Source organism: Clostridiales bacterium, from assembly GCA_014799665.1.
Lineage (GTDB): Bacteria > Bacillota > Clostridia > Christensenellales > Pumilibacteraceae > Anaerocaecibacter.
On record JAAVHP010000002.1, the window covers coordinates 57,672 to 168,378 of the forward strand.

Sequence of the window (110,707 nt, forward strand, 5' to 3'; positions counted from 1 at the left end):
GTTATAACGATATCTTCTTCGCCCACAGCCTTAAACGTTACAGTTACTTCGCCTTTATTACAACCCGTTAAAGCCAACGACAAAGCCACCACAACGAATAATGCTATGATTATAAACAATATCTTTAATTTGCTTTTTATTGCCATTTATAACCCCTACTTACCACATGAATTTTATTTACTGACATATTTAGCATATCCGGGAGCAAAACCCAAACTAATTATACTGCCACCGTTTATTTCGCCGTTTAAAAGCGCCGCAACCGTACCGGCAATAATTTGAGCTGTCAATTGCTTATAATTCTCGTATTCTTCTTTATATTCTTCATCTAATTCATTAGCTTCGCCGTCGCCGCTATCGGTGCCACCATAGGCAAATGCCCGTATGCCAATACCGCTCGTATCATCATGGTACCCGACGGCGTAAGAGCAATCTAATATACGTTCTGCGATTGCGGTTGAATAGGTGACTATTTCGTCAATATCGGGTAATCCCTTTTCCTCTCGCATCTTAAATACTGCTTCCGCTTGGTCGTAAACTTTATTTAAATCGGTAACAGGGATACATTCTACATTGGCAAAAATACCGAATGTTGCTAATCCGTCGATTACTCCCTGTTTATATAAATCCCCGTTCTCATTTAAATAATAATAGACATAAATAACCGACTCCTCGTTTATATCGGGATTTTGAAAAATCCACTCAGCATGATTAAAGCCCAAATCATAATAATCCCCCTGCATTATATAGGTTATACCATCGGGATAGTCGGGATTGGGTTCACCTAATACGACTATAATGATACCTTCGTTATATGCTTGATCCAGAACAATCTGCAACGAGCCGTCGTTTGCTACGGGAGCGATAATCAATGCATCTACTTGAAGAACTATAAAATTATAAATAATTTCAATTTGCATAGCAACATCGTTATAACAATTAGATTCGAGCAATTCATAATCGAAATCAAATAAACTTATCGCGGAATTCATATATTCTTTGTATGGGCTTTCGTCCGGTACGGAAACGCCGATTCTATAACCTTCTCCCGAGGTTGGTTCTCCGTCGGCAGAAGCGGTCGGCGCGGGTTTTGCGGCAAAGCCCATGAAGGTGATTAGGCACAAAAGCACTGCGGCGAGTATTGCCGCGAGGTAGCCGGTGCGTTTTTTCGTCGTGTTGTTTTGCATAAGAACTCCTTTTCGGTAGAAAAAAAGCGCCGCGATAAACCATCGCGACGCCTTCGTCTACTGCCAATATATGATATTAGTGGGAATTATACCACATAAAATAACGCTTGTCAAGCACCTTTCAAAGATTTTTTTACCTTATTTACGCAAGGTTGTCTTTCGTTCTCGGGAACTCGATAACGTCGCGGATATTCGCCATGCCCGTTACGTACATGAGCATACGCTCCAAGCCGAGCCCGAACCCGCTGTGCGGCACCGTGCCGAACTTCCGGAGATCGAGGTAGTTAGCGTAGTCGCTGAGCTTCATACCACGGTCCTGTATTTCTTTAAGAAGCTTGTCGTAGTCGGCTTCACGCTCGGAGCAGCCTATTATCTCGCCCACGCCGGGAACGAGAAGGTCGGTTGCGGCGACGGTCTGTCCGTCGGGGTTTTGCTTCATGTAGAAAGACTTGATCTTTCTCGGGTAGTTGACCACGAACACGGGTTTCTTGAAATACTCGTCGGTGAGATACCGTTCGTGCTCGGTCTGCAAGTCGAGCCCCCACTCCACCGGGTACACGAACTGCTTGCCCGACTTCTTCAAGATCTCTATCGCGTCGGCGTAGTCCACCCTGCCGAACTCGCTGTCGACTACGTGCTGCAATTTGGCGATAAGCCCTTTCTCGAACCGCTCGTCGAAGAATTTAAGCTCGCTCTCGCAATTCTTCAATAAGTGCGCGATAATGCTTTTTATCATGTCGGTCGCAATGCCGATAATGTCGTCAATGTCCGCGAACGCGACCTCGGGCTCAACCTGCCAAAACTCTGCGGCGTGGCGCGGCGTGTTGCTGTTCTCGGCGCGGAAGGTCGGGCCGAACGTATATATCTTGCCGAGCGCGGTCGCCATGACCTCGCCTTCGAGCTGACCCGAAACGGTAAGCCCCGCACTGCGCCCGAAGAAGTCGTTCTTGTAATACTCGTCCTCGGTCTTGTATTTTTTATCGAAGCCGATCGAAGTGACCTTGAACACCTCGCCCGCGCCCTCGCAGTCGCTACCGGTGATTATGGGCGAATGAACGTAGTAATATCCGTTCTCGTGGAAGAATTTATGAATGGCGTACGACAGCTCGCTTCTTACGCGGAACACGGCGTTGAACGTGTTCGTGCGAACGCGTAGGTGCGGGATCGTGCGCAAAAACTCCATTGTGTGGCGTTTCTTTTGGAGCGGGTACGTGCCGTCGCTACCGCCAAGCAAGGTCGCTTTTTTCGCGCGGATCTCCACGCTCTCGTCTTTCATGCCGCGCTCGACGCTTCCCGTAACGGACAGCGCCGCGCCGAGACCGAGCATGGGTGCAAGCGCCTCGTCGTTAAAATCGGCTTTATCGAAAACGATTTGAATATGTTCGAGCGAGCTTCCGTCGTTGAGCTCGACGAACGCCACGTTCTTGCTGTCGCGCGAGGTGCGCACCCAGCCGCAAACCGTTACAGTCTTTCCGATCAGTCCGCTACTCTCGCGAACCTTTTTAATATCGATGTGTTCCATAACCCACCCGTTGTTTTTATTGAAAATATTATACAGCGAGTACGCGACAGTTGTCAAGTAATACTTACTTTCTTTTGAATAAAAGAAAGTAAGCAAAGAAAAGTTACGTTGGGTTGCATTAATTATAACCTTTTCTTCTAAACACCACTACCGCTACTACCGACAACGCGGCGGTATAACCCAAAACTACGAGCGCGGGCAGCCACACGTTTGCATAGTCGCCGGCGAGAGTATAGCGTATAAGGTCGTACGCGTGCGCAAAAGGCAGAACGTGACAAAACACGTTAAACCCGCCGCCTATCATATCGAGGTCGAACCACATACCGCTGAGTAACGCCGCGACCTGAACGACTACCGAGCACAGCGGCGGCGCGTTCTTTGCCGAGAGCAGACTTCCCATTATCATGCCGATAGCTACGAACAACAGCGCAACAACGAGCGAAAACAAAAACGCGGGGAGAATATTCACGCTCGCCGTCAAGCCGAAGCACAAGGCGACGATATAAGTCACAACCGTTTGCACGACGGATATCGGCAGCACGCCGAGCGCATAGCCCGCAATGAAATCGAGTTTTTTCATTGGCGACGACATAAGCCGCGCGAGGAAGCTTTGCGACCTGTCGCCCGAAACGATAAGCGCGGTGAACAGGCTCAAAAACGACGCGCCGAAAATAACTACCCCGCCCGTAAACCTATCCACGCCGAACATGGGCACGTGCTCCGCCGCGCCGCCTATGCTCTTTACTATCGCTTGCATTATTACGAATATAATTAGCGGCAACGCAAGCCCGAACGCCCAGCTTATCGGCGAGCGCATGATTTCCTTGATATTTCTTTTACCGAATACGACCGCTCTATTCATTTGCACACTCCCCCGACAGCTTTAAAAACGCGTCCTCGAATTTTTCTTCGCCTGCCCGCTCGGTAAGCTCTGCGGCAGTGCCGACCGCCGCGATCTCGCCGTGCGACATTATAGCTATGCGGTCGCACAACGCTTCCGCTTCTTCGAGGTAGTGCGTGGTAAGCACGATAGCCGTCGTCTTTTTTATTTCGCCGATATACTTCCACAGCTCTCTGCGCGCAACGACGTCCAGCCCGAGCGTCGGCTCGTCCAAGAACACGAGCCTGGGGTTTGTGATGAGCGCCATGCCGATAGACAGCCTGCGCATAAGCCCGCCCGACAGCTTGCCCGCGCGGTCGTTCGCACGCTCGCCGAGTTTGAGCCTTTCTATCATGGCGTTTGCGGCGGTTGCCGCGTCCTGCTTATTCATGCCATAAAGCTCGGAGACGAGCAAAAGATTTTCGCGCACGGACAGCATAGGCGCTACCGCCGTTTCCTGCGGACTGACGTTGATGAGCGATTTCGCTTGCTCGCTTTGCTTGACGATATCCATATCGAACACTGTAACGGTTCCGCCGTCGGGCGGAATAAGCCCCGAACATATTTTTATTGTGGTCGACTTGCCCGCGCCGTTCATGCCGAGAAGCCCTACCGTTTCGTTCTCGCCCACTTCGAGCGAAACGCCTTTCACCGCCTCGACCGTCCGCTTCCGTACGCGAAAGCTTTTATATAGGTTTTCTATTTTCAATGCATACATTTTCTCTTACCCCTTAATCTTATAAAACCCCGTCATGCCCTGCGTTATCTCTTTTACCCAGTCTTTTATTTCGTCGGCGGTCACGCTCGTCTTATTATCGGCGCACATACTCGCAAGCCCGTGAACAGCCATCCAAATACACAGATGCAAGCGATACACCTTTTCTCTATCGAGCCCCGTAATGCCCGCGAGCCGCTCGATGATATCGGTGCCCAAAAGCTTATGCGCCATGTCGTCGAGCCCGTTATACTCGTAATGATTGCCGCGGAACAGAAAGTCAAACAGCTTGCTCTTTTCCGCCGCGAACTTGACGTACCCCACCGCCTGATCAAGCGCCTCGCCCTTTACGTACTCGCCGTAAATTTGGTACCCGCGCTCTATCGCCGCCTTTTTAAGCCCGTCCATATCGCCGAACTCGCGGTAGATCGGCTGGGTGGAAATTCCAAGCTCTGCGGCAAGCGCACGCGCCGACAATTCGTCCTTCCCCTCGCGCTCGATAAGCGCAAGCGCGCCGTCTATCATCGTTTGCCTATTGGTTACTATCTCTCTTGCCATAAACCGCCCTCAATAAAATAACAGTTGTTATTTTATATTATAAGCGATGTTAAGAAAAAAGTCAAGCATTTTTTCAAAACGAATAAAACCCGAATAGCTACGCATACTAACGGCACTATGAATAATTCAGTCATTGTTAAGAACGAAAGAAAGATGTCGAGCATGGCGCTGTTTTGGGTGTGCGTGCTCACAACCGTAGGAATCGGGCTTGCGATCTCGTACAGCTCGGGCATATTCGGCGGCGTTCAGAATGCTGCCGGACTGCCGTTCCGAATCCCGCGCTGGCTCGTTATTGCCGCACCGCCCGTTTTGTTCTTGCATCTCGGGATCGCTCTATACGCCGCGCTTAACGCGAACATCTATTCCGAAAACCTCAAAATGGTGCGCGGCTGGATGTGGGCGTTCTGGATAACGACCTTCATTGCCACGGCGATCACGCCCTTCTTTATCTTCTACGGTATGCCCGTTGCGGCGTATATCATGTCGGCGATAACGACGGGTCTTGCGCTCGGCACAACGCTGCTCGTCTACCGTCAGAGCATCGGCGGCGGCGTGGTCATGACGATATTCTTTATCGTCGTCGCGCTCATAATGGTCTACCTTGGCTACTGGGCGTTTGCGTAAACCTTAACTTAATAAAAATACGCACAAAAAAATTCACCGAGCATATCGGTGAATTTTTGTTACTTCTTTTGAAAAAGAAGTAACCAAGAAAACTTTGATTTCGAGTTTCGCTTATGTGCTTAGTTTATTTGTTCACCCGAATATTTTTATTACGTTATAATTTGCTCAACGCCACTTTCGCCTATTTTTTCGCCGCACTTGACTACCGTTTCGCAGTCGTTTTGGGTGTTGACGAAAAACTCGTCGTCGACGATCGCCGCGTCTTTTTTAAGCAGCACTATCACAGTCGAACCGCCGAACTCGAACATACCCTTTTCGTCACCGCGTTCAAACCGTCCGCTCTTTACCTTATTTACAATGCGACCGACCATCATTGCGCCCACCTCGACCATTACGGCTTTGCCGAAATTATCGGTATCGAGCACGGTGTATTCGCGGCAGTTCTCGGTGAATACTCGGCGGTTTTCGAGCGCGATCGGCTGTACGGTGTGCAGCCTGCCTTTTATAAAGGTATTGCTATGCGCGTTGCCGCCGTCGAAAAAGAAATACCTATGATAGTCGGTAACGCACAGCCTGAACACGAGTGCCGTGCCGCCCGCAAACTCTTGCGCGAGCTCGGCGTTTTTCAACAGGCTTTCCACCGTGTAATCGAAGCCCTTTACGTTAAAGGTCAGCCCGTCCGTTATTTTATACGCGGACAGCTTACCGTCGCACGGCGAAATGAGCGAGCTTGGCTCACGATCGAACGGACGTAGTTCGGGCTTTATCCTGCGCGTAAAAAACGCGTTAAAGCTTTTATAGTCCTCATCGAGATATTGCGACATATCTATGCCGTTCTTCTCGATATACTTCTTGATCTTTCGGCGCGACAGCCGCCCGTCGAGATACCGCCCCGCGAGCTTGCTTATCCACCTGCGGTTCATAATACGAAGTATAAGCCCGCCGAACCGCGTCGTATACAAGAACGAGAGCGACTTGGGCGGGATCGGTTTTTGTACGACCTCGCGCATTAGACAACAAACCGAATAAGGTTTTCCGCCGTTTCTGCGGGGTGCTTGGTGAGCGGTGTGAACAGCTCCACGCCGCAAACGTAGTAGCGGATAAGCGCGAGCGAAACTACGAGCACGGTAATTATCGCCACGGTGATAGCAAGCCCCTTAGCGCGCGCCTTGAACATTTTAAACCTAATAACGAACAGCAGTCCGCAAATGACGTAGCAAGACATTATGAGAACGCTTCTGATAATCAAAGCCTGTTCGAAGGTCACGCCGCAAGCGCCTTTATCGAACATGGTAGCGACGAGATAGAACACGGGAAGCGCTAACGCCACGTTGGTAACGGGCAAGCCGGTATAGCTTGTCCTGCGCTCGGACGACGGATCGTTCAAGCGGTTGACTTCGTCGACGTCGAAGTATGCAAGGCGTATGAGCGCGCACAGTACGAAGAACACGTAAACTATACAGTAGTACCAGCGCGTCATGCCCATGGCAACGCCCACCATTATGGGCGCAATGCCGAACGAAACCATATCGCTAAGGCTGTCGATATTCATGCCGAATAAGCGGTCGTCGTGCGTGCGGTTTTTGCGCGTGCCGGCTACCATGCCGTCAAACGCGTCGCACAGTCCCGAAAGCAATATGAAAAACACCACGAGGTCGTCCCTACGCGGACCGCCGTAAGCTGCGGCAAAGCAAATACCGCAAACGCTGAACGCAACAGACAAGTATGTAAGTATTACGCCGTAATGCCAATACCCTACTATATGTTTACTTGTGCTTTTTAACTTCATTTAATCCGAACCTCATAGCTGTCATTAGTTTGAGCAACGAGCTATAATGCTTATTCCGAAAGCGCACGCCAAATAGCATATTCTGCGCACACTTTTAAACTATTATACATTATTACTTCTTTAAATGCAAGCTAAAACTTAAATTTAAAGATTAAAATACGATTATAAACGTCCCGTTTGTTTTTATATGGGAAGTTTTATTTTCGAAAAATCTTTGACATTTTGTAAATTAGTGATATAATATAAGCATAACTCAAAAGGAAGTGTAAAATGCATCCCGATCCGTTATTTACTATATTCGGGCGCGGCGTATACGCATACGGACTGCTTATCGCGGTCGGCTTGATAGCCGCACTCGGCTTAATGTATTTCTTTTGGCGCAAAACGAGGAAGTTCAACGAAACGAGCGCGGACGCGCTGATATATTCGATAGTCATCGCGTTCTTCGTTGGGCTCTTGACGGGCGCGCTGTTCCAAGCGTTCTACAACTATATCGAGAACCCGAGCGCGGGCTTTAAGTTCGGCAGTGGCATAACCTTTATAGGCGGACTTATCGGCGGCGTGCTCAGCTTCGTGGGAATATGGAATTTGTACGTTTTCGTTATTCGCCCGCGCACCAAGATCAAGTTCTTAAAGAAAGAGATGAACGCGGGGGTGTCCGATGCCCTGCCCTTTATCCCGATCGGTATAACATTGGCGCACGCGTTCGGTAGGCTCGGCTGTTTATTCGCGGGCTGCTGCTACGGCAACCCCACCGACGCCTGGTACGGTCTGCCCTGCGCAGCGGGACATTCGGGCAACTACGTGCCCATCCAGCTTTTCGAAATGCTGTTCCTGCTTGTCCTGTCCGGCGTAATGGCGCTATTGGTGCTTAAATTCAAATTCAACTATAATTTCTCGGTGTACGCAATAGCCTACGCGATCTGGCGGTTTATCATAGAATACTTCCGCAGCGACGACCGCGGCAAGTTTATCGGCTCGCTCACTCCCTCGCAGTTCTGGTGCATAATAATGGTGCTGTGCGGCATAGGCTATATCTTCCTTCAAAAGTATTTCCTATCGCGGTTCATGAAACACCCCGAACGGCAAGCGGTGGCGGCTACGAACGGCAGCGGCGAAAACAACGGCGAACCTACCGACGGGCAAGCCGAGCAAGCGCCCGCTAAAACCGAGCAGCCCGCGCCGCCCGAAGACCTGACCTTCGTCGACGACTAAGCAAAAAATAAAACCGTTTACTCTCATTCAAGGTAAACGGTTTTTTATTGCTTTTTTATTCGGTGTCGCCCGTATCGGTCGCTTCGCTTTCATCGGTCGGCGGCTCGTCCACTTCATTGGGTTCGTCGGGTGGCGGAGCGTTTGCTTCGTCTGGCGCGACGGTTTCGATAGGTTCGGTATCGGTAGCGAGCTCGGGGGCGTTTTCGTCGGTGGCGAGTGGTTCTTCGGGTTTTTCGGTTTGGTCGGGCGAGGCTTTGCCTTCGCTTATTCCCTGCTTGACCGCTTCGGCGAGGTCGAAGTCGACGGCGGTCTTGTCCGTATCCTCGACGACTTTTGACTTACGCCCGCCTGCCAAGTGATAGATCAGCGTGTACACGCCGCACACGATCATGCACGCATAGTACGAGATAGCGCGCGACACCATCATAGCCGAAAGTATAAAGGTCATGTCGATACTGCACACGCCGAACACGTTGGGGTACAGATATTCGTACGCGCCCGTACCACCGGGAAGCGGAATGGAATTGTAGCCGATCAGCACGTACGCCTGCATACAGAACATATCCAAAAACCCGAGCGTGGGGTCGGCGGCATAGCACACGAAGCACGGTATTAGCGTTTGCGACGCGCGCTGCAAGGTGTTGAGCGTGAGCGCGACGAAGAACAGTATGGGGTGTTCTTTGAGCACGCCGCGGCACGAACGGTATTTTGTAACCACGTTTTCGACCTTGGCAAACCACTTATCCGGCTTTTTGATGATTTTTATTTTAGTGAGAACGCGCACGCCCCAATTACCCAAGCCCAAAATAATGCGCGAGCGGAACAGACACAAAAGCAGGAACGCGAGCAACAAAAACTGAATGACGAACCCGAGAATTATAAGAAGCTTGGCGAACCAATTGCCTATCAACGGGAAGAACGACGGGCGTGCAATGAGCGCGAACAGTCCGATAACAATGGTTGCGCAGGTATACGACACGAGGTTGAACAGAACGGTGAACCCCGCCGTGCCGCCGCTCATGCCGTCGCGCACCATGTAGAACGCTGACGCGGGCTGCCCGCCGCTTGCCGACGGCGTGATTGCCGAGTAGTAAAGGTCGCTCGTGGAATAAGCTATCGACGAGCGAAACTTGCTCTTATGTCCGAACTTGCGCGCTATTATATGCAAACCTATCGCTTCGAATATGATATAGCCGAGCATGCACGCGAACGCAGCGAGGATATACCAAGGATTGCACGACGCAAGGAAACGCCCGATATCGTGGATATTGATATCTTGGCTTAAAAACACTACGAGAAGCGTCACCGCTATCAGCACGACGACGACCGTAATATTTATTATTTGTTTTTTTGCGCGCTTGGATATTTTTGCCATAATGCTATATGCTCTACACGGATTTTGGGCGTGTTACTATGATATCATACCCCCTTTTTTTAGTCAAGCGTAAACTTTACATTTAATAAATGTCTAATGATAATCTAATGTTCGACAAGGTTTAGGGGTTATTTAATTAAAAATTAAAAAGGTGGCTACGCCACCCTTGCGGCACAACCACCTTTTAATTTCTAATTACTAATTCCTAATTGTTAATTAGTCTTTGCCGTACCCCGCGCTCTTGGCGAGCTCGTAGTATTTTTTGGCGAGCTCGGGATCGGGCTTGGTGCCGATACCTTGTTCGTAGCATGCGGCAAGGTCGGAATACGCTATGGGGAACTGCTGTTCGGCGGCGCGCTTGAACAACGAGAACGCGCGTTCGCTGTCCGCTTTGATGCCGTTGCCGTCGCGAAGGCATTTTGCGAGGTTATACTGACCGGGCGCGCTTTCCGCATCGGCGGCGATCGTGTACAGCTTGACGGCGTGTTCCATGTTCTTCTCTACGCCCTTACCGGTTTCGAAGCAGAAACCGAGGTTGGCGACGGCTACGGGGTTGCCGAGCTTGCCCGCTTCCTCGAACCAATGCACCGCCTGCGCGTAGTCCTGTTTAACACCTCTACCGTTGAGGTAGCACATACCCACGTTGTTCTGCGCGATTGCGTAACCGCCCTGCGCGGCGCGGTAGTAGTAAAGGTACGCACGCTCGGCGTCCTGCTCTACGCCCCTGCCGAAGTTATAGCAATCGCCTACGTTGTTCTGCGCCGCGGGGAATTCGGCTTCCGCCGCTTGCGAGAAGCACTCGAACGCTTTTTGGATATTCTGCTCCACGCCGAGCCCGCGCTGATAGCAGAACCCGAGGTCGTTGAGCCCGCCGGGATGACCTTTCTCGGCGGCTGCCTTGAAAATCTCTACCGCTTTGTCGTAGTCGCGCTCGACGACCGAACCGTCGAAGTAGAAATGACCGAGAGTGAACTGCGCGTCGACATTGCCCATGTCTGCTGCCTGCTTGATGAGCTCGTACGCTTTCTGCTCGTTGTGCTTAACGCCCATGCCGCGGATATAGCACACGCCGAGCGAGAATATAGCGGGCGCGTAGCCGAGCTTAGCGCTCTGCGCATAGTTGGACGCAGCCTTTTCGAAGCTGACGGGTACGCCGTCGCCCGTGAAAAACTTTTCGCCTTGGTCGAAATATTTTTTTGCCAGAAAATCGGTAGGCGAAAGATTATTGGTCTTGTCGTTTGCCATAGTCGTCCTCTTAACCTAAACTTATACTAATTTATTCTATCATAAAATATTCAATTGCGCAAGCAATTACCCCTACTTCTTTTCAAAGATGTCCCTACTTCTTTGAAAAGAAGTAGGCAAGAAACTTTTGGTGTCGGGTGTTTACTTTGATATTTCGTTGTGCGTTTCACCCGAAAAACGTCCATTCGTTATTAATTGCTCAACGCCACTTTGACAAAATGCACACAAATAAACTCTTAGTGTAGGGTGTTTACTTTGATATTTCGTTGTGCGTTTCACCCGAGTAACTTTATAACATTATTAATTGCTCGTCGCCATTATTTTATTTCTAACACAAAAGGACGCGTCGCCGCGTCCTTTGTTGTTTTTGAATATCGGATATTACACCTGGGGATCCGGCGCCATACCGCCGCCCATATTTCCTATCACCTCGTACATCATTTGAACGTACTCGATAATGCCGTCCTGATCGGTGGGAAGGTTGATGATACTAACGAGAATCATCCCCTGTTCCTCGCCTATGCCGATGACGATCGACGAGCCGACTTCCGCCTTCTCGTCCTCGAACGCCGCCTTCATAAACGAAGCCTTAACGGTAACGGTATTCTTCTCGCTGTTTACTATCACGTCGCCCGCCGCAACGGTGAGCTCTTTAATAGGCATACCGTCAAAGCCTACAAGATAAGCGGTTATAGGCGTAGCGGGAAGCGTTTCCAAGTTGTTCTCGATATAAACCACCGCGTCCTTTTCAAGATCGTAAACTATTGCGGTTGCATCGTCGTACGCGCCCTTGCCGAGCGTAATATCAAAGTCGCTCGCAGTATCGGTATAGTTGGCGAAGGTCGCCGTGACCTTGTAGCCGTAGCCGTTATTGGCGAATACGTCGGGGGTGTTTTTGTCGACCTTGCTCTCGTCCAAGCTGTGAGAGAAGATAGCATTGAGTTCGATCTTTTGGATATTGTTATCTTCGTCGAACGTGATCGAGTAATCGAATTTAAGCTCGTTTACCAAAATCTCGTTCTTGACCATGTAATCGACGTAAGCGTTTTGGCTTGCGATCATGTCTACGATCATGTTCGCCTTGAATGTGCCGAGCGTGGCCTTAACAAGCGCTACTTTCTCGCTCAACGCGGGTTGAAGCTTCTCAACGTCGATCACTTTTTGACCGAGCGCGTTGGGCGTTTCGGCATACCACTTAGCGTCGATTTCGTCAAAGAACGCGGCTTGTACAAGCCCCATTATGATCTGCTCCATACCGCCGCCCTCGGCAGAGCCGATTTCTTCGCCGTCGCCCTCGGTTTCGCCGTCGAGCGTCATAGTGCCGCCGAGCGAAGCGAGCGCTTCGTCTACGTAGTCGCAAACGCCTGCGGCGATCTCGCCGACGGTGCGGCTTTTAAGACTTTCGAGCTCATCCTTGGTGTATCCGAGATTTTCGAACACCTCGTTTAAATCGTAGTTGTACGTTTCGTTGATGAAGTCGATAAGCGTCTTGGCCGACATCTCGTTGGATACCGTTACGTAGCCGACGAACTTCTCGGCGACGCCGTCGAAATCGGTACCCATAAAGCTGTCGAGATACTTATCGATAAGATCGAGCAACGTGCCGGTCTTGTACGTATCGTAAACGGGCTGAATAAATTTATTGGCGTACGAAGCAAGATCGAGAGTATCGGTCGCCGTCTTGGTATCTTCGTTGTAATCACCTGCGAACTTGAACCCGTTGTCGCCCGCGAAATTCGCCTTGATAACGGCAAGCGCGTAGTCGAACGTGTTAGCGGGAATGGCTTGCATAAGTCCGTAGCCGTCGTTCGTTTCCGCATACGCATAGCCCGTCTTGATATCAAGTATATAGGTTTGCGTTTTCGCTTCGACCGCTTGTGCGTCGCTCGTAACTATGCCGTTCGACGGGGTGATTTCCTTATCCGCTTCGAACTTGGGTAAAGTGACCTTTATCTTATCGCCGCGCTTTTCGACCGAAAGCTCCATCGATTCGTGCGCCTGTTCGTCCGTTCTTACGGTGGCGTCGATCTTGATCTCGCCCGTGTAGCCGTTGACGGTGTAAAGGTTATTGAACGCATTGGTTATATTCTTGGTGACTTCTTCGGCCTTGTCCTCACCGCCGATACCGTTGTCACCCTCGCCTCCGTCATCGTTGTCGTTATTACAAGCGACGAACGAGAAGCACATGAAAAGCGCCATAAGCACCGACATGAGCATGAGTAGAAATTTCTTCATTGATATTCTCCTTTTATGTATTTTATAAGCTTTTTAGAGCATATATAGTATACGCAATTTCTCTTGTTTTGGCAATAGATTTAATCGAATTTTAATGATAATTTAATTATTACGTAAAGCTTTACAGGGCGTTCAAGGGTGCGCAAGCCGCGCGGATCGCACTCTATCAGCCATTCTCATTAAAGTAACGCGGGAGCGGCGAAATCGTGCCCGAAGTGTTCTCGATAGTAAAGCTGTCGAAATCGACCTCGTCGACGAACTCGGTTTTGACGAACTTAGCTATATTGAAATGCACGAAATTATAGATATGACTTTTGAGAAGTAACGGCGTGGGAATATCGAGCGCGTGAGTAATGTCGCATATATAATTGAATAAATGCTCCTCGTCGAACGGCTCGCCCAGCTCGTACATATAGCTGCGCGTAATCTTGTCGCCGACGACCGTCTTAGCCCATATCCTTGGGAATACCCGTGCTTTAAGTTCCTTTTGCTTCATGTATACATTCTAACATATTCGCTTTAACTTTTCAACAAAAAACCGACCTTAAAGTCGGTTTTTCTCTGTCATGGTTTTTAATTTCTCTTTTAAAAGCAAATACCCTTGTTCGGGGTCGTCGGTTTCGATAACCGTCTTTTCCATCGGGCAAATATCGGTACCCGCGCGGTTGATTATCTTTTCGGTCAAAACCTCGTACTCGCAGTCGATACCGAAAAGCTCCAAAATCCGTTTGCCGTGCTCCGACAGCGTTTTTGCGAAAACGTTTTTAATTCCGCACTTAACGAAGAGTAACGCCGCCGCCTTGCCGACCACCGTATCGGCAACCGAATACCCCGACAAATCTTTGCCCTCCGCGATGAAATTCATCATGGGCGCAATGCCGCGACTGTCGCTGAACAGGCACTCGCCGTCCTTGCAAAGGCAAATCGTATGCCCGGGAAGATTATTCTTTGCGATTTGTAAATCAGTCATTTTTGTTTCTATCCAATAAAAGTTTCAAACCCATTACGGCAAACGGAACGATTACAGCTTGCAACACCATACCCAAAAGTCCGGTCTGAATCTGCGCCCAGATAGCGGCGGGCGTAAACGGCGTTACCGATTGGAATATGAGTACGAGCAGCATAAACGTCGTTCTGCCCGCGACCTGCGCCAAGAGCACTGCGGGGAAAGCAAGCCAACCGTTTGCGGCGATCTTTTTGGTAAACAAGCCCGATACCGCGGCGAATACCGCAAGCTCGACTATCATGAACGGAAGCCTAGCCGCCGCCGGCATAGGATCGCCGAACGCAAGCGTTATCAAAAAGCTGACTACGGGCGAAGCTACGCCTATTCCTAAGCCCCAAGCCCAGCCGAGAATACAGCCGCCGAGAAGCACGGGCAAATACATAGGCAGCCATTGCACGCCGCCCGCCTGACCCATTGCAAGATGCACAAGCTGCGGCAAAAGCACGGCAAGCGCGACTATCCCGACGGATATAAGACCTTTGACCGTTATCCTTAATTTAAAGGACAGGTTTTTCCTTACCAATACGTTATCTATCATAGTTATACTCCTTTGCCGAAATACTCGGCGATAGTTTTCATTTTACTTTGCTGTTGCACCTTGAACGGACAGCGCTTGTCGCAGTGCCCGCACTTTAAGCAAGCGTCCGCTTTTATTGCGAGCTTGTCGTAATGATTTGCCGCCATCTTGTCGCCCGCGAGCGAAAGGTCGTAATACTTATTGACGATACCTATATCTATCCCCGCGGGGCAGGGCTGACAATGGTTACAGTATACGCAGTTGCCGACTGCCGACTCGGGCGTGAACTCGCCTATTACCGAATAGTCGCACTCCTCTTTGCTTGCCGTATCGTATTCCAAAAGCTCGTCCAGATCTTTAAGGCTTCTCACGCCGGGCACGACGGTGAGTACGGCGGGACGGTCCAGACAGTACTGAATACATTGGTTTTTGGTAAGCGCCTTTTTAAACGGCGAAGTGTTAGCGGCTAAAAGCTGACCGCCGTGAAAGGGCTTCATGACCGAAATTCCCACGCCTTCCTTTTCGCACCGCTTAAACAGCTCGGCGCGCTCCTTGGCAGTGCCTATGCCGTAATCGTCGTTAAACTCCAAATCGTAAGCGGGGTTTATCGAGAACATCATCATGTCGGCGATCCCCATGTCAAGCAGCTTATGCGCCACGCTCGGCGTGTGCGAAGAAAACCCGATATGCCTGACTATTCCCTTTTCCATCAAGCCCTTGACGTAGTCGAGAATACCGTTACCTATAATATCCTCTAAATCGCTGTCCTCGTCCACGCAATGCAAAAACCCGAAATCGACGTAATCGGTGCCGAGCGCTTTCATCTCCCACTCGAACGTGTCCTTTATTAGCTTCAAATCACGCGACCAGCCGTACTCGCCGTTTTCTTTATACACCGCGCCGAAGTGGAGCTGAAACAGCACCTCGCTCCGCCGCCCTTTTATCGCCCTGCCGAACGGCTCGTATACGCTCTTTCCGCCCGCGCAAAGATCGAAAAAGTTTATGCCGTTTTTTATCGCTTTGTCAATTACGGCTTCTATTTCCTTGGGTGGGCAGTTTTGTATTCCGCCCATGCCTAAACCAAGCGCGCTTATTTCCTCGTCGCCGTGCGGAAGTATTCTGTAATCCATTACTTCTCGAATTCCTTAGCGACAGATTTGAGTAGCTCGCGAATAGGCAAATGCTGCGGGCAGGCTTTTTCGCACTTGCCGCACGCAATGCACGCCGAAGCCTTGCCGCCCGTTTTGGTATGTACCTCGTTGTAATAGTAATCGGCGTTCCAGTCGCGGTACGTGTTTTTGGTATTCAGGCACGCGAACAGGTCGGGAATGGATATCTTTTGCGGACAGCCGTCCATGCAGTAGCGGCAAGCGGTACAGGCTATAAGGTTCATGCCCTTAAACACCGCGCACACGTTTTTAACGGCTTGCATTTCCTTTTCGTCGAGCGGCTTATAGTCCTTCATGAACGAAATATTATCGTTCATTTGTTTCAGATCGCTCATGCCCGAAAGCGTCATGAACACGCCCTCGCAGCCCGCCGCAAAGCGTATCGCATAGCTTGCCGTGCTCGCGCTGCCGAGCGAAGCGAAATGCTTTTTCGCGGCGTCGGGCAGGTTGACGAGATTGCCGCCCTTAACGGGCTCCATTACGATAACGGGCTTGCCGTGTTTGTTGCAAACCTCCAAGCACTTGCACGACTGCACGGCGGGGTCGTCGTAGTCGACGTAGTTAAGCTGTATCTGCACGACCTCTACCTGCGGGTACTCGGTAAGAATCATGTCGAGCACGTCCGCCGTGTCGTGGAAGGAAATGCCGAAGTGCTTTATCTTGCCTTCCGCTTTAAATTCGAGCGCCTGTTCGTACGCGCGGCACTTTTTGAAATGTGAAAAAATTTCCTTGCTCTGCGCGTGCATAAGGTAGAAATCGAAATACTCAACACCGCAGATTTTAAGCTGACTCTCGAAGAACGGACAAACTTCCGCTTCCTTATTGAAATAAGGCTGCGTCAGCTTGTTCGTGAGGATATATTTATCGCGCGGGTAACGTGCCACAAGGCAATCCCTTATCGCGGTTTCGCTCTTGCCCGAAAGATACCCGTGCGCGGTGTCGAAGTAGTTAAATCCGTTTTCGATAAACGTATCGATCATCTTATTGAACTCGGCGTAGTCCACGTCGTCGCCCTTCATGGGCAAACGCATACACCCGAACCCGAAATTTTTCTTTACTTCTTTAAACATATTAATCCTCCAATCTATTGTATTCTTCGTCGGGAACGGGCTCGCACCACTCGGTACTGCCGTTCTCGGCGGGAACTTCTATTGCAAGATGCTGGAAAACGCTGTCCTTTGCCGCGCCGTGCCAATGCTTGACGTTGGCGGGGATATTGACTATATCGCCCGCCTTTAACGCGCGCGGCGCTTTGCCTTCCTCGCAGTACCAGCCCTTGCCCGCGGTGACGAGCAATATTTGCCCGCCGCCCTTATCCGCGTGATGGATATGCCAATTATTACGGCAGCGCGGCTCGAAAGTAACGTTGCCTATCACGACCTGCTCGGTGGACAGCATATTCAAATAGCTCTGCCCGATAAAGTATTTCGCGTACGCGTCGTTCTTTTCCCCGATCGGGAATGCGCTTAGCTTTTCTTTGTTCATAAATAGCTCCAATTACGATTTGGTTTATTATACCATACCCATAAAAATATTTCAAGCAAAAGAAAAAGACTTGACAAAAGCGCGCTTCCCGTAGGGATTATAAAAAAGCGAAGGGTTTTAAAATTCTTCGCTTTTTATAATTGCGTGATAAATGGAAATTTATATAATTCAGAACTAAAATCAAAAAATAGGAAAAACGCCGAAATATAACAATATTCCTATTACAGTCAAATGCAACGGATAATATATGTAAAAAGCCCATTTTAAAACTTTGTTAATCGCAGGATTTTTTCCGCGTTGACCGTTATAGAGCAATAATATCGGTATAGAAAGACAGACGGCAAGTTGTAAAATGCCGTAAATCATATCAATGGCAAAAAAGTATACTATGCCGTATATGAAAACCCAAAACATCATCCACAGCATTTGTTTTGTGAATTTACCTCTGTTTGCCCAAAACGACAAAATTATCATCGGTGCAATACAACTCCAATCTGCGGGGAAAGATACTGCAAGAATAAGAATATTAAGCAAAATTTTTACAGGGAATTTTAATTTGGAATCGTGAACGCGAATTAAAACCAATCCCCAAGCGAAAGCCCATAAAACGCCTGTTTGATTGAAAGGCGAACCGTGAGCAAACGGAACAAACGACAGCGGGTCAATATAGTTGAATGAACAGAACACATATGGAAAATGTGATATCACAGCAAATAAAAACATTCGCCCGATATACTTTTTCAGATTTTTAGTATAATGATAGCCTTCCGCAATGAAATAACACATTATCGGACAAGTCAAACGCCCCAAAATATGCATAACCAAAGCAACAGGATTAGTGGAAAATCCTTGCCAAATAGCCCAAGCCAAATGGTCTGCTGTCATTGCGATTATAGCTATGATTTTTAATATATTTGAATTTAGTTTTTTATATTTGGCATTTATTTCAACTTCTGTTTCCATATTGTTCCGCCGCTAAACTACTGTTTATCATTACGCTATTATACAACAAACAATTTATAAAGTAAAATAATTAGGCGCACCTGTCTTGTCTGCAAGGTATAGTGCGCTATACTCATATTCTGTTTTGTGGTAAAATTCCCTATGGGAACGACGGAAATCGTCAAATCCTTTTGTTGTTTAATAAATTATTCTAATTCGATCGTTGCGGGGGGTTTGCTCGTTATATCGTAAGCTACGCGGTTTACGTGCTTGACCTCGTTCACGATACGGTCGGAGATGTTTTGGAGTACCTCGAACGGGATGCGCGCCCAGTCGGCGGTCATGCCGTCCACGCTCGTCACCGCGCGGATGATAACGGTGTAGTCGTAGGTGCGCTCGTCGCCCATAACGCCGACCGTGCGGATATTGGTGAGCGCCGCAAAATACTGCCAGATCTCGCGGTCGAGCTTGGCTTTGGCGATCTCGTCGCGCAGGATATAATCGGCTTCGCGCAGGATCGCGAGCTTTTCTTCGGTGATATCGCCGATAACGCGTATCGCAAGACCCGGACCGGGGAATGGCTGGCGCATGACGATTTCTTCGGGCAAGCCCAGCTCGAAACCGAGCCGCCGCACCTCGTCCTTAAACAACAGCCGAAGCGGTTCGACGAGTTCCTTAAAATCGACCACGTCGGGAAGCCCGCCTACGTTGTGGTGGCTCTTGATCTTTGCCGAGTGGTTGAGTCCGCTCTCGATAACGTCGGGATAGATCGTGCCCTGAACGAGATAGTCGACCGTGCCGACCTTCTTCGCTTCGTCCTCGAACACGCGGATGAACTCCTCGCCGATGATCTTGCGCTTGCGTTCGGGCTCGGTCACGCCCGCGAGCTTGGTCATGAACCGCTCGCTCGCGTCGACGGCTATAAGGTTCATTCTTTGCTCGTCGCGGAACACGCGAACGACTTCTTCCGCCTCGCCTTTCCTGAGCAGACCGTGGTCGACGAAGATACAGACGAGGTTGGGGCACGCCCTATGTATGAGCGTTGCCGCGACCGCCGAGTCGACGCCGCCCGACAGCGCGCACAGCACTTTTTTGTCGCCTATCTTTGCTTTGAGCTCGGCGACCGTGCGCTCGACGTAGCCGGACATGGTCCACTCGCCCGTCGCGCCGCAAACGCCGTACAGGAAGTTTTTGAGCATTTTGAAGCCTTCGTCGGTGTGCATGACTTCGGGGTGGAACTGAACGCCGTACAGCTTGCGCTTCTCGTCCTCCATGGCGGCGACGGGACAGGTCTCGGTCGTTGCCGAAGTGGTGAAGCCCGTAGGGAGTTTTTCCACGTACACGGTATGGCTCATCCAGCAATTGGACTTGGCTTTAACGCCCGCGAACAGCTTGGACTTTTTGGTCTTGATTTCGAGCGTGCGCCTGCCGTACTCGCGAGGACCGTTCCCGACCGCACCGTCGAGAGTGCCCGCTATGAGCTGACAGCCGTAGCAGATGCCGAGAATGGGAATGCCCATTGACAGCACGTCCGCGTCGATATGCGGCGCGTCCGCATCATTGAAGTACGCAGGGCCGCCCGTGAATACCAAGCCGATAGGATTGGTTTCGGCGATCTTTTCTTTGATTTTTTGATACGAGATCAGCTCGCAGTATACGTTCGCTTCGCGCACTCTGCGCGCTATCAATTGGTTGTACTGCCCGCCGAAATCGACGACTAAAACCGTTTGCTGTGCCATACTTTTTACTCCTTTTGTTTTCTTCCTTCTTGTGAACAAGAAGGAAGCGAAGAAAACTTTATGTTTGGTGATTTTGTGTGATTATCAATTATCCTTATTATCAGCCTTCCCAAAATGGTGAAGGTGGCAGCCGCCACGGCGGCTGCCGTCGGGCATTCTTAATCACGAGCGAAGCGAGTCCGCAATTACGCATTACGAATTACGCATTACGCATTATTCATTTGCGTGCTTGCCCAGCCCTAACATTTTCGCCCGCTCTCTCATACGCACGGTCGGGTCGAGAATACGCTTTCTTATGCGCAACGACTTGGGCGTGACCTCCAAAATCTCGTCGTCCGCCAAGAACTCGATACAGTCTTCGAGCGTCATGCGCATGGGCGTGATAAGTCTTAACGCCTCATCACTGCTACTGCTTCTGGTATTAGTCAAGTGCTTGCGCTTGCAAACGTTGACGACTATATCGTCGCCTCTGGGGTTGAGCCCTACGACCATGCCCGCATACACCGGCACGCCCGCGCCGATAAACAACGTTCCGCGCTCCTGCGCGTTGAAAAGTCCGTAGACTATCGAATCGCCGTCCTCGTGCGCGATGAGCGAGCCGAAGTCGCGGCGGGTAATCTCGCCCTTGTACGGCTCGTAACCGTCGAACACGCTCGACATAATGCCCTCGCCCTTGGTGTCGGTGAGTAGCTCGCTCTGATAGCCGAACAGTCCGCGCGCGGGGACCTTGAAGTTCATTTTTATGCGACTGCCGTGCGGCGTCATGTCGATAAGCTCGCCCTTGCGCGTGCCCATTTTGTTCATGACCGTGCCGACGCACGCTTCGGGCACGTCGATAAACACGCGATCGATAGGCTCGCACTTAACGCCGTCTATCATTTTAATAAGCACCTTGGGCATACTGACCGCAAACTCGTAGCCCGCGCGGCGCATGGTTTCTATAAGTATGGACAAGTGCATTTCGCCCCTGCCGCAAACGACGAAGCTGTCGGCGGTCGAGCCGTCGCTGACTCTTAAAGACAAGTCCTTGACCGCTTCCTTGTAAAGCCTGTCGCGCAAATGCCTGCTTGTAACGTACTTACCTTCCTTGCCCGCGAGCGGCGAATCGTTGACCATGAAAGTCATTTCCACGCTTGGCTCGGCTATCTTTACAAACTCGATGGGCGTGGTGTCGCTCTCGGCGCACAGCGTGTCGCCTATCATTACGCCCTCGATACCAGAAATGCAAACTATATCGCCGACGGTCGCGCTCTCGACGGGAACGCGTTTAAGCCCCTCGTACGTGAAGATGCTGACGACCTTGCTCTTGACCGCCTTATCCGCTTCGTGATAGTTGGTGAGAACCACCTGATTGCCGACGGCGACCGAGCCGCTCCCAATCTTGCCTACGGCGAGCTTACCGACGTAATCGTTGTGCTCGGCGGACGACACGAGCATTTTGAACGGCGTGTCGACCTCGCCCGACGGCGCGGAGATATGCTCGATAATCGTTTGGAACAACGGCTGCATATTCCTGCCGCGCTCGGTAATGGTCTTGGACGCAACGCCCTCGCGCGCCGAAGCGAACACGAACGGGCTGTTAAGCTGTTCCTCGCTCGCGTCGAGGTCGAGGAAAAGTTCGAGTATCTCGTCGACGACCTCTTTAAGCCGCGCGTCGGGTCTGTCCGTCTTGTTGACGACGACTATTATCTTCAAGCCGAGCGCGAGTGCGCGTTCGAGAACGAACCGCGTTTGCGGCATGGGACCTTCGAACGCGTCGACGACGAGAAGTGCGCCGTCAACCATTTTAAGAACGCGCTCGACCTCGCCGCCGAAGTCCGCGTGCCCTGGGGTGTCGACAATGTTTATCTTGAACCCGTCATACATACACGACGCGTTTTTGGAAAGTATGGTAATGCCGCGCTCGCGTTCGAGTGCGTTACTGTCCATTACGCGGTCGGCGACCGTTTGATTGTCACGGAAAACGTTGCCCTGCTTTAAAAGCTCGTTGACGAGCGAGGTCTTGCCGTGATCGACGTGCGCTATTATCGCAACGTTGCGAATTTTCTCTTTATCCATAAAGTTTATGCGACCTGATTAAAAATTTACTTATGAATAAAGTTTATTACATTTCGCCGAAAATGTCAAATGATTGCACGGTAGCGTGATAATTCGCAACACGCAAACAAAAAGCGACTGCACTCGTTCTGTGCAATCGCTTGTTTTTTCGATTATATTATTTTAACTTACTCTGCGAGTACGTACTCGAAAACATCGTATTCACCGAACGACATAGTGAGCGTGCCGTTCGATACGACGATAGAGTACGCGCCAGCGCTCTGCAACATTTCGTACTGCGGACCTACCGTCTCCTCAACGGTCATATATCCCTTACCGTCGACGGTGCAGTAATACTCGCCCGACTGCCGAATAACGCCGCCCTCGTTCGTGACCGTAATGCTGTACGTGCCGTCGGCGGCGAACGAAGCAGTTGCGCCATTGTATCCGTTCCTGACGGCAACGGCAAGCGACTGATCAAACGCGTTGCTTCTGAAAGTGGAAAACACGTAGTTCTTACCCGCAAGCTGTCCCAAGCTGTCAGCCGGTCCGTCGCCACGCAGGATATACACAGGTTGGAATCCCATAGAGGGCGTCGACTGTATGAGTTTGTCGCCATCTACGGTGTAATCCATAGAGCTGCCGTTGGAACTCTCCGAAACGTCGTTTTCCTCGACGGTAATGGTAATAGTGTCGTCGCTTTTACTGTACGAGCCTTTCATATAGTTATCGCCGAACTTATAATAAAAGGTATTGTTATTGTAGAGCGTTATGGTAGAGCCGAGATTGCCTCGCATAGCCATATCGTGATTGTAATAAGAGCTTCCTTCGCCAATCAAATCATAGAACGTATAAACATTCAACACTTCGGGCGCAATCGGGTCTTCGCCGGTGCCCGGTTTTTCGTTCGGGTCGTATTTGTCATTCACGCTGACGTTGCAGGTCGCTTCCATTTTCATATATTCGGCGTGGATAACGGTATTCCCGCTTGCGACAGGCGTCACCAAACCGGTTTTGTCTACGGTTGCGACCTCGGGGTTATCCGACCACCAATTTATATCGGCATCCAATAACGTCTCCAAGGTATCGGTTTCTACCGTCAATCGCACCGGAGAATAGTCGTATCCGTTCGAACCGAAATACAGTTGATCGTAACTGCAATGAATGGACGTGACTTCGTTCTTTCCGTCCCCGCCGTCATCGCCGCCGTTTCCGCAGCAGATAAGACCGAGGGCACAGCAAAGCACACAAACGACAAGCGTTAAAGTGAGTAAAAGCTTCTTCTTCATTATTTCTCCTTTTGGGCTTATAGTCAACGTGTATTTTTACTATAATGCCTTCATATTTGAAGTATGCACAGCATATTTCTCTAATAGATTATATTATACTAGACATTTTATCTAGTGTCAAGACATTTTATCTAGTTTCTTGTAAAATTTTTTCATGGATAATATTTTTTGTAAAAACCTAAAAGACACGCGAAAATCATCCGGACTTACTCAAAAACAAGTCGCGGACAAGCTCAACGTAGTAGAGAGTTGCTATGCAAATTGGGAACAAGGTCGAACCGAGCCTAATATTTGTATGCTTCGCAAGTTGGGTGAAATATTTGAAATCAATATTGACGAACTTATCAATTAATCACGTTTAACAAAAAATCGGCTGTACCCTATCGCATGGCACAGCCGATTTTTTATTTTTGTTTTTTGACAGTTATTTTCTCGCTCTTGATCTTTATTTTCTTTTTGGGTGCGTCGAAAAGGCGGACTGCGACGGCGGTCATATCGTCACGGGGCACGCCGCCCGAAAGCTCCAACGCGCGGTTAATGAGCGCGTTCACCGCCGTTTCGGGATTGAACGCAGACAGCCCGTTTATGAACTCGGGCAGCTCGTCGCCCTCGAAGCAATCGCTCACGCCGTCGGTAACGAGTATCAGCATTTGCCCGGGGTACAGGCGTTTGGTCGTGACGACGGGGCGCATTTCGTCGAGCACGCCGATAGGCAGTGCGCTCCCCTCTATCCTAAGCACGGTGTCAGCCGTTTTGATATAGCACGGCGGCGCGCCTATCTTTATTATATCGACCGACGCGTTGTCGAGGTCAAACACGGCTACGTCGGACGCCGAATAGTTCTCGGTAGTAGGTAGCTTCAAAAACCTGTTCACGCCCGTCAGCACCGACTGACTGTCAAACCCCGCGCGGTAGAAGCATTCTATAAGCTCGACGGCGGCGCTGCTGCTCTCGCTCGCGCGAACGCCGCTGCCCATGCCGTCGCACAGCGCGGTCAAAAACCTGTCGCCTATTCTTTCAAACGTATAGCTGTCGCCCGAGATCCCGTCCTTGCCCAAGCCCGCCCGCGCGTACACCGCTTCGTAGCTCGGCTTGCGTTTGAGCATTGCAACGCTCCACCCCGCCGCCTGTGTTTTTTCGAGCGCGCTCACCTCGTAGTTACGCTTCATGCAAACGCTTACCGCCTTGCGTATGCTCTCGCGCGCCGCCGACTGCGTTCTGACGACAGCCGTCACGCCGCCCGTGCTCGAACAGAACACCTCGGCGCACTCCACGCCGTTGTTGTTGAGCTCGTTCACGATACGCCGCTCGGTCGTGCCGTCGAACCCGACGGGCTGGGCTTGGCTCTTGCCCAGTTCTTCGAGCACGTCCTTTATGGCTTTCAGCCGCTCGGTGACGATCACCTTGGCTTTGTCCTCGCTCTCTCTTTCGCGCGCACGCGCCCGCGCCGCGTCGGTTATGCTCGCGGACGCGCTTATAACGTCGGGGCACATGGCGCACGAACTCGTAAAGAACTCGGGAAGGTCGGATATTATCGCCTTGCCGCGGTGTGCGCGCTCGGCGAGCAGGGCGAACGCTTGGTCCGCCGTCACCCTGTCGCACGCGCTACGCGCGGGACAGTACGGGCAAACCTTATCGGCGAGCGTCATGCCGATAGCCACGTAGTCGGGCGTGGCGTCGCCCACCGCGTTCATGAGCCGCGCCGTTTCGTCGAACACCGAAGCGACGGCGAGCATACGGTTGCCCGCGTCCGCCTTGGAGCGGTTTATGTAGTGCCTAACGGCGAGCCGCGCCGACCCGTCGAAATCGAAATAGCTCCGCACCTTTTGAACGGCGAGCCGCGGCAGTATGCAGAATAGAAACCCGCCCGCCGCGAGCATGAGGCAGTTCCAACCCATAGCGACGGGATCGACGCCGAGAAGAACGGCGGTCGCCGCATACACGCCGATCGCGGTGATCGAGGTTACGATGCGCGGCAGACTGCCGAACGCCACGATCGCGAGCAACAGCGGAAGCATGGACAGCCCGAGCGTCGGCGAGAACGCGAGTCCGAGCCCCACCGCCACCCCGCTACCGCAAACGAGCGCGGGCAGGCTTCCGCTCACGCCGAGCATTAGCAGTAGGAAGAACGCGGGCGCGAGCCCGATCAAAAACTGCGAAACGAAAGCGCGAGCAAAGCACAGCCCCGCCACGATAGAAATAACGAACATTGCCGCGGCTTCGGTCACGCCGCATTTGCGCCCGAATTTGAGCTTGACCACGACGGCGGCGCGGAACGCGAAATACAAGAACAACAGCCCGACGACCCCCGATAACGCCGCGTCGGCTGTCGGCATGAACAGTCCGCTAAGCACCGCGTCGAGCACTACGGCAAACGCCGAGAACAAATATTTAGATACGGGCTTACCGAAGCGCGGAATTTTGAGCGCCAAGAACCACCGCACCGCCATTACGAAAATGACCGCGCCCGCAGTGTACAGCCGCCACACCTCGAACGTGAATAAAAACGCGCACAGCAAATACAGCGGCGCGACAAGCCCAATGAATACCTCGCACGACAGCGCGCAAAACGCCGCCGCGCCGAACGGGATCAAACCGTAAAGCTTTCCGCCGCAGCACACGACGAGCACGACCGCCGCCGATAACCATACGAGCGGGCTTATTTTTGTTTTGCTTTTGCTCATACGGTTTTTGTATACCATATTTTATATGGTTTTTTTTGTACGATATTGAAGGAATATAGGGATAATTAGGAATTGTGAATTATGAATGACTGACCGCTTCGCGGTGATAAAGAATTTAGCGCACGTTCGTTTATGTTTACAACCTTGCGGCAGTTCGCCTAGATACCTCGACTTCGCTCGGTATGATGGTAGGTTGAATTTGCTTTTCGAAAATATCGTTACAACAAGTAAAGCTACAATTCCATCATCCCGACCGTAGCGGAGGGATCTAGCGGAACCCGCGCATAGTGGTTAAGCCGTACCACCAACCAATTCCTAATTTCTAATTACTAATTCCTAATTAGAATTGTATCTTCCCTTTTATCTCCGCCGCCTTGTCCTCGCCGAGCAAGAGCCTAACAAGTTCGAGCCCGAGCTCGATAGAACAGCCAAGACCGCGCGCAGTCGTGATATTCCCGTCGGTGACTACGCGCGCGCCCGTAACGACCGTCGCGTCGAGCATATTGTCTTCCATACCGGGGAAGCAAATCGCTTTTTTACCTTTAAGAAACCCGTTCGCGCCGAGAACGAGCGACGGCGCGGCACACACCGCCGCAATGCGCTTGTTCGCTTTATCCTGAATTTTAAGCGCGTCTATAAGCTTGCCGCACGCCGCGAGGTTTTTCGTTCCAGGCATACCGCCCGGCACAAAAATAACGTCGGCGTCTAAAAAATCGACGTCGTCTATCTCTACGTCCGCGGTCACCGTCACGCCGTGCGAGCTGACTACCGTTTTACCGCCAACGCCGACGAGCACGGTATCTATCCCCGCGCGCCGAAGAATATCCACAACGGCAAGGCACTCGACCTCCTCCGTTCCGTTCGTTATCATTGCAAAGACTTTCATAATAACCTTATTCCCTAATTATCTTTAACACCTGATATAGATAATCCACGTATAGCCACCGACGGGGTTTTAACGCCGTAATACGTGAGCGTGCTGTCGTTAGCGACCGCCATAAGGTTCTTAAAATCGGTGACAATATTTCCGGCAACCGTCATAAGCGACACGGGCACAGCCTTTTTTCCGTTCTTGATAATGAACCCGTTCGCCTGCAACGAGTAGTTGCCCGACCGCCCGTCGATACCCGTCGACACGCCGCCGAGATCGGTTATATACACGCCGTCGCCCACAGCCTTGAACAGTCCGTCAAGGTCGAGCGTACCCGCGTGCACGGTGACGAACCCCACCGCAGGGCGAACGTTGCCGCCCACAAGCCTGCCGTTACCCGTCGACTTAACGCCCGCGCGCTTAGCTGTCGCGAGGTCGTAAACGTACCCCGTCGGCACGCCCTTATCCACAAGCACGCGGTTTTGCTGCGGCACGCCCTCGGCGTCGAAGGGTGAACAGAACACGTCGGATCCTATCGGCGTTTGCGACAGCGAGAAGTTCTCGGCGAACGCTTTGGTTCCTATCTTACCCTCTAACAGCGACACGTGCTGTTCAACGTTGAATGCCGAAAACCCGTCGCACATGGTTTTGAGCAAGACCGCCGCACACTCGGGCGTGTAGACCACGGTATACTTGCCCGTTTCGATAGAGCCGCCGCCGAGCGCTTCCACGGCGTTAGCTACGAGCGTAGCGGCGAACTTATTTTCATCGAACCCGTCGAGTGAAGAAAGTATTGCGTAGTGCGAACCGCTCTGCACTTCGTTCACGTTCGCTGCCTTCGCGCTCGCGTAAATCATCGCGTAGTTTTGCGAGCGTTCGAGCCGCAGTCCGCGACTGTTATACAGCTTTTCGGTTTCGCACTCGTATTCGATCTCTACGCTCACGTTCTCTACGTGCTTATCGCTGTCGAGCGCTTTTTGCGCAATGCGTTTCGCAAGCGAAATATACTCGCCCGCTTCGACCTTAGCGAGTTTATCATTATAGGTGTTTACCTGTTCATATTCGTACGCCCCGCCCTTGACGAAGAACTCCTCATCGAGCGGATTGCCGTAAGCGGCGGCGTCTTTGAGCGCTGCTATCGCAGTATCTATAACCTCGTCGTCGACGCGGTCGGAAGTGAAAACCCCGCTCTTTCCGCCGACTGTTCCGCGCACTTTAAGCACGCAGTCGTCGGCTACCGTAAAGCTCTCGCGCTCGGTATTGAATGTGGACAGCGACAGCTTGCTCGTCGTCGATATCCGCGCTTCGAAAATATCTATCCCCGCTTTTTCCGCGGCTTTGAAAAGTTTATCTATATTCAACATAATATTCACCCGTAATTCCTAATTAACGCTTTCGCCCTTGCCGCCGACGGTCATCTCCGACACGCGCAACGTCGGCTGACCGACCGCCGCGGGCACCGAGCCCGAAGCCGCGCCGCACATACCCGCCGCGAGCTCTTCGTCGCTTCCCACCATGTCGATACGCGGCAGGACTGCATAGCCGTAGCCGACCAGGCACGCCGCTTTTACGAGGTGATCGAGCTTGCCGTCCTTAATGACGTAGGTCTTGGACGAAGTGAAGTTGAACTTGTCGGTGACGGGGTTGACCGAGCCGCCGCCGAACGACTCGCAGTACAGCCCGAACTTAGTCGCCTTAATAATATCCTCGGGCGAGCTCTCGCCCGCCGCAATATAAGTATTGGTCATGCGCGTAGTCGGCATATACTTGTACGACTCGCGGCGGCACGCGCCCGTCGATTTCATGCCCAGCCTCCGCCCGTCGAAGGTGTCGACCATGTACGATTTGAGCACGCCTTTCTCGATAAGAACGTTACGCGTGGACGGCTCGCCCTCGTCGTCGAAGTTCTCGCTGCCCCAGCCGTTCGCGATCGTGCCGTCGTCGATAGCGGTGACGAGCGGGCTGGCAACCATCGTGCCGAGCTTGCCCGCGAACGGCGACGAACCGTGCGAGATCGCCGTGCCCTCTAACGGGTGTCCGCACGCCTCGTGGAAAAGCACACCGCCGAACTTGTTGCCTATGACGACGGGCATATTCCCCGACGGGCATTCGGGCGCTTTAAGAAGCGCGACCGCGTCGGCGGCGGCCTGCTTGCACCCCGCGATATAATCGATCTCGTCGTAGAACTCCGCGCCCTTGCTGAGCCCGGGCGTGAACGAACCGCTCTCAAACGCGCCGTTCTCGCTCGCGACGGCGTGCGCGCGAACGCGACTGCGCACCCTGCGGTCGGTAACGACGCGGCAATGCTCTTTCGTCACCGAGTAGATAGAAACGTTCTCGTCGTCCTCCGCCATAACGCACTGCGCGTTGACGATGAGCGGCGAGGTCGCGTAGATAACCGCTTCGCCCGCTTTAAGATAGTCTATCTTTTGTTGGGTAGTGAGCGAAGAGTGCTCCTTTTTCGGCGCGTGACGGTCGGGGTTTTTCACGCGCTTGAACTCGCCCACGGAAAGCACGCGCTCGCCGTCGAACGACGCCGAAAGCTTTTTTGCAAGCTCGATAAGCGACTGCTCGGTTAGGTCGGAGGTGTAGCCGTAAACCTGGCTCACTCCGCGCATCAGCCTCAGCCCCGCACCGTAGATGAGCCGCGACGACACGTTGTCCACGCGCTTATAGTTGAGCTCGACAACGTTCGTCGTCTTGTCCTGAACGTACAGTTCGGCAAAGTCCGCGCCCGTGCCGAGCGCGATATCCAAAACTTTCTTGACCGTTTGGTTTGTCATGATATCCCTCGATAAATGGGAATTGATTTTATACATTATACACGATTTGCCGAAAAAACGCAAAGCTTTTCGACGCTTGATTTGATCGGTATAATATGATATACTTGTCGCATGGAAAAACTTTGTGTAATATTCTGCGCGGGCGAGCTGTTTGCGCCGCGAAAAAAGTTCGGCAAGGACGATCTTATAATCGCCGCCGACGGCGGGTACAATGCCGTAGCTTCGCTCGGTATCGAACCTAACGTAATAATCGGCGATTTCGATTCGAGCGAACAGCCCGTAAACACCGCCGCGCACGTGGTCAAGCTCAACCGCGACAAGGACGATACCGATATGCTCGCAGCCGTCAAGCTCGGCTTACGCCGCGGCTGCCGAAAATTCGTTATCTACGGCGGCACGGGCGGACGGCTCGACCACACCGCGGCGAACTTCGCAACGCTTGCCTATCTCAACGCCTACGACGCGCAGGGCTTTCTCGTCGACCGCGACAGCGTATCGACGGTGATAACCGACGGCAAGTTCGCCCTGCCCAAGACGGCGCGCGGCACGGTGTCCGTTTTCGCCTACGGCGGCGCGGCAAGCGGCGTGTGCCTTAAAAACCTCAGCTACGAGCTCGACAACGCCGAGCTCGATCCCGCGTACCCGCTCGGCGTGTCCAACGCCACGACCGATAAGCCCGCCGTCGTTTCAGTCAAGCACGGCTCGCTTCTTATCTTCTTCCCGAGATAGTTTTATCGATCCCGTATTATTTCCCCGTTACCTGCGCACAATATTTAAAGCAGATATGGAGGAAACAATGAACACAACGGATCTCACAAAAGAACAACAGCAAAAGAACGAGCGCGAAGTGGAATTCTTAAAGCAGCTGCATCAGGCGGCGCAGATGGGCATGGACACGCTCGAACACGTAAACGACAATATCGGTCAGGGCGAGCTTCACGACGCCGTGCAAAAGGATATTTTCGATTACTCAGACGTATGTATGCAAATCACGCGCAAGCTCGACGAAAAGGGCGAAGAACCGAAATCGGTCAGTAAGATCACACGCAAGATGGCGGAAATCATGATCGACGTCAAGATAAACGAAGAAACGCCCGACCGCGAAATCGCCAAGATGATCATCGACGGCACGACCAAGGGCGTGACCGAATGCACTTCCAAGATAGCCGAGTTTTCGGATATTTCGGACGACATCAAAAACCTCGGTTACAAGTTCCTTTACGTCCAGCAAAAGAACATCGACGAAATGCGCAGATTCCTGCACTAAAATAAATCCAAATGAAAAGCCCGTGCCTTGATCGGTACGGGCTTTTTTATTTATTGTTTTCTCGCGTCCTTCATTTGTTTTTCGTCTTTTACGACAAGCCCCGAAAGCTTGGGGAACACCACGTCGAACCCTTTGACCGCTCGCCTTAGCGCGGCGGGCACGACGAATTTTTCTTTATTGCTATTCACGTCGAAGTACTTAATGCGCACGCCGCCGATAGTGCCGAAAAGCGGCGCGCCGTCCTTGAATACGATCTTGCTTTTATAGGTCTTGCCGTTGCGCTCGATCGTGCCGACGAAAGTCTCGGTATCGACCTTGCCTATGCGCATATCCACGTCCATGTCGACGAAAAAGTCGTAACGGTATTGCGAGTAGCTCATTTCGGGGAGCATGACAGCTTCGCCGCGGTCGACCTCGATATTATGCTCGCCGTCTGAAAAGCCAGAACGCGTTTTGGACAGGACCTGAAAGCAGTACCGCTTGCCGTTCGCCTTGCAGGTGTACTGCAAAAAGCTCGTCGGCATGTACGCGCGCGACGCGAGGTTTGCCACGAGCACGACCACTACGAGCACCACGCCGACTATCGCGCAAACGGTGGACGTCGTGCCTTCCATGACCATGGACACTATAAGCAGCGCCACCGCGCCGAACCCGAAAAAGAAGTTGAACGCGATTTGCCACCACGACGTGGTATACACGTCGTTCCTGACGCTCGTGATCTGTTCCGCGCGCTCGACAAGCGTATTATGAAACCGCTCTCTTGTGCTTATCTCAGCGGTTTGTTTTTCGTCGTTCTCTTGATCCATTGAGTTATACTTAACTTAGAGTTTTATTTATGCCACTAACAAAAAACTTAAAGTTTTCTTGGCTACTTCTTTTTCAAAATAAAATTGCAAAAATTTTTATGTTTTATAATTAGAAGTATCAAGCAGTAACATCCGGTTAACAAAAACTTAAAGTTTTCTTGGTTACTTCTTTTTCAAAAGAAGTAACTACTTACCTTTCGCGCCGTCGGGATAGTTGCCCGTAAAGCACGCGTCGCAGTATCTGCCGCCGAGCCCCACGCGCTCGAACGCTTCCATGGGCAGGTACCCAAGACTGTCCGCGTCGATGGACTTGCGAATTTCCTCTATCGACATACGCACTGCGGCAAGCGCCTTGCGCTCGGGAATATCGCTGCCGTACGGGCAGGAATAAACAAACGGCGGCGACGCAATGCGCATATGTACTTCCTTAGCGCCCGCCTGCTTTACCAGGCGGATAAGATTGGCGCAGGTCGTGCCGCGAACTATCGAGTCGTCGACAAGCACCACGCGCTTGCCCTCGATCGCGCCACGCAGCGCGTTGAGCTTAATGGAAACGGCTTCGCGCCGAATCTCGTCCGTGCCTTTAATAAACGTTCTGCCGACGTACGAGTTTTTCATAAGCCCGTCCACGTACTGCAAGCCGCTCTCGTACGAATAGCCGAGCGCGAAATGCAGTCCCGAGCTCGGCACGCCGATAACTATATCTGCGTCGGCGGGCGCGGCTTTGCACAATTCTCTGCCTATATCGATACGCGCTTGATACACGCTCTTGCCGTCGATGAACGAGTCGGGGCGCGCAAAGTACACGAACTCGAATATGCACTGCGCGGGCTTGACCTTGCCTACGCAGTCCTCGTAGCGCGTAACGCCGTCGTCGTCGATTTTGATAAGCTCGCCGGGCTTGACGTAGCTAACGGTCTCCGCACGGATAACGTCGAACGCCGCAGTCTCGGATGCGAAGAAATACGCGTTGCCGCGCTTGCCGAGCGACAGCGGTTTGAACCCGTACGGGTCGCGCACCGCTATCAGCTTTTTGGGCGACATGACGACCATGGAGAACGCGCCTTTAAGCCGCTTAACAACGTCGAGCACCGCCGCCTCCGCGCTGTGCGTTTTGGTACGCGCAACGGCTATCATGTTCATGACCATTTCCGCATGGCTGGACGATTGGAATATCGCGCCGCGGTGTTCGAGCTCGCTACGAAGCTCGTCGTAATTGGTGATTGTGCCGTTCATGGCGATAGTCATAGAGCCCTTGCAGTAGCGCGAAACAATAGGCTGAACGCCGTCGTTCTCCTCGCCCGTATAGCCGTACAGCACGTGCCCTACGCCGATCTTGCCTTTAAGCGTGGGCAGGTTGTCCTTGGTAAATACCTCGTTGACAAGCCCCTTACCCTTTACCGTGTGAAGGTTGACATAGCTGTTCGTGACGATACCGCAGCTCTCCTGCCCGCGGTGCTGCAGAGTATACAGCCCGTGATAAATGTCAAGCGCAACGTCGTTCCCGTCAAAGTCGTACGCGCCCATTACGCCGCATTCTTCGTGTAACATATATCGATTACCTCTTATGTGACTTCATGTATATTTTAACATATACGCCGTAATTTTGCAACAAAGTAAAAGGAGTATACAAAAGTTTGTATACTCCTTATTTTTCTTTATTTAATTAGTGCTTTCTTTAACCTATTAAGTCCGTCTATTACCATAGAACGCGGGCAGGCTACGTTCATGCGCAAAAAGCCTTTGCCGTTGCCGCCGTACTGCGCGCCGCCCGAAAGGTACAGCCCCGTATCGCGGCGTATACTTTCCGCGAGCGTGTCCGCGTTATCTATCGCGTTGCAATCAAGCCAAAGCAGGTATGTCGCCTCTGACGGTACGACTTTTATTTGCGGGATATTCGCCGAGATAAACTCGCGCACCGTTTTCTTGTTTTCGTAGATATACTCGCGCAGCTCGTCCAGCCACTCCCCGCCCTCGTTGAACGCGGCGACGGTCGCGCACACGGCGAACGTATTGGGCTCGGCGACCTCGTCGGTGTTGAGCGCGCGGTTGATCTTATTGAACAATGCGCGGTTGCTCGCGAACACCGCCGCGCTTTGAAGTCCCGCGAGGTTGAACGCCTTGCTCGCCGATATGCACGTAACGCTTATATCGGCACACTCGGGCGACGCGGAAGCGAACGGAACATACCCCTTGCCGGGATCGGTAAGGTCGCAATGAATTTCGTCCGACAGAACGGTCACGCCGTGCTTTTTGCAAAGACTGCCAATCGCCGCGAGCGTTTTCTTATCCCAGATCTTGCCTACGGGATTGTGCGGATTGCACACTATCATGAGCGTGGTTTCGGGCTCGGCGAGCTTGCTTTCCAAATCGTCGAAATCGATCGAGTAGCTCTCGCCGTCATACTTTAACGGCGCTTCGAGAATGCGCCTGCCGTTATTGACTATCGAATTGAAAAAGATATTGTATACGGGCGTTTGCACGACTACGTTCTCGTGCGGAGTAGTCAGCTTGCGCACCGCCGACGATATGGCGGCTACAACGCCCGTGCAGAATATAAGCCTATCCCGCGGTATCTCGTAGCCGTGCCGTCTTTCCCACCAGCCGACAATACTGTCCGTCCACTCGTCGGGCACTACGTTATACCCGTACACGCCGTGCGCGGCTCTTTTACACACCGCGTCGATAACGGCGGGTGCAGTGCGGAAGTCCATATCCGCCACCCACATGGGAAGCTCGTTACCTTCTATATCCCATTTAAGCGCGTTAGTGCCGCGCCGATCGACTAACTCGTCAAAGTTATATTTCATGCTTTTTCCCGAACAACTATTTTGGTTTTTTTAGGGTCGACTTTATCTTCTTCGAGTATGAGCTCGCCTATCCCGTCGGCGACGATAACGCCGCTTATCGGGTTCTTAACGCTGTCGACCGTGCCGACTATATCGGCGTCGATATTCTTACAGTATTCGAACGAAAGCGTAGTATTACCGAGCTTACAGTTGACAAGCTTCAATCCCTCTATGTAGCAAAAGCCTTGCAGGCTCTCTATCTCGCAATTGATAAGGGTAATATTCTTGCTGTTCCAACCGAAGTATTCCCCGACTATCGTCGAGTTTATAACGGTAACGTTCTCGCAATTCCAAAACGCGTCCTTGGTTTTGAGCGACGAATTGCGTATCACTATATCCCGCGCGCCGTCGAACCCGTAGTCGCCGTCAAGGTCGAGGTTATCGACTGTCACGCGCGAACAGTTCATGCCGAAGTAATTGCCGCTTACCTTAACGTTATTGAGCTCGACGTCCTCGCAAGCCCACAGCGTTTCCTGCGCGTTGGGCAGTTCTATATTTTCGAGAATAATATCCTTACACCTGCGGAAGTTCTTGGGTGCGAGAACTTTGGTATTTCTAATAACGATATTCTCGGTATACCACACGCCCGCGCGCGCCGTGTCCTGCCACAAACAGTCCTCAGCCTCCACGTCCTTCGAATACCACAGCGGATACTTCCAGCCGAACGTGCAATCAGTAAGCTTGATATTCTCACTCTCTTTGAGCGGCGACTCGCCGTCGTCGAACAAGCACTCGCAAAAGTCGAGATCCCGACCCCGAAATACCGCTCTTTCTCCCGTATAATGTATACCCGTAATTTTTTTCATTTTCGTATTTCCCTCGTTAGGTTGAACTAAATATACCCGTTTATTATACCATATTCAAAAATAAAATCAATAGTTACGACCCGATTTTATCGGCAAAAACTCTACATGCAAAAAAACGCGCCGAGTTCGGCGCGTTTTTTGAGTGGCGATATTAGATAGATTTATTCGGCGGACGAAGCCGAGATTTGCAAGCTTGTTTGAGGAACAAGCACCGCAATCTCGAACGCGGGGAATTCGCCGAACAGCTCCTCAACATAGGCATAGCTATTAAACAAATCGTCAAGAGCTTTCTTTACATTACTGTAATCGGTTTGGAGTAGCAAGTTTTGATCCTGTATAGCCTTATCCGCGGTCAAACCCTGTCCGTCTGCATAATGCTGCGAATAAGTGCTAAGCGCGACCCTAAGGTTGTACATGCAAGTAAATATGCACGTCGAGTTCTCTTGAACAAAACCGTTATATACCTCTGCCATACTCTGGGTAATCTCGACGTCTCGGTCGTCGACGATCTCAGCCGCGCGCTTGTTATATTCTTTGATAGCCTCTATAACCTTGTCAAAACCTACGTCGGCATAGGTTTTGATCTCTACGGCGTCGTTCTCGTTAAACGTGCGTTTATTAAACTCGTCAACGTCCCAAGGCGTGGTTGAATAATTGAGGTTGCTCACGTTTACGAACAGCCAAAGTCGTTTAAGCTCGAGCTCGACTTCTTCCGCGGGCGGTTCCTCGGGCTGTTGCTGATAGACAAGACTTACGATGCGCCCGTACATATTCGAGCTGGGCAGGAACATACTGTTTCTGAGCCCGTAAGCAGCGTCGTTGACGAACCCGCAAAGGACCTTATTGGGATGTTCGTATTCGTCCTCTATCTTTTGGAAAGCGGGTATGAATGTAAGTCCGCACATACACGAGAAAACAAAAGTAATGGCAAGCGCCCAAAGTCCGCCGCTGACCACACCGACCAAGAAGCCGCACAGCCGCGAAGCAACGCTTTTCTTTTTGCCGATATACGACGAAACGATCGTTGTGACGATAATAAGGAGCAAGCGCGCAACTATGAAAATGCACACGCCGATCATTGCCGAGAACATAAGAAACGCTGTATAGATAGCGAAGCCTTCCGCCTGGCTGACTTGGATATTGATACCGCTGAGCCGCTCTATAATGGGGGCGTAGAACTTAATGCCGAGGTAGGTTGCTTCCTCACCTTCCCAAACGGGCCACTGCACTGCGCCCGTTTCGCTGTCGTGCATCAAGGCGTAGATCATCTTGGCGAGCGAGAACTGTTCGCCGTTCACACCGTCGCCGACAACGAAGTTTTTCACGCCGTCGATGCCCATGAACGCTTCTGCGACCACGTTAGCCAGAAAGAACGCGAGGATGAACGCGATCAGGAACGCGCCGAGCGACAGCGCCGACTTCTTGACCCCTCTGAGCACGCCGATCACTCCGCAAAGGACGACCAGCGCTATTATTGCTATATCAACGTAAGACATATATACCCTCCGTCAGAGATAGATTATCTTTTCGAATATTGACAGGTCGGCGCGGTTTTATACCGCCTTTCCCGTCCGTTTGCGTCCCGCACGTACGTATAGCGCGGCAGCGTTTTGGCAACAATCCGATTACTATGAATTCCGACCGAAACACGCGCCCGAGCGATCGGGTCAAAGTTGACGAGCCGCAGGACTTTGAGTTCGACTGCGCGCTCATGAGCCTTGGCAAACTGCCCGTAGTGCTCTGCATCGGCTCCGACCGAGTGACCGGCGACTGCCTGGGTCCGCTCGTCGGACAGATACTCGTGGAGCGCGGCGCAAACGCGTTCGTGTACGGCACTCTGCGCCGGCCCGTTACCGCGCTCAATCTTAAAGACGCTGTCGAGCATATCCATAGAGCGCACGGCGAGCGGAAGGTGCTCGCAGTCGATTCGTCGGTCGGTAAAGCCTCCGACGTCGGCAAGATACGCATTGCGTTCGGCGCTATCGCACCGGGCAGCGCCGACGGCAAGGTCTTACCCAAAGTAGGCGACGTATCCATAACCGCTACCGTCACCGATCCCAACAAGACCCCGCTCGCAGCGGTGCGGTTGGGTATCGTATACGAGCTCGCAAACGATATCGCCGAGCGCATTATCCGCGGCTTGCAGTGAGTACTGGCAATAGTGGTTATATACATTTTACAACAGTTTTGTAATAAAGTCATTAATATAAGATTAAAATTTGATTAGAAATTAAGGGCACGACGGTAGTTTGATCTTGTAAATCGACCTAAAACCGAGTGTATTCCCTGTGCCCAAAACCCTATTTTCCTCAATTCACTTGACACTTCCGTTTTAGATTTGATACAATACATATATAATAATGAAACGAATGATTTTAGTAACGTCGCCGCCGGCGTGCGGCAAGACGCACATATCCAAACAGCTCGCTCGCAATCTCAAACACGTGGTCTATCTCGACAAGGACACGCTCATTCCGCTGTCCAAGCAGATTTTTCGTGTCGCAAAAAAGCCGTACGACCGTAGCAGCGACTTCTTTGAGGAGCAGATCCGCGACTACGAGTACGAGGTAATTCTCAATCTCGGCTTCGAAGCGCTCAGGTACGACGACACGGTGCTCATCAACGCGCCGTTCACGCGCGAGATACGCGACGAGCGGTACATGGCGGAACTCCGCAAAAAGCTAGCCGGTTACGACGCGCGGCTTACCGTTATTTGGGTAGTCACGACGCCCGAGGTCTGCCGCGAGCGAATGGTCCGCCGCAACTCCGATCGCGACGTGTACAAGATAAAGCACTGGGACGAGTATATCAAAACGGTCGACTTCTCTATACCCGCACATCTCGACGACCCGGATATCAAGGACGATCTTCTGTTGTTTTATAACTCGTCGGAAGCGGAATACTATAAATCAATGCACGACGTCATCGCCGCGCTCGAAGCGGACGAAACCAATTAATCGCCTAAACCAACCTTAATTCCAAATACGGAATTTCCACAAAGGAATTTTACTAATGATAATATCGATCACGGGAATAACGGGAAACATGGGGCAAGCTACGCTCGACGCGCTGCACAACGCGCCGCACGTAGATAAGATCAAGCTTTTGAGCCACAGCCCAAAGCGCACAAAAAAGCTACTCAAAAAACATAAAAAGCTACTTAACAAGATAGAGATCGTAGAAGGCGGCGTAAACGACGAAGCCGCGGTCATGAAGCTCATAGCCGAAGCCGATCTCGTAATCAATATGGCGGCAGTCATTCCCCCGCGCTCGGACAAGAACCCGAAAGCGGCTATCGCGTGCAACGAGCACGGCGTGAACGTCCTCGTCGATTGCATACAAAAAGCCACGCCGCAGCCCGCGCTCGTCCATATCTCGACGGTAGCGTTATACGGCAACCGCTCGGGCGGGCACCCGTTCGGCAGGGTCGGCGATCCACTTATGCCCGCCCCACTCGACGTATACTCGGCAACCAAGCTTCGCGGCGAGTTCACGGTACTCGAAAGCGATATACAAAAATGGGCGGTGCTGCGCCAAACGGCAATGCTCCACCCGCAAATGCTGACCGATAACATTCACGACGGACTCATGTTCCACACGACGTTCGACGCGCCCCTCGAATGGGCTACGGCGCACGACAGCGGCGTGCTCATCGCCAATATCGCGGAGGGCTTCGCATGCGGCACTATCCCCGAAAGCTTCTGGCTCAAATGCTACAACATTTCGGGCGGCAAGGTCAACCGCAGCTACGGCATAGACACGTTCGACGACGGGTTCGCGGTTATCGGCGGCAACTCGAAAAAGTTTTTCAAGCCGGGCTACAACGCCGCGCGCAATTTCCACGGCGTTTGGTATCTCGACGGCGACGAGCTCAACGACCTTTTTCACTTCCAGTCGCAAACGACTACCGATTATTGGCGCAAGGTGTTCAACGCTCATCCGTACTTTAAGCTCGGCAAGCTCGCACCGAACGGGCTCATTAAAAAATTCCTATTCGGTAAGCTTCTTCGCGACGACAACGCGCCATCGTACTGGGCGAAGCACGGCGACGAGGCGCGCATAATCGCTGCGTTCGGCAGTCGAGAAAAATACGACGCGCTCCAAAAAGCCACTTGGAAAGACTTCCCCGTTCCCGACCGCAAGAAGATCGCGGAAATGACCGATAACGAAACGCCTCTTTTCTACGGCTTCGACTTTTTCAAGCCGAACGCCGAGCTCACCCAAGCCGATCTCGAAAGCGTGGCGAAGGCGCACGGCGGCGAGCTTCTATCCGCGTTCAACGGCGATATGTACCAAAAGCTCGAATGGCGCACTCAGGACGGCGAAAGCTTTTCGGCGCGCCCGTACACGGTTCTTCGCGCGGGGCATTGGTATAATCCGCTGTACAAGGAGTTCGTTTGGGATTTCGATAGGCTCGCCAAAAAGGACGAGATCTACGCGTCACTGTGGTACGACACGCACGAAAAGGACGAGGATATACGATACTCGCTCGACGAAAACTTCTGCGCGTACGCAACTCGCATAAATGAGTAATACATGAACAAAATCCTTATCTATTATTTCTCGGGAACAGGCAATACGAAAAAGATCGCCGACGAGTATAAGTCGGCGTTAGAGGCGCGCGAGTGTGATGTCACTTTGCGCGCGTTGTCGTATTGCGAAAAGCCCGAAACGACCGACGCGAACGAGTTCGACCGCATCGGCATAGGCTACCCTATCCACGGGTTTAACGCGCCCAAGATAATACTCGATTTGTGCAAGGCACTCCCTAAGCGCGACCGGAAGAAACCGTTCAAGCCCGTTTTCATTTTCAAGACCTCGGGCGAACCGGTGCGCATGAGCGACGTTTCCTCGCTCAAAACGATAAAGCTACTTAACCGCCGCGGCTACGCGGTTATCAACGAATACCAGTACGTTATGCCGTACAACATCATATTTCGGCACACGGACGAACAGGCGTACAAAATGTGGCAAACCGCTCAGCCGCTCGTCCGCGCGGACGTCAACGAAATACTGCGCGAAACCCCGCACTTACCAAAAAAGATGTTTATGGGCGGGTTTTTGGCTTGGATAATACGCGCCGAGCATTGGGGCGCGAAGATCATAGGGCGCGGGTTCAAAGCGAACAAGAACTGCGTAAACTGCGGACTGTGCGTTAAGAACTGCCCCGCCGCAAATATAAAAATCAAAAAGAATGGCAAGCTCAAATTCGGCGGACAGTGCATGATATGTATGCGGTGCGTGTTCAAGTGCCCGAAGGACGGAATTAACGCGGGACTTCTCAAAGGCTGGAAGGTCAACGGCGACTACTCGTTCGAACGGCCCGCCGAGCCCTCGCCGCCGTCCAAGCACGATAATTACTGCAAAAAGGCTTACGACAAATATTACGCCGACGCGCAAGCGCGGATAGAAAAATATAACGAAGAAAATCAAGCATGAAAAAACAACCGTTAAAAAGTCTGAACGCTCAATTGGAAAAGGTCGCCGTCGCGGGGCTCGAAATAGAAAGCGCGACGCGCGGCGACTACGGGTATAATATTTTGACGGGCACGCTCGACGGCGGCATTAAAGTCACGATCAAAGCTTCGTACCAAGCCGACGACGACCCTAACGCCGTGGGCAATCTAACGCGCGAGCTGGAAAGCAACGTAAGTATAGTGCGGCACGTCGCGCACAATCTCATGCCGAAGGGCTGTGCTCTTACCGAATACGACGAGGGACTAAACACGTTATTGCTCTATCTCGGCTTGACCGTCGACGGCCACCCTACCCGAATGTTCGTTCGAAATTACACCGAGAAGCCGCGACTTATTTTCTTCTCCGTCGAGCGGTTAATGACGGAAGTTGAAAAATCGGTCAAGAATCACGCCGCGCAATTGCGGACAATAATCGATACGAAAGGCTTCGAGTTTATTAAATACGAGCTTTTGGACATGGACGGCGTCGTCATTACGGGCAAAGCGTTCGGCGTTAAAAACGCGTTCACTGTCAAGGACTTCGAAAACGAGAATATAGCTAAGCGCATGAAGCGCGAGCTGAAAGCGTTTAAAAAATTATCGCGTAGCGGCAAAGGCGCGCCCCAAAAAACGATCGACCTGCGCGAGTACGCCGAGCTTGCCGACGCCTACGCCAAATCGGACAAAGCGGACAGCCTGTACATGAATGCGTACCACAAGTATTTGGACAGCGTGCGCAAGGCGAACTGCGAAAGTTGCGGCAACTACAACGGCGATAAGGATAGACATTCTTACGGGTTCGGCGGCGCTATCGACATAGACGGACGGTTTTCGACTTGCGGTAAAAACTGCGCTCACCTCGACAGAGTCAGAAAGGACATGGTCAATATGTCCAAAAAACACGACGCCCGCGACGAGTTCGACCATGCCGTATTCGTTCCCGCAGTTATCAAATTTTTCGAGCAGGTAGATCCGCGCTTTATACATTGGCTTACGGGCGAAATAGTTTCGTGGCGCGACATCTTCCCGGACGCGCAAACGGTTATCGCTAACAACGATATTGTACTTCTGCACGTTTTATTGAGCAGCGGCTTTTCGGGCGAGTATATTTGGGAAAACGACGTCATCACTCTCAGTGGCGACAGCACCACAGAAGACCGTAAAAAGGTGCTCGCGCTCGGGCAGGACGTCGAGCATAATATAAGCAATACATATCTCCCCATTCGTGACGACAATATAGCCGTAAACGAACAGGGCAAGATCGCATTTAACACTTCTAAAAAGTCGGAGTATAAAGAGTACGAGATCAATAGGTACAACATCACCGTCGCCGAGGTCAAACGCAATATCTACCGCCTGAGCCACAACTACGCGCTTTTCACCAAGCCGCAGGATAGATACAAGGTAAACGCCATGCTCGCCGTTTACCACGCGTTTTCGGGCGATATGCAAACGGCGGCACAGTATAAGTCAAAAGCCGAACTCGATAAACGCAAAATCACTCCCGACCCGAAACTGGAAACCTTACTAAAAGCAATATAACTGATAATAAAGCCCCCGCGTTCGATACAAACGCAGGGGCTTTTGATTTTAATATTTTACGCGTCGCAGTCGGGGCAATCTTGGTTGCCCGTGCCGACGCACGACCGGCACGTTACCTTGCCCAGCGTACACGACACGCAATACGCTTCGCCGTTAAAGCAATGATAGCACTTTTCCGTGCCGAGTCCGGAACAAAATATACACGAGTTCCAACCCAGTCCATAGCAATACGTGCATGTTTTTTCTACATATCCATCCCAATAATCGTACTCATATGTCCAGCCGAGTCCGTCGCAATATGTACACGTTCTTCTACCCGTGCCCGAACAGTAGGTACACCGCGCCATACCGGTCGCATTGCAGTACGAGCAAATCACTTTGTTGTCGCCGCCGCAAACGGTACAGTCGACCTTGCCCTCGCCGAGGCAATCTTCGCAGTTAATTTCGCCGTAATCCCTACACGTTTTGCACTCGTACGTTCTGCACGCGGTAAATACGCCGAGTGTTATAAGCAGTGCGCACACTATTGCAAATAAAGATAAAAGTCGTTTCATGATTTTCCCCTTTGTACCAAACAAAACCGAAATTCAGTTCAATTCGATTACATCTATATAATTATTCATGCTGGTGAATTTTTGATAATATAAATACCGTACACAAACGCTCAAATCGAGCTCCGCGTTTATTTTATTGACAGCGTCCGCCAGGCCCTCCGCCGCGCGTCCGTCAAAACCATTTACGTTATAGTACGCAAGCGTAATATGCGGCGTTAACGGATACGGGAGCTTCTTCACCCCGTCGAAAACCGAGTACAATTTCATAAGCCTTTCGTAATTCGACTCGCCCTCCGGATACAGTCCGAGAACAAGGCTTGTATTCACCATATTGAATATGTACTTGCTTTTAAAGCGTATTCCATTACCCGCAAGCTTTCGTATTTCGTCCTTTATCTCGACTACTTTAAGCTCGTTACGGAAAGTTTCTTCCGCCACGGACGAAAGCGTAGGGGCGTTACTCAAATCGTGCAAGGTCGCGTGAAAGGTATGCGGAACGAGCCGCTCGCAAAAGCACGGCGGCACGGCGGCATACAATTGATCAACATATTCGGCTAACTTTTCCTTAACGACGCCCGGCAAATCGAAAACGACCGTATCGCCGTAAAAATTCCTAAAAGTATTATCTTCCGCCACTTTGAGCGCGACGGACGGACTGCATTCGAAGCGTTCGCCGCCGAATACGATCTCTTTCTTCTCGAACGTATTTATCCTGTCTAAAAACTCGCGGTAGGTTTCCATAATGGATATTACTTCTTTCCGTCCAGCTTGGAATAATCTATGCGGTTTGACTGCCGCCAATCCTTTTGCGGCTTCTTCGCGCGGAATCGGCTCTGTACGTACAGCGGCACGAATTCAAGTAGGAAGAACGGCATTACGAGCAAGGTTAGGAATTTCTCCCAGCCCGAGAGCGCCGTCAATGCGTCGAGGTAGCTGAGCATGAGAATCAGCCCGTAAACGAACAAAACCAAATATAAAAGCACCGACGGCAGCCCCACAAGGTATATAAGCGCGTTGTGCCAAAGCTGCTCGCTATCCAGCAATGCGTAGAACACGGCAAGCCCTACTCCCGTAAGCACGGTCAGTACCGTTATCATAAGGAATAGGAACACGGGGAATTTGTAATGCAAAAAATCGAATTTGAGCGCCGCGCTGCCCTTCTCGTTTTTGATCTTGGCTTTTACGTCTTTCATGTAACGCTTGTCGCACTGCGAGTAGCCGGTGACCCACCTGAGTCGGCGTTCGTAGCTGTCCCTGTGCTTGACGACTTCTTCCGTGTAAATAATAGCATACGGATAATACAAGGAAGTAAAGTCGCGGAGCAAGCTGTCCATTTTAAGCTCGTAGTCCTCTGTAAGACTGCGGTACGGCCAGCCGTCGAGCTGTTCGATCACCTCGCGCCTGAGCATGAGACCTTGTCCGCAGTAGTTGAGCGGAATTTTTTTCCGCGCGCGGTACATATTCCCTACCTCGTCGAGAACGGGATAAACAAGCGCCGCACAATTGCAAGTCAAGCTGCGGCACTTCTTGCCGTGGAGATAGTTCTTTATGTACTTGCGCGTGACAAAAATCTGCCTGTCGTATTCGAGCGCGTTGTTAAGCTCGGTTACGTAGTTCGGCGTAAGCACCGCGTCCGCGTCGATGATCACGAACGCATCGTAGCTTTTCATCTGCTCGGGCGAAAGACTCTTGAAATACCCGTCGAGCGCGTCGCCCTTGCACTTTTGCTCGGGAACGACAAAATAGTTGGCGTTGATTTTTTTGGCCATCTCGATCGTGGGATCGTTCTCGTCTTTTACTATAACGTTAATATCGAAATAATCTTTGTCGTAGTCCTGAGTTAAAATCGAATCAAACAAATCGACTATGGCTTTACTTTCGTTCCGCGCCGGAATGACAAGCGAAATCTTACGCTTAGCAGTCGCGACCTTTCGCGACGGACGTTTAAGCGTTCCGCAAATCTGTGCATATTTAGGTATATATAGCAATGCGGCTATCAACACGATAACGCCGTATGCAATCAAAACCGAATATACAACCAAAACTTTGTCCTCCGAACAACGTACGAGCGTACTCTTACGAATATATCTTACATTAAGAATGTTAAGCAATAATTAGCCGAATATTAGAATTGGATTAGAATTCAAATACTCTACGGCTAATTATAGCAATAAAGAATAGCAATGTCAAGCAACCCTACGCCGTAAACCGAATTTAGACAAAAACCATAGTAAATTAAAAACAAAAAAGCACGCCGTAGCGTGCCTTTGCGTAATAGATTAAAAATTAAGCTTAGCCCTCGTAGCGATCGAGATTGGCGCGGATCGCTTCGATAAGGCGTTTCTCCGCCGCGATCTTCGTGTCCTTTGCGACCTTGGTGCAAACGGACGTGCTGTAAAGCTTGGAAAGATCGTCAACGAGATTTTTAAGATGCGTGGTGTCGAGGATATTCACCGAGCCGCAGATCTCTTCCGCGTTTTGCGTAGTCGTTACCGGTGCGGGCGCGGGCGCGGGCGTAGGGGTGGAAGTAGACGTGGTCGTAGTGGTAGACGTGGTCGTTGTAGGGGTGATCTTTTCCATGGAAATATCTCCTATATTATATTTATTTTTCCGCCAACATGAAAACATTGCGATAATATATAATATGCCGTCACCGCCGTAAAATGTTAAACAATTTGTAAAACTCTTTGAAAAAACCTGACGCGGCCCAATCCGCCTATCGCTTGACAAAAAATTATTTTAAATTTATAATTTAATCATGAGTAAACAAGAAAAAGATTGCCCTTGGATATTCCTTGCGATCTCGCTCGCGCTCTTTCTTGGTTTTATCGGGTTCTTCGTTTGGCATACCGTGAGAATGCGCAGCTACGAGCTCAATTATTTAAGAATGCAAGGGACTATCGTAGATATCAAGGTAGAGCACTCGTCGGGCGGCAGTGGATGGAGTGCTAAAACTTCGTACTATTATATCATTTCTTACGAGGTCGACGGCGAGGAGTATACGTTCACGGATAGATCGGGACACGAATATTACAGCGCGTACTCCAACGTAGGAAAAACTACCGAAATCTACATAAATCCGCAAGACCCGACCGACGTCGAAAAGGTTAGCTCCGCCCCCTTCGTTTCGATCATTTGCGCTTGCTTCTACGCCTTCTTTTCCGTTACGTTTGCGGCGGGCATGAATATACTGGTGGGCAATTACGGCACGACTTTCTTAAAGCGGCTCCTGTTTGTGTGGGGCGCGGAAATTCTACTCGGCATAATAGTCTTGCTTTTGTTTTGGATAGGACTTCCAAACAGCGGATTCGGCGAGGTGTTTACGCGCATAAACGGCGCAATCGGCGTAACCGTTATATCCGGTTTAGTGCTGCTCATCGCACTGATCGACGGCATAGTTACGCATCACCTACACTCCAAATACGGTGACAGAAAATACCGTTTTTGATTTAAAAAATCTCCGACAAGAAGATAAATCCTTATCGGAGATTTTTGTTTACGGTATAACAGTAGCAATCAAAAACGGATTTTTAATAATCGCAAAAGCTATCGTTCCGTCTGTTCGGTCATAATGATCCAACGAAATCCGAATTTATCTACAAGACTGCAAGTACAAGAACTATATGTTGTACTATGAATGGGATATATTATTTCGCTGCCGTCTTTCAAAGCTTCAAAGGCTTTTATAACGTCGTTCTTTGTCTCCATTGTAACGGTAAGCGAAAGCGCACGACTCGGTTTAAGATCGATATCCATAACATCAGCCATCATAATTCTTTGATCGCCGATATAAAGCTCCGCGTGATAAACATAATCACTTTGCTCTTTCGTCAATTTCTTATTATAGTCTTCCGGTCGAGCGTCGCTATAACGGAGTAAACATTCCACCTTGACGTCGAATGCTTGTTCATATAAGCGAATGGCTTGTTCGCATTTTCCGTTGAAGTGGAAGTTAGGCGTAATTTTAATCATTATAACTATCTCCTTTGCGGGTGTTCCCTTTTATAGATTATATCATTGCTTAAAGAATTTGTATTGTAAAAATGCGACAAACGATCAATCCGAAACTCCGTTCAGTTTTTGAATGATCAAATCTTTTATAGGCCCGGTAATGCCCCGCTCGATCTTGGTCAAAGCGAGTCTGTCCGCAGGGAAACGGTCGCCCGAAAAGTCCTCGTCGTCGACCGCGACGAAAACGCCGATCTCGGGATGACTTTCGACAAAGGTCATTATCTCATCGCCACGGTGCTCCAACAGCGGCGTGCCGCCGATAAAGTCCGCGCTCGTTATACCGAACGGTTTAAGCTGCCGCAGAATGTTCAAGCAGTCTTTCTTTTGCAACCGCCAAGAACTCGACAGCGCAAGCTTGCAGCCGGTAGAGTCCATTATTTCTTTAAGACGGCGGCAGCACTGCTCGTCGAAAACGTAGTCGTCGATATTATCGTCCCAATTGATCACGCCGTATTCATGCAAACACAAAACGCCGTCTATATCCAAAAATAAAACTTTAAGTGATTTATACATACTCATACCGACTTTAAACTTTTTTCGTCAATCGTCAAGCAAACGTAACGAAAACTAACATTATTTATTCGACCGTGAAACTTGTCCATTCGATATGGTTATATTCCATAACGTCGCTCGAACGCGTCATGCCGATTTTTTCATAGAATCCAATTGCGCCGTCATTCGCACAAGTATACATAGCAATATTTTTCTCACCGCCTGCTAACTCGTGCATAGTCTTCACCAACGCTTTGCCGATACCCTGTCCTGCGCACTCTCTAACAACACCTAAATCGGTAATAAACAGCCAGTACGAAAAATCCGTAAGCCCTAAGCAAACCCCGACTATCCCGTTACAATTGTTTCTTGCAACCAAGCTAAGGGAAGCCTTGCTCAACAACAATTGTATTCGTTCGAGAAATCTCTCTTTTGGATATTGTGAACCCAAATCGGTCTTTTTCAAAAAATCGATATATTCATTCGTCGTCAACCGTTCTTGTTTAATTGTGTACTCCATATATATGACCTCGTATATTCTTTATAAATGATTATAACGTAAAAAGAACGGAAACAATAAACCTATTTCAGCGCTATGGCGAATGGTTGGTAAAACAAGATTTATCGATTGCTTTTATAATCGATATTTACCAAGCGTGCTTGCTTACACAAGTCTTTTGTTTGAATTTTATATTGTTTTCCGTCTTTCAACGTATAAGTTCCGCATTGCCTAAATTCGAAATTAACGTTTTTTCTAATGCATTGTTCTCGAATATCCAATGCCCAATCGTAATTAAATACTCTTGCGTTTATATCCGACTCTCCGCCCACTACGACTAACTCGATACCGTCAAGATATTTTTCGATATCTATTCTTTCCAGTAACGGCTGCGCCGTTATGCACTTATGCTTTATCGGCAAGTCTTTAAATATAGATAATTTATGATCGGCATTTTTTTGATTTTCGATAGTACAGCATACTACCACGTTATCGTATCCCTCGCCCCAGTCGTTAGGAATACATATCATAAATCTGTCTATTCTTTTGGTCAGAAACAAAAACGTGCAGTCCTGTCTTTCCTTGATCATCTTCCAGCACTCGCCTCTCCACTCGTCCGCTTCTTCGATAAGAAAATCGGTAGAAAAGCATAAATACACGAGTCCCGATTTTAATTTAAAACTGCCGTTTTTTAATTTCTCTATCGGCTTTTCAAAGTCCTTCGTCTTTATAATTTCATTTGTATTAATATTTTTTTTTGCATCGCCTTTATGAATATAGCAATGCAAACAACCGTCACTGCATTTCTTACATCCTCTCCACGGATTCCACACGCCCATATTACATCACTCCTAAAATCTTTTTCTCTTTACGTATCAATATTTATCGGCGTATTCATGAATACAAAGTATATCGTTTGCATCGAGATCGAGCAAATCACACAATTTGGCAAGCGTATCAAGCGCGGGTAGCTTTTCGCCCTTCAAATAATGAGATACCGCTTGTTGGCATACACCGATTTTTTGAGCTATCGCGCTTTGCGTCATGCCGCTGTTTTTAATAGCCGCAGATACCTTATTTTTGATCTTTTCGATAGTAACCATTCAAACCGCCCTAAAAACGTTTTTAACTATTTTACTACGATCGGTAGTAAAATGCTTGACTTACTACCCATGGTAGTATATACTATTTCTACTGCCAATAGTAGTGACGCTATTGCCCGAACAATCTAAAACGGAGATTACCCGAAAATGAAAAGAATACAAACGAAACTACCGATTTCATTAGAAATCGCAAGCGCATTTATAGATAGCGTAAGAATATATTGCAAAGAGTTATTATTAGATGACGAATTTTGCAGGTTGTATACGGCTCTACAAGATTATATAGAAAAGAAATTTAGATTACGCACTACAACCGATATAGTAGATAAATATGTAGTCTACGAGCAAAAGCAAAATTCTTAACTATTAATTAAAAGATAGTGGGATTGCCCGCGGAAAACGCGGGCGGACTTTGCGCTTCGCGCAAGCGTCTAGCGAACTTGCGCCCAAAAGTGCTTTTTAATAATCGGTATAAACTTTTCTTTTTCTTGTATTATTGTATTCGACTAACAGTGGGCGCACTTCTCGTAAACCTAATCACTATCTCCACCACGAAAAAAGCACCGACTTCTCGGTGCTTTTTTCGTGGTGGAGATAGTGGGACTCGAAGCCTTTTTAGAAAAAACCACCTAAAACCCCGCCAAAAACCCTTGCGGAATACCCGAATTATAGCACATTTCAAAAGGACTGTCAAGCCCGAATAAAAACGGCATATTCTTTTAGATTGCCGAGGCAAAAGAAAATGCCGAATACCAACGGAAGCAAGCGCACGGTTTTGCGGTGTATAATGAGCCGACCGAAGCAACCCGAAAAGGCACATTCTTTTGAGTTGCTTCGGCAAGGCGAAAGAACACCGCAAAATGTTTGTTGTCAAGCACACCGTGGAATAAATAGCGAAGCGGTTTATGCCGCGAAAGGTGCTTGACAACAAACAAGTACGCGACAATAGAACGGCAAAGCCGATACCACTACCCCGAAAGGAAAAGCAAATGCAAGTAGCCTACATTACCGAAAAGCTATTTGCGGACGGCTCACACGAAACCCGAATAAAGATAAACAACGAAATAACACCGACTTCAATCGCAAAGGCAATACATACACGGCACATAAACAAGATAAAGCGAGAAATAGAACAACGTGCCATAATTAACGAAATCAACGCCTTGCGACTTTACGACGAAAACTATACGCGCAAATACAAGTTACTGTCATTAGAATTACGCGCCCGCAATCAATATGATTATAACCGTTCGGCACGCCGAGCGCGTCAAACGTTGTACGACATTTGCAAGTGTAACGATTTTTCCTATTTTGTAACGCTGACATTCGACGCCAATAAAATTGACCGCATGAACGACAGCGCGACAAAGCGCAAGTATAGTCAATGGGCAAACGACGTTAAAAAGCAATTCCCGAATATGTATTATGTTACCGTACCCGAATACCACAAGAAAGGCGGGTTGCATTTTCATATTCTCATAGGTGGAATAACGCTCGACGAGCTAAAAGCAACGCCCGCACTAAATAAGCGCGGAAAGCAAATACACAAAAAAGGCAAAGCGATATGGAATATAGGCGCGTGGAAAAAAGGTTTTTCCACGTTAAGCATAATCGGCAACGGCGAAGCGACAAAGCACTATATTTGCAAGTACATAACGAAGCAACACGCCGACGATAGATTTTTCAATAAACGGCGTTATTATGTTTCGCGGAACATAACCCGCCCCGAAATAGAAAAGCACGTTGAAAGAATAGAAAACGCATTAAACGGCATAGATACAAATGTTTCGCTTGTATCTTATCTTGACCCGCGCAAAAAGTTTGCGGTGTTTACGCATGACGGCAACGGCATAGTGAATATCGAGCAAAACTCCGCCGAAGTATTAAAGGACGTGGAAGCGCTCCGCGCCCCGACGAGTGCGCGCGGTGATCGCAAGGGGTTTACCGCGACACCGCGCGCCCGTCGGCGCGCCGTCCGCTACTCGACGATAAGGACACTTAAAAGGAAAACACCGTTTTCCGATATAAAGAAAATGTACGATAGCGGATTATGGATATACGCAAACGACAAAAGCGGGGCGTATTTTATACCCGAAAGCGAATTATGGAAATATGATCCTTACGAAATAGGCTTACTCGACGATTAAGCCTTAAAATCTATCTTGCCCGAATTATTATTAAAGCTGTTATTAACCGTAACGGCTTTTTTAGGTTCGGCGTATTCGTGAATGCAAAGTATATCGTTTGCATCTAAATCAAGCAAATTACAAAGATTTGCAAGAGTATCAAGCGCGGGATAAATATCGCCCTTTATGTAGTGTGATACAGTTTGTTGACTTATGCCAAGCTCTTTTGCAATAGCTGTTTGCGTTCTACCACTGCCCCGAATAGCGGAAGCAAGTTTCTTTTGTATTTCGTTGAGTGTAACCATATAAACCACCGAAAAAAGATTTTATAATATTTTACGCTTAATGCGCGTAAAATGCTTGACATACGCTTATTAAGCGTGATATATTATGATTACGCTTAATAAGCGTAACATAAATTCTTAGGACGGTCAAGGAAAATGACAAAGAAAGAACACGAGCAAATCAAAGCGTGGAACATTGAGCAAGGCAAGGCTATGGAAAAAGCGGAAGCGGACTATAAAGCACTTCGGCAAAAGTACATAGGACTAATTGGGCATTTAAGTTGTTCGTATGAGCGCGTTATTTTAGAAATAGCGACTTGCGACAAAACGACGGAAGACGAAAAACGCCACGACCTTAGCATTTATTCAAACTACCTAATTGCATTCGGGCGGTATCGTGCTTTATTCGATTATGTAACAGCACATCAAGGACGGTGACAGCATGACGGACATACAAGCATTAAACCGCAAAGCAAAATGCGAGAAGCGCGGAAAGATACATGAGCAAAGACGCGCGGACAAACGAGAGCGAGAGCGCGCAAGAAAAGCGTTACTTCGCCATATAGACAACATCAACAAATACGGCGTGCCCTATGCCGAAAAGGGGCGGAGTTAATCTCATGGTAGGAAGATACGAAGGCAAACTTATAGGTTATCGCACCTATGACAAAGACGGCAAAAAGAAGTACATTTACGACGTATTTTGCGAAGGCGTGGAAAAGGACAAAGACACGGGGCTTTACAAAGACGAGTGCAAGGTCGTGTCGGTCGTGGAAGATACGGAAGCGATAACCGCGCCGAAAGCGAATATGCCCGTTAAGTTCTACGGCGAAGAAACGCGAAGCAAGAACGGCACGTTTATACGCTATCACGGCATACAAGCCGAAAAGGCGTAAACAACAAAGCGCGGGGGCATATCAAAGCGGTATGCCCCTTTACGCTATGGGGAGCGATATGACAAAAAGACAAGCGAGAGAAATGGAAAATTCGCGACAGTTTGTTGCGGAGCTTGTAAACGAGTTTATAAGCAATATCGAATTAGAATCTTTAAGCATAGAAACACAAGCCGGTGCGTTTTCGTTAAGGAAGCGCGAGAACGTGCGGAAAGTCGGTTTTGACACGGGGGCAAAGAATGAGCAATAAGCGACCGGACAACAGCGACACGCCCGACAAGTGGCATTGGGCAATTACGCCCGAACAAATAGAGAAAATCAAGGCTAACGACCGCGATACAATAAATCAAGTGTACTTTGATAATCTCGATAAATTCAAACGCATTGCGCGGAAGTACTGTTTTAAGTATCGAAAATGGTGGGCGTTTGGCGATATGGTCAATCAAATCTATTTAGATTTGCCGTACTATAAGTATATGACCGCTAAAACGTTTTACCGTTGTATTCGGAATAGTATATACAACGCGATTTATATAAACCGCTGTGCTGTTCTTTCGCTTGATAAACTTCTTTCCGACGATAGCACGGCTACTTTAATCACTATGATACCCGCGCCCGAATACGACCCCGACAAAGACATTGAATACGAAAAGAGCGTCAAGCGCGTACTTCAAGGCATAGCACGGCAACAAATTAGTGAACATTGGCGTGATAGATTAACCGCAACAGCATTAAATATACCATTTTATGCGGGAGTTTTCAAATATGAATACGAATTGGCATTTGCCCGATAATTTAGATATACAAGCCCTTTTTGCCGATTGTGGTATTGACCTTAACGACCCTGCTATATTTCCAAAAGAGCGAACGCCCGAGTATATCGAATGGCAAGAGCGTGAACGACAAAGGCAAGAAAAGGCGCGAGCGTGGCGAAAAGCTAATCGCGAACATTTGAACGAATGGATGCGGAATTACCGAGTAAAACGTGTAGATTATTGCCGAGCTTTGGCGCGGGCTTCGTATTGGTGTAACCGAGATAAAAAGCTTCAATATTTTCGTAACCGTTGGCAAAATGACCCCGAATATAGAAAGGCTCATGCGGAGTATTGTCAAAAACAACGAAGTGAAAACCACGAAGCTTACAATGAAAAACAGCGTGATTATTATGCAAGGACACGCGAAAAACGTTGTGCGCGTGCGCGAGAATTGTATTATATAAATCATGATGACCGCATAGCAAAGCAACGCGCACGACGTGAAAAGAATCGCGATAAAATTAACGCAAGAATGCGCGAGTGGACAGCGTTAAACCGTGATTTGCTAAATGCAAAAGCACGAGAGCGCGACCATAAACGACGACAATCGCAAGAATATCTTGACGATTATAGAGCCAAAAAACGCGCATATTATGCCAAAAATAAAGAACGATGTGTCGAATATCAACGCGCATGGCGTGCGCGGAAAAAAGCTGAAAAAACCGTTGCGACGTCGCAACAAAGTGAAAAATTGAATTTGAATTCAAATTCAAAACTAACCGAGAATAAGGACATATGACCGAAATAGAATTACTCACACGAATAGCCGAACGGCTCGACGATATCGCGGACAGGCTCGAAAGAATAGAGAGCTTGCCTGCAGTCGCGTCGAGCGTGGAAGCAAAGCCGAGCGCGCCGACGTTCGGCGAATTTGCGCAATACTATTTCGATACGTTCCGCTGGCGTAAAGTGTGCGAGCAAACAAAGCGCGCCGATACATACCGCTATAACGCGCACATATTGCCCGTATTGGGCGATAAGCCATTAAACGAAATCACGCCCGCCGACGTGCAAATGATAGTTGACGGACTTGCCGACAAAGGCAAAACGCGCCAAGAAGTCTACACGCTTATAAACGTTGTAATGAAAATGGCGATAAAGCACCACCACATAACGCAAAACCCGTGCGACGTGGTATTTATACAAAAGCACGAAAGCAAGCACGGCAAGGCATTAAGCAAAAGCGAAGAAGCGATACTATTGCAAGCGACAAGCGGAAGCGCGTATCAAGTTATGTTCGCCGTTGCGCTATATACGGGACTACGCCCGAATGAGTACAAGACGGCAAAAATAGACGGTGCATTTATTGTCGCACGGAATAGCAAGCAAAAGGACGGCAAGGAACATTACAAGCGCATACCTATTTCGCCCATGCTCGCGCCGTATCTCAACGGCATAAACAAACTACGCTTTTACGGTGCAAACCGCATACGCGAAAAGTTTTGCTATATTCTCGGCGGGCATAAGCTATACGATTTAAGAACGACGTTTTATACACGTTGTCAAGAATGCGGTGTAAGCGAACTTGCCCGAAATTTATTTGTCGGTCATGCGCTCGGCGGTCTTGCCGATACATACACGGACATAAGCGACGAGTACCTTATAAACGAAGCGAAAAAGCTACAATATTGAAAACGCAAAAGGCGTTTTCTTTCCCACCAAATCTAAAAACGCCGAAGTGGTCGCAAAACCCCCGATTTACCAAGTAAAACGCGGGGCGCGGTGGTCAAAAGGCAATAAAAAAGCCCGCTTGGTGGTCAATGACCGCCATTTTGCGGGCTGTCTTGGTGGAGATAGTGGGACTCGAACCCATGACCTATGCGTTGCGAACGCATCGCTCTACCAGCTGAGCTATATCCCCATGGGAATTGTTCGGGTTTAATTTTATCATATTCATTTGTTTTTGTAAAGTAAAATCGCATTGCTTTTTTGTTTCGGTGCAAAAAATTTTCCTTATCTCCCATTTTCCGTCGGTTATATTAAAATTTGATTAGAGTCGAAAATTGTCTTTTCACGACTTGATTTCATATTAAAAATATGGTAACATTGTATAGGTTTTACAACTCACTAATAATTTTTTGGAGCGATACTATGAAAAAATCAACCAAAATAATTTCCTGTGCGCTCGGCGCAGTGATGTCCGCGTCGTGCGCGGTCGGGCTGTGCGGCTGCCAGGACGGCTCGTACGAGGCAGTATCGAACTACGTTTCCAATGATCTTGCGGAACCGCTCGCAGTCGCGTTGCTCGGTCAAGATATATTCGCCTGGAACGCATTCGCGGTTACGCCCAAGAGCAGTTTCGGCTACTCGCGCCCCGAAAACTATACGCCGTCGTGGTACTCGTACTACCCTATCACCAAGTCCGACGCAAAAGAGATGGCGGACCTTTTTGACCAAATCAACGACGAGCTCAAAAAATTCAACGTTTCGCGAATGAACGAGACCGCGGCGCTCGACTACCGCGCGCTGATAAAAGTTTGCGAATCATACTCCGACTATTACGGCTCGCCCAATATCGTCGATCTCGATCTCATAAGCGGTTCGTATATCGACAGCGAGGGCGGATACGTAGCCTCGTTCGCCGATTCGGTCGAGAACTATGTATTCCGCACCAAGGAAGACATAGAAGATCTTCTGGACGTTACGATTTCGACCGACGACGCGTTCGACACGTATATAGACTACGCCGCCGACCGCGCCGAGCACGGCTATCCGCTGTACGACTACACGATCTGCGCCATGCAGGATTATCTCGACGACGTTATAGATGCGGGCGACGATTACTACTTATACTCGTATATCAACGACAAAATCGACGCGGTCAATTTCCTCACGACCGAGCGCAAGAGCTATTACAAGCTTCGGTTCAAGACCGCGCTCGACGGGCATTTCATGACGGGCGTAAAAACTTTGCGCAACGGGCTCGATCTCTTTAAGGGCAAAGTCACGACCACGACACGTGGCTATCTCGCGTCCTACGGTTCGGTCGGCAGGGAATACTACACGTGGCGGTTTAACAACCTTACGGGCTTGAACGTGTCATACCACGACTTTGAGGATATCTATGAAGATTTAGCGACCGAGGCGTTTTTCTACGGCACGTATGCCGATGATATCATCACGGAAATAGCCGCGCTCGAAGAAACCGCACCTGAAACATTCAAAGAGTTCTATGCCTATAAAAATGGCGAGAAAGGCATTATGGACATGACGACCCCCCAACAAATGCTCGAATATCTTCGGGAAGCGGCGAAGAACATCGTCCCCGACCTTGCAACCGTACCGGAGATTGGCTTTAAGTATATGGACGAGACCGTAGCAGGGCGCACTTCCGCACTCGCCTACTACGTGCGTTCGCCGATCGACGAGAATAACTCGAACGAGTACATCACGCTCAATCCCACGACAAATAACCCCGCAGAATTGCTTACTACCATTGCGCACGAGGGCTATCCGGGACACCTCTACGCGCACGTTAAAGCTAAGGAGCAGGGCGTGGGGCTGTTGCCTACCGTTATGTCGTGCACTGCGTTCTCGGAGGGCTGGTCGAACTACACCGAGCTTGCCGTTTGGGATCACATCATGTCGACGACCGACAACGAGGCGCTTCAACTCTACTGCGATTACAGCTATTGTGATATGTACAGCGGCTATTTAGGTATGCTTTTGCGCGACTTGGAAATCAACTACTTCGGCTACGACGTCAGCGACTATGTGGAATTGGGGCTCGACGAAGACGCCGCGCGCGGCATAATTGAAGTGCTGATGGAAATGCCCGCGACATACGTGCCCTACGGCTACGGAATGTATTATATCAACTCGCTTCACGAAACAGCACAAAAAGAATTAGGTGAAAAATACAACGAGGTCGAGTTCAACGGCAAGCTCTTGTCCGAGGGCTTCGGACCTACGCTCGAACGCGCCAAAGAGCTTACGGACGAATATATCAAGTCCAAGAAGTAATACGCCGAACTAACTTTAATGTAATTAAAAAAGTCGAACCCGTGACGCCTGCTATGAGTTCGACTTTTTTATTGCCGTTGATTTTACTAATCTTTCATGATAAACTCCGTCCACCACCGAAGATTGAGTATGCAATCGCACAGCCCGATCATGGACAGTATGAACAGCGCCATGGGAAAGATCACCATAACTACGCCGATGACTGCGACTACGACCGTCGCGGCGATTTTTGCTTTACCCTTGAACAGCGACGAGAAATACACCAATAGCGCGAAGCACGTTAAAGCCGACGGGAGCGTGGCGAACGCGTGCATGAACGTGGCGGCGAGCGCTTCGAACCCGCCGACGAATTCGAGCACGATCCCCGCCAGTGCCGCGGGCAGAACGCACGACCAAAGGTACGAGCGCGGCATACTCATTTGCGAAAGCGGCGTAGTCATGACCCTTACCCCGCCGAGTGCGCGCGTGCTTAGTTTTAGCTCGGCTTCCGTCGTGCCGAAGTCGTTGAAGCTTGCCGTGCGGCGGTTGATGATCACCGACAGCACGAACCCGACTCCGCCCGTCACGCCGCCGAAGTGCAGGCAGTAATACCAGATATACGGACCGAATTCCTCACCCGCGTACTCGCCGAAGAATTGCTTAACGGCGTCGGTATAGCCGGCGTCGGTCGGCATTAGCTTGGGAATATCGATAGGCAGGTCGAGCCCGTTATAGTAGCTGCGCGCGAGCCAACCGATGATCGGGTCGGCGTACTCGGCGCTGGCGTAGTTCGTCGCGATCTCGGCGATCGGAACGCCCGCAACGAGCCGTACTATTCCCACACCGACAAGCGCGCCGCTTACCGCGCTTATCGCCGCGATCGCCGCACACGCCAAATAGTGCGGGAACTGCGCCGACAGTGTGAGCCCACACAGCCCGAAGAACAATGCGACCGAGTATATCACTGTCAGAATATCGTAGTTGAGAGTGAGCGCGCACGCGCCGTACGCGATCACGCAGCCGAGCGGCAGGTACAGCCCGAACCGCCTGTAAAGCAAGTACAGCATGGGCAGGATTATCGGCATGAGCATGAGCGCCGACGACGGCATTGCGCCCGCCATGATCAAAAATAGCGGCACGAGCGCGTACGACAAAAGCTCGTACACCGGAACGGCGTACTGCGGCACGCGCCTGAGCTCGGCGAGTGCGGCGCTATGTTCTATCGAGTTTTTGCGCAAGGCTTTGAGCATAGTTCTAATATACCACAATTCGATATGTTTTGCAACCGCGTAAGCAGATACGGCGTGTATAATAATCGAGCACATGGGAATAATAACTCTACAATTATTTTTTCTACGAGGAGTTTGACCATGTACGATCTTAAATGCGGACAAAAGGATTGCGCGTACAATCACGGGTATTGCTGCTGCGCAAAGGATATTGCGGTTTCTACGGGGACCTGCTGCACGACCTATCAAAAAGTCGACGGCGACAGGAACATTAACACCGAGATCGCGGCGGAGTTTTCCAAGCCGAACTTTACAGTTGATACCGAGGTCGAGTGCAATGCGCCCTGCTTGTTCAATCATTCGTGCAAGTGCATTGCCAACGGTATTACCGTATCCACTGCCGACGACGGTACTGCCGAATGTCTTACGTTTATTAAGAAATAGTTCCCCCTACTTCTTTGAAAAGAAGTAGACAAGAAACTTTTGGTGTCGGGTGTTTGCGAAAGTTGTTATTTTACGTTACACCCGAATAATGGCAATGCTTTATAAATATCTTTAACGCCACTTGAAACAAGCAGACAAGAAACTTTTAGTGTCGGGTGTGGAATTGGGTAGAGTATTGGTTGTTTCACCCGAGTAATGGCAATACTTTATTAATATCTTTATTCAGCCTTCCCCTCAGGGGGAAGGTGTCACGAAGTGACGGATGAGGTGTTTAATCTTATCCTTATTCTATACCATAATCAATAAATAATAAGGTTGAATTGTTCACCTCATCCACCGCGAAGCGGTCCCCCTTCCCCCTGAGGGAAAGGCATTGGTTCGTTCTGCTTACACACTCTATAATCACCGCGTAGCAGTCGAGTGATACCTACCGTTCTGCGGCGAAAACACAAAGACGATTGAACTATACGGATCAATCGCCTTTTAATTTTTAATTATTAATTTTTAATTGTTATTTGTTCCCCGTACCTGTTGTCGGCTTTGTTCCGGTAGTTGTTTTTTTTGCGGTAGTGGTGCTGCGTTTTACCGCCGCGGCTTTTTTCTTTTCCTCGGCGGATATGTACTGATTGGCGAGCTTGGAGCCGAGCTTAGCGGCCTGACGGATAAACCCGTTTCCCGTTTCCTCGTTCTTATCAACGCCCTCGCCGCGGATAAAGCAAAGACCCAGGTAGTACATAGCGTCGGGGTGCTTTTGCTTGGCGGCTTCCTTGAACCAGAACGCCGCTTGCTCTAAGTCTTTGTCGACGTCCTCACCGTGATAGTGCAGCTCGCCGATAGCAAACTGCGCGTTGACGTCGCCTTCGAGCGCCTGAGCGTTGAGCTCGTCGTAGTGCGCCCAGAATTCCTTGCTCGCTAAGCGATTGCGGTATTCCTCGGTAAGGCTCTCGTTATCGGCGATGCGCTTACGCTCCTCGGCGATACGCTCGGGCGTGATGTTGATAGACGCATTGTATTCCTCGCGCTTTTGCGGATCGGACAAAACGGCATAGGCTTCCTCTGCGCGTTTGAGCTTTTCCACGACGGCGTCATCCGTCTTGCCCGAATAGCGCTTGACCAGCTTGGAGTGCGCAATCTTGATTTCCTCGTCGGTCGACCAAATGAGTACGCCGAGCGCGCCGTATAGCGTCGACTTGGCAAGCCTGCGGTCGTTTTGGGTCTTTTTCGCCCATTCTTCGAGCTTGCGCTCGGTATCGGTAATGAACTCCTCGCTACGCGCGTACTGTTGCCACTGCTCTATTTCGCCGCGAAGCTCGGTCGCTTCGGCGTTGACGTCGTTGAGCTGGCGTTTGAGCTCTTCGACCTCGACTTGAAGCTGCTTGCGCTTATCCTGTTGAAGCTGGAGCTGCGCGGTGCTCGTCATTTCGGATTGTTTGAGTTCTTGTTCGAGCTTGGCTTTCTGCTCGCTCAGCTCGGTATTTTGTTTTTTGAGTTCGGCGTTCTCGTCGGTCGCCGTCTTTGCCTCTTTCTGCGCCGCTGAAAGCTTTTCTTTAAGACTCTCAATCTCCGCCTTGCATTTCTGCACCGCAGACTTGCGGTTGCCCTCGTTCTCGCGCAGCGATCGAAGCATTTCTTCCATTTCTTTGGCGCGAAGCTTTTCTTGCGAAAGCTCGCGGTCGCGGTTGAACAATTCCTGTTCGAGATCGCGCCTGTCCTGTTCGGCGGATTCCGCTTGCTTCTTAAACCGTTCTATCGAGGCGTTCTCTTGTTTCAACCGTCTGTTCTCGGCTTGGAGCTCGCGTATGGTTGCGTTGATTTTGTCTTTCTCTGCGGCAATCGCGGCTTTCGCTTCGGCGAACCCGTGCTCGCGGCCCGCGTGGAACGCCTGCTCGCGTAACGCTTGGATCTGAGCCTGTGCCTGTGCGTTCTGGTACTGTGCCTGTGCGCGCACGCGCGCCATTGATGGACCGCCCATGCCACCCGCCGCTCTGTATGCCGCCTGACGTGCCGCCGCCGCTTGCCGTGCCGCTGCGGCTTGGCGCGCTGCCGCCTGTGCCTGTGCGCGCTGACGCGCTATTATGTCCTCGGGATTGGGTTTGGGCGCCGCGGCTTCTTTGAGCTTTTGGTCGTACTCGGCGCGTGACTTGGGATCGGACAGAACGGAGTTAGCCTCGTTTATGTCGGAAAACTTACTCGCCGCGTCTGCGTCGCCGGGGTTGACGTCGGGGTGATAACGCTTGGCAAGCACGCGGTAACTGCGCTTGATTTCTTCGTCAGTCGCCGTCGGCTTGATATTGAGAATTTGATAATAGTTCTTCATTTATCCTTGCGTCTCCGTGCTGTATAATTATACCGCTATATGCGAATTTTGTCAAGCACTTACTTCTTTGAAAAGAAGTAAGCAAGAAACTTTTATTGTCGGGTGTTTGCGTAGGAAGTTTATTTGAGACTCCACCCTAGTAATTTCGTTTCGTTATTAATTTCTTTTACGCCACTTTGACGCTATCCCTGTCATTCTGAGCGTAAGCGAAGAATCTCTATTTTTCTTATATACATTATTAATTTCTTTACACCACTTAAAAATCGCCCCATAAACTTTACAGCTTACGGACCGATTTTATTTGAAGTTTTATTGAAAAATCTTTTCGATTTTATCCGCCAACTCATCCTTTGATACTATAATGTCATACCTCGCGTCCTCGGGGTTCTCGGCGTTATATCTTATCACTCCGTTATCGTTAAGCTTATCTATAATAAGCGCCGCGCGCGCGTACCCGATATCCAAATCGAGCTTCAAGCTCATGGGACCGATTTTTCCACTTGACATTGCGTTAAGAACGCCGCGCAGAGCGTACTCCTTGTTGGGCGCGCTCACGTCCGTATCGTTTTCCACGTAGTTCAAATCCATAACAGTCACCGATTAACCGACTTCGCCTCAAGCTTATTTAAGGAGCGTTTTCAGCGTTTCCATCAGCTTATCTATTTCGATCGGCTTAGCCGCATACCCATTCATGCCCGCGTCCAGCGCTTCCTTTCTATCCTCGTCGAAAGCGTTTGCCGTCATTGCGACGATCGGGATAGACGCCTTCTTTTTGCTTTTCAGCGCACGAATGGCGCGGGTAGCCTCATAACCGTTCATGACGGGCATTTGCACGTCCATGAGTATCAAATCGTACGAGCCGGCGGGCATATTTTTCATCTTTTCCACCGCTACGCTTCCATCGTCCGCCGTGTCGATAGTGAACCCTGCGCTCTCCAAGATCTCTTGCGCGATCTCTTGGTTGAGCTCGTTGTCCTCGACCAGCAAGATCCTCTTGCCGTCAAAGCGTATCTCGGCTTTTTCCTGTTCCTGCTCGGCTTTCTTATCCGCGTACGGTGCGGCGAGGATACTGCGCAGCTCCGAAAGGAACAACGGCTTGGAGCAGAACGCCGTAACGCCCGCTTCGCGCGCTTCATCCTCGATATCCGTCCAGTCGTATGCCGTCAGAATTATGACGGGCGTCGAGTTGCCGATTATCCTGCGGATACGGCGAACGAGCTCTATGCCGTTCATGTCCGGCATTACCCAGTCGATTATATACGCGCTGAACGGCTCGTTCTGTTCCAACGCGAACTGCGTGCGAATAACCGCCTCGTTGCCGAGCGTCGTCCAGTCGGGGTGCATACCTATGGCGGAGAGCATTTTGCTGACGCTGATACAGGTGTTCACGTCGTCGTCCACGACGAGCGCTCTGAGGTCCGCGAGCTGCTCCAACCTCTGCGACTCGACGGGCGCGTCGGCGACCCTGAACCGTAAGGTTACGATAAACTCGGAGCCCTTGCCGACCTCGCTCTCGACGGTGATCGTGCCGTTCATCATGTCTACGATATTCTTGGTGATAGCAAGGCCCAGACCGGTGCCCTGAATGCCGCTTACGGTGGAGGTCTGTTCGCGCTCGAACGGTTCGAAAACGTGCTTCAAGAACTCGGGGCTCATGCCTATGCCCGTATCCTTGATGCTGAACTTGTAATCGGCATAACCGTCGGTCGCCTCGGCGGTCTGGATAACGCGAACGCTAACCATGCCGCCCGGCTTGGTATACTTCATGGCGTTGCTCAAAAGATTAAGCAGCACTTGGTTAAGCCGAAGCTTGTCGCAAATAATAGTCTCGTTCGTCACGTCGAGAGTATCGATATAGAATTCCAACTGCTTCGACTTGACGTCTGCCTGAACGATGGTTTTTAGGTCGTGCATGATCTCGGGGAGACTCGTTTCCTTCTCCTCGATCTTGACCTTGCCGCTCTCGATACGGCTCATGTCGAGCACGTCGTTAATGAGGCTGAGCAAGTGGTTGCCCGAGGTCATGATCTTGCCCAGGTAATCGCGTATCTGCTCCTTGTTGTCGAGATGGGTCGACGCCAAAGAAGTAAAGCCGATAATTGCGTTCATGGGCGTGCGGATATCGTGGGACATATTGTTAAGGAAAGTGGTCTTGGCTTTATTGGCGTACTGCGCCTGCGCAAGCGCCTCCGACAGAACGTCCTTCTGTTCCTGCTCCTTGCGGATAAGCTCGTCGATATTGCGGAAGCCCACAAGGATAAAATCTCCGTGACCCTTTTCTTTATCGCCGCCCGTAATCTTTAAGTACGTGTATTGGTAATGATGAACTTCGCCGCAGTCGAGTATGCGGTACGTGCCCGTATATTCGCCGCTTGCCGCAAGCTGCTCTTTTACTTTATCGAGCGAGAGCGCCTGTGTAAGCTCCTCGCGGTCGTCGGGATGAACGCGAGTATGGATATACCGTTCGAGAATGGACCAGTAATCGTATTCTTCGTCCGAGTGATCTTTGAGCCCTTCCACGACGTACCCTTCCAGCTTGATAATTCTCGCGGTGGACTTTTCGTCGTCGACGGCGTAAACATTTGCATAGTCGCGGCTCAGCGCCTCGACGATAGCGAGCTGCTCCGCCATCTTCTTGTTCGACTGCTCGGTCGTTTCCAGCATCTTCTTGTTCCAGCGCCCACGCATATAAAGCGCAACGATAACGAACGCAATTATTGCGAGCGCTATGACTACGCCGACTATCAGCCCGGGGTTTTCTTTCAAGAACTGACCGAAGCTGATATCGCCCGAATAAGAAATATACTTGGAAGCGATTTGATTGAGCGTTTCGTCGGGAGTTTGCTTGATGCATTTGTTCAGTATGGTGACGAGTTCGTGATCGGTACTGTCGCTTATATGCATACTGAACGACGTGCTCATGCCGTTCAACGAATTGTAATACAACGAATTGGTGGAATCGTGATTTATATATGCCTGAGCGGAATAGGCGTAAACGTACGCGGCGTCCGCCTCTTTGTTAAGCACGGCGTGCATAGCGTCCTCGCCCGTGGGATAGCTCTTGACGGTATATCCGCCCAAATAACCCTCGATAAGCTCTTTGCCCTGAGACTCCGCCACCGCAACAACTTTAATGCTGCCGCTGAAATCTTGACGCGTTACTCGCGCCATTCTCGCCGTCATGTAACTGTTGGTGTTGAAGCCGTGAGAAACGACGTCCTCTACGATATCGTCGGAGTCCGTGCTGTCGATAATAACGTTTACGCCGTTCGCAACGGCAACCGCATGATAGTCGTCCGCGGTTTCGAGCGCAACGAGCTCGTATGGCAAATCGGCAAGCCTCATGAGCTCGGCAAAGTAGTCGGGCATAATGCCTTTCAGCTCGCCGTTCTCAGTATAGGAATAGGGCGCACGGTCGCCGCGCGCGGTTATCTTAATCGTTTTATCGCCCGATTTTACCTGCGCGATATATTCCTTCTCGCGCTCGGTAAATGACAACGCCGAGGAATAAACCGCACCGTAATACTGGTAGAACAGCACGTTTTTCCAGTCGCCCTCGTTGATATCCATTTGCTCGATCGCGTAGTTGATCTCGTCAAGGAGCGCGGTATCGCCCTTTCTGACGATAGCGTAGAAATCGTCCTCTGCGGTAACGTCGAGTTCCTTTTCGTTTTCCGCTTTCCTGAGGTTGCTGGAAAGTATCGCGTCGATCTTCCCGCTCTGCAAAGCCGCGGCAAGATCGTCGGAATTGGCGTATTCCTTCGTCTTATAGGTAAAACCCTTTTGCTCCGCCCATTCCGGCAAGCTGTCGTTCTGGCTGCTGCCCGCAACAAGACCGATCGTCATTCCGTCGTAAGAGCTGTAATCGCCGCGGTGAAGCTCCGTGTTGTCGACGCGGATGGACAGAACGGTTTTTCTTCTGCCGATCGGCAGGGAGAAGTCGTATTTTTCTTCGCGGTCCTTGGTCCTGCTGGCGGAAGTCACCACGTCGATCTCGCCGTTATCGAGCATGGTGAGCATATCGCCCCACGATTTGTCGTAGCCTATGTATTGAAAATTGAGCCGCGAATATTCGGAAACGAGATTAAGAAAGCTGATGCCGTAGCCACTCAGCCTGCCTTGCTCGTCCTTCATGTGATAGCCCTCGAAGCTGAAAACACCCGCCTTGTACGTGCGACTGTTAGATTGCGCCTCGTCGGCAAACGCCGGCACGGCAAAACAGGCAATACCGAGGACAAAGCTCAATGTCAATGCCAAAATTAATGCCACGCACAAAAAAAGGTGCGTTTTAACCGTGGAAAATACTGCACTCCTGCTTCGAGCGCCGCATTCCCCGTAATATTGTTTTTTATATTTTGGCATATTTTTCTCCTTGTCACTCCCGAACGGATATGCTCGGTGCAAGTAGACCAAACGTATTCGAGTTCAAACAGTATATTTATTATACCACAATCACAGATTGATTTGTCGATTTCTTTACCGCAAATGTATATTATTTTTTCTAACCATATTTGCAGTTGGTTCTATTATACCATATTATTAATCAAAACACAACATAAAATCTCCATTTAATATAATTTATGTGTTTTCGCGCCCAAAAAGCCACATAGCAAAAGCGGAAACAATAAAGTTTCCGCTTTCGGTGGGCTGTTTAATTTGCCGACGCAATCGACGAGGCTTGACTTTTCGGCGTTTTTACGTATTTGGAGTTGACGCGCATGGCATTGAGAATCGCAAGCACCGCCACGCCGACGTCGCCGAACACCGCGATCCACATATTGGCAATGCCGAACGCGGACAGCACGAGAATGGCGAGCTTGACGATAAGCGAAAACCAGATATTCTCCAATACGATCGACATGGTCTTTTTCGCAATGCGCTTGGCAAGCGAGATCCCGCGCAGGTCGTCCTTCATTAAAACAATGTCAGACGCTTCGATAGCCGCGTCGCTTCCCACGCCGCCCATCGCTATGCCTATATCGGACCGCGTAAGTACGGGCGCGTCGTTAATACCGTCGCCGACGAAGCACAGCACGTCCTTCTGCCCTTTCGTCTTTAACATACCGTCGACTTCTTCGACCTTGTTCTGCGGCAAGAGCGACGCCTTGTAGCCCGTAAGCCCGATTTCGGTTGCAACGCTTTTGGCAATCGCCTCGTTGTCGCCGGTAAGCATGACGGTTTTACAACCCATTGCGTTCAGCTCGCCGATAACCTGTTTGGATTCTTCCTTGATCTCGTCAGAAATCAACAGCGAGCCTATGAACTTTCCGTTCCGCGCGACGTAAACGACAGTACCGAGCCGGTCCTCTTTTACGAATCGAATGTCATTTTGCGCCATCAGCTTTTCGTTGCCGCAATAGATTTTATCGTCGCCGCAGGTCGCCACAATGCCCGAACCCGCTACGTTCGTGAGAGTATAACCCCTTTCCGCGTCCTTGCCGTAGGCGGCAACTATGGAGCGAGCGATCGGATGATTGGAGTCCTGCTCCGCGATTGCGGCGAGCCGCAGGATCTCGTCCTTATCGCTTTCGGGTGTGATCTTCGTTACCGCAAAATTGCCTTTGGTGAGCGTGCCCGTTTTGTCGAAAACAAACGTATTCGCTTTGTTGAACTTTTCGAGATAGTTGGAACCCTTGACCAAAATGCCGTACCGCGACGCAGCGCCGATACCCGCAAAGAACGACAGCGGTATCGAGATAACCAAAGCGCACGGACATGACACGACCAAAAAGCTTAACGCGCGGTACACCCAAGTCGACCAATCCGTCGTTATTGCGCCGGGGATTATCGCAAGAAGAATTGCCACGATAACGACCGACGGAGTGTAATACTTGGCAAACTTGGTAATGAAGTTTTCCGCTTTCGATTTTTGGCTCGACGCGTTCTCGACAAGGTCGAGTATTTTTGATACAGTGGAGTCGTAAAACTCTTTCGTGACTTCGACTTCGATTTGCGAGGTCAGGTTCACGCAGCCGCTTATAACCTCTCCGCCCGCGGAAACGTCGCGCGGCAGGCTTTCGCCAGTCAACGCTTTGGTGTCGAGCGTCGTCGCGCCGTTTACGATAATACCGTCCAAAGGCACTTTCTCGCCGGGGTTGACGACGATTATATCCCCGACCTTGACCTCGCTCGGGTCGACCTGTTGGACGTCGCCGTCGCGCTTAACGTTCGCGTAATCGGGGCGAATATCCATAAGCGCGGAAATCGACTTGCGCGATCTGCCCGTGGCGTACGACTGGAACCACTCGCCTACCTGATAGAACAGAAGCACGGCGCAGCCCTCGTCGAACCCTTCTATTTCCTGACCCGTTACGCCTCTGTATATGCCGAGCGCGTACGCGCCGAGCGTAGCAACGCACATTAGGAAGTTTTCGTCGAATACTTGACCGTGCAATATATTGCGAATGGCTTTCCACAGCACGTCGTACCCGATAATGAAATATACGACCAAATACAGCGCGAACGGAAACAACCAACCGTAACCGCTATCGAATACTCCGTCCAGCCCGATGATTTTATCGACGATAAAAACAACGGCAAACAAACCGAGCGCAATGAGTATACGGATAAGGTTTTTCTTTTCCTTTCGACTCATTGAAAGCTTTTTCATAACGACCGCTCCACCAGATCAAAGTATGATCCTGCAATCGGGCTCAACTTTTTTGCAAGTCTTAACTACGTCTTTCATAATGCTGTCGAACTTGGCGTCATCCGCCTCGATCGTCAGCCTTTGGCTCATAAAGCTCACCGACGCGGAAGCAACGCCGTCGATTTTGGCGATTGCTCTCTCCATTTTAGCCGCGCAGTTCGCGCAATCCAAATCTTCCAACTTAAATACCTTTTTCATAAGGCACCTCCGATAAATTTATTAATAGTACCCGCTCTCGCGGTAGCATCACTTGCTCTTTTGAACATTTACACTATTGAGTAACTGTTCAACTGTTAGCCCTTAAAAAACAGGGCAACGCCCTGCAATTAAGGCTTATTCTTCGTTGACGTGGGTCAAGCCGTACTCCAATATTTTGGTGACGTGCTCGTCGTCCAACGAGTATTTTACTTCTTTACCTTCCTTGGTTCCCTTGACCAGCTTTGCCGAGCGCAAGACCCGTAACTGATGAGATACCGCCGAAATGCTCATGTCCAAAATGTCCGCTATCTCCCCTACGTACAAATCTCTGATTTGCAAGCATTGAAGTATCTTCGTCCTCGTAGGATCGCCGAACATCTTAAAAAGCTCCGCAAGGCTGTATATGACGTCGTCGTCGGGCAGCATATTTCGTATCGCTTGCTTGGTATCTTCCGCCATACAAACCTCCATTACTTGAACATTCTTTCAACTGTTCAATAACAGTATATACAATTAAACCGAAGTTGTCAACTGTTTTTTCTATATTTTCTCAAAAATTTTTTCAGAGTCCCGTCGCACCTTACTCTTAAAAGAAAAAGTTGAAGGTTTAATTATTCCTGCGTACCATCTAATGATAACGTGATTGTTACGTTACCCGTTCCTAATATCTCTTTGAGTTCCGCTTGCGTTATATTGTCTATTTTTCCGAGTCTTGTATAGCTCCAACTGTTCGAGCCGTAAAAGAGTACGAATTGATTGCCTTGATACAAAACAAACTCGCAAGGTTGAGCCGTTATCTGCTCGTTGCTCGTAGGCAAACTAAAACCGAAACCGCCTACTTTTTCCCAACCGCCGTAATCACTCGTATTGATTGTAATCGGCGCTGTTTTTAAGCGTTCTTTCAATGCTTCCGTAGCCGAATTTCCGGCAAGTGTTGCCGTAAGAGTCGTACTCCCAATCGTGAGATATACGGTATTGCTCTGCACGGTGTTTTCCGATTTAAGGTCATTCATTGTCAACCAATCCGAGATAGATGTCTGCATATTCGAAAGTGTTGCGCTTGTAAAATGAAGATTTTCTTTTACGTCTGCGTTTTGGCATCTGCTTTTAATGCTGTTATGAGCCGTGCTTCCACTGCTTGATGCCGCTGTACTGAACGTGTAAACGGTCTTTCCCGATAGCCCGTTATAGCGTTCTATAAACGACCTTATAATCATAGGCTCGTATCCGTTCCAAATCGGATAGCCTATAATTACGGTGCCGTAATCCGTCATATCGATTTGCGAATACGTCTTATCGGAAATTTCGGGACGGGCGTCCGTTCTGCGTTCTACTTGACTTCTCGAATTGGAATCATTGTAGTTTGTATCTTCCGCCGTGTATGGAATTGACGGTACGATTTCTACCCCGTCGCCGTTGCTCTGCGAGATAATTTCGTTCGCCACTCGCCTCGTAGTGCCCGAATACGAGAAGAAAACGATTAAGATCCCGTCGGTCGGTTCGGTAGGCGTTTGCACTTCCGAAGATTGCCACTTCGCATAAAGAGTAATGTCGCGCTCTACCCTGTCGGTTGCAAATTTCCATTCCTCCGCATCTTCGCCGACGGATTTGTACCATCCGAGAAAAGAATAGTTTTCTCTTTTCGGTGATGCCGGACTAACAACTGGATTACCTTGACGCACCTTCTGACTTTCTACGTTGCTTCCGCCCCGGCTGTCAAAGGTTACCGTATAATACGGTGTCGTATCTTCGGGTAAATCGCCGCCGTCGGGCGTATTATCCGAACAGCCCGCAAGAGCAAAGACAAGACATAAAACAAAAGCGGATAAAATAATAATCAGACTTTTTCTTTTCATTGTTACTTACTCCTTGATATTTTTTATTATTCTTGCGGGGACACCGCCGACTACCGCAAATGCAGGTACGTCTTTGGTTACAACCGCACCTGCGGCTATAACCGCACCGTCGCCGATAGTTACTCCCGAAAGGATTGTTGCGTGTGCGCCTATCCAAACGTCGTTACCTATTTTTATAGGGGCAGGCGACATATTTGCTCTGTGTTCCGGCATCAAATCGTGATTTAACGTCGCTATCACAACTTGTTGACCTATAAGAGCATTATCCCCTATTTCTATTCCGCCTTGATCCTGAAAACAGCAACCCGAATTGATAAACGCGTTTTTGCCCACCGTTATATTTTGCCCGTAGTCGGTGTAGAACGGCGGGAAAAGCCCGAAGCTCTCGTCAACCTTTTGCCCGATAAGCTCGGAAAACAGTTCTCGTAATTCTTCTGGTGTCCGATAGGTATTATTCATTTCGACCGTTATCTTTCTCGCTCTTTGCGCCATTTCGTGCATATACAAGTGCATTTCGGAATTTGCCGCTATGTGGGTTTGCTTTTCCATTTCAGCCTTGAATTGTTCGGTATTCATAAATGATTGCGTCCCCAAAATTTTTGTTTTCTTATATTATATACCACAATCTACAATATATCAAATACCTATATTTTATAGTTAAGTATAGCGTGGACGCATAGTTGACTTACACCCCGCTTTTTGATATAATTATGGAAAATCAACGGCGGTAAAACAAATGGAACTTCGCGAACTGAAATATTTTCTTGCGGTTGCCCGCGAAGAAAATATCAGCAAAGCCGCGGAATATCTTTTTATAACACAACCGAGTCTGACGCGGCAGATTCAGAATATGGAAACCGAAATCGGTCAACCGCTTTTTATTCGTGCGGGGCGTAAAATGCTTTTAACCGAAGCAGGGCTTCTTCTTCGTAAACGCGCCGAAGAAATTGTAGAGTTGTACGAAAAAGCCGAACACGAGTGGTTAAACCTTTCCGATGACGTGAGCGGTGAAATTTATATCGGTGGCGGCGAAAGCTACGGTATGACGATTTTAATTGACGTTATAAACGAGATGCGGAAAACTTACCCGCATATCAAAGTAAACCTTTACAGTGGCGATATGGTTGACGTGTGCGAACGACTTGATAAAGGACTTCTCGATTTCGGACTTTTAATGCAACCCGCAGATCTTACAAAGTATGAAAACCTAAGACTGCCTTACGTTGACACTTGGGGGCTTTTAATGCACAAAGACCACCCGCTTGCTCAAAAAGAATTTATCATACCCGAAGATTTAAGCGACATACCTATTGTCGTTTCAAGACACTCACTCCCGAAAAGCTATCTGACCGAATGGTACAAAAACGCTGAAAATATCAACGTGATGGGAACTTACAATCTTTTGCACAATGCGTCCTATATAGCGGAAAGCAAAATCGGATGCGTTCTATGTCTCGATAAACTCATAAACACGACAGGCAAAAGTAACCTTACGTTCCGTCCGCTCCACCCGTCTCTTGAAGTACAGCTTGACGTCGTATGGAAAAAATATCAGGTATTTTCCAAAGCTGCTCAAATCTTCCTGAAATATTTGAATAATAAAATCACAAACTTAAAGTAGAGCGGATGATTTCAAACAGCATTGAAAAATAATAAGAACAAACCGCTACATACGGTAACGGCTTTCTTATGACAAAAAAGTCGATCAATACGATAGTGACATATCGACCAACTTTTATGGTACACCACCTTGAACGTAAATTGAGCGGTTTTGTTCCGTTTTTTGCTTTATTCTGTCGTTATACTGAAAGAAACACCATAGATAACAACACCCACCGAATCAGTTACATAATCACCCTTTTTGTTTATATGTTCTTTAATGTCAACTGATAGCAAGTAAACATCTCTACCTTTACTTTCATAAAACAACTGTCGAGCCAAAGGGGTTCTAACATTGTTATTATCGTTCAACCAAATTGGTTTCGTTTTTATCTCTAATACTTTTGTCGGCGATGACAAATCGCACAATGCAAGAACTTTTCTATCGTCAGAAATACATAGCTCTTGACTCATAATTGCTTCGTCTTTGAAAATTTCGTTTTTAATGTACTCAAAAACACCTTTCAAATTTTCCATAACCAACTTAGTAACTCTGTTCACTTCCGCAATATACTCATCATTTTCTCTATCCAAAGACTTTATTGTTCCATCGGCTTGCGCTACGACAGGCATTTCACGAAAAGGACTTTTTAACGACCATACGTATTCTAACTGCTGATTGTTTTGTGATAAAAATAAAGAATTATCTTGCTTATTAACATTTAATTCAGCGTTTATTCCATTTTCAAGAGCAATGCCGGTTATATTAGTTGGAAATTTTTTAATTAAACCCAATATACTTTTGGGAAAAGAGTATTTGTATATTTCTGAACAGAGCGCTGTTGGTGGAGCATTTATTTTTGCGATTGTTTCCAATTCGGGATTAGAATTAAGATAAGATACTGGTATAATATATTTTTCGTTCCACCTATACAAATGGTTGTTTCTAAAAAACAGTCTCCCGTCTTTTACTTTTTCAAACAGTTTCCATTCTAAAATACAGTCATTCTGCGACGAGTGCGTTTCTTGTACTCCGTCTATTCCAAAAAGCATACAAAGATTATCCTTTGTCATTTGACCTTCATAGCCATATCCAGCACGGGGCAAAAAAGACTTGATATTTTCATATTGTAAATCTTCAAAACCATTAAGATTGTGCCTTTTGCAATAATTAGTTAGAAATGTAAAATCAAAAGTTCCTTTACCGCCACTAAATGATAATAAAATTCTATCTTTTAGGTGAAAGAAATCAATAATATTATCTACTTCGCTTTGGGTCATATGTGATACACTCGATAGCTGTTTATCTGTAATACCGTGTATCCAACCAGTTAAAACTAACGGTTGCAGTTCAAGCGGAAATAATCTATTATAGCAAATACCAGTACAAGGGTCAAAAATAGATAAAGATAACAAATCATCATTGGCTTTTCGCACCCCATTTGTTTCTACGTCAAATACAACATATTTGTTTTCCGAATTGTCAACAACTGCTTTGTATCCAGTTTCCACTAAGCATTCTTCAAATCTTATAGGTTCAGGGGTTTTAGGTAGCTTATACTTGGGAAGTAATTTTATTGCTTCCATTAAATTCTTAATAGCTTCATCTGCTTTTTTGCTACGCTTATGCTCTTTTTTATAATCTTGCAATTCATTAAGCCGCTTATTAAATAGGTCATATTCCGTCACACCGTCTCTTAATGCAACTTGTATTTGCTCTAATTTTTCAGAATAATCCCACCCATAATTTGTCAACATAAACCCATACGAGATTGAAATGAGTTTATCCGAAGTGAATTTATAATATAGGCTATCCGTTGATGGGCGCTTTTTTCCTTTCCATAAATGACCTTTTGCATATATAAGATAATCATTATCATCTAAAAACTCTTGAATTGAAACAAGCGTAATCTTTGGGTCTTTTGAAAATTTTTTGCGAGCCTTCATATTATTTTTCCTACGTTATTAGCGATTATTTTTTATTATAGCAAAATCTAACTTGTTTTTCAAGTACATACACTAATAAAAGGATTTTGGCACTATGGCGGGTGCTTGATATATAACAAGTGCGCCGCTACGCAGCGCAATCAAGCACCCGCCGCAACGAAAAGACCGAACGACAAAACCGAAACGCCGAGCGCCCAAAGACAACGCCGCTGAACCGCTTGGCGTTTGCCTTTGACGTTAACAGTCTAACACACTTCTTGCTCACGTCAAGTGGCTTTCTTGGCACAAACCGCCGTTGCGGCACGCTTGCGCACGATAAAATTAGGCAAGCAAAAAGCCTAAACTAAACTTGATTGCAGTTCAATTTAGGCTTAGAGTGGTACACCCGACAAGATTCGAACTTGCGACCCTCAGAATCGGAATCTGATACTCTATCCAACTGAGCTACGGGTGCTTATTCCCTCTCCTTTTACAGAGAGGGATTTTTATTGTGTTTTTGTTTTGCTGTTTGGGCAGTATCGTCACCCGACACTGACAACTGAGCTACGGGTGCTTATTCCCTCTCCTTTTACAGAGAGGGTTTTTTATTGTGTTTTTGTTTTGCTGTTTGGGCAGTATCGTCACCCGACACTGACAACTGAGCTACGAGTGCTTATTCCCTCTCCTTTTACAGAGAGGGTTTTTTGTTGTGTTTTTGTTTTGCCGTTTAGGCAGTATCGTCACCCGACACTGACAACTGAGCTACGGGTGCTTATTTCCTCTCCTTTTACAGAGAGGAATTTTTATTGTGTTTTTGTTCTGCTGTTTGGGCAGTATCGTCGCCAAGCTATGCGCACAAAAGCTCCCGAAAGAGAGCTTTTGTATTATATCATTAATTTTTTGATATGACAACCGATTTAACGATTATTTTTTCTTTTGCGGTTTTTCGGGTATAACCGTTTGCTTGGTGGCTTTAATAATAGCTACGCTCTTATCGTCGACCTTGCCCTTGAACGGCTTATACGTCATCAAGTCGGTGTACTCGGTCTCAGGCAATTCGGGAGTATACTCGCTGCCCGAGTTATTGACGATAACATATATTATTTCATTCCCAAGCTTGCGCTTGAAGAACATTACGCCGTGATCGGCGTCGATAGCGCAGTACCTGCCGTGCGCAAAGATCTCGCGCTCGTTAGTTCTTACCGCGCCAAGCTTTTTATACCATTTGAGCAATTCCTTATCGGCTTCGCCCCAAGGATAGCACTTTCTATTGAACGGGTCCTCGAAGCCTTCCATGCCGACCTCGTCGCCGTAATACACGCAAGGCACGCCCGGAAGCGTATACTGCAACGCCGACGCGAGCTTGACGAGCTTACTCGCTTCTTCCCTGTTCTTGACCTTAGCCGTCGCCTTATCCTCTTTGCACTCGATATGTCCGTTATCGCCGAGCACCGTCATGAGCCTTGCCGTGTCGTGGTTGCCGAGCACGTTCATCAGGCTGTCGAGCGCGTGCTTGGGATAGTTGTTTATCACAAACGCGACGGTATTATTGAGCCGCGCACTGTCGCCGCAACGCACGAAGTTAAGTATGTCTTCCTTGAACGGATAGTTGGTTACGCTGTCGAGCTTGCCGTCGGCGATAAAGCTCCGTCTTACGCCGTCGATAATAGGATTGGACGCGTCGACGAACAACTCGCCGTAAACGAGCGCGTCGGCGTTTTCCTTCTTGACCGCTTTTGCGCAGTGCGCGATAAACTCGTCGCCGAGCTGGTCGCAGACGTCCAGTCTCCAACCGCCCAAGCCCATACGCGTCCAGTAGCGAATAACGCCTTCCTGCCCGTTGACGAACTCGTCGAACATAGCGTTCTGCGGATCGGTCGTCGGCATGATATCGATATTATATCTGCACTCGTAATCGTTGTTCCAGTTCCTGAACTTGTACCACGGATAGTACGGCGACTTGACCGACTGGTACGCGCCGACGCTATCATAACCGCCGTGCTTATTGAAGTAAATACTGTCGTCGCCCGTGTGCGAGAACACGCCGTCGAGAATGATCTTGATACCGCGCTTATTCGCTTTCTTGATAAGGTCTTTAAGATCGTCGATAGTGCCGAAATCGCTGTCCACGCGCATATAGTTGCCGACGTCGTACTTATGATTGGAATGCGCCTCGAATATAGGCGTAAGGCAAACGCAAGTCACGCCGAGGTTTTTGAGGTATGTAAGCTTCTTGGTTATGCCTTTGAGATTGCCGCCGAAGAAATCAACGTTGGCTATCCTGCCCTCGCCGTCCGCACGGAACTCGGGCACGCCGCCCCAGTCCTCGCGGTAAGACGCATAGCTCTTGGTCTTGTTGCGCTCGCCGCCGATAAAGAACCTATCGGGCATGATCTCGTACATGACGCCGCCGTCGACAAACGTGGGCGCGTACTCGTCCGCCGTAACGGTAAGCTGCCAATCGCTGCCCTTGCCGAGAAGCGCGTGAAGATCGTCGCCGCCGCCGACGCGGTAGGTCTGCTCGTCGGTCTGGATATCGAAGTGATAGAAGTACACGCCCGAGCTCGTGACCTTGACGGTTATCGAATAGGTATACTCGCCGTCCTCGTCCTTAACGCAGTTCATCGCGTAGCGCACAGGGTCTTCGCCGTGCTTTGTGAGAACGAGGAAAACCTCGGACGGGTTTTGCGGGCGCGTGAATTTAAGCGTAAGGCTTACGGGTTCGCCCACCGTGACCGCGCCCGTAGGCGTTTTGTACTTTTCGCAATTGGGAAAGAACGATACAGTTTTATTCATAAATGCTCCTTAATGCCAACTCTCGCAAGGTTTTTGCGAGAGCCGATAAATGATATAAAGCTTATTCAACCTTATAATATATTAACTTAAAAGTTTCTTGGTTACTTCTTTTCAAAGAAGTAACGAAAATTATTTCTTAACTTTTTTAAGCGCCCAGATATTCTTAGCATAATCGTTGATCGACCTATCGGACGAGAAGATACCCGCCTTGGCGATATTGACGAACGCCATCTTGTTCCACTTAGCGGTATCGGCGTAAGCCTTGCCCATCTTGTCGGCGGCGCTGAGGTAATCGTCGAAATCGAGCAAGCACATATACGGGTCGGCGACCTGATAGCTGCCGAGAATGAGATAGTCGGCAATATCGGAGAAGCTCTCGCCGTCGAAGCCCACGCGGAGCCTATCGACAACGCGCTTAATCTGGTCGTTATGCGCGTAAATATTAGACGAGTTATAGCCCGCACGCCACGCGCGCTCGACTTCCTCGGTTTTAAGCCCGAAGATGAAGATGTTATCGTCGCCGACGTACTCGCCGATCTCGACGTTCGCGCCGTCGAGCGTGCCGAGCGTGACCGCACCGTTTATCATGAACTTCATGTTGGACGTGCCCGACGCTTCCTTACCGGCGAGCGAAATCTGTTCGCTGACCTCTGACGCGGGAATGAGGTGCTCCGCCTGCGTAACGTTGTAGTTCTCTACGAACATAACGTCAAGCTTGCTCTTGATAGCGGGGTTCTTTTGAATCTCTTTCGACAAGCAGTTGATAAGCTGAATAATGCGCTTGGCGTGCATATAGCTGCCCGCGGCTTTCGCGCCGAATATAAAGGTCTGCGGCGCGACCTGCTTATTGGGATCGTCCAAAAGTTCGAGGTAGTAATGCACTATTTTGAGCACATTCAAAAGCTGACGCTTATACTCGTGCAAACGCTTGATCTGCGTATCGAAGCGCGATTCGGGATTGAGCACGAAGCCCGTCGTCTTTTTGATATACTCGGCGTAATCCTTTTTGTTCGCCTGCTTGATCTTGCCGATCTTGTCGAGCACGGTCTTGTCGTTTGCGAACTTCATAAGGTTAGCGAGCTGTTCGGGCTTGGTGTAGAAGTCCGCACCGATAAGCTCGGTAATGAGCGCGGCGAGCCGCGGGTTGGACTGGATGAGCCAGCGACGGTGCGTGATACCGTTAGTCACGTTGGTGAACTTGTCGGGATAGATCTCGCTGAACTCGCTGAATATCGTGTCCTTGATTATATCGCTATGCAGCGCCGAAACGCCGTTGACCTTTTGCGAGCCGATAACGCAAAGGTTAGCCATTTTGACCTGATTGTTATGGAGTATACGCATCGCGTCGATCTTGCGCCCGTCGGCGTGATCCTGTTCGAGCGCGGTGACGAACCTGCGGTTGATCTCGCAAGTGATAGCATAGATACGCGGGAGCACGGTGCGGAACATATTCTCGTCCCACTTTTCGAGCGCTTCCGCCATGACGGTGTGGTTGGTGTAGTTGACCGTGCGGATAGTGATATCCCACGCTTCGTCCCACGAGAAGCCGTGCTCGTCCATGAGCAAGCGCATAAGCTCGGGAATAGCGAGCGCGGGGTGGGTGTCGTTAGCGTGAATGACCGCCTTGTCGGGCAGGTTTTTAAGGCTCTTGTAAAGGCGCAGGTGGTCTTTGATAATGCTCTGCAACGACGCCGAAACAAGGAAGTATTCCTGTTGCAGCCGAAGCTGCTTGCCCTGGCTATGGTCGTCGCCGGGATACAGGACTTTGGAAATGAGCTCGGCTTCCTTGTCGCGCTGCATCGCTTTTTCGTACTCGCCGCGCGAGAACGAGTGCATATCGAACTGCGTAGTCGAAGCGGACGACCAAAGCCTGAGAACGCTTACGCCGGCATTGTCGCCGTAGCCCGAGATCATAACGTCGTACGCGAGCGCGTCCACGCTGTCGCAATCGACGTAGCGCACGTGCATTCTGCCGTTCTCCTCGCGCTCCTCGACGCGTCCGCCGAAGTTGACGGTAAACCGCTTATCCGAGCGCGGCATCATCCACACCTCGCCGCTCGGCAGCCACATATCGGGCAGCTCGACCTGCTGGTTGTCGACAATGCGCTGACGGAACAAGCCGTACTGGTATTTAATTGTAAAGCCCATTGCGGGATAGTTGAGGGTAGCAAGACTGTCCATAAAGCAGGACGCAAGCCTGCCGAGACCGCCGTTACCAAGTCCCGCGTCGCTCTCGCGCTCGAAAATGTCGTCGAGCGAGAACTTCATATTTTTAAGGCATTCCTTGAACTGATCGGTGAGCCCGAGGTTGAACAGATTGTTTTTGAGCGATCTGCCGATAAGGAATTCCATGCAAAGGTAATACACGCGTTTATACTTGCCGTTGGCTATACGCGCGTTATTCTCCTGCTTCTTTTGGAGCAGAAGGTCGCGAACTACCAGTGAAACCGCCTTGTATATTTGATCATCGGTCGCTTTATCGGGAGTGATAGCAAAGTATCGGGCGAGCTTATCAAGTACAAGTTCCTGCACTTCATTGGTTGTCTTATTCATAGGTCCTCCGTAGTCGAAATTTAGAATTAAAAATTACTGACTTGTTATTGTGGCATTGACCAAACTGCGAAGACGCGTCGTAGGCAAGGAAAGGGCAAATTTTCGACGTGGAGTGCACTTCGGGTACATGACCCGAGAAGATTCGCCACTGCCGCCGCATACGGCGATGTATTCGCGGCTTAGCCGCAAATTACTCGATAAAGTACGTTGAATTCCAGCGCGGCTTTATTCCACGAGAAGTCGCAGTGCATGGCGCGCTTGACGAGTGCGTCCCACTCGTCGCGGTGGTAGTAGTACATGGACACGGCGCGGGTGATCGTCTTGTCCATAACGTCGGAATCGTATTCCTCGAACAGGAAGCCGTTACCGGCGTCGCCCTTGCCGCAGTCTACGACCGTATCGATAAGCCCGCCCGTTGCGCGAGCGACCGGCACTGCGCCGAACGCGCAAGCGTACATTTGCATAAGTCCGCACGGCTCGGTGCGCGACGGGAGCAAGCAAATGTCCGCCGCCGCGAGCACTTTCTTATAAAGGTCGCGGTTGGTGGTGATGAGCGCGCGCACGCGGCTGCTGTACATGTTCTGGATGTGAGTGAGATACCCTTCGATATCCGAATCGCCCTGCCCCACGACTACTAGCTGGATATTGGTGTCGAGAATGTTGCCGCCGTTGTCCTTGTTGATGGACTTGCGTAAAAGGTCATAGCCCTTGTACGGCGCCATGTGCGCTATCATGCACACAAGCGGCACGTCCTCGTCCTCGGGAAGCGAGAGCATACGTTGAAGCTCGATCTTGTTCTTCTTCTTTTTATCGAGCGTGTTCGCGTTGTAATTAACGAACAGCGACGGCGATTTTTCGGGGTTGAACTCGTCTATGTCGATGCCGTTGAGTATGCCGACTATTTTTGCGCGGTTCTCGATGAGTATGCCGTCGAGCCCGCCCGAAAACTCCGGAAGCCTGATCTCGCGCGCGTACTGCGGCGACAGCGTGGTGATCTTATCGCACGTGACGATCGCGCCCTTAACGAGGTTAATCGCGCCGTTGAACTCGACCACGGACAGCTTGTCTTCGGGTATGCCGAACACGTCGCCCGCAATTACTGCGGGATACAGCCCCTGATAGTTTATGTTGTGAATGGTGAAAACGTTTTTGATATTCTTGTATTCGGGCTTATCCTTGTAATCGAGCGCATAGTAAACGGGCACGAGCGCCGTAAGATGGTCGTTCGATTGCAGGACCTCGGGCTTGAAATCGAGGTGCGGAATGAGTTCGAGCGCGGCGCGCGAAAGGAACGCGAACCGTTCGGCGTCGTCGTAATAGCCGTAGATTTTGCTGCGCTTGAAGTAGTACTCGTTGTCTACGAAGTAGAAAACCACGCCATCGTATTCCATGCGGAACAGTCCGCAGTATTGGTTACGCCAGCCGAGCTGAACGGTGATATTGCACACGAAGGTCATTTGGTCCTTGTAGTGTTCGGCAACTTCCTTGTAAAGCGGAAGCATTACGCGCGCGTCAGTCTTTTTGGTCTTGATGAGCGCGCGGGGGAGCGCCGAGCATACGTCGCCCATACTGCCCGTGGAAGCGAACGGTATCGCCTCCGTCGTAACGAATAAAACGTTGGTCATTTTTGCTTTTGCCATTATGAATTCTCCTTAACCCTCGCACATGATATGACGTACTGTATTTATTATTATTGTATCATATCGTCGGTGAAATTGCATACGTTGTCGGGCTGATTGTAATATGCGGGGTTGCTAATTAATTACGGTTTTTGTATTATTTTGTCGTTTTCTTAGCCGCAGGCTTTTTAGCCGCAGTTGTTTCCCCTGCCGCCTTTTTTGCGGGAGCTTTCTTTGCTACGGGCTTGTCCGCCGCCGCAGGCTTTTTCTCTGCGGGCTTTTTGGGCGCGGCGGCAGCAGTCGCTTTTTTAGCCGGGGCTTTCTTAGCCGCAGTGACTTCCCCCGCCGCCTTTTCCTCGGGCGCGGCGGCTTTTACCTCTGCCTTTTTCGCTTCGGGCTTTTTCGCCTCGACCTTTTTAGCCGCGGGGCTGTATAACAGTATCGCGCCCATGGGCGGAACGTCTATGCACAGCGAGTCGTCCTTGCCGTGGCTTGCGATCTTATCGGTCTTGTACTTAGCGCCCGACTGACCCCACTTGAAGATCTCGGTGCGGAGAAGCTCGGTGTACTCGCCCTCGTGCGCGCCGAAGCGGTAGCCTTCGTGCGGTACGGGCGAGAAGTTGATGATCGCGACCATGCGGTTATCGTCGTTGTCGCGGCGCTCGTACACGAGAATGTTTTGCAGGTAGTCGTCGGAAACCAGCCACTCGAAGCCCTTCCAGTCGTAGTCGATCTGGTGCATGGCGGGATAGTTCTTGTAAATGCCGTTGAGCGTGGAAACGAACTTTTTAAGGTCGGCGTGCGCCGGGTATTCGAGAAGATTCCAGTCGAGCTCTTTATTGAAGTTCCATTCGTTGAATTGACCGAGCTCCGCGCCCATGAACAATAATTTCTTGCCGGGGTGCGAGAACATATACGTGAGGAAGTTTCTCACGCTCGCGAACTTGACGTCGTAATCGCCCGGCATCTTGTTGATGAGCGAGCCTTTGCCGTACACGACCTCGTCGTGCGAGATGGGCAGAACGAAGTTCTCGGTGAACGCATATATCATAGAGAATGTGATCGTGTTGTGGTGGTACTTGCGGAATACGGGATCGACTTTAATGTACGACAGAGTGTCGTTCATCCAGCCCATGTTCCACTTGAAGTTGAAGCCGAGACCGCCCATGTCGACGGGGCGCGAAACGCCGCCCCACGCCGTGCTCTCCTCGGCGATCATGAGCGCCTTGGGGTACTTGGCGAACACTGCGGTGTTGAGTCTGCGGAGGAAGTCGACCGCTTCGAGGTTCTCGTTGCCGCCGTAGATATTGGGACGCCACTCGTACCTGCCGTAGTCGAGGTACAGCATACTTGCTACTGCGTCGACGCGAAGTCCGTCGATGTGGTACATATCGAGCCAGTAAAACGCGTTAGAGATAAGGAAGTTCCTTACCTCGTTGCGACCGTAGTCAAAGCAACGCGTGCCCCATTCCTTGTGCTCCATACGCAGCGGATCGCTGTGCTCGTAAAGCGGACCGCCGTCGAACTCGTACAGTCCGTCGCCGTTCTTGGGGAAGTGACCGGGTACCCAGTCGAGTATGACCGCGATACCGCAGGAGTGCATTTTGTTTACGAGGTACATGAAGTCCTCGGGCGTGCCGTAGCGCGAGGTCGGCGCGTAGTAGCCCGTTACCTGATAGCCCCACGAGCCATCGAACGGATATTCCGCAACGCCCATAAGCTCCAAGTGCGTGTAGCCGAGCTCTTTGAGGTATTCGCTCATTTCGTCGGCGAACTTGCGATAGTCGAACGTGTTGCCGTCGGCGTACCTGCGCCACGACGCGATATGCGCTTCGTATACGCTCATGGGCGCGCTGTACGGATCGGGCTTGTTCTTAATGTAGTCGGCGTCCGTCCAGTTGAAGTGCTCTATGTCGACGACCTTCGCGTTAGTGCCCTCGAAGGTCTCGCGGTGGAACGCGAACGGATCGCACTTATATATAGGATAGGAGAAACCGTTCTCGATGTAGAACTTGTAGTTATCGTAAAGCTTAACGCCCTTGACGGTAACTTCCCAAATACCGGCTTCGGTTATCTTGGTCATGCGGTTGGCGTTGATATCCCAATTGTTGAAATCGCCGATGACCGCGATCGAGGTCGCGCGCGTCGACCATACGCGGAATACCGCCGTACCGGTCTTTGCGTCGAAGTGACAGCCTAAGTATTTATAGGCGTCAAAACAATCACCGTGATGATAAGCGTCGATCAACTTCGTATCCATAAAAACGTGCATCTCCCTGTGCGTTTTTTATTGCGTGAATTTCTCACCCCGTCAATTATACACCATTTAAAGATAAATATCAAGCCTTTTCCAAAAACTCTCATACTTCTTTTATAAAAGAAGTATGCAAAGAAAACTAAGTTCGGGTATTTGCAGAAGTTATTTATTAATTGTTACACCCGAGTAATAGCGTGCCGTTATTTGTTGCTCTACGCCACATTATCGAACATTAAAAAACGGCTAAGCCGCACGGCACAACCGTTTTTAATTATCAATTTTCTTCCTGTCTTATCATAACTTCGCAGTTATCGGGGAAATCGTTGTACCGAAGGTCGCCCGAAACCGTCGCCTTCTTTAAACTGCTACAACCCGAAAACATACTATCCCCCATGCTCGTCACCGAGTCGGGTATATCGATACTCGTCAAGCTGCTGCAACCGAAGAACGCGCTCTCGCCGATACTCTTTACGCTGTTTCCGATCTCGACGCTCTCCAAATCGCTGCAACCGTAAAAAGCGCGCTCACCGATAATAGTCACACTGTCGGGTATTTTTATACTCCCCAAACCGCTGCAACCCGAGAACACCCGTTCGTCGATATTGACCACGGTGTTAGGTATCTCTATGCCCGTCAGCCTGCTGCAACCGGAGAACGCACGCTCGCCGATAAACGTTACGCCGCTCGGGATCTTTACGCTCGCCAAGCTGCTGCAATGCGCAAACAAATAACTTTCGATACGCACTACGCCGTCGGGTATTACTATACTCGCCAAACTGTTGCAACTGAAAAAAGCGTATTCGCCTATGCTCGTGACCGAGTTCGGTATCTCGATTTTCGCCAAGCTGATGCAGCTGGAAAACGCCTGCTCGCCTATGCTCGTCACACTGTCGGGGATTTCGATGCTCGTCAAGCTGCCGCAGGCTAAAAACGCGTTTTTGCCTATTCTCGTGACTGAGTTAGGTATAACAACGCTTATCGCCGTATTATCTTTAAGCTTATTTATCGTGTACGAGCCGTCGGCGTTTACCGAAAACTCGAACAGCTCGGACAACCGCCTCTCCTCGTCCATGCGCCTGCGCAGTTCATCCAAATGCGCTTTACGCGCGACATAATATTTGGCGTATTCGATATTTTTAAGCAGTTCGTCCTCGCCGCCGAAAATCTCCTCGGCAATGCGGATATGCTCCGCTATCTCCACGCCCTCGTATTCCTTGTAATTATGAGAAACAATACGTATCAAACCGATATAAGCCGTCTTATCCATAGGATCGACTTCGATACGTTCGTTACAAATTTTTTCCGCCTCGTCGTACGCACCACGAATTATCATGACGCGTAGCTTGTCGTCGCGCGTCTGCTTTTCGTCAACGGAAGCTTGCAGCTCGTCGACTGCGCCGTCAGCCTCAGGCGCGTCGGTATTATCGGTCGCGACCGAGTCCGTTTCGTATTTACTCAGATCCACGCCGCAGTTGCCGCAAAACTTACCGCCGCTTATTTTACTTCCGCACTCGGGACAAAATTTCAACATTATTATTACTCCGTATGACCGACTGTTAAAATTATAACATACACGCACAATTTAAGTCAATTTATTTGTTTGCGATTATATGCTAAAAAACCGTATAAGGGCATTACCCCCGATACGGTCTTTTAATTATTAATTTTTAATTATATCACTACACTCGTGCCGTAAGGCGTTACTGCGGAAGTACCGAACACCGGAGTGCCGCTTACGGTCTTGGTCGAGTTCGAGAAGTTATGGTAAACGGTAAGCGTTTGTCCGCCGCCCGTTACGGTTATTTTAAGCATTCCGTCCTGCGTAGAGCACGTAGCGTTACCGCTGATAAGCGCGGGATAGTCGTTCCTGAGCTTGGTCAGCTTCTTTACGTAGTTCAAAAGCGAGTTGTTGTCGCTCTCTTGCTCTGCAACGCTCTTGGTACTGTTGTTTATCTTATAATCGTAAATGGCAGTGCACTTGTTCGCCCAGCTACTCGTCCACTTCATTGACTGTCGCAAGCCGTCGTCGCCCTTCCCGTCCGATTTATTTCCGATAAGTCCGATCTCGTCGCCGTAGTATATCCAGCTGAGACCCGGAAGCGTCATGATGACCGCAAAGTACAGCTTTTCTTGATTTACGTTGCTGCTGAGCTTTTCCGAAAGCCTGTCTATATCGTGGTTGGAGGTTATCATGGAATTGATAGCCCTGCCGCCACGGTTGTTCGCGTACTTAGTGGCGTTCGAGTTAAACGCGTTCGCCGCCGCTAATGCGCTGCCGTTCTGTATGCGCCCGGGCAAATCATAATAGGTATTGAAGTCGAACAGCGAGTCCATGCCCGCGTAGAACGGCGAAACATCGTCAACGTTGCCGCTTAATTGTTCGCCGAGCAGGAACGCGTTGGGGAACTTTTGTTTGAGCTTGTAGTTCAGTTCCTTAAAGACCTCGACGTCCTTGGTAAGGTTGTACTCGTAGCCGGTATCGCCTACGCCGCCCTTCACGTCGCTCGATGCGTTGGTGCTCTCCTCCCACATGAACATATGCTTGATAGCGTCCATGCGGAATCCGTCCAAACCGAAGTTCATCCAGTACTTAGCTACGTCGAGCATCGCGTCGCGAACGGGCTGATAATCGTAATTAAGCTCGGGCATCGAACTGCCGAACGACGAATAATAGCTGTAACCGTCACCCGCCGCACAGTAGCGGTAAGACACGCTACTCGATTTCTTCCATCTGTAAAAGTCGCGATAGTTGACCTGAGCCGTCGTGCCGTCCTGATAAGTTACCGTCTCGACAACGCAGTTCTTGGACTTGATAAACCACTCGTTGCTGGTGGAAGTGTGGTTTACGACCAAGTCCATTATGACCTTGATGCCTTTTTGGTGCGCCTTGTAAACAAGCTCACGATAGTCGGCGTTGGTGCCGAACTTGGGATCGATCGCATAATAGTCGTAGCAGTCATAACCGTGATACGAGTCGCTGCTTTGAATTGGCGTAAGCCACAGAACGTCCACGTTGAGGTCTTTGAAATAATCGAGCTTGCTCGTTATTCCTTTGAGATCGCCCACGCCGTCGCCGTTGCTGTCGCAGAAGCTCGCAACGAAAATCTGATACCCTACGCCCATATCGTCGCAACCCGTGACGGTCGCCGCCTTGGGCAGGTTCGCCGCGTACGAGCGGTTGACGTTAGTTTTGCTCTCGCGCTTTTCTTCGGTCGTGACGCCGTCGGCGGTCGTCTGCGCCGCAAGATAGTTTGTGCCTGCAGCAGTGTTGCCCTCTTGCACGAACCAGTGATAGCTTCCGCCGACTTTCTTCGTTTGCGAAAGCGTGACTGTCACGTCGCCGCCGTCCGAGCTTTCCCAGTCGCCGTTGCTGTTGATGATCGCGGGCTTGAAGTTGATCTTGGTAGCGCTGCCGTACTGCGAAAGGTCGATAGCGTAGATCGCGCCCGAATTGTCGATCTGCGAATAGCTCACCTTTTTGCCGTTGCCCGTCGACCAAACCCACAGCGACCAGTTGGTGTACTCACTGCGCAGATAGTGTATGTAGAGCGTGTTGTTAGTGGTCATAGTGGGCGTATACTCTACCTGAGCGCCGCCGCCCGTCCACTTGGCAAACAAAGTCATGGTTTGCGTAACATTGTTTGCGAAATTCCATTTGGTGCTGCCGTTCTCAACGTACCAGCCGCTGAGCGTATAGCCCGCGAGCGTTACTGCGGGCGCGGTTATCTTGTTGCCGCTCTTTACGGTCACGGCTGCGGGATTGCTCAAACCCTTTTTGCGCGCGTCGAGCCCGACGTTGAATGTAACGGTAACGTCCTCGCCTGTACCGGTATTGCCTTGATTTTCCTCTTCTTCGTTGCTGCCGCCCGACGAGTTTTGTTTCCACTTGGCGTAAATGGTTATCGACGTTTTATTTACAGTATCGGTATCGAAATTCCACGCCTTGGTATAGCTTTCATCCGCGTACCAACCGTCGAATGTATAATTAGTCTTGACGGGATCGGCGGGGCGAGTCACCTTGCCGCCCATATTCACGCGTTGCGGCGAAACCGTAGAGCCACCGTTCTCATAGAACAAAACGACGCACGTGGTGGTCGAGTTTTCGGTGTTGGTTTGACCGCTGGACGAAGTCCACTTCGCGAACAAACTAATCGAATCGTTAACGGTATCAGTATCGAAGTTCCACGCGACGGTGTGAGTCGAGTCGGTGTACCACCCGCCGAACGTATAACCTGTCTTTACAGGATCGGCGGGGCGCTTGACCTTGCCGCCCGCTTCGACCGATTGCGACGCGATCGTGCCGCCGCCGTCGGTAAAGAACATAACCGCAAACTTCGGCACGTTTTCTTTCCACTTGGCGTAAATGGTTATCGATTTTTTGGTTACCGTATCGGTATCGAAATTCCATGCCACGGTGTAGCTATCGTCCGTATACCAGCCGTCGAACGTATAGCCCGTCTTTACGGGATCGTTAGGACGGGTCACTTTGTCGCCCATGTTCACGCGTTGCGGCGCAACCGTAGAGCCACCGTTCTCGTAGAACGAAACGACGCACGTGGTAGTCGAGGTATCGGAATTGGTCTCGCCGCTCGGCGATATCCACTTAGCAAATAGCACGCGCGATTCATTGATGGTATCGGTATCGAAATTCCATTCCACGGTATGGGCAGGGTCGGTATACCAACCGCCGAAAGTGTAGCCGGGATTTACGGGATCGTCGGGGCGCGTTACCTTACCGCCTGCTTCGATCGATTGCGACGCGATAGTGCCCGCGCCGTCGGTAAAGAACAAAACCGCAAACTTCTCGGTTTCTTTCTGAAACAGGCCGCAACCCGTAAGAGCGGTGCACACGACGAGCAAAAGCACGAGCATGATTGCTTTTATGCTTTTCTTGTTTGTAACGACTTTGTTCATAATCACCTCGAAGTTTCGTGTGAGAAGTCAACACTTTCGATAATATAATTATAAGCCATACCCGGCATAAAAGTCAAGTAATTTTGCAATTTATACCCTTTTGCCGCCGTAAAGCCGTAATTGAACGACCTAAACGCAACTACGACAAAAGCAATTCGCCGCGGGAAAGCTTAGCCGACTTTATCTTTCGCGCGAGATAAAGCACGGGCGTGTCGAGCAAAGATGTAAAAACGTATATTACGTAGCTCGATCCGAATATGGACAGAAGCGTTATAAAATCGTACGTTCCGACGAACGCGCAGAACGTAAACAGCGCGCTGTTAATAAGCTGACTGACGAGCGTCGAGCCGTTGTTTCTAAGCCACAAGAGCTTTTTGGAATCGCCGAACTTCTTTTCCGTAAACGCCCACCACTTATGGTAAAGCCAAACGTCAAAGAACTGGCTCACCACGTAAACGAGCAGCGACGCTGCAACCATGCGCGGCGTTTGCGTGAATATCTCGCGAATGGCGGGCATTGCGAGATCACTTTCGCTCGGCACGAACGCAAGCCACATAGAGCTTAGCCCCAAAAAGAACAGCGTAGCGAAAAGCCCGAGATACACCGCCTTGTTCGCCGCGCGCTTGCCCTCGCACTCCGACAGAATATCGGTAGCGAGAAAGGTTGACGCGAACAGCACGTTACCGAGCGTTTGATCCATGCCGAATGCCTTTATCATGATAAGCACTTCTATATTAGCTAGCACCGTCGCGAGCGCCGAAACCACGTAAAGCCCCGACCGCCCGAACAGCGAGTACGATACGAGCACCGCGCCGTATATCAATATCAGCGATACTATAAGCATTAATTCGTTCATAAACTTTTCCTTATTTAAGCCTTCCCCAATTGGGGAAGGGGGACCGCGTAGCGGTGGATGAGGGCTATTTTATTCCCTCTACTAATTCCTAATTATTAATTTCCCCCACCCCGAAATCGAGATTGGAAATTAAAATATCCACGCGCGGATCGTCCTTATATATAGGATAGAGCTCGCGCACAAACGCCGATACTACTTGACCGTCGGGCTTGACCGAAGTCGAGTTCTCGCACATTACATTTACGCAAATGCGCTTGAAATATTTTAAACCGAGTTCTATATCGCTCCGCATGGTTTCGACGGTCTGCCCCGTCAAGCCGAACAAGAAGTTCGCTTCGTCAAAGCCCTGCGCTATGATCGCGGGATCGCGGTCGGGTATGCCCTTTAATAGAACGTTCTCGCGCAGATCGTAATCGAACGTTTCTAGCCCGAGCTTGAATAGCAAAGTAAAACCGTCGAACTCGCGCCGAAGCTCGTCGAGTTTATTACGGTATAAATAATGCGTTTCGAAATGAACGACCGAGATATTACGCTCGGCGCATACCGCCTTAATAAGCGCGAGCGTGCGGCTATCGAGCTCGAACACCGACCCGCTGTTAATGACTTCCAGCTCGCCGTACTCGCCTGTTACGCGCGCAAGCACGGACGAGTTGAGCGCGAAGTTAGCCGCCTCGTCGGGCGAACAATCTATATGATAATCGCAAAACGCACAACGCTTGTAAACGCACCCGCTGCCGCGAAGAAGCACAAGCTCGCGCGGTCGTTTATCGCGAATGACAGAATATCTTTCCATAAAAACAAAAACGCGTTTTGTAAAGTAACCGTTACAAAACGCACCGAGCCTAAGCTCCGCCTCCCGTAGTTTTGATTCGAGGAGCATTTTTGCTTGCTTGCAATGGCAAAAATGCGACGCTGACAAATTAGGTTAATCCCACGCCCTTAGGGCGTAAGGCGCGCAAAGCGCGACGTCCGTGGCTTGCCACGGGGTATATACCTAATTTATTTAAACGTACAATCACTCGGGCAGGATGGTTACGAACTGCCGCAAATATTAACTTGCAAACATATTATATATAATTATGAAAAATATTGTCAACGCTTTTAAAGGAAAAACGCAAGTTTTCTTTGCCTACTTTCTTTCGAAAAAGAAAGTAGGTCAATTCATTTAAAACGCTTTTAACAGAAATGCACTAAAAAAGATTGACAACTCGATTTCAATATAGTATAATAGCAAGGCAAATCAATCAACTCATGCTGTTATGGCTCAGTCGGACCACCATCTTAGGTAGGTTCGCTGCAAGCGATACAAAACCCCAACATTTTGATATGCTGTTATGGCTCAGTCGGTAGAGCACCACCTTGGTAAGGTGGAGGTCCCGGGTTCGAATCCCGGTAACAGCTCCACGAAGAAACACCCTTACGGGTGTTTTTTTCGTGGAGTCGTTTACAACTCAGGGGAACGCCGAAGCCCGCCCGCGATTCCGCGGGCAATCCCGGTTCACAATACTCCACATCCATTAACCTCGCGGCGGTTCTTGTTCATAAACAACGTAAACGCCTACTATATCGGTTTCCAATTCAGGAACACGCTTCTCGTCAATAAAACCCATTAAAGAGCAAAATCGCTTTTTAAATTCATTATCCAAAAATAAATCACTGCAATTTTCTCTAATACCGTTCATAAAAGCGTTTGCGATTTCTATCGAAGCCGAACGTTTTGTTTGCACATTTTTCATGGGTTAATATCCTTAAATTTTATTTTTTAGTATTCTCCACGATGCTCATATATAATTATATAGCTAAATTGATATAATTGCTTGGCATATCAAGAAGTTGATATTAATCAAAATGTCAAAATCAACGTGGAAGCAAACAAAAGTCAGTATTAGGTCTAAATAAAATTAAAGGCCTTGTTTTCACAAGGTCTTTAATTTTGATTGATTTATTAGGCTGTCTTACTCCATAGCCTCCCGTCGCAGAGAGTACAAAAACGACGATCACCGTCAAAACTATTAACGTGCTAGATCGAAAATATGGTGGTCAGTGCAAACTCACATGCGAGATTGCCACGAGCGTGGTTTTATTATAGTACAAATAAATTACATATCTGCTAATTTATCAAAGAGCTTTTTGAAATTTGCAAGTGTCGTTTCGGAAAATTCAAGCTTATCCGCAAAAGTCTTAATTCGCGACGAAGTTGACGCATGCTTTACAAACCTACCCCTCTCATCAGCAAGTCCGAGCTTTTTCAAATCTTCTTTATCAAACAGCGATTCAATAGATTTAAACGTCACATCTATATCGGACAATAACATTACTGTCAAAGCCGAATCCTTGCTGTTTACCTCTTTCATAGAGATCCCAGCCGCATCGCCATCCGCAAGCAAAATCGGATTGTGTTTACGTAATTCGATCAAACGCTTGCTTATATCACGTTGCTTCTTTTTCGCGTCGGCATTTTTCATGTCTCCCACGCCCTTGATAGGAATAAAAATAATATCGTCTTCAATACCGAGCTTTTTCTTAAACGCTATCAAATAATTGTAATCGGTTATGCCTTCGACAAACACTACCTTTTTGTAGGGATCATACAAATGACAGCTATCCACGGTTAACGCCTCTTTTACGGGCAAGAGGCTGTCGGGATCATCGAGATTGATTGCCGAAAAATCGTTGTATATGTATGCCTCACCGTCCTTTTCTTCGACCACGCGTAGCTCGTCCAAACAATCTATATCTACCAAAAACGGTGAGTGCGTAGCAAGTACGATAGTCACACCGTTATTTACGGCAAATTCTTTTAGAAACTTTCGAAGCTCCTTTTGTCCTTTTACGTGCAAATTTGTCGCGGGCTCGTCCATCAAAATAATGTCGCCACGCATCAACGTTTTTGTGCCCAAAAGATTAAAGTACAAATCGAAAAACCATCTAAAACCCGTCGACTGAATATCGAGTGAGCAGTCGTTTTCGCCGTTGAATATACTGAAAAACAATCTATTGGAATCGAGATTTATCTCGAAACCGTATTTTTCCGTCTTATTGCAATAAAGCTTATTAAAGTCGTCGGCTACCTTGCTAAGTTTTTTGCATATAATTCGCTGTTGCTTGGTAAGCACTCCGCGATTACCATCATGCGCAAATTCTTCATACGCACGTCGCACCGTATCGATCGGATAGTCGATCAATTCAAACACTCTTTTGAAAAAACTGCTCGCCGCGATATTACTGCAATCCACATTTAGATCACTATTTTTTATAGGCTCATCTTTATAGCGTATAATATGCGGCATGAATTCCATGCCGTATTTATCATCATAAGCAATTCCAAGTTTGTCGAGTTCAGAAGCGTTATCCCCGCTACCGAACATACGTATAAAGCTTGTATGTTTCCCAGATGTAACAAATCTATTCCAACCCTCACGAAATATCTGATTTCTTCTTCCGTTGATAAGGATATTATTTACAAAAACCGACACTTGTTCGCTGAACTTTGAGGTATCTACGGGGTTGCCAGCTGCAATGCTTTGTTCCGTATCATTTACAAAATTCGTTATGTCGGAAAACTGTCCTTTACCATATCCATACTGCGCTGCAACATTATCCACGGCTCTTACAAGTCCTTTCAATGCTGCCAGTGTATTTGGAACAAACGTATCCGACCGCATATTACCATTCCCGTTATTTTTAGGAAAAGCAACAAACGGCTCGTCTACTCCGTGCGTATAGCGGCAAGTATATTCACCGCCCGACTTATTTGCCTTGCAGCATAATGAAATTTGAGGGGTAGCGTCCTTCTTGTCGAGCGAAAGCTTGGTTATATCGTTTCGAGTCCAATTTCTATTCCCGAAACGATCCAATGCATCTAGGATGTTCGACTTACCCGAGTTGTTAGGCCCTACTATGATAACAAGATTACCAATGTCGTCCTTACTTGTAAAGTTGTTGAGAACAAAGCGCTGCGGTTCATTAACACCTAAATTTTTGTACTTAGTAATGTACAACGATCTTTCCATAAATCTAATCCTCCGTTAGTTTGATTTGTTTTTTTAGTTCGATATAAGGTTGAATTTTTTTCTTTTCTTCCGTCGTCAAATTGTCTTTTTGGATAATATCCGACACGTCTACAAGATAACAAATTATGTCATTGAATTCGTCAGTCAAAAAGCAATCGGTCAAAAATCTGCTTTTTTTGGATTTTGGATTGGATTTGAGCATATTTTCCACTGCGGAAATAACGCTTAAATTTCCATCTACACCCGACTCTTGTATGCGAACCAAATTAGTAAGAATGAAATTTATTACGTTTTTCTTACCCGCAAGCTCATTCTCGGTTATGTAATTAAACAGCGCAAGTATATCCTTATTTATAAGGTCGAACTTTGCATAGTCGTAATACTCGATAAACTTGTACATCGTCGGTCTAGACACCTGCAAATAGTCCGCAAGTTCGGTTATGCGCAATTCCATTTCTTTGAGTCGTTCGCGTAGCATTTCAACCTCACAACAAGAGATTACCATATTTTACATTTTATGTCAAGCATATTTTACACATTTTGTAAAATTATTTTGTTTTTTCAACCATCGAAACACTTTTAAAAAACTATGCTGACACTTCTTAAATCTAAATAAAAGAAAAAGACCCTGTTTTCACAAGGTCTTTTAAATTTGTATTCGATTGTGGCACCGACAGCACACGACGGAAGTTTTTGTACTCTCAGCGTCGGTTAGCCCTGTGCGCTTACATTGTCTGTTAGCCTAAGTATTTGCAGGCTGCCATTGCTGCGGACGCACCGTCGGCGACGGCGGTTGTAAGCTGACGGACTTTTTTAGTACGGCAGTCGCCTGCGACGAACACACCGTCCGTATTTGTCGTGCAGTTCTCGTCAGCAGTGATATAGCCGCTTCCGTCAAGCTTGACAACGTTTTTAAAGGGCGCGTTGTCCGGCTCTTGACCTATGGCGATAAAACACGCCTTGACGGGTATGGTGCGTTTTTTGCCGGTTTCCTTGTCGTCGAACACGCACGCGCTGAGCTCGTCGCCGCCCTCGAATCCGCAAAGCGTAACGTTTTTTACCCACTCTACGTTTTTCTTTTGCAGCAGCGTATCGACGAGCGCTTTGTCGCCGAAAAACTTATCCATCCAGGTGCAAACGTATACCTTGTTGCAATATCCCGAGAGCAAGATCCCGTATTGGAGCGCGGTATTCGCGTCGCCCACGAGCGCCACGTCGTCGCCCGAGTAGAACGGACCGTCGCAAACGGCGCAGTAGCTTACGCCGCTACCGGTAAGTTCTTCTTCTCGCTCCACGCCGATATGCTTATGCTTTGCGCCGGTGGCGATTATTACCGCACGCGCCTCGTGCTTTCCGCTGTCGGTCTTGACGGTAAAGATATCGGCGGTTTTTTGTATTTGCTCCGCCCGCTCGTATTCCAGCTCCGCGCCGAGCGCTTTGATCTGCTCGAACAGCTTGTCGGAGAACTCACTGCCCGAAATCTCTTTTATCGACGGGAAATTTTCCACTCGCGGCGAATTGGCAATCTGACCGCCTACGCACTCGCCTTCGAGCAACAACACGGTTTTCCCGTTCCTAAGCGCGTACAGCGCGGCGGTCATTCCCGCCGTGCCTGCGCCTATTACTATTATATCATGCATTCGCGTTGACCTTTTTCTTCGAGCCTTTGGCGGGCGTGACTTCCGTCTTGCTCGCCCTGAACGCGTCTATGAATTGCTTTACTCCGGTAACGTCGGCGTACTTAACGACGTTCTCTCCGTCGTCCGCCACGAGGGTGGGAGCTTTCTTAACGCCGTACTTTATTGCGAGATCGCGTTGCTCGTTGGCGTTGATGACCTCGACCTCGATCCCCGCCTCGTTGAGCATGGGTATCGATGCCCTGCACTTGGGACAGGTGGGCGTGGTGAACAGCATGAGCCTTGCGCCCGTCACGCAGACCTCGGGCGTGCTTTCGGGCTGCTCGCGGTTTGGAAGTTTGTGTCCGGTGTGCGGGGTATCGTACTTCATGGTGTTGTACGTTCTGCGGTCCTTGAACTCCTGCGCCTTGCCGTCGTTCCAGTTCTGAACGGGACGGTAGTAACCGGTAATACGGCTGTTGACCTCGGTCTTTTCGCCGCAGTGCGGGCAGGTATAAACCTCGCCTGCGATATAGCCGTGGTTGCGGCATACCGAGTACGTCGGCGAAAGCGTGAAGTACGGAAGTCTGTAATTCTCGGCGACCGTGCGAACGAGCTTAGCCGCGGCCTTCCAGTCGGGCAGTTTCTCGCCTAAGAAGGTGTGGAAAACGGTACCCGAGGTGTAAAGAATTTGGAGCTCGTCCTGGATATCGAGCGCGCTGAACACGTCCTCGGTATAGCCTACGGGCAGGTGCGAGCTGTTGGTGTAGTACGGCGTGCCGTTCTCGTTGGCGGTGATGATATCGGGATAACGCTCCTTGTCGTGCTTAGCCAAGCGGTAAGTCGTCGACTCGGCGGGCGTTGCTTCGAGGTTGTAAAGATCGCCGTAGCGTTCTTGGTAGATAACGAGCCGCTCGCGCATATGGTTGAGCACGTTCTTGGCGAACTCCTGTACGCGCGGATCGGTGAGGTTGGCGCGGAGCCATTTGGCGTTGAGCCCCGCTTCGTTCATACCGACAAGCCCGATAGTCGAGAAGTGGTTATTGAACGTGCCGAGGTAGCGGCGGGTGTAGGGATAAAGACCCTCGTCCATGAGCTTGGTTATAATGTCGCGCTTGATTTTGAGCGAGCGCGCCGAGATATCCATGAGCCTGTCCAAACGGTTGTAGAAATCTTCTTCGTTCTCCGCAAGGTACGCAAGGCGCGGCATATTGAGCGTAACGACGCCGACCGAACCGGTGCTCTCGCCGCTTCCGAAGAACCCGCCGTTCTTCCTGCGAAGCTCGGTAAGGTCGAGGCGCAGACGGCAGCACATACTGCGGATATCCGACGGTTCCATGTCGGAGTTGATATAGTTGCTGAAATACGGAGTGCCGTACTTAGCCGCCATCTCGAACAACAGCTTGTTGTTCTCGTTCTCGGTCCAGTCGAAGTCCTTGGTAATCGAGTACGTGGGGATAGGATACTGGAAGCCGCGGCCGTTGGCGTCGCCCTCGATCATGATCTCGATGAACGCCTTGTTGACCATGTCCATTTCCTTCTTGCAGTCCTTGTACTTGAAGTTCATGGACTTGCCGCCGACGATAGCGGGCTGTTCGGCAAGGTCGGGCGGGCACGTCCAGTCGAGCGTGATATTGCTGAACGGAGCTTGCGTGCCCCAGCGCGACGGGGTGTTTACGCCGTAAATGAACGACTCGATGCACTTCTTAACTTCGTTGTAAGAAAGGTTGTCCACCTTGACGAACGGCGCAAGATAGGTATCGAAGGACGAGAACGCCTGCGCGCCCGCCCATTCGTTTTGCATAATGCCGAGGAAGTTGACCATCTGGTTGCAGAGGGTCGCAAGGTGGCTCGCCGGCGACGAGCTGATCTTGCCGGGTATGCCGCCCAAGCCTTCCTGAATAAGCTGACGGAGCGACCAGCCCGCGCAGTAGCCGGTAAGCATGGACATATCGTGAATGTGAATGTCCGCGCTGCGGTGCGCGTTAGCGATCTCCTCGTCGTAGATCTCGGAGAGCCAATAGTTGGCGGTGATAGCGCCCGAGTTGGAAAGAATGAGACCGCCGACCGAATAAGTAACGGTCGAGTTCTCTTTCACGCGCCAGTCGGAAGCTTTAACGTAGCTGTCGACGAGCTCTTTATAGTCGAGTATGGTCGACTTCATATTGCGAATTTTTTCGCGTTGTTTGCGGTAAAGAATGTACGCCTTGGCAACGTCGGCATAGCCCGCCTGAATGAGCACCTGCTCTACGCTGTCCTGTATGTCCTCAACGGCAACGAACCCGTTCTTGACCTTGCCCGAAAAATCGCTCGTAACGCGCAACGCGATAAGATCGATGATATCGTCGTTATACTGCTTTTCGACCGCGTCGAACGCCTTGCGAATGGCTTGGCTTATCTTGGATAAATCGAAGCCCGTCTTTTTGCCGTCTCTCTTGACTACTTGATACATTGGTTACCTCCGAGTAACATGAGTTATGTCGATTGTTTTACACACTAAAACGGAAGATTTTATCACTTTCCCTTTTTAGGGGCGAAAACATTGCTATTATATCACCCCCAAATAGGCTTGTCAAGCCAAAAGACACAATATATTGTGTTTTTTTAAAAAATTTTTCGCGCCAAAACCACAATATATTGAGTGCAGTATAGACACCTGACTAAACCGCAAGTTCGAAACAATTACAAAACAAAAAACCGCACCCGCATTTGATTGGGGGTACGGTTTCCGATTACCTATCGATCAGTGTATGAACATATCGCTGCGCTTGCGGAAGTAAACGAAGCTTACGACCAGGCAGACGAACTGCGCCACAAGCCATATTATATTTTGAATGGAGAACGCTTCGATAAAGCTGCTTTCGGTCAAGTGCGCAACAAGAGCGGCGTAGACGATTTCGACCACTATCACGAGGAAGTACAATGCGTACAGCGCGATCGGACCGAGCCGCATATACTTAGCGAGCATGAAGCGCGCGGCAATACCTACCGCCGCCAATAGAAACAGCGCGACGCCGTAAATAATATCAACCGTTTGAAGACCGGGATATAACGCGTAAATAAGCGTGGGATCTACGTCGTACATTTTGTACGCATAACCGGTAACGGCAATTACACCGAACGCTATATTCCAAACAACGCCCAACGGCAATGCGAAATTGATAAGAAACTTATACCAGCCCATACCGCGTTCCGCCATGATAAATAACACCTCGCAATAATTTTTTGCTGAAATAAGTTTACAACACGAATATAATAAAGTCAAGTACTTTGTAGAATTTTGTTGAAATAAGGGAAAAGGGATTAGGGCACAGGGGTCAGGGATCGACCCCTACGGGGTGATTATAGGAAGTAAGAGCCGAACGCCTGTCATTCCGAGGGTGGCAAGCCTTCCCCAATTGGGGAAGGTGGCGGCGACGAAGGAGCCGACGGATGAGGGCTCTCTCTTGAAGTGGCTTGTCTACAATACAAGCAATAAAGAACTCTATCGATTTAGCTAAGTAAAACAAAAAACACAGATAACAGCCAATTAGAACCTGCGACCATTATCCGTGTTTTAATTTCGATACAACTCTATTGTAAACATTATCCGCGGTGAGATTTCTCGCTTTCGCTCGAAATGACAAGTATTATTGCGTAGGACATTATCTATTAGAGTTTACCTTTAATTCTTAATTCTTAATTCTTAATTATTCATAGTCCGCGACTTGACGCAAATGTAACGTGAACGAATTAGCGCTTCCCACGGTCACGCCGCAGCAGACAAGCGCCGCGCCCGAAAACGTTTTATTCATTTCGCGAACGTGATAGAGGTTATGCTCGTCGATACCCGTCAAAAAGACCTTATGCACGCCGCCGTCGGTCGGCACGCACACGACGTAAGCCTTGCTCTTGTCCTTGCTGACAAACGTCATGCTCTTGCCGCCCGTCATGCCCGCGCGGTAAAGATCGCCGAACAGCGCGGTGGGCGCGTCGTCCTGATACGAAAACACCTGTGCGCGGATAGCGCGCTTAACGCCGTCGCTCAGTTCGAGCGGGTCGAGCTCGTACCCGAGCCGCCCTACCGACGCCGCGTCGAACTCCGTTTTGAGCGCGCCGCTCTCCACCGCTTCCGCCGTTACGACGGTGCGCATGAGCGCGGTGGGATAGCACAGCGTTTCCGCATACCTTAGCTTGCGCGGCACTACGCCCCATTCTATTGTAAGCTCGGGGCTAAGCTTGCTCGCTTCGTTACGGAACTCGCACATAGCCTGTGCGCCGAAGTCGTCGCCCATCCACGGCAGATCAATCAGCGCGTACTCGAACGCGTAGCCTTGCATAAGCGCAGTAAATGCGCTCATGAACTTTTTCAAATCGACTACTTTATACTTGCCGTCCGCCGTCCGTTCGGTATAACCCTCGCCGAACGCCGCACTGCCTTTTTCTATATTATAAGGATTAATTCGCACGCCCGCTTTGATGCCTATGTCGTGGCAAGCCGCCGTCACCTTGTCGAGCGAAGACCTACTCACCTTGCCTATATCGACGGCGAACACGTCGCATCCCAGCTCCAACGCGACTTCCGCCGCGGCGCAAAGTTTCTTTTCGGGCGAGGTCGCGAACATAACGGTAGGCGGTCTGCGGTCGACGGTTTTACCCGTCATGAACTCGCGCACTACGTCGTGGAAAACGCGCGACATCCCGCCAAGCCCACGATCGGAATACACGAGCAGAACCTCGGGAAGCTCCACGCTTTCGCCCGCGCCGAGCTTGACCTTTTTAACGGTCGGCGCGCAAGTGACGGTCATGCCGTTTTCGGTTTGCTCCGCGCCGATCGCACCGTTGCCGAAAACCGATAAAAACCCGTACGCGTCGCTGTGGTTGCCGTCTGCGCCACGCGACAACAGCGCCGCGAAATTGCTCAGTCCGTTATTCGCGCCGTTCGGCGTGGACTCGCCTTTCACGATATTCCCGTCGCGACCGACGGCGACGACCTCGAACGGCTCGGGCAGTTCGAACAGTGTACGCTCGCAATCGAGCGATACCGCCTTTTCGCCGTTATTAACGACCCTGACTCTTCGCGTAAATCCGCCGCGCGAGTACGGAGTAACGAATATCTCGGCTTTAAGCTTCTTGTCCGCGTCCTCTAACTCGATAACGAGCGTCTTGCCGCCGACGAGCGTGGGAAGCGTGCCGTGCGGCTTGTCGGGCAGGACCTCGGCGCGAACGAACGTAAAATCGCCGCCGCGCACGCCTTCGCTTTCGGGGCGAACGCCGAGGAGCGCGCAAACGTCGTCCTCGAACTCCACGCGCTTACCGAAATACACGCGCCTGAGCGTTTTATCCTCGGCGACCTTAAAAACGCAGCACGCTTCGCCCGCCGTGAGGTATAGAATACCGTTCTCGATTTTTATCATGTGCCTGACCCTGAAATGTCGTTAGAATAGTTTTGCGGTGACGTCCAAAAACAGTTTTTGCGGAAGCACGTGGCGCAGGAAGTTAAGCGCCTTGTACTTGAACCCGATTATGTACAGCGGCTTTTTGCATTTGACCGCGCACTTGTAAATCTTTTTCGCGGCGGGCTTTAACGCCATGCGCTTGTTCTCCCTGCCGTCGATTTTCTGCGCCGAGAGCACGGGCGCGTCGCCGTAGCGTTCGCCGCCGTTGGAGTACTTGACGCGGTTTTTTGTAAACGAGGTTTTTATATCGCCCGGGCAAATCGAGCTTACGCGAATGCCCGAGTTTTTGAGCTCCATGTACAGCCCGAACGCCGCCATGTTGATTGCAGCCTTGCTCGCGCAGTAAGTAGCGCGGTACGGAAGCGCGAACAGCGCGCACGCCGACGATATGAACACGACCTTGCCGCCGCGCGTCATGCCTTTGAGCGCAACGCGCGCGAGGTTGAGCGCGCCCGTAAAATTGAGGTCGATCTGCTTTTGCACTTCGTCGAGCGGAAGAAGCTCGGTCGCGCCCGACAGCCCGCCGCCCGCGTTGGCTATAACCGTATCGATACGCCCGTACTTATTTATTATGCCGTCGACGACGCGAACGACCTCGGCAAAATCGGTCACGTCGACCGCGATATCGCCGTCCGCGGGATCGGCGGTACGCGCAAGCCCGATCACGGTATCGCCCGCCGCACGGTACAACGCTTTAAGCTCTTTGCCTATCCCGCTCGTCGTGCCCGATATGAGAATTATTTTTTGCGTCGCTTCTTTCACGATTATAATTGATAACCGACTAACCTATCACTCTATTGAGCGCGGCGAGGAACTCGGGCTCGGTCTTGTAGCCCTCGGCGAGAAGCGCTTCGTTGTAGAGCACTGTCACCACGTCGGCGAACCGCTCGTCGGTGGCGGTTTCGAGACCTAGGATCACGGGGTGGTCGAGATTGACTTGGAGCACGCGCTCCGCCTTGATCGCGCCGCCCATAGCCTGCATTACGCGTTCCATTTCGAGCGACACTTCGCCAGTTGCCGCAAGACACACGGGGTAAGATTTAAGCTTGTCGGTCGCAGTGACCTTGGCTTTGTCGCCCAGTTGTTTCTGTATACGGTCGAGCAGTTTTTCGTGTTCTTTATTCTTTGTCTTTTTGGGTTTTACGTCAGACGACGCGACGTTCTCGAACTTGTGCCCGTCGTAGCTTTCGAGCATACGCGCGACGAACTCGTCCACCGCGTCGGTGAAGTACAGTACGTCCTTGCCCTTTTCGCGCGCGCCCTCCAACTGCGGAAGCATGGAGATCTTGTCCGTCGTTTCGCCGCAGGCGTAAAGAATTGGTGCGGACTTATCGAGCTTTTCGCAGTATTCGGCGAAGGTGATAAGCTTCTTTTGTGCGTCGGAGTAGTAGAGCAAAAGGTCTTTTAGCTTGTCCTTGTCCGCGCCGTAGTTGTCGTACGCGCCGAACTTGATCGCCTTGCCGAACGCGTTGAACAGCTTTTCGTACTTTTCGCGGTCGTTCTTCAAAAGCTTGTCGAACTCAGCCAGAATCTTCTTTTCGAGCCCGTTCGCGATCGCGACGAGCCGACGGTCGTGCTGCAAGGTCTCGCGCGAAATATTGAGCGCGAGGTCTGGCGTGTCCACCACGCCGCGAATGAACCCGAGGTATTCGGGCACGAGCTTTTCGCACTTGTCCATTACGAGCACGCCGTTGCAGTACAGCGACAGTCCACGCTTGTAGTCCTTGGTGTAGTAGTCGTAGGCAGGCTCGCTCGGCACGAACAAAAGCGCCGTGTAGTCGATCGCGCCCTCGACGCGCGTCGAGATATTAAAGAGCGGCGCGTGATAGTCGCGGTAGGTATGCTTGTAGAACTCGTCGAGCTCGCCTTCTTTGATCTCTGATTTGAGCTTTTTCCACACGGGCGTCATCGAGTTGAGCGTGGTGAGCTCGCTCACTTTCGCCCCGCCCTCGACGGGCTTGTCCTGGAGCATTTTTATGGGATAGCGGATATAGTCGGAGTATTTCTTTACGAGCGAGGAAATGCGGTAGGCTTCGAGGAACTCTGAATACCTGTCCTCGTCGCCGTCGGCTTTGAGCGTGAGAATGACGTCGGTGCCGTAATCGGCGCGCGTAGCTTCTTCGATGTCGAAGCCTTCTACGCCGTCGCTCGTCCACTTATACGCCTTGTCCGCGCCCACCTTTTTGCTTATGACGGTAACGCGCTCGGCGACCATGAACGCCGAGTAAAAGCCAACGCCGAACTGACCGATGAGCTGCTCGTCGGTCTTGCCCTGTTCTTTTTTGAACTGCTCGGTGCCGCTCGCCGCGATCACGCCGAGGCTGTTCTCCAAGTCCTTGTCGTCCATGCCCACGCCGTTATCGGTAACGGTGAGAGTGCGCGCCGATTTGTCGAGCGAAAGCTCGATAGCGAAATCGGCTGACAGCGTGCTGTCGGTAAGCGACATGAACCTGCGCTTATCGAGCGCGTCCGACGCGTTGGAAATGAGCTCGCGTAAAAATATTTCGCGGTTGACGTAAATGGAGTTTACGACGAGATCGAGTAGTTTTTTAGATTGTGCCTTGAATTCTTTCATGATTGATCACCTCGTGCAAAATAGCAATGAAAAAGCACGGATCAAAAATACAATTAAACCCGTGCAAAAATTACTTTATATATACTACCTAGGGAAGCCCTTGCCGATAACCTCGTTTACGCTTATCATGTAGGCGAATGTATTGGGGTACTTGGCGAGTATCTTATTGAAATCGCCGAGCTGGCGCTTGCTGATAATGCAGATAAGCACGTGCCGCTCGTTGTGCTGATACATACCGACGGCGGGCAGGTTCGTAACGCTGCGGTGAAGCTTTTCGATTATCTCCGCGCTGATTTCTTCGGGGTTGTCGGTGACGATCTCGTACTTGATCGCCGTCTTGAAGCCGGTCAGTATCTTGTCGCCGACGAGCGCGTGCGCGAACTCCTCGGTGAGCGACAGCATGACGGGGTTGACGAACGCCATCGCCGCCCAATCGTCGGTGTAAACGAACATTGACGCGAAAATAATGACCGCATCGACGAGATACACGAACCAAGAAATATTAGTTGCTTTAAACTTCTTTTGCAGGAGCATGGCTACTATATCGCTACCGCCCGTCGAACCGCCTACGCGGATAATGAGCGCGAACCCGAATCCGCCGAGCACGCCCGCCGCGATCGCCGCAAAGAACGGGTTGAGATCGCTCGTAAAGGCGTACAGGGGCAAGCTGTCTTTGAAATAGTCCATGAGTACCATGAAGATAGCCGAAATGGCAATGGCGATGCCCGAAATGATCGTGCAGCGCTTGTTAATGAAGATAAAGCACAATACGAGCAGCGGCGCGTTGATAATGAGCGTCGTCCAGCCCGCCGAGAAGCCCGTTTTGTTGTATATCATAACGGCGATACCCGAAACGCCGCTCGTCGCGAAGTTGTACGGCGCGACGAACATATGTACTACGACGGCGCGGATAGTACCGCTCAGTAGCATGATGAGCGGCACGACAAGCCAGTTATATAATCTTTTTTTGACCTTGGGGGTTAAAGCCATAGCTATATCCTTTATGCTAAATCATATAGTATTGTGCAAAAATTATTGTATCAAATTAAGTGTAAATAATCAAGCATTTTCCCCCTACTTCTTTGAAAAGAAGTAGGCAAGAAACCTACTTTCTTTTTCGAAAGAAAGTAGGCAAAGAAAACTTACGTTGTATATAAAATAATTCTTCGTTTATTTCACCCGAATAATTTCGCTACGTTATCTATTTCTCGACGCCACTTCCGTCCTGCACTGCAAGCAAAAATGCTTGCTTGCAATAGCATTTTTGCGCCGTAGGGCACGCCCGCGCGTAGCGTGGGCGTATTCTGAGCGATAGCGAAGAATCTCATCATTACAAAAGATAACGGCTGCCGCATAACGCAACAGCCTTTACTCTTGTATTGATTTTTTTCTTATGCGACGGTCTTAGCAGCGATGAGCGTTACGCCGTCCTTGCCTTCGACCTTCGCATTGCCGCACCAGGTCGTGCCCCAGTCGTCGGGAATGCTCGTCATGTCGGACAAGACTATGGTCTGGTCTTTCGTCCAGCCCGCGAACGACTGATCGGCTACTAGCGCAACGGTGCCGGGTATCGTGATCTTCGTTATACCCGTGCAGCCTGCGAATGCGCGCTGACCGATCGAGCTGCAATTCGCGCCCTCGAACGTTACCGTTTTAAGCGCCGCGCAGTTCTCGAACGCGCCGTAATCGATAAGCTTAACGGTGGCGGGAACGGTTATGCTCGTTATGCCGGAGCCCCTGAACGCGCCGTAACCTATCTCGGTCGCGCCCGCGGGTATCACTACCGATTTAAGCGCCGTACAGCCCGCAAACGCGTACCTGCCGATATTTCTGACGTTGGTGAAGTCGAGCGTATCGAGCGCCGTGCAGCCGTTAAACGCGTTCCTGTTGATGAACGCTATCCTGCTTCCCCAGTCGACCGATTTGAGCTTGACGCAGCCCTCGAACGGACCGGAGGTCGCGGTGTCGTAACTGGCTACGCCTATCGTGATCGGCGCGGTTTTGCCCGCCTCGAAGTCGGTAGCGAACGTTACCGAAGTGAGCTCGCCCGCGAACGCGAACTGGTGATTGCTAAGTGCGGTTACGCCCTTGGGCACGGTGATCGATTTAAGCCCGCTGTTCTTGAACACGTACGCGCCTATCTCGTCGAGCCTGCTGCCTGCGGCAAAGGTGACGGTAGTAAGAGCGGTGCAGTCCTCGAACAGGTTGTCGCTGAGCTCGTACAGCCCCGCGGGGATCGTGATCGTGGCAAGCGTCTTGCAGCCCTTGAACGCGCCCGCGCCGAGCGTCAACAGTCCTTCGGGAAGGACTATCGTCTTTAAGCTCGTGCAGCCCTCGAACGCGCCGACTTCTATCGCCGTTACCGTGCTCGGTATGGTGAGGGTCGTGAGCGCGGTGCAGTCCTTAAAGGCGTACGCGCCTATCGTGGTAAGCCCTTCGTGAAGGGTGACCGTAGTAAGGTCGGCGCTGCCCTCGAACAACTTCGCGGGAAGCTGTTTATACTTGGCGGGAATATCGATGCTTACAAGCTTGGACTTAGCGAACGCGCTGTCGTTGATAACGGTAGTTTCGTCGTCCAGAGTGAACGTGGTCGCGGTGGACAGGCTCGATACCAGATTCGCCTTGCCGCCGTTATAGATAGCGCCGTTGTCGTAGGTGTAATAGGTATTGCCGTTAAGGTTGAAGTTAGCGGAAGAAATGCCCGTGCAGCCGCTGAACGGATTGCCCTCGATACTCGCAAGCGACGCGGGAAGCGATACCGCATTAAGCGAAGCGCAGCCGTCGAACGCGCCGTTGCCGAGCGTGAGCAAGCCCTCGCCGATATTAAGCGAAGTAAGCTTAGTGCCCGCGAACGTGCGCTCGCCTATGCGCTGAACGCCCGTCGGCATGACGAGCTCGGCGAGATTACCGCAGCCGTCGAACAAGCCGTCTGCAAGCTGATTGATAGCGCGCCATCCGCCCGTGAACGTGACCTTGGCAAGCGACGCACAATCGGCGAACGCTCTCTCGCCCACGTTTTCGAGCGTGTCGTACGGCAAGGAGATCTCGATAAGCGCCGTGCCCGCAAACGCTTCGCCGCCGAGCGCGGTGAGCTTATCGGAAACCGTGAACGCGCTTACAGCAGTATTCTTGAACGCGGCATTACCGATAGACGAAATATTCTCGGTATTGACGATCGTCGCAAGCTTGTCGCAGCCCTCGAACGCACGCGCGTTTATTGTGGCGTTGCGACCGCCGAAGTCGACGGTTTTAAGATTCGTTTTGCCCGAGAAAATGCCGGGCGCGGCGTTAGAATAAGTAGCGTTGATCTCTATATCCTTGCCTGCCGCGAATTTAAGCGTAGTGAACGCCGTGCAGTCGACGAACGTACCCGCGTAAAGCTTTTCTACGTTTGCGCCGACGGTAAACTCTACGAGCTTGGTGCAGCCTACGAATACGTTGCCGTACTGCGACGGGGAAGCTACCACGCCGATCGAGGTAACGTTTTCGGCGTTTATAACGCTTTCGAGGTTAGGCGTGTTGTAGAACAAGTAAGGTTTGAGCTCGGTCGTGCGCCCGCCGAGGTCGACGGTTTTAAGCTTAACGCAGTTACCGAAAATCGACGAAATGGATGTCGACATATTGGCGATCGCAAGATTTGCGATATTGTGCTCGAATACCACTTCTTCGAGGTTAGCGCAGTCCAAGAACGCACCTGCGGCTATACTTGTAACGGTCGACGGGATAGTGACCTTTTTAATCGCCGTACCGCGGAACATATTAGTGCCGATGTAGGTCGCCGAAGATAAGTCTATCGAAGCGAGCGACGAGCAACCGTCGAACACACTCGTAGTAGTTGCGCTCGACCAAGTCGTAATATGGTCTAACCCGTTTACGGTGGTAAGCGAAGTGCAGCCCATAAACATATACGTATCCAACGACGTTACCCCTGCGGGTATTGTAATCGAAACGAGATCTTTACAATTCCTGAACGCAGTCGTACGGATTCGAGTAGCGTTTTCTATACCCTTTACTTCTTTGAGCGGAATATAATAGTCGGCGCCGTTGGGCGAGGAGAATAAGAATCTTTGAATAATCACGCTCCTACCGCCGAAATCGACCGATTCGAGCGATACGCACTTATTAAACTGACTATTCCCTTCGGATTTGGGATCGGTAAGCGTCAAAGTACCCGTGCCGCTATTGAACTTTACCGTTTTAAGCGCGGAACATTCGTTGAAAGCCTTAATGCCGAGTGTCATAAGGGTTCCGGGCAAAACGACGGAAGTCAAAGCCGTGCAGCCCGTAAACGCGCTCTCGCCTATCGAGGTGAGATTTTCGGGCAATACTATGGTGGTAAGCGCCGTGCAGTCCGCGAACGCATACGCGCCTATCGATTGGAGCGCGCTGCTCTCCTCGAACACAATGGTTTTAAGTTGCTTATCGCCCGCGAACGCATACGCGCCTATCGATGTCACAGTGGCGGGAACGGTGTAAGTGGTTGGATCGGCGCCCGGAACGTACCACGACAGCACGCCGTTTTTGATTATAGTATTCACGGTATACGGCTCGGGATTGCCGTCGTCACCGTAAACCATAACGCCGCTGCTCGCCGCGCGGCAACCCATATCGCCGAACTGAGAAACGAACTCCTTGGGCAAAGTAATCGTGTCGAACGAAACGTTTAAGAATGCGTCGTCATCGATAAATTCGACGGTTTCGGGCAGAACCAAATTCTTTAAGCTCGTGCAACCGGAGAAAGCACCCTCACCTATTTCTTCCACTCCGGGCATTTCCACACTTGACAAATTGGTGCAATTCGCAAAAGTCTCATATTCTATGCTTGTGATTCCGACAGGCAGCGAAATGCTCGATATTTTTGTTTCGGCAAACGCGCTTTCGCCGATATAATGCAACTCATCGCCTAATATTACTGTTTCAAGGTTAGTGCATTCCGCGAAAGCCCAATCGCCGATATACGTGACCCTGTTGGATAACGTTACGCTCTGTATCGCTGTGTTACCTTCAAACATAGAATCGTCGATTTCGATTTCCTCGCAGCTCGCGTCACCCTCGATAATCAAGGAAGTAAATTTCTTAGCCTGTGCGAATGCGGTAGAAGCAATCGTATCCACGCCTGCGCCGATACGCACCTCGCCCGGTTTTCCCGCGGGGATATAGAGCATTAACGACTTGCCCTTGGTGTAAAGAATGCCGTTTTGGCTCTCGTAGAACTTGCCGCCTTCCTCAACGGTAATGCTTTCCAGATTGGGCGCATTATCAAAGACAGTCAACTCCCCACTATAATTAGGAATAAATACATTGAGTAGGTCGTCTACAAGCTCAAACCTCTCGTTGTCCGCTTCCGCGCCCTCTGTTGTTTCATACATAGGAGCCAAGCGTTTAGGGAAAGCCACCGAAGTAAGCGCGGTGCACCCGCTGAATGCACCGGTGTCAACGGAAAGATATCCTGTACCACCCGCCGTCGAAGTTACGGTTGTTAACGAAGTGCAATCGTCAAACGAGTAATCACCGATACCTACTTTAAATGCAGTTTGCTCATATGAACCAAACCCCATAGGGTCTTTTACGTTTTCCGTTATGTATCCATCACGAACGCTTGCAGGAATGTTTATAGTTTCAAGGCCACTTCCTGCAAACATATATCTACCTATATTCACCAATCTTTCGGGGAGCACAATGTTTTTAAGCGAAACGGTCCCTCCGAACACACCATAGGCTGATGTAAACGCGCTTGTGGCCGTAAAGAGAGGATCCGTTCCTTCCTCAAAGTTGACACTTTTCAACGAAGAACACTGACCGAACGCGCCGGCTTCAAGCATTGTAACGGACCCAGGTATAGAAATCTGTTCAAGCGATTCACAACCCGCGAACGCCGCATATCCTATTTTTTTCAAAACGCTTTGGTTACCCTTTTTCTCGAACTCGACTATCGAAAGCGAAGTACAATCGGAGAATGCGCCTTCGCCTATCGAGGTAACCGAGCTTGGAATGGCGACCGATAAAAGCGAGCGACAGCCGTCGGCAAATCCAGTAGGAATCGAAGTTATGCACTTAGGCATTTCAATCGAGACCAATTTCGTACAATGGGCAAATATATCGTACGAATCTTCCACAACGTTTTCTTCCGTCCAATAATCATAGTATTCTTCCGCCAAGGTCAATTCGTCGTTCTCGCCGTGCATGAACGTAACCTTGCGAAGAGCGGTACATCCGCTGAACGCTTCGGAGCCGATAAAGGTTACCGAGCTGGGAATAACTATCTCGACGAGGCTGGGGTTATCTTTAAAAGCACCTTCGCTTATCTCGGGCATATTATCGGGAATGACGAACGAGCCTGTCTTGGAATACGGGTAGAACAAAAGCTTGCTGTACTTAGTATTGTCGTACGAATCGAGCTCGTACAATACACCGTCCTCAACCTTGAAGTAGTCGCTGCCCGTTGCGGTTATGTTAGAAAGGTTTACGCAGCCCATGAACACGCCCGAGCCTATGGTATCCACGTACGTGGGAATATCGAAACGGGTAAGCGCCTTGCAGTTTGCAAACACACCGTCGTTAATCGTCATGGTAAAGTATTCCGCAACGCTGTCCGCGGAGGCAAAGTTGACCTTTGAAAGCATCGAGCAATTGGAGAACGCCGACGAGTTAATGTATTGGAGCGTAGCGGGGAAGGTTACGGCAGTCAACGAAGAGCATCCGTCGAACGCAAGTCTTCTAATCGCGTTGAGGTTGTTGCCGAAGTCGACCGATCTGAGATTGGTGCAGCTTTGGAAAGCGTTCGCACAAATCTCGGTAACCGAATCGGGAAGAACAATCGATTTAAGCGAGGTGCATCTGAAAAATGTTTTTTCGTTTATCTTGGTTATATTAGGTATGTTTACGTACTTTTCGGTCTGTGCGTCGTACGTGCCGAAAACAACCGTAGTAAGCGCAGTACAACCGTTGAACGCGTCGTTCCCGATTGTAAGAGCGTCGCTCGAATCGTCGTCGCCCTCGAATACTACCTTTTTAAGGCTAGTGCAGCCGCTGAACGTTTCTTTGGCAATGGAAGTTATCCAGGACTTGATCGTTATTTCGGTAAGTCCCGTCGCGCCTATAAACGCGCCCTCGCCTATCGCCTTGATGCTCGCGTTAAACTCGCATGTTTTTCTACCCGACGGGAAGAATATGAGAGTTTGTCCGTCATTCGCAACGGGCAGACCGTCTATCGATTTGTAGTTGGCGTTGTTCTCGTCTATATTGATATTCGCAAGCGAAGTACAGCCGTAGAACATTCCTTTATCGAATTCCGTAAGCTGCGCGGGCAGGTTCACTTCTTGGAGCTTGGAGCACAGCGTAAACGCACGCGCCGCAACGGTGATTTTCTCGTCGCCCGTTGCGGAAGCGAACGACACGGTATTAAGATTGGGACAGTCGTAGAACGCGTTGCCGTAAACGTTTTGAACACCTGCGGGAACGTTGACCTTTGTTACGCCCGTTCTATAAAACGCGCGCGCGGGAATATCGGTAACGCCTGCGGAAACGGTGAATTCGCCCGTAACGCCGCGCGGCACAAGTTTAAGCGAAACGCCCGTTCCGCCTACGTTTTTCATAAGGAGCGAGCCGCCTACAGACGAATATTTCGCATCGTTGTTGCCCGCATTGTAGATATTTACTGCTTTAAGATTAATGCAATTCTCGAACGCGCTACTGTCAACCTCGATCGTAGTAACGGTGTTCGGTATGTTTATAACTTCAAGATTAATACAGTTTCTGAATGCGTAGGAGTCTACTACCGTAATAAGCTTACCGTCGTATTCTTTGGGTACGGTTATGCTTGTAAGCGTGGAGCTTCTGACCGCAGCATTGCATATAACCGAGTACTCGTTATTACCCTCCGCCGTGAGATCGAAAGCTCTGAGGTATCTGGCGTAGGCTACGCCGCCGTAGCGATTTTCCCAAACACCCATGCTCTTCCCGTACTCGTCGGTATACTGCACACCGCCGTCGGGCGAGCTGAACCAACCGAGGAACACGAACCTCGCGTCGTTGGGAATGGGAATAGCGTCAAACTCGAAATCTTCCTGGTATGTAGCAAGTCCCTGTCCGGTAGTCGCGCCGCTTTCAGAATGCCCGTCGCCGTAGTTGAGCGTTACGTTGTACATTGCGTGGTTCCAGTTAGCAAACAGCATCATGTCGCCAGCAGTATTGAATACCGTAGTTTTATCCAGCTTCTGTCCGTTGCCGTTTGCGCCGCCTACCGAGTTGTACCATCCGCCGAACTCATACCCCGAAGCTTCCGGAGGTTCGGGAAGTACTAGCTCGTCGCCTATCGCCACGTACTTATCCGCAACAGACATTCCCGCAGCGCCCTGCGTATCGAACTTTACAGTATACGCATATACGTTTATCTCTTCGCTCTCGTTAGCGTTGCTTACGGTTATCTTATTGTCGCCGGCCTTCGTCAGCGTTATCCTTGTCGACGTCTTTCCGTCCGTTATCGTCTTTACTGTTACGCCGTTGACCTTTACGGTATAGTCAGTCACGCCCAATACAGG

General features: G+C 50.0%; 93 protein-coding genes and 3 tRNA genes (1 of these 96 running past the window's edge). 24 read left to right on the forward strand and 72 right to left on the reverse strand.

Going from position 1 to position 110,707, the window contains the following annotated elements:
* The 6 genes from HDT28_00275 to HDT28_00300 all read right to left on the reverse strand — a co-directional run.
* On the reverse strand, window positions 1-146 hold the start of the coding sequence (locus HDT28_00275; GenBank protein ID MBD5131023.1) for a leucine-rich repeat domain-containing protein. Its footprint begins 985 nt before the window's first position; the window shows 146 of its 1,131 coding nt (coding positions 1-146); its start codon is at window positions 144-146; the stop codon falls past the left edge of the window.
* Between the two features lie 27 nt (window positions 147-173).
* Window positions 174-1,187 carry a sugar ABC transporter substrate-binding protein gene (locus tag HDT28_00280; GenBank protein MBD5131024.1) on the reverse strand — a complete coding sequence of 338 codons (1,014 nt, stop codon included), beginning with the start codon at window positions 1,185-1,187 and terminating at the stop codon, window positions 174-176.
* A gap of 142 nt (window positions 1,188-1,329) precedes the next feature.
* A complete protein-coding gene (gene asnS, locus HDT28_00285; GenBank protein ID MBD5131025.1) occupies window positions 1,330-2,709 on the reverse strand; it encodes an asparagine--tRNA ligase in 1,380 nt (459 codons plus the stop codon).
* A 118-nt stretch (window positions 2,710-2,827) separates the two neighbouring features.
* A complete protein-coding gene (locus HDT28_00290) occupies window positions 2,828-3,571 on the reverse strand; it encodes an ABC transporter permease (protein MBD5131026.1) in 744 nt (247 codons plus the stop codon).
* Entirely contained in the window at window positions 3,564-4,307 is a 744-nt protein-coding gene (locus tag HDT28_00295; GenBank protein MBD5131027.1) for an ABC transporter ATP-binding protein, read from the reverse strand. The genes HDT28_00290 and HDT28_00295 overlap by 8 nt, the downstream gene beginning before the upstream one ends.
* Before the next feature lie 6 nt (window positions 4,308-4,313).
* Window positions 4,314-4,862, reverse strand: a complete 549-nt coding sequence (locus HDT28_00300) for a TetR/AcrR family transcriptional regulator (GenBank protein ID MBD5131028.1) — start codon at window positions 4,860-4,862, stop codon at window positions 4,314-4,316.
* Window positions 4,863-4,979: 117 nt separating this feature from the next.
* On the opposite strand from HDT28_00300, the gene HDT28_00305 reads away from it, so the two are divergent.
* The gene (locus HDT28_00305; protein MBD5131029.1) at window positions 4,980-5,486 is read left to right on the forward strand and encodes a hypothetical protein; all 507 of its coding nucleotides are present in this window, start codon (window positions 4,980-4,982) and stop codon (window positions 5,484-5,486) included.
* Window positions 5,487-5,635: 149 nt separating this feature from the next.
* On the opposite strand, the gene HDT28_00310 is transcribed toward HDT28_00305, so the two are convergent.
* Both HDT28_00310 and HDT28_00315 read right to left on the reverse strand, forming a co-directional pair.
* The gene (locus HDT28_00310) at window positions 5,636-6,496 is read right to left on the reverse strand and encodes a phosphatidylserine decarboxylase (protein MBD5131030.1); all 861 of its coding nucleotides are present in this window, start codon (window positions 6,494-6,496) and stop codon (window positions 5,636-5,638) included.
* The gene (locus HDT28_00315; protein ID MBD5131031.1) at window positions 6,496-7,275 is read right to left on the reverse strand and encodes a CDP-diacylglycerol--serine O-phosphatidyltransferase; all 780 of its coding nucleotides are present in this window, start codon (window positions 7,273-7,275) and stop codon (window positions 6,496-6,498) included. The genes HDT28_00310 and HDT28_00315 overlap by 1 nt, the downstream gene beginning before the upstream one ends.
* Before the next feature lie 270 nt (window positions 7,276-7,545).
* Between HDT28_00315 and HDT28_00320 the strand changes: the two genes are divergently transcribed.
* Window positions 7,546-8,490 (forward strand): prolipoprotein diacylglyceryl transferase, encoded by a 945-nt coding sequence (locus HDT28_00320; protein MBD5131032.1) that lies wholly within the window; start codon window positions 7,546-7,548, stop codon window positions 8,488-8,490.
* A 55-nt stretch (window positions 8,491-8,545) separates the two neighbouring features.
* Here HDT28_00320 and HDT28_00325 read toward each other — a convergent pair whose 3' ends face one another.
* From HDT28_00325 to HDT28_00385, 13 genes are all read right to left on the reverse strand, one after another.
* Window positions 8,546-9,865, reverse strand: coding sequence for a flippase-like domain-containing protein (locus HDT28_00325; protein ID MBD5131033.1), 1,320 nt, complete (start codon window positions 9,863-9,865; stop codon window positions 8,546-8,548).
* Between the two features lie 216 nt (window positions 9,866-10,081).
* Complete coding sequence (locus HDT28_00330; protein ID MBD5131034.1) at window positions 10,082-11,110, reverse strand: SEL1-like repeat protein; 1,029 nt, start codon at window positions 11,108-11,110, stop codon at window positions 10,082-10,084.
* A 381-nt stretch (window positions 11,111-11,491) separates the two neighbouring features.
* Window positions 11,492-13,345 (reverse strand): hypothetical protein, encoded by a 1,854-nt coding sequence (locus tag HDT28_00335; GenBank protein ID MBD5131035.1) that lies wholly within the window; start codon window positions 13,343-13,345, stop codon window positions 11,492-11,494.
* Window positions 13,346-13,511: 166 nt separating this feature from the next.
* The gene (locus HDT28_00340; protein ID MBD5131036.1) at window positions 13,512-13,841 is read right to left on the reverse strand and encodes a hypothetical protein; all 330 of its coding nucleotides are present in this window, start codon (window positions 13,839-13,841) and stop codon (window positions 13,512-13,514) included.
* Window positions 13,842-13,889: 48 nt separating this feature from the next.
* Entirely contained in the window at window positions 13,890-14,315 is a 426-nt protein-coding gene (locus HDT28_00345; GenBank protein MBD5131037.1) for a DUF1893 domain-containing protein, read from the reverse strand.
* Window positions 14,308-14,889: a hypothetical protein gene (locus HDT28_00350; GenBank protein MBD5131038.1), complete on the reverse strand. Its 582-nt coding sequence runs from the start codon at window positions 14,887-14,889 to the stop codon at window positions 14,308-14,310. Before HDT28_00350 ends, HDT28_00345 begins: the two co-directional genes overlap by 8 nt.
* A 2-nt stretch (window positions 14,890-14,891) precedes the next feature.
* On the reverse strand, window positions 14,892-15,998 hold the full coding sequence (locus tag HDT28_00355) for a (4Fe-4S)-binding protein (protein MBD5131039.1): 1,107 nt from the start codon (window positions 15,996-15,998) through the stop codon (window positions 14,892-14,894).
* On the reverse strand, window positions 15,998-17,107 hold the full coding sequence (locus tag HDT28_00360; GenBank protein ID MBD5131040.1) for a 4Fe-4S dicluster domain-containing protein: 1,110 nt from the start codon (window positions 17,105-17,107) through the stop codon (window positions 15,998-16,000). Before HDT28_00360 ends, HDT28_00355 begins: the two co-directional genes overlap by 1 nt.
* A 1-nt stretch (window position 17,108) precedes the next feature.
* A complete protein-coding gene (locus HDT28_00365; protein ID MBD5131041.1) occupies window positions 17,109-17,522 on the reverse strand; it encodes a cupin domain-containing protein in 414 nt (137 codons plus the stop codon).
* A 180-nt stretch (window positions 17,523-17,702) separates the two neighbouring features.
* Window positions 17,703-18,485 carry a conjugal transfer protein TraX gene (locus HDT28_00370; GenBank protein ID MBD5131042.1) on the reverse strand — a complete coding sequence of 261 codons (783 nt, stop codon included), beginning with the start codon at window positions 18,483-18,485 and terminating at the stop codon, window positions 17,703-17,705.
* Window positions 18,486-18,670: 185 nt separating this feature from the next.
* Complete coding sequence (gene guaA, locus HDT28_00375) at window positions 18,671-20,203, reverse strand: glutamine-hydrolyzing GMP synthase (GenBank protein MBD5131043.1); 1,533 nt, start codon at window positions 20,201-20,203, stop codon at window positions 18,671-18,673.
* Window positions 20,204-20,416: 213 nt separating this feature from the next.
* On the reverse strand, window positions 20,417-22,261 hold the full coding sequence (gene typA / locus HDT28_00380) for a translational GTPase TypA (protein ID MBD5131044.1): 1,845 nt from the start codon (window positions 22,259-22,261) through the stop codon (window positions 20,417-20,419).
* A gap of 167 nt (window positions 22,262-22,428) precedes the next feature.
* Window positions 22,429-23,529 (reverse strand): hypothetical protein, encoded by a 1,101-nt coding sequence (locus HDT28_00385; GenBank protein ID MBD5131045.1) that lies wholly within the window; start codon window positions 23,527-23,529, stop codon window positions 22,429-22,431.
* 154 nt (window positions 23,530-23,683) lie between these two features.
* On the opposite strand from HDT28_00385, the gene HDT28_00390 reads away from it, so the two are divergent.
* Window positions 23,684-23,881 (forward strand): helix-turn-helix transcriptional regulator, encoded by a 198-nt coding sequence (locus HDT28_00390; protein MBD5131046.1) that lies wholly within the window; start codon window positions 23,684-23,686, stop codon window positions 23,879-23,881.
* A 52-nt stretch (window positions 23,882-23,933) separates the two neighbouring features.
* Here the strand turns inward: HDT28_00390 and HDT28_00395 are convergent, their stop codons facing one another.
* From HDT28_00395 to HDT28_00410, 4 genes are all read right to left on the reverse strand, one after another.
* Window positions 23,934-26,213 carry a SpoIIE family protein phosphatase gene (locus HDT28_00395; GenBank protein ID MBD5131047.1) on the reverse strand — a complete coding sequence of 760 codons (2,280 nt, stop codon included), beginning with the start codon at window positions 26,211-26,213 and terminating at the stop codon, window positions 23,934-23,936.
* A 340-nt stretch (window positions 26,214-26,553) separates the two neighbouring features.
* On the reverse strand, window positions 26,554-27,102 hold the full coding sequence (locus HDT28_00400) for a DJ-1/PfpI family protein (GenBank protein MBD5131048.1): 549 nt from the start codon (window positions 27,100-27,102) through the stop codon (window positions 26,554-26,556).
* Window positions 27,103-27,113: 11 nt separating this feature from the next.
* A complete protein-coding gene (locus tag HDT28_00405) occupies window positions 27,114-28,448 on the reverse strand; it encodes a TldD/PmbA family protein (GenBank protein MBD5131049.1) in 1,335 nt (444 codons plus the stop codon).
* An 18-nt stretch (window positions 28,449-28,466) separates the two neighbouring features.
* Window positions 28,467-29,867 carry a TldD/PmbA family protein gene (locus tag HDT28_00410; protein MBD5131050.1) on the reverse strand — a complete coding sequence of 467 codons (1,401 nt, stop codon included), beginning with the start codon at window positions 29,865-29,867 and terminating at the stop codon, window positions 28,467-28,469.
* 111 nt (window positions 29,868-29,978) lie between these two features.
* Here HDT28_00410 and HDT28_00415 point away from each other — a divergent pair, with 111 nt between their 5' ends.
* Complete coding sequence (locus HDT28_00415) at window positions 29,979-30,596, forward strand: thiamine diphosphokinase (protein MBD5131051.1); 618 nt, start codon at window positions 29,979-29,981, stop codon at window positions 30,594-30,596.
* Window positions 30,597-30,663: 67 nt separating this feature from the next.
* Window positions 30,664-31,134 (forward strand): hypothetical protein, encoded by a 471-nt coding sequence (locus HDT28_00420; GenBank protein ID MBD5131052.1) that lies wholly within the window; start codon window positions 30,664-30,666, stop codon window positions 31,132-31,134.
* A gap of 50 nt (window positions 31,135-31,184) precedes the next feature.
* Here HDT28_00420 and HDT28_00425 read toward each other — a convergent pair whose 3' ends face one another.
* The 5 genes from HDT28_00425 to HDT28_00445 form a co-directional block, all read right to left on the reverse strand.
* A complete protein-coding gene (locus tag HDT28_00425; protein ID MBD5131053.1) occupies window positions 31,185-31,940 on the reverse strand; it encodes a hypothetical protein in 756 nt (251 codons plus the stop codon).
* A gap of 186 nt (window positions 31,941-32,126) precedes the next feature.
* Window positions 32,127-33,491: an amidophosphoribosyltransferase gene (gene purF, locus HDT28_00430; GenBank protein ID MBD5131054.1), complete on the reverse strand. Its 1,365-nt coding sequence runs from the start codon at window positions 33,489-33,491 to the stop codon at window positions 32,127-32,129.
* A 107-nt stretch (window positions 33,492-33,598) separates the two neighbouring features.
* Complete coding sequence (locus HDT28_00435) at window positions 33,599-34,750, reverse strand: pyridoxal phosphate-dependent aminotransferase (GenBank protein MBD5131055.1); 1,152 nt, start codon at window positions 34,748-34,750, stop codon at window positions 33,599-33,601.
* Window positions 34,747-35,595, reverse strand: a complete 849-nt coding sequence (locus HDT28_00440; GenBank protein MBD5131056.1) for a DUF3737 family protein — start codon at window positions 35,593-35,595, stop codon at window positions 34,747-34,749. The genes HDT28_00435 and HDT28_00440 overlap by 4 nt, the downstream gene beginning before the upstream one ends.
* A gap of 161 nt (window positions 35,596-35,756) precedes the next feature.
* Window positions 35,757-37,091 (reverse strand): hypothetical protein, encoded by a 1,335-nt coding sequence (locus tag HDT28_00445; protein MBD5131057.1) that lies wholly within the window; start codon window positions 37,089-37,091, stop codon window positions 35,757-35,759.
* A gap of 134 nt (window positions 37,092-37,225) precedes the next feature.
* Here HDT28_00445 and yyaC point away from each other — a divergent pair, with 134 nt between their 5' ends.
* The 5 genes from yyaC to HDT28_00470 all read left to right on the forward strand — a co-directional run bounded on the left by yyaC (window position 37,226) and on the right by HDT28_00470 (window position 42,593).
* Window positions 37,226-37,744 carry a spore protease YyaC gene (gene yyaC, locus HDT28_00450; GenBank protein ID MBD5131058.1) on the forward strand — a complete coding sequence of 173 codons (519 nt, stop codon included), beginning with the start codon at window positions 37,226-37,228 and terminating at the stop codon, window positions 37,742-37,744.
* A 208-nt stretch (window positions 37,745-37,952) separates the two neighbouring features.
* Entirely contained in the window at window positions 37,953-38,552 is a 600-nt protein-coding gene (locus HDT28_00455) for an ATP-binding protein (protein ID MBD5131059.1), read from the forward strand.
* Window positions 38,553-38,607: 55 nt separating this feature from the next.
* A complete protein-coding gene (locus tag HDT28_00460) occupies window positions 38,608-40,128 on the forward strand; it encodes an NAD-dependent epimerase/dehydratase family protein (protein ID MBD5131060.1) in 1,521 nt (506 codons plus the stop codon).
* Between the two features lie 3 nt (window positions 40,129-40,131).
* Window positions 40,132-41,034: a 4Fe-4S ferredoxin gene (locus HDT28_00465; GenBank protein MBD5131061.1), complete on the forward strand. Its 903-nt coding sequence runs from the start codon at window positions 40,132-40,134 to the stop codon at window positions 41,032-41,034.
* Window positions 41,031-42,593, forward strand: a complete 1,563-nt coding sequence (locus HDT28_00470; GenBank protein ID MBD5131062.1) for a hypothetical protein — start codon at window positions 41,031-41,033, stop codon at window positions 42,591-42,593. Before HDT28_00465 ends, HDT28_00470 begins: the two co-directional genes overlap by 4 nt.
* Window positions 42,594-42,649: 56 nt before the next feature.
* Here the strand turns inward: HDT28_00470 and HDT28_00475 are convergent, their stop codons facing one another.
* From HDT28_00475 to HDT28_00490, 4 genes are all read right to left on the reverse strand, one after another.
* Window positions 42,650-43,147, reverse strand: coding sequence for a hypothetical protein (locus HDT28_00475; protein MBD5131063.1), 498 nt, complete (start codon window positions 43,145-43,147; stop codon window positions 42,650-42,652).
* A 33-nt stretch (window positions 43,148-43,180) separates the two neighbouring features.
* Complete coding sequence (locus HDT28_00480) at window positions 43,181-43,888, reverse strand: ligT like phosphoesterase (GenBank protein MBD5131064.1); 708 nt, start codon at window positions 43,886-43,888, stop codon at window positions 43,181-43,183.
* Between the two features lie 8 nt (window positions 43,889-43,896).
* Entirely contained in the window at window positions 43,897-45,189 is a 1,293-nt protein-coding gene (locus HDT28_00485; GenBank protein ID MBD5131065.1) for a glycosyltransferase family 2 protein, read from the reverse strand.
* Between the two features lie 250 nt (window positions 45,190-45,439).
* Window positions 45,440-45,727, reverse strand: a complete 288-nt coding sequence (locus tag HDT28_00490) for a hypothetical protein (protein MBD5131066.1) — start codon at window positions 45,725-45,727, stop codon at window positions 45,440-45,442.
* 178 nt (window positions 45,728-45,905) lie between these two features.
* Between HDT28_00490 and HDT28_00495 the strand changes: the two genes are divergently transcribed.
* Window positions 45,906-46,595, forward strand: a complete 690-nt coding sequence (locus HDT28_00495) for a DUF3592 domain-containing protein (GenBank protein ID MBD5131067.1) — start codon at window positions 45,906-45,908, stop codon at window positions 46,593-46,595.
* 98 nt (window positions 46,596-46,693) lie between these two features.
* On the opposite strand, the gene HDT28_00500 is transcribed toward HDT28_00495, so the two are convergent.
* The 5 genes from HDT28_00500 to HDT28_00520 form a co-directional block, all read right to left on the reverse strand.
* Window positions 46,694-47,119 (reverse strand): VOC family protein, encoded by a 426-nt coding sequence (locus HDT28_00500; GenBank protein MBD5131068.1) that lies wholly within the window; start codon window positions 47,117-47,119, stop codon window positions 46,694-46,696.
* Between the two features lie 84 nt (window positions 47,120-47,203).
* Entirely contained in the window at window positions 47,204-47,677 is a 474-nt protein-coding gene (locus HDT28_00505) for a hypothetical protein (GenBank protein MBD5131069.1), read from the reverse strand.
* Between the two features lie 58 nt (window positions 47,678-47,735).
* Complete coding sequence (locus HDT28_00510) at window positions 47,736-48,170, reverse strand: GNAT family N-acetyltransferase (GenBank protein ID MBD5131070.1); 435 nt, start codon at window positions 48,168-48,170, stop codon at window positions 47,736-47,738.
* Between the two features lie 101 nt (window positions 48,171-48,271).
* Window positions 48,272-48,988, reverse strand: coding sequence for a DUF5131 family protein (locus tag HDT28_00515; protein ID MBD5131071.1), 717 nt, complete (start codon window positions 48,986-48,988; stop codon window positions 48,272-48,274).
* A gap of 36 nt (window positions 48,989-49,024) precedes the next feature.
* Window positions 49,025-49,252, reverse strand: coding sequence for a helix-turn-helix transcriptional regulator (locus HDT28_00520; GenBank protein ID MBD5131072.1), 228 nt, complete (start codon window positions 49,250-49,252; stop codon window positions 49,025-49,027).
* A 147-nt stretch (window positions 49,253-49,399) separates the two neighbouring features.
* Here HDT28_00520 and HDT28_00525 point away from each other — a divergent pair, with 147 nt between their 5' ends.
* Both HDT28_00525 and HDT28_00530 read left to right on the forward strand, forming a co-directional pair.
* A complete protein-coding gene (locus tag HDT28_00525) occupies window positions 49,400-49,615 on the forward strand; it encodes a hypothetical protein (GenBank protein MBD5131073.1) in 216 nt (71 codons plus the stop codon).
* Between the two features lie 626 nt (window positions 49,616-50,241).
* Window positions 50,242-51,399 carry a hypothetical protein gene (locus HDT28_00530; protein MBD5131074.1) on the forward strand — a complete coding sequence of 386 codons (1,158 nt, stop codon included), beginning with the start codon at window positions 50,242-50,244 and terminating at the stop codon, window positions 51,397-51,399.
* On the opposite strand, the gene HDT28_00535 is transcribed toward HDT28_00530, so the two are convergent.
* Complete coding sequence (locus HDT28_00535; protein ID MBD5131075.1) at window positions 51,396-51,683, reverse strand: helix-turn-helix transcriptional regulator; 288 nt, start codon at window positions 51,681-51,683, stop codon at window positions 51,396-51,398. The two genes, HDT28_00530 and HDT28_00535, sit on opposite strands and share 4 nt — an antisense overlap.
* A 135-nt stretch (window positions 51,684-51,818) precedes the next feature.
* Between HDT28_00535 and HDT28_00540 the strand changes: the two genes are divergently transcribed.
* The 7 genes from HDT28_00540 to HDT28_00570 are packed head-to-tail and all read left to right on the forward strand — an operon-like array spanning window position 51,819 to window position 55,002.
* On the forward strand, window positions 51,819-52,100 hold the full coding sequence (locus tag HDT28_00540; GenBank protein MBD5131076.1) for a hypothetical protein: 282 nt from the start codon (window positions 51,819-51,821) through the stop codon (window positions 52,098-52,100).
* A gap of 4 nt (window positions 52,101-52,104) precedes the next feature.
* Window positions 52,105-52,278 carry a formate--tetrahydrofolate ligase gene (locus HDT28_00545; GenBank protein ID MBD5131077.1) on the forward strand — a complete coding sequence of 58 codons (174 nt, stop codon included), beginning with the start codon at window positions 52,105-52,107 and terminating at the stop codon, window positions 52,276-52,278.
* Window positions 52,279-52,282: 4 nt separating this feature from the next.
* Window positions 52,283-52,558, forward strand: a complete 276-nt coding sequence (locus HDT28_00550) for a hypothetical protein (GenBank protein ID MBD5131078.1) — start codon at window positions 52,283-52,285, stop codon at window positions 52,556-52,558.
* 58 nt (window positions 52,559-52,616) lie between these two features.
* Window positions 52,617-52,805, forward strand: coding sequence for a hypothetical protein (locus HDT28_00555; GenBank protein ID MBD5131079.1), 189 nt, complete (start codon window positions 52,617-52,619; stop codon window positions 52,803-52,805).
* The gene (locus tag HDT28_00560; GenBank protein MBD5131080.1) at window positions 52,795-53,349 is read left to right on the forward strand and encodes a hypothetical protein; all 555 of its coding nucleotides are present in this window, start codon (window positions 52,795-52,797) and stop codon (window positions 53,347-53,349) included. The genes HDT28_00555 and HDT28_00560 overlap by 11 nt, the downstream gene beginning before the upstream one ends.
* Window positions 53,321-54,109, forward strand: a complete 789-nt coding sequence (locus HDT28_00565; protein ID MBD5131081.1) for a hypothetical protein — start codon at window positions 53,321-53,323, stop codon at window positions 54,107-54,109. Before HDT28_00560 ends, HDT28_00565 begins: the two co-directional genes overlap by 29 nt.
* Window positions 54,106-55,002 carry a hypothetical protein gene (locus tag HDT28_00570; protein MBD5131082.1) on the forward strand — a complete coding sequence of 299 codons (897 nt, stop codon included), beginning with the start codon at window positions 54,106-54,108 and terminating at the stop codon, window positions 55,000-55,002. Before HDT28_00565 ends, HDT28_00570 begins: the two co-directional genes overlap by 4 nt.
* 153 nt (window positions 55,003-55,155) lie before the next feature.
* Here HDT28_00570 and HDT28_00575 read toward each other — a convergent pair.
* Window positions 55,156-55,231, reverse strand: a tRNA-Ala gene (locus tag HDT28_00575).
* Between the two features lie 230 nt (window positions 55,232-55,461).
* Between HDT28_00575 and HDT28_00580 the strand changes: the two genes are divergently transcribed.
* Entirely contained in the window at window positions 55,462-57,333 is a 1,872-nt protein-coding gene (locus HDT28_00580) for a DUF885 domain-containing protein (GenBank protein MBD5131083.1), read from the forward strand.
* Between the two features lie 86 nt (window positions 57,334-57,419).
* On the opposite strand, the gene HDT28_00585 is transcribed toward HDT28_00580, so the two are convergent.
* Window positions 57,420-58,562 (reverse strand): hypothetical protein, encoded by a 1,143-nt coding sequence (locus tag HDT28_00585; GenBank protein ID MBD5131084.1) that lies wholly within the window; start codon window positions 58,560-58,562, stop codon window positions 57,420-57,422.
* Window positions 58,563-58,682: 120 nt separating this feature from the next.
* Here HDT28_00585 and HDT28_00590 point away from each other — a divergent pair, with 120 nt between their 5' ends.
* Complete coding sequence (locus HDT28_00590) at window positions 58,683-58,985, forward strand: DUF1540 domain-containing protein (GenBank protein MBD5131085.1); 303 nt, start codon at window positions 58,683-58,685, stop codon at window positions 58,983-58,985.
* Between the two features lie 511 nt (window positions 58,986-59,496).
* Here the strand turns inward: HDT28_00590 and HDT28_00595 are convergent.
* From HDT28_00595 to HDT28_00630, 8 genes are all read right to left on the reverse strand, one after another.
* Window positions 59,497-61,302, reverse strand: a complete 1,806-nt coding sequence (locus HDT28_00595) for a DnaJ domain-containing protein (GenBank protein ID MBD5131086.1) — start codon at window positions 61,300-61,302, stop codon at window positions 59,497-59,499.
* Between the two features lie 309 nt (window positions 61,303-61,611).
* Window positions 61,612-61,890 carry a hypothetical protein gene (locus tag HDT28_00600; GenBank protein MBD5131087.1) on the reverse strand — a complete coding sequence of 93 codons (279 nt, stop codon included), beginning with the start codon at window positions 61,888-61,890 and terminating at the stop codon, window positions 61,612-61,614.
* 33 nt (window positions 61,891-61,923) lie between these two features.
* The gene (locus tag HDT28_00605; GenBank protein MBD5131088.1) at window positions 61,924-65,559 is read right to left on the reverse strand and encodes a response regulator; all 3,636 of its coding nucleotides are present in this window, start codon (window positions 65,557-65,559) and stop codon (window positions 61,924-61,926) included.
* Between the two features lie 394 nt (window positions 65,560-65,953).
* Window positions 65,954-67,897, reverse strand: coding sequence for a cadmium-translocating P-type ATPase (cadA, locus tag HDT28_00610; GenBank protein MBD5131089.1), 1,944 nt, complete (start codon window positions 67,895-67,897; stop codon window positions 65,954-65,956).
* 33 nt (window positions 67,898-67,930) lie between these two features.
* Window positions 67,931-68,149 carry a heavy-metal-associated domain-containing protein gene (locus HDT28_00615; GenBank protein MBD5131090.1) on the reverse strand — a complete coding sequence of 73 codons (219 nt, stop codon included), beginning with the start codon at window positions 68,147-68,149 and terminating at the stop codon, window positions 67,931-67,933.
* A gap of 135 nt (window positions 68,150-68,284) precedes the next feature.
* A complete protein-coding gene (locus HDT28_00620; GenBank protein ID MBD5131091.1) occupies window positions 68,285-68,608 on the reverse strand; it encodes a winged helix-turn-helix transcriptional regulator in 324 nt (107 codons plus the stop codon).
* A 152-nt stretch (window positions 68,609-68,760) separates the two neighbouring features.
* Complete coding sequence (locus HDT28_00625; GenBank protein ID MBD5131092.1) at window positions 68,761-70,005, reverse strand: hypothetical protein; 1,245 nt, start codon at window positions 70,003-70,005, stop codon at window positions 68,761-68,763.
* A 6-nt stretch (window positions 70,006-70,011) separates the two neighbouring features.
* Window positions 70,012-70,581, reverse strand: a complete 570-nt coding sequence (locus HDT28_00630) for a sugar O-acetyltransferase (protein MBD5131093.1) — start codon at window positions 70,579-70,581, stop codon at window positions 70,012-70,014.
* A gap of 160 nt (window positions 70,582-70,741) precedes the next feature.
* On the opposite strand from HDT28_00630, the gene HDT28_00635 reads away from it, so the two are divergent.
* Window positions 70,742-71,626: a LysR family transcriptional regulator gene (locus tag HDT28_00635; protein MBD5131094.1), complete on the forward strand. Its 885-nt coding sequence runs from the start codon at window positions 70,742-70,744 to the stop codon at window positions 71,624-71,626.
* A gap of 167 nt (window positions 71,627-71,793) precedes the next feature.
* Here the strand turns inward: HDT28_00635 and HDT28_00640 are convergent, their stop codons facing one another.
* The 10 genes from HDT28_00640 to HDT28_00685 form a co-directional block, all read right to left on the reverse strand.
* Window positions 71,794-73,551 carry a hypothetical protein gene (locus tag HDT28_00640; protein ID MBD5131095.1) on the reverse strand — a complete coding sequence of 586 codons (1,758 nt, stop codon included), beginning with the start codon at window positions 73,549-73,551 and terminating at the stop codon, window positions 71,794-71,796.
* A gap of 377 nt (window positions 73,552-73,928) precedes the next feature.
* Window positions 73,929-74,005, reverse strand: a tRNA-Arg gene (locus HDT28_00645).
* A 449-nt stretch (window positions 74,006-74,454) separates the two neighbouring features.
* Window positions 74,455-76,326 (reverse strand): glycoside hydrolase family 13 protein, encoded by a 1,872-nt coding sequence (locus HDT28_00650; protein MBD5131096.1) that lies wholly within the window; start codon window positions 76,324-76,326, stop codon window positions 74,455-74,457.
* 129 nt (window positions 76,327-76,455) lie between these two features.
* On the reverse strand, window positions 76,456-78,879 hold the full coding sequence (locus tag HDT28_00655; protein ID MBD5131097.1) for a glycogen/starch/alpha-glucan phosphorylase: 2,424 nt from the start codon (window positions 78,877-78,879) through the stop codon (window positions 76,456-76,458).
* A gap of 179 nt (window positions 78,880-79,058) precedes the next feature.
* Window positions 79,059-80,519 (reverse strand): glycogen synthase, encoded by a 1,461-nt coding sequence (locus HDT28_00660; GenBank protein MBD5131098.1) that lies wholly within the window; start codon window positions 80,517-80,519, stop codon window positions 79,059-79,061.
* A gap of 136 nt (window positions 80,520-80,655) precedes the next feature.
* Window positions 80,656-82,758, reverse strand: a complete 2,103-nt coding sequence (glgB, locus tag HDT28_00665; GenBank protein ID MBD5131099.1) for a 1,4-alpha-glucan branching protein GlgB — start codon at window positions 82,756-82,758, stop codon at window positions 80,656-80,658.
* A 271-nt stretch (window positions 82,759-83,029) separates the two neighbouring features.
* Entirely contained in the window at window positions 83,030-84,286 is a 1,257-nt protein-coding gene (locus HDT28_00670) for a leucine-rich repeat protein (protein ID MBD5131100.1), read from the reverse strand.
* A gap of 140 nt (window positions 84,287-84,426) precedes the next feature.
* The gene (locus HDT28_00675) at window positions 84,427-87,669 is read right to left on the reverse strand and encodes a hypothetical protein (GenBank protein MBD5131101.1); all 3,243 of its coding nucleotides are present in this window, start codon (window positions 87,667-87,669) and stop codon (window positions 84,427-84,429) included.
* Between the two features lie 139 nt (window positions 87,670-87,808).
* Window positions 87,809-88,525 carry a queuosine precursor transporter gene (locus tag HDT28_00680; protein ID MBD5131102.1) on the reverse strand — a complete coding sequence of 239 codons (717 nt, stop codon included), beginning with the start codon at window positions 88,523-88,525 and terminating at the stop codon, window positions 87,809-87,811.
* An 88-nt stretch (window positions 88,526-88,613) separates the two neighbouring features.
* Window positions 88,614-89,318 carry a radical SAM protein gene (locus tag HDT28_00685; GenBank protein MBD5131103.1) on the reverse strand — a complete coding sequence of 235 codons (705 nt, stop codon included), beginning with the start codon at window positions 89,316-89,318 and terminating at the stop codon, window positions 88,614-88,616.
* A gap of 535 nt (window positions 89,319-89,853) precedes the next feature.
* Between HDT28_00685 and HDT28_00690 the strand changes: the two genes are divergently transcribed.
* Window positions 89,854-89,929: transfer RNA gene (locus HDT28_00690), tRNA-Thr, on the forward strand.
* 113 nt (window positions 89,930-90,042) lie between these two features.
* On the opposite strand, the gene HDT28_00695 is transcribed toward HDT28_00690, so the two are convergent.
* The 12 genes from HDT28_00695 to HDT28_00750 form a co-directional block, all read right to left on the reverse strand.
* Window positions 90,043-90,261 (reverse strand): hypothetical protein, encoded by a 219-nt coding sequence (locus tag HDT28_00695; protein MBD5131104.1) that lies wholly within the window; start codon window positions 90,259-90,261, stop codon window positions 90,043-90,045.
* 363 nt (window positions 90,262-90,624) lie between these two features.
* Window positions 90,625-92,538, reverse strand: a complete 1,914-nt coding sequence (locus HDT28_00700; GenBank protein ID MBD5131105.1) for an AAA family ATPase — start codon at window positions 92,536-92,538, stop codon at window positions 90,625-90,627.
* A gap of 4 nt (window positions 92,539-92,542) precedes the next feature.
* Window positions 92,543-93,016, reverse strand: a complete 474-nt coding sequence (locus HDT28_00705) for a hypothetical protein (GenBank protein MBD5131106.1) — start codon at window positions 93,014-93,016, stop codon at window positions 92,543-92,545.
* 259 nt (window positions 93,017-93,275) lie between these two features.
* A complete protein-coding gene (locus HDT28_00710) occupies window positions 93,276-94,178 on the reverse strand; it encodes an FAD-dependent oxidoreductase (protein MBD5131107.1) in 903 nt (300 codons plus the stop codon).
* Window positions 94,171-96,606 (reverse strand): ribonucleoside triphosphate reductase, encoded by a 2,436-nt coding sequence (locus HDT28_00715; GenBank protein MBD5131108.1) that lies wholly within the window; start codon window positions 96,604-96,606, stop codon window positions 94,171-94,173. Before HDT28_00715 ends, HDT28_00710 begins: the two co-directional genes overlap by 8 nt.
* Before the next feature lie 291 nt (window positions 96,607-96,897).
* Window positions 96,898-97,353: a hypothetical protein gene (locus HDT28_00720; GenBank protein MBD5131109.1), complete on the reverse strand. Its 456-nt coding sequence runs from the start codon at window positions 97,351-97,353 to the stop codon at window positions 96,898-96,900.
* A 490-nt stretch (window positions 97,354-97,843) separates the two neighbouring features.
* Window positions 97,844-99,550 (reverse strand): alpha-galactosidase, encoded by a 1,707-nt coding sequence (locus tag HDT28_00725; protein MBD5131110.1) that lies wholly within the window; start codon window positions 99,548-99,550, stop codon window positions 97,844-97,846.
* Between the two features lie 21 nt (window positions 99,551-99,571).
* Window positions 99,572-100,354: an SDR family NAD(P)-dependent oxidoreductase gene (locus HDT28_00730; GenBank protein MBD5131111.1), complete on the reverse strand. Its 783-nt coding sequence runs from the start codon at window positions 100,352-100,354 to the stop codon at window positions 99,572-99,574.
* Window positions 100,355-100,373: 19 nt separating this feature from the next.
* Complete coding sequence (htpG, locus tag HDT28_00735) at window positions 100,374-102,167, reverse strand: molecular chaperone HtpG (GenBank protein MBD5131112.1); 1,794 nt, start codon at window positions 102,165-102,167, stop codon at window positions 100,374-100,376.
* Window positions 102,168-102,251: 84 nt separating this feature from the next.
* Complete coding sequence (locus HDT28_00740) at window positions 102,252-103,157, reverse strand: YitT family protein (GenBank protein MBD5131113.1); 906 nt, start codon at window positions 103,155-103,157, stop codon at window positions 102,252-102,254.
* A gap of 185 nt (window positions 103,158-103,342) precedes the next feature.
* A complete protein-coding gene (locus HDT28_00745; protein MBD5131114.1) occupies window positions 103,343-103,498 on the reverse strand; it encodes a hypothetical protein in 156 nt (51 codons plus the stop codon).
* 60 nt (window positions 103,499-103,558) lie between these two features.
* On the reverse strand, window positions 103,559-110,707 hold a 7,149-nt coding region (locus HDT28_00750), incomplete at its 5' end, for a leucine-rich repeat protein (protein ID MBD5131115.1).

Excerpts from the sequence above, each read along its gene's own strand:
- HDT28_00280 (MBD5131024.1), bottom strand. The coding sequence starts at position 1,187 with ATGCAAAACAACACGACGAAAAAACGCACCGGCTACCTCGCGGCAATA.
- asnS (MBD5131025.1), bottom strand. The coding sequence starts at position 2,709 with ATGGAACACATCGATATTAAAAAGGTTCGCGAGAGTAGCGGACTGATC.
- HDT28_00290 (MBD5131026.1), bottom strand. The coding sequence starts at position 3,571 with ATGAATAGAGCGGTCGTATTCGGTAAAAGAAATATCAAGGAAATCATG.
- HDT28_00295 (MBD5131027.1), bottom strand. The coding sequence starts at position 4,307 with ATGTATGCATTGAAAATAGAAAACCTATATAAAAGCTTTCGCGTACGG.
- HDT28_00300 (MBD5131028.1), bottom strand. The coding sequence starts at position 4,862 with ATGGCAAGAGAGATAGTAACCAATAGGCAAACGATGATAGACGGCGCG.
- HDT28_00305 (MBD5131029.1), top strand. The coding sequence starts at position 4,980 with ATGAATAATTCAGTCATTGTTAAGAACGAAAGAAAGATGTCGAGCATG.
- HDT28_00310 (MBD5131030.1), bottom strand. The coding sequence starts at position 6,496 with ATGCGCGAGGTCGTACAAAAACCGATCCCGCCCAAGTCGCTCTCGTTC.
- HDT28_00315 (MBD5131031.1), bottom strand. The coding sequence starts at position 7,275 with ATGAAGTTAAAAAGCACAAGTAAACATATAGTAGGGTATTGGCATTAC.
- HDT28_00320 (MBD5131032.1), top strand. The coding sequence starts at position 7,546 with ATGCATCCCGATCCGTTATTTACTATATTCGGGCGCGGCGTATACGCA.
- HDT28_00325 (MBD5131033.1), bottom strand. The coding sequence starts at position 9,865 with ATGGCAAAAATATCCAAGCGCGCAAAAAAACAAATAATAAATATTACG.
- HDT28_00330 (MBD5131034.1), bottom strand. The coding sequence starts at position 11,110 with ATGGCAAACGACAAGACCAATAATCTTTCGCCTACCGATTTTCTGGCA.
- HDT28_00335 (MBD5131035.1), bottom strand. The coding sequence starts at position 13,345 with ATGAAGAAATTTCTACTCATGCTCATGTCGGTGCTTATGGCGCTTTTC.
- HDT28_00340 (MBD5131036.1), bottom strand. The coding sequence starts at position 13,841 with ATGAAGCAAAAGGAACTTAAAGCACGGGTATTCCCAAGGATATGGGCT.
- HDT28_00345 (MBD5131037.1), bottom strand. The coding sequence starts at position 14,315 with ATGACTGATTTACAAATCGCAAAGAATAATCTTCCCGGGCATACGATT.
- HDT28_00350 (MBD5131038.1), bottom strand. The coding sequence starts at position 14,889 with ATGATAGATAACGTATTGGTAAGGAAAAACCTGTCCTTTAAATTAAGG.
- HDT28_00355 (MBD5131039.1), bottom strand. The coding sequence starts at position 15,998 with ATGGATTACAGAATACTTCCGCACGGCGACGAGGAAATAAGCGCGCTT.
- HDT28_00360 (MBD5131040.1), bottom strand. The coding sequence starts at position 17,107 with ATGTTTAAAGAAGTAAAGAAAAATTTCGGGTTCGGGTGTATGCGTTTG.
- HDT28_00365 (MBD5131041.1), bottom strand. The coding sequence starts at position 17,522 with ATGAACAAAGAAAAGCTAAGCGCATTCCCGATCGGGGAAAAGAACGAC.
- HDT28_00370 (MBD5131042.1), bottom strand. The coding sequence starts at position 18,485 with ATGGAAACAGAAGTTGAAATAAATGCCAAATATAAAAAACTAAATTCA.
- guaA (MBD5131043.1), bottom strand. The coding sequence starts at position 20,203 with ATGGCACAGCAAACGGTTTTAGTCGTCGATTTCGGCGGGCAGTACAAC.
- typA (MBD5131044.1), bottom strand. The coding sequence starts at position 22,261 with ATGGATAAAGAGAAAATTCGCAACGTTGCGATAATAGCGCACGTCGAT.
- HDT28_00385 (MBD5131045.1), bottom strand. The coding sequence starts at position 23,529 with ATGAAGAAGAAGCTTTTACTCACTTTAACGCTTGTCGTTTGTGTGCTT.
- HDT28_00390 (MBD5131046.1), top strand. The coding sequence starts at position 23,684 with ATGGATAATATTTTTTGTAAAAACCTAAAAGACACGCGAAAATCATCC.
- HDT28_00395 (MBD5131047.1), bottom strand. The coding sequence starts at position 26,213 with ATGAGCAAAAGCAAAACAAAAATAAGCCCGCTCGTATGGTTATCGGCG.
- HDT28_00405 (MBD5131049.1), bottom strand. The coding sequence starts at position 28,448 with ATGTTGAATATAGATAAACTTTTCAAAGCCGCGGAAAAAGCGGGGATA.
- HDT28_00410 (MBD5131050.1), bottom strand. The coding sequence starts at position 29,867 with ATGACAAACCAAACGGTCAAGAAAGTTTTGGATATCGCGCTCGGCACG.
- HDT28_00415 (MBD5131051.1), top strand. The coding sequence starts at position 29,979 with ATGGAAAAACTTTGTGTAATATTCTGCGCGGGCGAGCTGTTTGCGCCG.
- HDT28_00420 (MBD5131052.1), top strand. The coding sequence starts at position 30,664 with ATGAACACAACGGATCTCACAAAAGAACAACAGCAAAAGAACGAGCGC.
- HDT28_00425 (MBD5131053.1), bottom strand. The coding sequence starts at position 31,940 with ATGGATCAAGAGAACGACGAAAAACAAACCGCTGAGATAAGCACAAGA.
- purF (MBD5131054.1), bottom strand. The coding sequence starts at position 33,491 with ATGTTACACGAAGAATGCGGCGTAATGGGCGCGTACGACTTTGACGGG.
- HDT28_00435 (MBD5131055.1), bottom strand. The coding sequence starts at position 34,750 with ATGAAATATAACTTTGACGAGTTAGTCGATCGGCGCGGCACTAACGCG.
- HDT28_00440 (MBD5131056.1), bottom strand. The coding sequence starts at position 35,595 with ATGAAAAAAATTACGGGTATACATTATACGGGAGAAAGAGCGGTATTT.
- HDT28_00445 (MBD5131057.1), bottom strand. The coding sequence starts at position 37,091 with ATGTCTTACGTTGATATAGCAATAATAGCGCTGGTCGTCCTTTGCGGA.
- yyaC (MBD5131058.1), top strand. The coding sequence starts at position 37,226 with ATGAATTCCGACCGAAACACGCGCCCGAGCGATCGGGTCAAAGTTGAC.
- HDT28_00460 (MBD5131060.1), top strand. The coding sequence starts at position 38,608 with ATGATAATATCGATCACGGGAATAACGGGAAACATGGGGCAAGCTACG.
- HDT28_00465 (MBD5131061.1), top strand. The coding sequence starts at position 40,132 with ATGAACAAAATCCTTATCTATTATTTCTCGGGAACAGGCAATACGAAA.
- HDT28_00470 (MBD5131062.1), top strand. The coding sequence starts at position 41,031 with ATGAAAAAACAACCGTTAAAAAGTCTGAACGCTCAATTGGAAAAGGTC.
- HDT28_00475 (MBD5131063.1), bottom strand. The coding sequence starts at position 43,147 with ATGAAACGACTTTTATCTTTATTTGCAATAGTGTGCGCACTGCTTATA.
- HDT28_00480 (MBD5131064.1), bottom strand. The coding sequence starts at position 43,888 with ATGGAAACCTACCGCGAGTTTTTAGACAGGATAAATACGTTCGAGAAG.
- HDT28_00490 (MBD5131066.1), bottom strand. The coding sequence starts at position 45,727 with ATGGAAAAGATCACCCCTACAACGACCACGTCTACCACTACGACCACG.
- HDT28_00495 (MBD5131067.1), top strand. The coding sequence starts at position 45,906 with ATGAGTAAACAAGAAAAAGATTGCCCTTGGATATTCCTTGCGATCTCG.
- HDT28_00500 (MBD5131068.1), bottom strand. The coding sequence starts at position 47,119 with ATGATTAAAATTACGCCTAACTTCCACTTCAACGGAAAATGCGAACAA.
- HDT28_00505 (MBD5131069.1), bottom strand. The coding sequence starts at position 47,677 with ATGAGTATGTATAAATCACTTAAAGTTTTATTTTTGGATATAGACGGC.
- HDT28_00510 (MBD5131070.1), bottom strand. The coding sequence starts at position 48,170 with ATGGAGTACACAATTAAACAAGAACGGTTGACGACGAATGAATATATC.
- HDT28_00515 (MBD5131071.1), bottom strand. The coding sequence starts at position 48,988 with ATGGGCGTGTGGAATCCGTGGAGAGGATGTAAGAAATGCAGTGACGGT.
- HDT28_00520 (MBD5131072.1), bottom strand. The coding sequence starts at position 49,252 with ATGGTTACTATCGAAAAGATCAAAAATAAGGTATCTGCGGCTATTAAA.
- HDT28_00525 (MBD5131073.1), top strand. The coding sequence starts at position 49,400 with ATGAAAAGAATACAAACGAAACTACCGATTTCATTAGAAATCGCAAGC.
- HDT28_00530 (MBD5131074.1), top strand. The coding sequence starts at position 50,242 with ATGCAAGTAGCCTACATTACCGAAAAGCTATTTGCGGACGGCTCACAC.
- HDT28_00535 (MBD5131075.1), bottom strand. The coding sequence starts at position 51,683 with ATGGTTACACTCAACGAAATACAAAAGAAACTTGCTTCCGCTATTCGG.
- HDT28_00540 (MBD5131076.1), top strand. The coding sequence starts at position 51,819 with ATGACAAAGAAAGAACACGAGCAAATCAAAGCGTGGAACATTGAGCAA.
- HDT28_00545 (MBD5131077.1), top strand. The coding sequence starts at position 52,105 with ATGACGGACATACAAGCATTAAACCGCAAAGCAAAATGCGAGAAGCGC.
- HDT28_00550 (MBD5131078.1), top strand. The coding sequence starts at position 52,283 with ATGGTAGGAAGATACGAAGGCAAACTTATAGGTTATCGCACCTATGAC.
- HDT28_00555 (MBD5131079.1), top strand. The coding sequence starts at position 52,617 with ATGACAAAAAGACAAGCGAGAGAAATGGAAAATTCGCGACAGTTTGTT.
- HDT28_00560 (MBD5131080.1), top strand. The coding sequence starts at position 52,795 with ATGAGCAATAAGCGACCGGACAACAGCGACACGCCCGACAAGTGGCAT.
- HDT28_00565 (MBD5131081.1), top strand. The coding sequence starts at position 53,321 with ATGAATACGAATTGGCATTTGCCCGATAATTTAGATATACAAGCCCTT.
- HDT28_00570 (MBD5131082.1), top strand. The coding sequence starts at position 54,106 with ATGACCGAAATAGAATTACTCACACGAATAGCCGAACGGCTCGACGAT.
- HDT28_00580 (MBD5131083.1), top strand. The coding sequence starts at position 55,462 with ATGAAAAAATCAACCAAAATAATTTCCTGTGCGCTCGGCGCAGTGATG.
- HDT28_00585 (MBD5131084.1), bottom strand. The coding sequence starts at position 58,562 with ATGCTCAAAGCCTTGCGCAAAAACTCGATAGAACATAGCGCCGCACTC.
- HDT28_00590 (MBD5131085.1), top strand. The coding sequence starts at position 58,683 with ATGTACGATCTTAAATGCGGACAAAAGGATTGCGCGTACAATCACGGG.
- HDT28_00595 (MBD5131086.1), bottom strand. The coding sequence starts at position 61,302 with ATGAAGAACTATTATCAAATTCTCAATATCAAGCCGACGGCGACTGAC.
- HDT28_00600 (MBD5131087.1), bottom strand. The coding sequence starts at position 61,890 with ATGGATTTGAACTACGTGGAAAACGATACGGACGTGAGCGCGCCCAAC.
- cadA (MBD5131089.1), bottom strand. The coding sequence starts at position 67,897 with ATGAGTCGAAAGGAAAAGAAAAACCTTATCCGTATACTCATTGCGCTC.
- HDT28_00615 (MBD5131090.1), bottom strand. The coding sequence starts at position 68,149 with ATGAAAAAGGTATTTAAGTTGGAAGATTTGGATTGCGCGAACTGCGCG.
- HDT28_00620 (MBD5131091.1), bottom strand. The coding sequence starts at position 68,608 with ATGGCGGAAGATACCAAGCAAGCGATACGAAATATGCTGCCCGACGAC.
- HDT28_00625 (MBD5131092.1), bottom strand. The coding sequence starts at position 70,005 with ATGAAAAGAAAAAGTCTGATTATTATTTTATCCGCTTTTGTTTTATGT.
- HDT28_00630 (MBD5131093.1), bottom strand. The coding sequence starts at position 70,581 with ATGAATACCGAACAATTCAAGGCTGAAATGGAAAAGCAAACCCACATA.
- HDT28_00635 (MBD5131094.1), top strand. The coding sequence starts at position 70,742 with ATGGAACTTCGCGAACTGAAATATTTTCTTGCGGTTGCCCGCGAAGAA.
- HDT28_00640 (MBD5131095.1), bottom strand. The coding sequence starts at position 73,551 with ATGAAGGCTCGCAAAAAATTTTCAAAAGACCCAAAGATTACGCTTGTT.
- HDT28_00650 (MBD5131096.1), bottom strand. The coding sequence starts at position 76,326 with ATGAATAAAACTGTATCGTTCTTTCCCAATTGCGAAAAGTACAAAACG.
- HDT28_00655 (MBD5131097.1), bottom strand. The coding sequence starts at position 78,879 with ATGAATAAGACAACCAATGAAGTGCAGGAACTTGTACTTGATAAGCTC.
- HDT28_00660 (MBD5131098.1), bottom strand. The coding sequence starts at position 80,519 with ATGGCAAAAGCAAAAATGACCAACGTTTTATTCGTTACGACGGAGGCG.
- glgB (MBD5131099.1), bottom strand. The coding sequence starts at position 82,758 with ATGGATACGAAGTTGATCGACGCTTATCATCACGGTGATTGTTTTGAC.
- HDT28_00670 (MBD5131100.1), bottom strand. The coding sequence starts at position 84,286 with ATGTTGAAATTTTGTCCCGAGTGCGGAAGTAAAATAAGCGGCGGTAAG.
- HDT28_00675 (MBD5131101.1), bottom strand. The coding sequence starts at position 87,669 with ATGAACAAAGTCGTTACAAACAAGAAAAGCATAAAAGCAATCATGCTC.
- HDT28_00680 (MBD5131102.1), bottom strand. The coding sequence starts at position 88,525 with ATGAACGAATTAATGCTTATAGTATCGCTGATATTGATATACGGCGCG.
- HDT28_00685 (MBD5131103.1), bottom strand. The coding sequence starts at position 89,318 with ATGGAAAGATATTCTGTCATTCGCGATAAACGACCGCGCGAGCTTGTG.
- HDT28_00695 (MBD5131104.1), bottom strand. The coding sequence starts at position 90,261 with ATGAAAAATGTGCAAACAAAACGTTCGGCTTCGATAGAAATCGCAAAC.
- HDT28_00700 (MBD5131105.1), bottom strand. The coding sequence starts at position 92,538 with ATGGAAAGATCGTTGTACATTACTAAGTACAAAAATTTAGGTGTTAAT.
- HDT28_00705 (MBD5131106.1), bottom strand. The coding sequence starts at position 93,016 with ATGCTACGCGAACGACTCAAAGAAATGGAATTGCGCATAACCGAACTT.
- HDT28_00710 (MBD5131107.1), bottom strand. The coding sequence starts at position 94,178 with ATGCATGATATAATAGTAATAGGCGCAGGCACGGCGGGAATGACCGCC.
- HDT28_00715 (MBD5131108.1), bottom strand. The coding sequence starts at position 96,606 with ATGTATCAAGTAGTCAAGAGAGACGGCAAAAAGACGGGCTTCGATTTA.
- HDT28_00720 (MBD5131109.1), bottom strand. The coding sequence starts at position 97,353 with ATGGCGGAACGCGGTATGGGCTGGTATAAGTTTCTTATCAATTTCGCA.
- HDT28_00725 (MBD5131110.1), bottom strand. The coding sequence starts at position 99,550 with ATGATAAAAATCGAGAACGGTATTCTATACCTCACGGCGGGCGAAGCG.
- htpG (MBD5131112.1), bottom strand. The coding sequence starts at position 102,167 with ATGAAAGAATTCAAGGCACAATCTAAAAAACTACTCGATCTCGTCGTA.
- HDT28_00740 (MBD5131113.1), bottom strand. The coding sequence starts at position 103,157 with ATGGCTTTAACCCCCAAGGTCAAAAAAAGATTATATAACTGGCTTGTC.
- HDT28_00745 (MBD5131114.1), bottom strand. The coding sequence starts at position 103,498 with ATGATGAGATTCTTCGCTATCGCTCAGAATACGCCCACGCTACGCGCG.